Raw genomic sequence first — 84847 nt, forward strand, 5'->3', positions numbered from 1 at the left:
ATACGCTGCGCATGACGCTGCTCACGCAAGTAGTTCTCTTCACTTAGATTGGCAAGGAAAAAATAGATAGAAAAGCCGCGTATGACATTCTTTAAGGTTTGATTGTCCAAAGAAGCAATAAAATCGATAAGCTGCTGTTTATGCGCTTCATTCGGCTCACGGCGCTGTTGAATAAAGCCTTTGCGCAGCGTCTCAATCGTATCTAGCGTCTGCTCACCAGATTGGCGAGAAATAGCATCACCTAATAATGAACCCAACAAGCTGGTGCGTTTACGTAGTACGTTGTTATCTAGTGTCATCTTCAACCTTCCTATCAAATGAGTGGATACAATACTATGGTTATCTTATACGTAATATCCTTATAGTTTTTTGCAATTTAACATAAATAGGTGAGACCTGCTTGATGTTGATAGCAACTTTTTTTGCTAGCAGATACTAGCAGACCTCTAATGCACTATTATTAGAGCGATTTTTTGTGACCATGCTCATTGCTATATTCTATCCAAAAGTCCGCATTATCCACTCCAGCCTTTCTAGGGTCAAAGACAGGGTTTATACCTAATTTCATCTGCTCGTCGTAGTCTTTTAGAACTTTTAGAGCAACTTTACTTAGCAGTAAAATGGCAATGAAGTTTAAGTAGCACATACTACCAAACCCTATATCACCTAATGCCCACATCATACCGATCGACTGGACACTACCCGTGAAACAAACGATTAAAAAGACCAGTTTGAGTACATGCTTGAGAATGGGGTAGCGCAGTTTATTGTCCAAATAGACCAACGTAGTTTCGGCAATATAGTAATAAGCAACCAAGCAGGTGAAGGCGAATAAGAAGATAGCAATCGCAACAAAGCCACTTCCATACTGGTTGAAGACAGTAGATACAGCCGCTTGGGTAAATGCCGTGCCAGCTTCAATACCCGGCATATTATCAACTAGGGTTATACCTTCAGGGGTCACCACGTTATACATGCCAGTTGATAGAATCATCAACGCTGTTGCAGTACAGACAAGCACCGTATCGATGTAGATAGAGAAGCTTTGCACTAAGCCTTGTTTAGCAGGATGTGATACTTCGGCTGCCGCTGAGCTAAAGGTCGCCTCACCAGCACCCGCAACGTTTGAGAAAACAGCACGGCGTACGCCCCAAGAGATAGCGGTCCCAACCATACCACCAAACACTGCATCCATGCCAAAAGCGCTCTTAAAGATAAGTGCAAACATTGCAGGGATATTTTGAGCGTTAAATGCCAATACAATCACCATCATGAGGATATAACCAATTGCCATGACAGGTACGACTTTTCCTGCAAAATTAGCAATACGCTTCACACCGCCAAATATAATGATACCTAAGAGTACGACTAGGATAATCCCTGTTATAACAGGCGGTATATTAAATGCTGTATTAAAAGAGTCCGCAATGGTATTAGCCTGAACGCCAGGCACTAACACGCCGTAAGATAGACAGGTCACGATAGCGACGATGATAGCAAAAGGTTTTAGCTTCAATCCTCTTTCAATATAAAAAGGGGAGCCGCCACGATATTGATCACCGACCTTATGTTTGTATACCTGCGCTAAGGTAGACTCAATAAAAGCACTAGCACCACCTAACACACCCATGAAAATCATCCAAAATACTGCCCCAGGGCCACCTGCTGCAATTGCTGTTGCAACCCCAGCAATATTACCCACACCAATACGTCCTGATAGCGCCATACAGAAAGCTTGGAAGGAGCTAATCCCTGCTGATGAGCTTTGTTTGTCGAACAACAGCCTAATCATTTCTTTGAAATAACGGATTTGTACGGCACGAGTCATAATCGTAAAATATATGCCGACGCCTAACGCAAGATAGACTAGGGCGTCACTCCAAATATACCCGACGATAGTATTGATGATATTTTCCATAACTTTACTTCCTTGTAGTGTTTTCGGTTATGCTGACTTGGGCATGGATAGCGGACAATGTCAGTTTTTAGTTCACCAACCAGATAGTTTTGGTTTGGGTATACTGGGACAACGCCTCTAAGCCATTGTCACGACCGCCGAAGCCAGATTGTTTATAACCACCAAAAGGTGTCGTAATATCACCCTCAGAGAAACCATTAATCGAGACGGTACCAGCTTTAATAGCGGATGCCACGCGGAATGCGCGATGGATGTTTTGTGTATAAAAGGAAGCGGCAAGACCGTAATTACTCTGATTGGCGAGCTGAATAGCTTCCTCTTCGGTTTCAAAACTAGTGACAGCTAAAAGTGGGCCAAAAACCTCTTCTTTAAACAGCGTCATATCCGGGCTGACATTATCAAAGACGGTAGGCTCGATATACCAGCCACTACCGAGTTCATCGTGGATACGTCCACCTGCGATCAAACGAGCACCCTCCGTTTTGGCAGTATTGAGATGTGATATTACTTTCTCAAAATGCGCTTTTTCGATCATTGGGCCAATAGCGACCTCGGGATCGTAAGGGTGACCAACCTTCCAAGACTGAAGACCTTTTTTTAATAGCGTTAACAAGGCTTCTTTTTGGCTAGAGTGGACAAGTAGACGTGAACCACAGCTACAGTTTTCGCTCATATTCCAAAACGCAGCGGATAAAATATGCTCGATGGTTTGTTCATTGATAATGGCATCCGCAAAAACGATTTGAGGGCTTTTGCCACCACACTCTAAGACCACTTCCTTGAGGTTGCTTTGTGCAGAGTACTGTAGAAATAGTCGACCGACCTCAGTTGATCCTGTAAAAGAAACCATATCAACATCCATATGCTGACCGAGTGCCGCACCTACTTCTTCACCAAGCCCACAGACTAACTGTAACGCCGCTTTTGGCACGCCAGCCTCGTACGCCAATTGTGTTAATCGATATGCTGAGAGCGAGGTCAATTCAGCCGGTTTAACAATGACTGAGTTGCCAGTTATTAATGCGGGTGCAACTTTCCATGCATACATTTGTGCTGGAAAGTTCCATGGTAGTACTGCACCCACTACACCGATAGGTTCTTGTACCACAAGGCCTAGCGCATCAGCGCCAGTAGGAGCAACCTTGCCAAAAACTTTATCAGCCGTTTCGGCGTACCATTCAAAGGTTTCAATCGTAGCGGGCAGGTCAGTGTTGAGACATTCCGTAATAGGCTTGCCTGCATCGACGCAATCTAAGGCAGCTAACTCATCCATATACTCATGCATCAATTGACACCAGCGCTGCATGATAGCTTTGCGCTCTGCAGGAGACATCCGTCGCCACTCACCATGTTCAAAAGCGTCTCGGGCTGCCGCGACCGCCGTATTAACATCTTGCCGACTCCCATTAGCAGTGCTACCTATGCAGGTATTATCAATAGGGCTGTAGTTAGGGAGTGTTGTCTCGGATACTGGTACTGTAGTATCTATTAAATGGCCTGCCCAAAGCTGTTGGTTGCTGGCGAGTTCGAAGACTTGCGCTGTGGTCATACTCATTAGATTGTCCTTTTCTATACAATGGTAGGAACGATAAGAATGGTGCGATGTATCAAGACAGAAGTGCTAAAAATGACTGAGTCTCTTCTTTTGACATATCAGTCAAAGGTAGTCGTACTGACCCAACATTGATGCTCCCGTTAATGCAGCCTGCTTTGGCTTTTTGGTTATAGTTTCCAGACTCCATAGAGTGGATAGCAGGATACATGGCTGTCATCAGCTCTTTAGCACGGTTCCAATCGCCTTTTTGTGTGGCTTCAAACAATGCGACTTGTTCTGCTGGGAATACGTTAGCCGCACCAGCGATCCAGCTCTTAGCACCCCAAAAGAAGAAATCTACTGGTTGGTCGTCACAACCACAAACCACTTCAAAGTTTTCAAAATTAGCCTGTAGCATACGTAATGCATGACTAAAATCGCCGCTGCTTTCTTTGACACCTACAATATTGGGATGTTTGGATAAATGCGCGACGGTTTCAAACTCAATGCTTACACCGACGCGTGCTGGAAAGTTGTACATAATGATAGGTAGGTTAGTGGCATCAGCGACGGTTTCAAAATGCGCAATAATACCGTCTTGGTCTGGTAAGCTATACGGATTGGCTGATAACATTAAGCCGTCGTAGCCCAAATTGTTGGCTTGGTGCGCAAGTTCGATAGAATGATTGGTCGATAAACTGTTGATACCTGCAATCAGAGTGACTTTGCCTTTGGCAGCATCAGCGATAGTGGTCAAAACCAGTTCACGCTCTGCAGGCGAGAACGTGTAGTATTCACCCGTTGTACCGCAAGCTACGATTCCGGTAACGCCTTTTTCTATGAATACATTGACCAGTTCGGTTAGCTTTTGAGTATCGATATCTCCATTAACATCGAAAGGAGTAACGATAGGGACTAAAACGCCATGAATGTTCATATAAATATCCTTATTTGGAATTAAAAGCCGTTAGTAAGCCATGAGCTGTTAGCGACGTTGTTGGTTCTATGAGTTGTCATAGAGATGAGAGGTTTGATTATTTAAAAGACTTGAGTTTAAAGCGATCTAGACGATAAGCAGTAGGATCTACCATGGCAGTATCGCCAAAATATAATGCTGCGATCATCTGTGCGCTTACCACAGCTTGGGTCAGACCTAGATGCTGATGACCAAAGTTTAAAAAGACAGAATTACGTCTATCTATAATGGGTAGAGAGTCTGCTGTAGAAGGTCTAAACCCCATCCATTGCGTATTGCTGTCGCTATCCAATGGGGTCTTTAGCATTGCTTGAGCTTGTTTCAATAGCATGTCCGCACGGTTCATATTGGCGGGTGCCTCAAGTCCTGCATACTCAACAGTGCCAGCCAAGCGCAGCCCTTTTTCCATTGGTGTCATAATAAAGCGGCGATCCATGCTAGAAACAGGCAGGTTGAGGCGCTGACTTTCGTTAGGAAGCATCAGGTGGTAGCCTCGCTCTGTATCCATTGGTACTGAGACATCTGTGAGCTGTTTGGCTAGGGGTTTAGAGTGCGCCCCTGCTGCGAGCATAACTTTGCTGGCATGAAGCTGCTTTTGTGTCGTCGTCAAACGAATACCATCAGTTATTACTTCCGCGCTCAGAACACGGCAATTCTCATAAATTTGACCACCAAGCGATCTAAAAATAGTGCTTAATTTATGGGTAATGGCTTCTATATTGGTGATATGACCTGTCTCTGGAAAAAACAAAGCACCCAGTTGATTGTCTTTTAACGCAGGCTCAAGATCTGTCAGTGCTGATTGTGAGAGTAGGTTGTTAGAGACCCCTAAACTGTTTAAGCATTGACCGTGTTCAGTCAGCATTTTTAGACTGTTGGGTTTCTCTGCGGTCAATACGGATCCTTGTACTTGTATCCAAGAATGTAACTGCCACTCTTTGGCAAAATCTTGCCAAGCTTGAAGGCTCTGTGCATTTAATGCCAAAAGCGCTTGGTGACTGCGTGCAAATGGTTCGGTACGCATATTAAGTAATAGCTGAAACGCCCATGGTGCTAAGCGTGGAAGGTAGCGCCAATCTATACGCAGAGGCCCTTCGGGGTTGAGTAGCATGGCAGGAACATGTCGTAAGATACTGGCATCAGCAATAGGAAAAACCTGTTCAGTGGCTATGTGACCTGCGTTACCATAAGTTGCGCCGCGAGCGATTTTGTCCGCTTCCAAAATTGCAACTTTTACCCCGCGAGATTGTAGAGTAACTGCAGCACATAGCCCGATAATGCCACCACCGATGATATGTATATCAAACACTTGTGTGTCCATGAGAGTCTCGCTTTTCTGATCTTACTTAGCAATAATTGGTTATTTCCTAAAAGCCATACAAACTGGTATTTATAAAGAGATACCCCATTTGAACGGATCGCTGTCTTGAACGATGAGAGAGGTCTCTGCACATACGTAGGCGTACCCTCGGATTGTGGGGATAATAGTATTGATAGGGTGGTTATGAAGAGAGCTATGATTACTAAGTACATCAATAGGCTGATAGCTGGCACTAAAGACACTGCCAATAATGCTTTGCTGATACCAAGTCTCACCAGGTGCGAGTACATTGTCTGCGGCTAAGCAAGCCAATTTGGCACTGGTTCCAGTACCACAAGGAGAGCGATCGTAGGCAGATCCAGGGCATAATACGAAGTTTTTGCTGTTAGTGCCGGCGAGATCGCTCTTGCCAAACAGTTCTATATGATCAATTTCGCCATTGTCAGCACCCGTGATTCCAGACTTATGAAGTGCTTCCTTAATCTGTATGCTAAATTGAGTAAGCGCCTTAACATTACTGGCTTCAATAGCTTGCTTATGATCGTTGACTAGGAAAAACCAATTACCACCCCAAGCGATATCTCCATAGATAGGACCGATATCAGGTACTTGAACTTCTACTTGTTTTTGGTAGCGATAAGAAGGGACATTCTGGACGCTACAACTACCATCATCATGTAAGGTTGCTTTAACTAGGCCTACGCTTGTTTCTAGATAGTGATCACCAGTGGTTATTTTTTGTTGATAAGCTAGAGATGCAATAACGCCGATAGTGCCATGGCCACACATACCTAAATAGCCATGATTATTAAAGAAGATCACGCCAGCCGTGGCACGAGGATCAGAAGGCGGGCACAAAAGCGCTCCGACAAGCACGTCATTACCACGAGGTTCTAGGATAATACTTTGACGTAAATGATCGAAATTCTGTTTGAAGTCCTGAAGTTTTTCTTGAATAGATTGCCCACTAAGCTCAGGAAATCCTTCATATACCATACGAGTAGGTTCACCGCCAGTATGCGAATCAATAATCTTAAGAGTAAAAAGCGTATCAAACATGACTGCCTACCTGATTCATCCGTGAGTTAATATACTGTTAGCGTTATTCATAAATGAACAAGGCGTAAATATAGAATGACGTTTTTCAGAAAAGCAGTCTTGATGTTTTTATATGAATAAATGCGCATTTCTGCACAGGTTATAAAGATATTTAGGAGTATAAATATGGTGTAGCACTCTAAAATACCTGAAAAGCTCAACGACAAGCTTGAGATGCTATATGGGAATATACCGATGCGGCCGTTAGTACTAGAAGCACCTACAAAACAACTGTCAAAACACCTAAAAACTTATCAACCAGCCAATTTTGATGAGTTTGTTGGCAATATATCGTTATTGATGCCTTTGTTTGATACTATGAAAAATGTGGTGTTTTTTGTTAAAGATGACCAAGCATGCTATCGATTAGTCAGCAAAACGCTCATTAAACGTAGCGGGCTTAAAAACAAAAAAGCACTAATAGGACTAACTACAGAGCAAGTGTTTTTGAAGTCTCAAGGCAAGGATTATCTCAATCAGGATCTGAGAGTGTTAAGGGAAGGCAGGGAGATTGTTGATAAGTTAGAACTTCATAGCTATGCATCAGGACAGCTAGGATGGTGTATCACGCAAAAAATCCCCGTCTATGATGTAGAAAATCATATTGTAGCAATGGTAGGTATATCAGTAGATATTGATGAAGATAACGAGCGGATATTACGCAAACACGCTCGATTGGCAAGCGTAGATCAATACGTACGAGACAATCTTGATCAAAAAATCAATATTGGTCAATTGGCGAAATTGGCAAATCTTAGTCAATCGCAATTGGAGCGTACCTTCAAAGCAGTGCTCAATATGTCACCCATTCAGTTTGTACAAAAAATGCGCCTAGAGCATGCCATTCGACTACTAGCGAATCATAAGCTAACAGTAACTCAAGTCTCCTTAAACTGTGGATACGGTGATCATAGTGCCTTTAGTCGACAGTTCAAACAATTTACTGGGATGTCTCCTGTGAACTTCCGTAAAGTACATTTTAAAGAGCCATAAATAAAAGCAAAAAATATGGTTCTTGATTCTAAAATAACTCTCTAACGACTCCGAAGCTCATCTATATAATCTGCCCAATCTTGCATCATCTGTACCCTAGTATCGATTTCATCGAGTCTATTGTAAGCCCCGCCATGTGTGTCTTTGATACGATGACCTAGTTGTAATTCTGTGACGATGTCAGAATAGCGTAGCTCAGGCTGTTCCATGAGCAAGGTTTTAGCCGATGCTCGAAATCCATGCGCACACTGCACATCTTTGTATCCAAGCCGGTGGAATATCTGTACCAACGTCGCTTTACTGATATAAGCATTGCTTGAACCGCGCATCGAGGCAAATACATATTCCTTATGCCCAGTAATTGACTGGATGTTTCGTAATCGCGCAATTACTTGCGTGGCTAAGGGAACAACTAAGTGCGAGACCATATCGTCACGACCTTCGCCTTTAGTAGGGGAGAACGCCCATATATTATTGTCCCAATCGATGTCATCCCAACGCATCGAGCGCAGATCGATACTACGTACAAACACATAAGGTAATAAGTTCATCGCCTCTAATGTAATCTTACTTGCACCTCTAAAATCAGACATATCTTTTAGAAGCGTCGCAAATTTATCTGGTTTGGTGATGGCTGGCAGGTGATTGCCTGAATTGGCAGGGGCAAGCTCACCACGGGTATCAATTGCCACATTTCTATCGCACAACCCTCGAGCAACAGCGAATGAAAACACTTTTTCAGTATACAGACGAGTGCTCGCACCAACGAAAGTCGCTTGATTATCATTATTCTGAATCGATTCACACACACTCAGTATCATCTCGCTAGTGATATCGTCCATTCTTAAATCACCAATTTCTTGGCACATATATCCTAGACATAAATCCCAGAACTTGAGGGTTGACTCACTGTATGACGGTTTTTTAGATTTACTTTGAGTGCGACCTGCTGTTTTGTGTTCTCGCCATGCTTTGGCAATCTCAGAAAATGGTGCGTTTTTTAGGTGAGTATATTTATTGGTTTGCTCTTTTTGCTGAATGGCTTTTGGGTCAGAGCCTTTGGCAACCATATCAAGAATGGTGTCTGCTTTATACTTAACCTCATGGAGACTGACATCCTCAATCTTACCCAACATCATCCTAGGGCGTTTGCCCTCGATATGCGGATGGGAATAACGTAAGTAGTATTCCTTTTTGCCATTTGGATAAATACGCAGACTTAAGCCAGCCACACCCGAGACGCTGACAGAATAATCTTTGTCGCGGCATTCGAGCTTATTGATATCGTTTGCAGTGTCGATAGCCATAATGTATATCAGCCATATGATAATTAAGGTTAATGATAGGTTTATGATTGATGACTTATAAAAAGTCTATTCTGTAGAAAAATACAGAAGTATTGGACACTGTCATGGACACTGGTATTCATTAGTATTTTTAGTAAAACCTTTTAAGTAAAGGTTTTTAAGACATAATTATCCCCAAGTTTCACTTGGGGATAATTATAGCATAGTGACCAAATAGTGAGTAGGCCATACGCTGAATAGGTTACACGGCATTTGTACCAACTATCCCGATACATAATTAAATGCGATTATGGTGTCCATGATTGATTCGGTAAGGAGTTGAGTATATTTTTTATAAAATACATGCTCCTGTACTCGCACAGAATATAAAAAGTAGGGTCATAGTACTGTTTTGTGCAAATTTGGAATGTACCAATTTTGAGTGGTATATAGAAAATATATAACTACAAGTTAAATATATTAAAAAATATCAATAGGTAGCTCATTCCTCTTAAAAATAGCTTGATAACGATAAATAGAGCGCTACTGTTTGTGGGTAGATAAAATTTATCGCTACGCAAAAGAAAATAGAGTCAATTCTAATGATTTAACAATCTGTCTATGATTTAAATTTAAAAGGTTATACGTGATGACTTAGGCATAGCGTTTAAAGACTAGATAAGATTAGAAATATTCGAAGGAGTTACAACGTCTGGCTGATTTTTTGCAATTAGATATAGGTTGGTGATATTGAGCGATGTCTAGCCACACAAACAATAGTTGTTGAAAATAGGCGATTAGCATATCTATATTGAAGACTTAGTCAACAGATACAGATACAGATACAGATACAGATACAGATAATAAATAAACTATCGCAGACGAATGGCCATGATTATATCGAATGAAAAGATAAGAACGTATTTGGACGTAACCAGTAGTATTTTAGCAAAGCATAGAACACTAACGGTCAATCATATAGAACATTCAAATCTCAATGCCTAATAAATCGTTAGATGACCGATGTAATAATATGCCTGCGAGAGATGCTTAGAAGTAAAACTAATCAAGCGTGAGCTATCATCCAAAAGATTCGGTTGAATTAACAGGACAGAGTTAGTCGGTGAGCGCTAAATAGTTTGGTAGGATGTTTATACCTAGCAGTATCAGAAATGTATGATCGTCATGATTCTATAGTTAGTAAGGCTTAAACCTACTACTTAATAGGCTTTATTTAACTTATGCGTACCTAAAGTTAGGTTCACGAGTTAAAAGAGGTAATTTCGTAGTAAAAACAATACCCTATAATGCAGAGAAAATTAAATGGTTCATGAACCTTAATGTGTAACATATTCTGAGTACAACAACCCTTATTTAAACTGTTGGGATTCTTAACTGAGACACCTATAAGCTTTAGCATTAAAAGTCAAGTCATCAAGTTACTACGACTGGACAAATCGTCACATTAGTGAGCAGTAGTTCCATCGCAATTAGGTTGAATTAATTATTAGAGTAGCTCATGATGAGACGAGTCAGTGCTATGGTGCATATTCATAATTAGTCCGATATTTTTACATATTAGAGATATTAACGATAGTCAGCACCTTCGATATTCTGTAAGTAGGGTCTGGACTAAAACTTTTTTACCTTACTATTCATAGGGACTTCATTCAGTTTTCTTGTATTCAAGCTATATTAAGCCAAATATATGACGAACTGAACCACTAATGAGAAGGTTTAGACTTTATACATGATTGATCGTAGGGCTCTTATACTTTCAAGTCTTAAATTCTACAATATGTAAAGCATCCATATACATTACATATTAAATCGAATGAGTCCGCCATCCTTACATGTTGCATATATTAATTTAAATAAATTCAAATACTTAGAGAGTAACCCGTAATTATTTTAGGGTTTTTAGTACAAGCTATTAGTTAGCTTTGTAATAAATATCACATAGTTCTATGATGCGTAGCGCAATAGATAAGCTAGTTCAGCAGTTTGTTATAAGTAGTTTCATTATATCAGTCTGTTTTAAGTGATCTGTTAATAGGTTTAAGGGCTGAAATAGATAGTTCCGCTAGGGTATACCTCAGCACAACCAGCCAGGTGCTTTTACTGGTTCGGTTCCCTAGTGAGGACTTGAGTCTTTGGTTGTGTGCTAATAATATCAACGGTTTTCCTACCTCAAATAGTCTCAGTGTGCTTCATAGTGTGCTTCATGGTGTACTTACCATTCATACTCTACTTGTAACTGGTGCGCTATACAGACACTGAACTAGCAAATGTATAAGGATGGTTTAGTCATGAAATTTAATCATGTTGGTATTCCAACGCAAGATAATTTTGAAGGTGAAATTGATTTGCCTCACCTAAAAATGACAGTTTCGGACCACGAAAATAATCCATATGGTATCCAATGGCAACGCTACTGGCAGGGAGCGCCTTATCCTGATGTGGTTAAAACCATACCCCACGTAGCGTTTGTAGTAGATGATCTAAATAAAGAGTTAGAGGGTAAAAAAGTGATCATTGAACCCAACTCACCAAGTGAGGGGCTAATAGTGGCTTTTATCGAAGTAAATGGCGCACCTATCGAACTTATGCAATATTTATGAGCTAATCCGAGTTTGTCAGAGTTAGGCTGGTTACTGAAGTGAAAGCATTAAAAAGGTGTTGATAGAATGAATAATTACTTTAAAAGTCCCTTTAAAGGCAAATCCCTTAAAGAGCAAGTCACTAACCCTAATATTATCGTGGGTGAGCACAGTTACTATTCAGGGTACTATCATGGACATAGTTTTGATGATTGCGCCCGATATTTATCACCAGATCGAACGGACGTAGATAAATTAATTATTGGGCGTTATTGCTCCATAGGTTCAGGTGCCGTGTTTATGATGGCAGGTAATCAGGGGCATCAAAATTCTTGGATAAGCTCTTTTCCGTTTTTTATCAAAGTGAGGATAAGTTTTTTGGAGCGAAGGATGGGTTTGAGCGTTCAGGAGATACTGTTATTGGAATGATGTTTGGATTGGTTCAGAGGCCATGATTATGAGTGGCGTTACTATTTGTGATGGCGCTGTTATTGCTAGTCGTGCTGTCGTTACTAAAGATGTCGAGCCGTATTCAATTGTAGGTTCAAACCCAGCTAAACATATCCGCTATCGTTTTACAGAGGTTGAAATAGCTCAATTGTTAGAAATGCAGTAGTAGCTATGGAGTACAGATCAATTAAAGTCAGCTATGAAACTATTATGTTCTTCACAAGTCAATGCTCTTTACGATTATTGGAAAAGCCTACCGAAAGATGACTATTTAAAATAGTTCACTGCGGTGATCATTTAAAAAGTATGCTCTATACTCTATGTCCTATTCTCGATTGAGTCTTTATGTCTAATAAACTATGTAATGAACCTATAATACAATACGAACCACAGAAATTACGTCCAATAGTAGCTACTATTGGAGTGCTTTTTAAAGATGGAAAGGTGCTTTTAGTCCGCCGTGCTAACCCACCCGATGTAGGTCGATGGGGTTTTCCCGGTGGTAAAATTGAACGTGGGGAAACGGTTAAAGATGCGGCTATTCGTGAACTTTATGAAGAGACAAGCATTGTATCAAATGCCTTCAATACATTTAACGCTGTAGACGCGTTTGACTTTGATAGTAGTGGTAAGCTTCGTCACCATTTTGTTCTGGTAGCCGCACTTTGTATTTGGGTTTCTGGTGATCCTCTAGCAGGTGATGACGCCCTAGAAGCTAGATTTTTCGATATTGAAGATTTGATCAATACAGATTTAGCCCTTAGCTTAGATGTTAAAGAGATAGCATTACAAGCAGCTGAGTTACTCTAAAAAGTAAGAATGTTCGATATCCTATACCCAAAGCCAATAAATAATTATTCTACAATCACATTTTCAATCAGGGTCATCTCTTCGCCCACTTTAAACGTCAGGTCGTGAAAACTGGATCTGACATTTTTATTTTGGTCAGTCTCTGTTGGGTACTGACGTATGTTGATATTAACAGTATCTTGTCCATCATAGCTTATCGCAGTCAGAGTGCTGTACTTGCCTAGGAGCTGTTGATCGTATTGAGTAATATTATTGGTAATATAATCTAGCTCGAAAAATCCTAAATACAGTGAGTTGCTGGGTAGGTTTGGATTATCTAGAGTAGACAGTGTTTCATCTGACACAGCGTTACTATTGGTTAATGTATAAGGAACGATGAACTTAACAATATTTTGATTTTTTGAGCCATTTAATGCGGTGATATTTCTATAGTCCAGTGACACTGAATAATTTTTATTATCTGCTAATACACCTCTCACATACGGTTTGCTATCTTGGCTGTCATTGGCACTGACAAACTCAGTTAACGCCACTTGATTCTTGTGGTCAGGAAAAGTGATATAAAACTGTCTATCAGTTTCGATACTAAACAGTTTCTGCATGACTTCAGATGGCTCTTTCTTTAATTGACTTTCTAGTCTTGTATTAGCGTACTGGCAGCCACTTAGCGTGACTAATGTCACTAACGAGATGATTGAGCCAGATTTCAAAACATTCATGATATTTTCCTAGAATTTAAGGCAGGTGATTATAATCAATCTCTGACTCTAACTTGTAACTGACGCGGCTGGTCCAAATCTCCTTGATACTCAAGACTGGTATTCTGGATTAAATAGTAGACTCGAGCGATAATGAAAGTATCTGTAATAAGCTGCTCACTTAACCCCAGAACACGGCCAACCAATGTCACCATTAATACAAAATTTCCTTGACCTTGACCTTGTTCTTGGCATCGCATCAGTATTTGTTTATCAAAATAATCTTCACCAACAGATTTGACTTCGTTGCTCTCAAAAATTCGCAATAAGCTATCAGGTCGCTTCGAGGACTTAACGAGCGTTTGCCATAATTGTGAATATTGCACGCAATCTACGGGATAGATCTTTTTTTCTTGATTATGCAGGAAGTCTAACATTTCAAGAGAACAGGCACCCACTCCACGTAGCATATGAGTAGAGAGGTTATAGTCGTTAATACTGATATGGTAGAGTTTATGCTCATCAATTATATGGCAACACAAATAGAGTAACGACCGTTCAGGCGCATTATCTCCATGCCATATAACCACTTTGTGGTAATGAGTAAAGTTAAAGTGACATAATTTACTGATGTCTTTAGTAATATCTATTAACCATTGATCTTCAATAGTTGCGTCAGCGAATTCTTCGAGATGCGCTATTTGTAACATATCAAATAGATAGTTGGCTCGTTGGTTTAACAATTGATGATCATTGACTTTATTACCGTCATATAAAGGGCCAATGGCCAAATAGTCATCAAAGCACAATACTTGGTTTGTACCATCAAGCTTATTTTGTTCGAAATAATGTTTTAAAGTGCCAGAAGCTGATGCACCGTTAACAATATGAAGGGTAAGCATGACGTATGTCCTGTTTGCAAAAATGAGCATCAAAAAGAAAAGTTTAATTTTTCATCGAGCACTGTTCTTAAGCTTCTTTATCTATGATTGCTTCGCTTATCCTTTATATATTGTTTGACTGAAATAATAATTAGAGCGATCAAAATTGGATAAATAATGAATATATCTACTCTTATTATCGCTCCAACTTGTGTTCTAGACCATATACCTATATAAATTTCCCATACAATACAAAAGACTATGGCGATTATCGTTGCCATTTGCACTTTGGTAATTTTTTTCACAGGTTTTCTCTCTTATTTACTCTCAAGATAGGTTGAAAATGCAGAAGTATGTGCAAATATTTTAGATTGCTCATCCCATCTCCAGTATTTTCGCGTTTCTTCAGTATCGCCTGTTGGGGTCGGAATTACCCATACTGACGTTAAAATATTGCTTTCCTGTTTAAATGTAACATATGTGCCATTACCACCCCATTCTTTATCTTCTGGTAAAGAGTAAACCGTTCCATTTCGGCTATCGACCATCGCACCACTGACACAGCCTGAACCACAGCCCCATGTTATTACTACGTAATGGTTTGCAAAATTTACTTCCTGTTTTGCATATTCCCCACTAATCACAGTTCTATAACGTTTTGCAATTGGATGACTGTCAAAATTTATATTCGATTTTTCGATAGCTATTGGTTTAGCTTTTACCAGCGCCGTCTCTTCAAATACAGTATTAATAGCTGTAGTTTGAACAAGGTCCATATTTGTACAGGCACTAGTTAATACAGTTAATGCTAAAATTAACTGTATTTTAAAGTTTTTATATAGCACTTGCTTTATCCTATTATCCAGTAAACTTTTAAGAGGTGCTTAAAACTCATTAACCGCGTCAACCACAAACTGACGAGAAGCTTCACCCTCGATCATACGATACTGGATTTGGCGTGTTTTACCTTGTGGATTGGCATTGCTATCGTTTTCTAAATAGAGTGGGAAACGTCTAACTAACACATTCTCAACTAGCAAAAATTCATCATGCCCCATATAACCTTGTTTGAATTTATCAGTCAGCTCTGGATAAGAGACTTCACTCCATGACAGCCCTTTATTGCTCGAATAAGCAATCACGTCACCATATGAGCCACTACCCACACTTTGAGTGAATACCAGAATTTCATGATATCCATCGCCATTCATATCACCCACATCAGCACTAACAACAGGATCGCTAATTGGTCGCTCGATAATGTCTTCGCCCATTGGTTGGATTTTTAAGACATAACCACCATTGCCGTCAGAGGTACTGGTCACTTGAGTAGAAAAATCACCATAGTTGAGTGAGGTAGCGTATTGCGAGTTATCCACTTGTCGAGTATCCAGCGTATCGCTTAATTTTTGATATACGCCACCAAGCGTTGCACCGCCGCTACAATAAAAAGCTGTTTTTTGTAGATAGGCTTCTTCACCTTCAATGGATAAGCTATTGTCATTAAAACGCAAATAAACGGGGTTATTATCTACCCAAAACTGATACCGTCCATCATGAGCTTTATGAAGTACGGTGTCTAATGTACAAGTAGGTTTCTTTTTGTCTATGCGAGAACGAATAGACACACTAATAGCATCTTGACCAGCATCACGTACGCTGATTGCAAACCAGTCATAACCCTCGTTACGCTTTGTATAGCCATCTGTGACGTAATCGCCCGTTATATTGTTAGTATACTTATCGGTTGAGGTTGTCGTCGGTAGGTCGTTATGTAAAACCGTTGTTGTCTCAAGGCCCTGTGTATTAGTGTTCTGGCAAGCAGTCAGACTTAATAACAGAATGCTGGGCAGTAACGTTTTTCTCATCATAATTTTTATTCCTTCAGAAGTTCGTTATATGGGCCATTCATAGTAAATTCATGACAGCCCACATCATTTAGCAATTTAAAAAACCATTATCCATTCTTGGCGTGGAATATTGGTTTGTACCTATTTCTATCAATGAGGTCTAAGTCAGGGCACTAGGATAGTGGAGTTCAAAGCCTGTGACCATGTGTATTCAGTAATTTTTTTACTTGTTTATGAAAATTTGACGCTTACGCATAAGCCGCGATTTATGCTTGGGAAAAGCAGTGCTTTTGCATATAAAGTGACAATAACGTTGCATTCTTTTTTGCTTTCCCGTTGCTAGAATAGAGTAGTACTAGATGCTTTCAAAACGATTCAAATTATCATTCGTAATACACCAGTTTTATCTTTACAATCTCACATCATTTACACTATCAGATAGATTTAAGGTGAGTATTCCATGCTTTTGAGTATAGTTTACATTATTGGTATTACAGCAGAGGCAATGACGGGGGCACTAAGCGCGGGACGACAAAATATGGATTGGTTTGGGGTTATGCTTATCGCGAGTGTAACAGCGATAGGCGGTGGTAGTGTCAGAGATATCCTACTTGGTAACTACCCCTTAACTTGGGTAGAACATCCTAAATATTTATTAATCGTTTGTGTGGCTGGTCTTATAACGACTTGGTTGGCTAAATGGGTTGTTAAATTTAATGGCGTTTTCATACGTTTGGATGCTTTAGGACTAGCGGCCTTTAGTATCATTGGTTGTCAAGTAGGGCTTAACATGGGACTCCATTACGGTGTTTGTATAGTTGCGGCCATTGCAACAGGTGTATTTGGTGGATTGCTGCGTGATTTAATATGTCGCCAAACCCCATTGGTTTTACATCATGAGTTATACGCTTCAGTTTCTTTGATCGTTGCGTGTTTATATTTAACACTTCAGCATTTTGCTGTTAGTAGTAATATCAGCGTCATTATTAGTTTAGTTGCTGGTTACTTAATCCGTATGGCAGCGGTTAGAGCAAAGTGGCGATTACCCGTATTCCATTTGTTGGAAACTTCTAAATAAAATAGTGAACCCACCGTCATAAGAATGTCTACGAGCGGGCTGGGTTATTTTAGAGAGTCGTTAAGGCTCTCTATTTTTTTACCATCATACTGACTTAACGCCACTAATATGACGATCTAGCTAAGTTTTAACATGTTCATAAGCCTCATTAGGGCTTAGTAAGTATGGTATGTATAGCCTATTAGATGCTCACAAGACCTCTGAGATCTATTTTATGATCTAGTACATTTATTCAAAAAAGTCCAAACGAATACTTTAAAAAATACTGGTTATTTTTGAGTAAATCCATTAACCTACTAAAGGTAACCTACCTTAAGTAGGTTGACTTAGTAACAGGTTTCTTTAGTGAAATAAGTTTTGGTATAAAAGGGTTCTTTTATGAGCATAAGTGACTATAGTAAATCCAAATTGTTATACGACCTAGTGGTCATTGGTGCAGGGGCTGGTGGCTTGAACGCAGCATTGACTGCTATGGAATATGGGAAAAAAGTGGCTTTAGTAGAGCGTAATCAGCCAGGAGGAGAGTGTACATGGTCTGGCTGCATTCCTAGTAAAGCGATGATACAAATGGCAAAAGAGATTAAAATCTCAAAAAAATATGGTTCTATAGAGATAAACTCTGCTGACGTTTTATCAAAAGTACGAGCATTAATTCAGAAGGCACATCAAGCAGAAGCTGTACCTGTTTTAGAAGCTGCTGGAATCGAATATTTCTACGGTGAAGCCGTATTTTTGGATAAAGATACTGTTCAAGTAGGTACAAATACTTTGCAAGCAGAGAATATAATGATTGCCACAGGCTCATCGCCTGTCGTTCCAGATATCTTTGGTATTAACACAGTTGATTATCTAACAAATGAAAATATTTTTCTTTTGACAAACCTGCCTAGTAGCATCATTGTGTTGGGCGCTGGGGCTATTGGTGTTGAGCTGTCACAAGCAATGCAAGCGCTGGGCGTAGAAGTTAAACTGGTAGAAATGGCTTCTCATATTCTTTATCGAGAAGAAGTAGAGCTTTCTAAGTTACTACAGGAAGTCTTAGAAAAAGATGGGGTAGATATTCTTCTAAATCAACGTGCTATTGCTGTCTCAGAGGATGCTACAGGTATTCAGCTAACACTTTCTTCGCCTGAGGGAGAAGCCATCGTTTGTGCGGAAAAAATCTTGTTTGCTTTAGGACGGCAACCTAATCTGACGACGCTAAATATAGCCGATATTGGCATTAAAGCTACCTCGCAAGGAATCACGGTGAATGACTACTGTCAAACCAACGTCTCTAATATTTATGCAACTGGAGATGTGGTAGGGCCTTACCTTTTTTCTCATATGGCTGGGTATCAAGCACGAAATGTAATCCATAATTTATATGGTGTAGGAGCACAGCCTATTGACTTATCAGGTGTCGCTTGGTGTACGTTCTCAGACCCCGAGTTTGCTCGTTGTGGCTTAACTGAAGTTGAAGCAAGCACGGAGCATAATGATATCAAGACTTTTACGTTTGACTATGAAGATTTAGATCGTGCCGTTGTGGATCAAAAAACAATAGGTAAAGCAAAAGTAATTTGTGACAACAAAGGATTAATACTAGGGGCTTCTATTTTAGGAGAACGGGCGTGTGAATTGTTGGGTGAGTTACAGCTATTAAAGCAGAATCAAATCCCCCTACAGAAACTGCAGGAGAGCATACATCCCTATCCGGGATACAGCGAGTTACTTTTTTATTTAAGCATGGATGCAAAAGCATGTTTCATCGCTTAAAGTGTTAATCAATACGTATGAATAAAAGAAGGAGAGAGAGGTGGGTAAGCGTATGACAAAAGAAGAACGTCGTATTCAGTTATTGGCCATGGCTGATCAAATTGTTCAGGAGTCAGGTACAGAGGCTTTAACATTAATTTCATTAGCTGATTACGCAGGAGTTAGCAAGCCCATCACATATGAACACTTCGGCTCAAGAGAAGCGTTACTTTCAGCCCTCTATCAAAGCTATGATCAACGTGTAATTGAAGCTATTGAGCAAGCGGTGGCTGAGCAACCGCTCTCTCTCGAAGCCACCATCGATAGTGTTGTTAAGTCATATCTTGCTTGCGTAGTACATTGCGGATCTCAATACGAGGAAATTATTGCCGCTTTACAAGCTTACCCTGGTTACCGAAACCTCAAAGCTGATATTCGATACTACTTTTCTAAAGCCTATTGGCAGATTTTACAGCCTCATTTAACAGGGTCTTTCCAAGAAAACAAGGGGGTGTTATACGCTATCCACGGTACAATCGATGCTATTTCAGATGCAGTAATGATGGAGGGGTTAAGTTATGAAGCTGCTGAAAGCCTTTTACGAAAATTAATTCTTACTGTAGTTAGGTCGCTATAAAAAATTACAGTGAGTCTGGAGTAAAGTCTTCGGAGTACCTGTTGGTATACTTCCTAAAGTGTTAGAAACTTCTAAATAAAATATGACCCTACCGTTATAAGGATGTCTACGAGCGAGCTGTGTTATTTTAGAGAGTCGTTATTATCTGTGAACACCTCATTTTTAACACAGCTATTTGACGCAGTTATTTAATACAGTCTGGCTGCAATTTATCTCATTTTTATCGTCATGTTCAAAATGAGGACACGTCCGAATACTACTATACAGTGAGCGTAATCTTACCCACTGCTTTACCTGATTCAAGGTGATCATGTGCCCGTGCTACTTCCCAAATAGAGTAGTTACTATCATCTATGATAGGCGTGATTTTGCCACTATCAACCAGATCCGCAATCATTGTCAGGATACGACCGTGCGATTCATGGTTGACGCCATGAAATAATGGAATGAGCACCAAAACACCGTGAAAGGATAAGGCTTTGAGAGCAACTTGCAATGGATCAGCAATCGGTAAAATAGTGGCGACATGGCCATTGAATCTAACGGCTTGAAAAGATTTTTGAATATTATCACCAGCCACCGTATCGAAAATTTTGTCAAAACCCACACCGTCAGTATACGTCGCCACATAGTCATCAACTTCCGCTGTTGTATAATCCACTAGATGATCCGCGCCTAGTGTTTGTGCTAGTGCACGATTAGCAGGAGAGTAGGTAGCGGTGACTGTCGCGCCAAGTACTTTTGCTAGCTGAACGGCAAGATGACCAACGCCCCCTGTTGCACCATGAATCAAGACATTATCGCCTTCTTTGACATTCATCTTTTGTACGAGCGCCTCATAAGAAGTGAGTGCGACCAACGGCAGGGCTGCGGCTTGCTTCATGCTGAGTGTTTTAGGCTTTTTAGCCATCAAACGCACATCAACTAACATGAATTCAGCAAGTGCACCATCAATACCGTTAAGGCCACCAGCCATACCATAAACTTCGTCACCAACACTAAATTCAGTGACGTCGGCACCTAACTCGCTCACAATGCCAGCTACATCACCGTGTAATATCTCTGGCAAATTATCCGACCAAGGCAGCTCGACTGAGCGCAGCATGGTATCAATAGGGTTCACACTAGTGGCTTTCACTTCCACAACCATATGACCTAGTGTTGCCGTTGGTTTTGGTTTTTCTGCCAATTGGAAAACTGCAGTTGTACCGATTTCTTTAATGATCATCGCTTTCATATTATTACCCTTTACTGTTGTGGATGTCTTATTGTCTGTTTCAGAACACTCAGTTTAATCATTGCTAATCCAGCAAACCATTACCCAGTAAACAAATTACTTTTGCTTTTTGAGCAAATCATGGTTACAGTTAAGTTGAATCCTTATCAATTTAATAGAGGAGTGGCAATGAGCTCAATAAATCGATTGGCGTATTTCAATAGTGTTGTCGAAACTGGTAGCATTTCAGAGGCTAGCCGCATCTTTGATGTACAGCCGTCTTCTATTTCACGGCAGTTAGCGGTGCTTGAAAAGGAGCTGGGCGTACGTCTGCTCAATAAAACGACCAGAAACACCAGTTTGACTGAAGCGGGGCACAAATATTACGAATACTCTCAGCGAATTGTGTCAGATTTTGATAACGCCAAAAGAGTCGTTAATGACTTACAAATAACGCCGCAAGGTAAGCTGAAAATCAGCATGACAGTCGGTTTTGGTGAAAGTATGGTATTACCATTAATACCAAAATTTATGTCGTTATATCCAGATATTGATATAAAAATTGAGTTAACAGAGCGGGTTGTAGATCTTATAGAAGAAAATATTGACGTGGCTATTCGAAGTGGACGCTTATCTGATTCGACCATGATTGCCCGACGCTTGGTATTTAATGATTTTCTACTGTGTGCAAGCCCCCAATATTTAAAAAATAATGGCACGCCTCGTAGGATTGATGATCTAGCTAATCACCAATGTATCCGATATGGTTATAACGGTTGGAAAGAGTGGTTTTTGATAGCAGAAGATCGTAAAAAGTTGATGATTAATAGTCAGGTTTCAGTGAATTCGGTGAATGGTCAAAAGCAGCTGGTATTGAATCATACAGGTCTGACGCTAATCCCACTGTGGGCTGTTAAAGATGAATTGGCGAAAGGGTCATTGGTTCAAGTCATGCCAGATCATATTTTTAGTCCCTATGAAGAACTGAGTGCTACTTACGCTATTTATTTAAAGCGAGATATGGTCTCTCCAAAAACGCGCGTTTTTTTAGATTTTTTGATAGAACAGATGATAGCGATCTGAGTTTGGGTCTGCAGCTTGATCGTACAAATTGTTGTATTCGATGTCTGCTAAATACACTTTCATGAATATTGATGTTCTTAAAGACCGAGTATGAATAGTTTATGAAAAAATAGAAGAGCACCCAATCTGCGTATTATTTCATATACGATATGTGCCTAGGCATTCATTAGTTGATAAACGTACTCATTGGTTAGGATATTTATATGAATACTAAGATGATGATAATCATTATTATCACTGCCATTCTTGCGTTCTGGCTAGGCATCAAAGCCCATGAATTCTATTACAATGATATTTGTTTGGATCTAGGCGGTGGTCAGAATCCAGGAAACCACCATATTTGCGTCATTCAGCAATAACTATACTGCAATAACTTTCGAATAAAAATAAATTATTATTGCTAATTCTTATATAACGGAGATTTCATGACATCTAAATTATTTATCAGTGGCTCAATTATGCTGACCCTCGCTGCATTGTCTGGACTGATGGAGAGCTTATTTTACGGTGACATTGCTTCTGATGGCGTGCTCCAAGAAAGCTTGTTTTTACCTTTGGCTTTTATTTTTTTAGCCTTAGCAATCATCCTTTATGGCTTATCATTAATCATGGAGGTAAAAACAAGAGTGACAGGTACTCACATTAGCTAAACACTTATTCCCCAACTACATTATCAACCAGCATCACCTCTTCGCTCACTGTAAACGTTAGATCATGAACACTAGATCTGACGTTTTTATTTTGGTCAGTCTTTGTTGGGTATACTCAATGAAATCAGACAAGCAGCCTTACTGAACATTTTTCGATACAGTACAGTTATAAAGTTCAATGCTAGGTACATATAATCATTTAGGGCGAGTCATCAATTAGCACATTAATGCATTTAGTGGCCTTAAAATGGCTAAATTTTGCTAAACATTTTCAGTAATCTTGTCTATCTACCATTTTTCTCATTTTAAGCCTCACAATCTAATTGATGACACGCCCTAGGTTTCACTTTTTTAATAATTGTACGGCCATTTTTATAAATGCCTGTGCTGCAGGAGAAGCTTGCCGGGTACTGTGCAGTGCTAAACCAATCGTTCGTTTGTATTGCGGCGCTACTTGCCGAACCACATAGCCATCAGTTGGCAAAGCTTGAGGGAGTGCTAATTCAGCAACAAGGGCAACACCTTCTCCTTTTGCAACCAAGACAATTGTCGTCATCAATTGGGTCGTTCTGTAGCGAATATCGGGGATCAGATCCTCGGATGCAAATAGCTTGGAAATGAGTTGCGCTGAACCAGCTTCAGTCAGAATAAAAGGAACATGACATAAATCTTGAAGTACAATTTCATCTTTATTCGCCAATGAATGTGTTTTAGGAATAAGAGCAACCATTTGATCTTCAATCAATGCAAAGGTATCAAAATGCTCATCAGGAAGTACCACAAAGCCAACATCAACACGCCGCTCTTGTAACCATTGTACGACCTGCTGATCATTTCCTTCATCAATACGCACCTCAATATTGGGAAATTGCTTACGGTAACTCTCTAGAATCTCAGGAAGTAAGCGTAAAGAAGAAGTAGGGCCGAAAGAACCAATACACAGGCTACCTAGTTGCAATCCCTTAATATCAGCAGCTTCTTGGCGTATGGTCTCAGCCAACCCCAGTATTTCTCGAGCGCGGGGTAGTAATCGAGTGCCAGCGACAGTCAGTTCAGCTTGTGACTTATTGCGCTCGATAAGGCTTACTCCTAAATCTTCTTCGAGTTTTTTCAGTGTGTGCGAAACAGCTGACTGACTAATACCTAACTGTTGGGCTGCCAAGGTAAATCCACACAGCTCTGCAACGACCACAAATATTTCAAGTTGGCTAAACGTCATGACCTTTTGCTCATTTTACTATGACTTAACATTAGTGAAATACTATAGCACATATCAGGTTAACTCTTATATTGAGCGACATCATGCAACCAACTACCAGTACCTCTAACGACTTAGCTTTACCCTCTATCTGGCCAATATATTTCAAACTTGTCCTAGTCGCCTTACTGTGGGGAGGGACTTTTATCGCAGGGCGTTTACTTGCCGAATCGCTTTCACCGTTAATGTCAGCGATAGGCCGTTTTGGTCTGGCGGTATTTATACTCATTTTACTCACTATAAAACTAGAAGGTAGGCTACCAACGCTATCGCTCAGACAGGTTGCGATCACCTTCGCTCTCGGTCTTACTGGGATATTTACCTACAATCTGTTCTTTTTTACTGCGCTCTCTGAAATGGCAGCCTCCCGAACGGCTCTATTTGTCGCGTTTAATCCTATCGCGACGGCGGTACTATTTTCCCTCTTATACCGAGAAAAAATTTCATTGCAGATGTTGCTTGGGATAACTGTGGCGGTATTGGGCGCATTGACCGTGATCAGTAATGGTCATCTACTGACTGTGATCCAAGGCAGTGGTCAGGCTTTTGGCCATGGTGAATTTTCAATGCTCTGCGCGGTAATCAGTTGGGCCATCTATACCGTCGTGGGACGGAAAGCGCTGCTTGGTTTATCACCTTTAGTGTCAACGACTTATGCTGCTATCTGGGGATTGCTACTGCTGTTAATGATGTGGTTGTTCAGTCCAAACGTACAAGTGCTATCAGAGTTAAACTGGAAGGTTTGTGCAGCTATTGGCTATTTAGCGATATTTGGCACCGTTATTCCTTTTATTTGGTATTACCAAGGAATCAAAAAGATTGGCGCAGCGCAAACGTCCGTTTTTACTAACTTTGTTCCGTTATTTGGTGTGTTGCTCGGCGCTTTGCTACTCAATGAGCAGATATCCTCTGCGATGTTGCTTGGTGGAGCGCTGGTGATCACTGGAGTCATTCTGACAAATCGGCATTAATAAAAGTGAGCGGTGGTGAAGAAACCTTACAACTAAACTTGGTAAACTTGAGCATGTCATTAATTGGCGCATTAGTACATTTATTGGCCTTAAAATGGCTAAATCTTGCTAAACATCGTCAGTAATTTTGCCAATATGTTCATGTTAACAGCAATTTCTTCCTTGTTTATCTACAATTTTTCTCATTTCAAATCTTACAATCTAATTGATGATACGCCCTAGATCGCTTAAAAAAGTATTTAACTTTTGAAATGGACTTGCTAGATTAGGGTTTTTTAATAAAAATAGGAGTGTAAGCTATGTCGCATATAGAAATCAAACTAGCACGACCTCGAGTGGATGAAGTCTTTGCACGTTATAAGCATCTGATTGGTAAAGACTTCCCAGGCTATCGTAACTATGTTTATCGTACCATTACTTATGTCATGCATTTTTTGGACAATGAACCTGAGTATGAGGCCTTAATTGAAACCATATGTGCTTATTTTGCTTATCATGACATAGGACTATGGACAGATCATACACTGGCTTATTTGGAACCCTCTGAAGCAGTTGCACTTGCAGATAATGAAAAATATGACTGGGGATTTGATCCTCAACTACTTCGCAACGCAATTCACTGGCATCAAAAAATCACCCCTTATTCCGGTAAAAGTAAGGAAGTTATTGAAGCTTGTCAAAAAGCAGACTGGGTTGATATATCAAAAGACCATATTCGTAAGGGTATGAGTAAAGCTGTTATTAGAAAGGTCGAAGCAGCCTTTTCCAATTTGGGTTTCCAAAACACATTGCTACGATTAACTAAAGATTACGAAGGTTAAACACTTGTTGGTAATGTTAAGGTGACACGAGGTATTATGAAATGGTGATTAACTCAATGTGTCATCTTTGAATAATTTCTTAAAATAAAGTAAGATAATCCCGGATTTTATGTGCTCGCCTAAAAAAACACTGCGACTATTTAGATCACTCGAACCACCTTTAGTTAATATTTATATTCGAATAGCTCAATTTGTGTACACCACGAAGTACACTGTCATTATTTTAATAGATTTATTTATTAGCGCATATAGCCTACAGCCTAGTGTTCAAGTCCTGACTAGGGAACCGAACCAGTAAAAGCACTTGATTGGTCCGCTATAGGTATAGAGTATCGAACATTCTTACTTTTTAGAGTAACTCAGCTGCTTGTAATGCTATCTCTTTAACATCTAAGCTAAGGGCTAAATCTGTATTGATCAAATCTTCAATATTGAAAAATCTAGCTTCTACGGCATCATCACCTGCTAGAGGATCACTAGAAACCCAAATACAAAGTACGGCTACAGCGTTAAATATCTTGAAAGCATTTGATACAATGCTTGTCTCTTCACAAAGTTCACGAACAGCAGCATCTTTAACCGTTTCCCCACGTTCAATTTTACCACCGGGAAAACCCCATCGACCTACATCGGGTGGGTTAGCACGGCGGACTAAAAGCACCTTTCCATCTTTAAAAAGCACTCCAATAGTAGCTACTATTGGACGTAATTTCTGTGGTTCGTATTGTATTATAGGTTCATTACATAGTTTATTAGACATAAAGACTCAATTGAGAATAGGACATAGAGGATAGCTGAATATTCAGGTCCTCACTAGGGAACCGCATCTTCAGAATGTGATGAATATTTTTGTTGACAATGGTTATCACTAACATTAATATTCAACCTCTTAAATAAACATACGTTCATTTATTAGGATTTTTGATGCGGAAATTTGTCCTAGATTACCCAAAGGGGAGTTACCGCAAGTTTTTTATTGTGTCTTTAATCCTAAGTTTTGGTTTTTTCATAAATTCTTCTATAAATAAAGACATACCAAGCATCTTAATATGGCTAGGAATATTTTTATCAGTATTGAAGCAAGTTGTCATACCTATAGATCTAGATCAAAAACTATCTTTATCGAAAAAAAGGTACTCTATAAGTGATGATGATTTCATAAGCCATTACAACAGTAGTTCTATTACTCATAATAACAACAAGGATAAAACTTGGCATAAATTAATAATACTGGGTGATGATATTTCGTCTCTTTTGCTTATTGCTGTCATAATCTATAGCATATTTGGTTAACTGAATTATATTAGTAAGCCATAAAAAAACTGTTATAGATTACTAATATGATGAAAGGCTTACCACTTAAAACTGGGCGTTCTAAGTAGCGGACTCAAATCTGTTCAGCTTCTAACTTAGTTACTATACTTTCAAAAACTTCTTCAAAGTGCTGGCTATCAGTACATCTTTTAAACGCATTACCATTCCAAAATCCTAAATGAAATGTGATTGTAAGTCGCTTTTTATCCGCAGTTATCCTTTTTATTTCCGATAGGTTAACAATTTCATTGTCTACAACTATAAAACTTGGCATCTAAATCTCTTTCTGTGGTGTTTATCAATAATAGGTAGCTATAAATCTTACTTGCTCTATTTAGTTTCAGTATCAGAGTCGGGCAGGGATGTACGAATAATAAAGCGATAGATATCACAACATAGAGTCCAGAAAAACCAAAGCAATATAGCAGCACATGCACCCAAGCCGATAACAATAGTGCCTATTCTAATACCGCCATCCAGACCCCCATTCCAAATATGAGGTGCAATAGGTGGACCCATCGTTGCAACAAACGCCAAGAAGAACCCTAACATTACTATAAATCCTGTAATTGTAAGGCGTATCACTATTACTAATATATTATCAACCCATGTATCATTCTTCTTATGCTCTAGAAACTTAAACATGACCATCCTTTTTTTAGCTACCTAACTCTCAATTGCTTTAAATCCCTTTACTAAATCAGCCATTAAATCCTTATCCGTCTGTCTGGTCAAAAAATCCAATAGATGGTCAGCGGTATATCCAGCATCATCCATTTTTAGCTTTTCGAATTCTTGCCATCTGATAGGCATTGATATACTCGCCGTTGCGATAAGCATAATCCACCATCTCACCTTCTATCACAAAGCCCAAGCTTTTCGGCCAGTCGCGTGCGCCATAGGGTCTTTGACGGCATAGGCAATTGCAAAGTATTAGCATATAAGGCCTCATCGGTATAAATGGCTTGCAATGCCTCTGCATCTTCTGGCTCAGCATGACGTATTCCGATTTTCATTATATTTATCCTTAAATACGAATCGTTATTTGATTTACATGTTGACTTTGGCAGCGACCTACCATTTTTTTAGCGCCACGAACTCACCCTTACCAATGGGAGCTAAGTAGGTGTGAAACTGTGAATTACCATTGAAATAATTAAAAACGTCTGTCATTTCCTCCTTATGAGAGACTGCATTATCAAATACAATGACGCCTTTTGTCCTAGTTAACCGTATTACATCCTCCAAGATATCTAAATACAATTTTCTATCCATATCAACAAAAACTAAGTCAAAGCTTTTACTCATTTCTGATAAGATCATGGGTGCGTCACCCTCAATAATCTTAATCCTATCCACTAAGCCTGTACTTAAAAAATTCTCCCTTGCAGCGCTAACCTTCTTAGAATCGTTTTCTATTGTGGTGATTTGAACGTCTTCGTCAGTACATAATGCTAACCAAGCAGCAGAATAACCATTTGAAGTACCTACTTCTAATATTCTTTCTGCTGACGTGATTTGAGCCAGCAGACCTAGGAACTTACCTGTCTCTGGCATTATATTAAGGTACTTATCAATTTTGTTGATAGATTTTGAGTCGTTAATCTGACCTTCCATATATAGTTCACTTAAAAAACTTTCAATATCTATGTCTTCAATATCTATGTCATTCATTTAAGTAAAACTCCTCACTTATTAAGTCAATTCAAAATCCGTTTTAGCCTCAATCTTACCCCAAGTCCTTTTACTAATTCTACTATTAAATCTTTATCTCCCTGTCTGGTCAAAAAGCCTAATAAACTATTAATTGTGACCCCTGCCGTCAAATCCGTACACCTAAAATTAGTAAACTAACGACTCAATGAGGAGTTTACCATGACTAAGAAAATCAGAACTTACAGCACAGAATTCAAAGTCGAAGCCGTCAAGAAGACAGCAGACAATAACGGCAATATTTCAGCGACTTCAAAGCAACTCGGCATCGCCATGCAAACGCTATCGAACTGGCATAACAAAGCCAACCAAGGCAAGCTTAAATTGGCTGAAAAGGAACGAGATATATTAAAAAATGCGACGGCGTACTTCGCCAATGAGGAACGTTAAGAAACAGTCTGGTAGACTATTTTAGTGACGCAAAACGTAGGGCTATACCCGCAGTGACAGCTCGTAAGGTACGCCTTTATACAAACTAATAGACAGGTCTTTAGTATCGTCTCTATGTGCCGTGTACTAAGTGTTAAGCCGTCAAGCTACTACGACTGGATCAATCGTGATATCAGCGACCAACAGATACATCGTAACCATTGTGAGCTACTAGTTAAGCCGCTCACAGTGAAAGTAAAGAACGTTATTGTTATAAGCGTTTGCATGCAAATCTGACAGAGCAAGGTTTTGACATTAGCACATACATGGTTAGAAGTATCAAAGAAGAACACGGCATCAAATGCCGTCGCCACAAACGCTTTAAAGTCACTACGGACTCAAACCATTATAAAATGGTTTATCTAAACGTGTTGGATCAGCTGTTTGATGCTAAGCGTCCTGATGAGTCTTGGGTCAGTTACATCACCTATATCTGGACAGATGAGGGCTGTACTTGGCAGGCGTTAAAGACTTATATACTAAAGAGATGGTCGGCTATGCCATCAACAAACGTATGACCGCCGATCTAGTATGCAAAGCATTGAACATGGCCATCAAGAATAAACGTCCAAGCCAAGGGCTGATTGTACATTCAGATAGAGGCAGTCTGTACTGTAGCCATGCCTACCACAAGATTATCAAACAGCATCAGTTTACAGGCTCAATGAGTGGTAAGTGCAACTGCTTTGATAATGCTTCGATAGAAAGCTTCTGGTGCATTTTGAAGAATGAGCTGGTATATCACCAAGACTATAAAACAAGGTTTGTAGCGATCAGCGATATCATTGGCTATATTGAGCTGTACTACAACCAAACGAGGATTCAAAAGAGTTTAGGCTATAGATCGCCAAGACAGGTGTGGTTTAACTTTTACCGTCAAGCTGCGTAACTAAAATCTCCCAAGTTTAACTGTACGGATTTGACGGCAGGGGTCAGTAATCGAATACTTTATGAGAGTTATTACTGTTCTTCATGATATCTATTACATACTCTGTATTATCTGCAGAAATACCAACAATAGCTGACCACTACAGATTAACTATAAGATACTGAACCCTCAATATTGAAGTGAAATTTTACAATTAAGAAGTGTTAACTTTATTGTGGAAATACCTAATTTAGTCGATAATAATCTATTAATATAGTTATAACCAGATTTTTTGATTGTGCTTTATAAAAATTCTAATTTATTGATATCTTTTACAGGAAAAGCTAAATGTCCAACCTCAAATTGGCAACAGTAGGATTTGCCTCAATTATATTTATAAGTATAGGTTGCAGCAATGAAGAGTTCAATAGCGTTAATGAAGTGAAAGAAAACCCATCAGAAGCCATAACGAAGCAAACTCCAGAAGAGGTAGAAGTGCGTGGAACCTTTAAAAGAAGCTTTGAAATACATGAGCTAGATGCGAATGGGAAAGTTTACTATGTGTCAGATCCCAAACAGCTTTTGATGGAAGACTCAAATCAAATTGGTCAAGACGGTTATTACAAGTTGTTTGAAACTTGCGTGGTCGGAGTGATCGGCTCTGAAGGTGGTTACGGACCTACTGGTAAGTACGAAAATGAAATTACTGTTCGCGAAATTTGTGTATGAAGAGGGGAATAGTCTAAAAAACTCTGAAAGTTAATCAGCAGGTTATACGTTAGCAAGAAGCCATTATTTGCTAAATTGATGAGTTTCTATTTTAAGGAATATCAAAAATCTTAATCTATAAAATTATCTCAAACAAGCATCTGCGTATGGCACTGCTATTTTTGCTGATTCAGCAAATTATTGTGGCGTCATCGACATACTTTATTGCTCGCCTTGCACAAAGCTTAACCGAGGATAGTATCTCAATTTTGTATATGCTGTTATTTGCCGCCTCTTTAATAGCAGTTTACGTGCCTGCGTATTTTTGTGTTACCAATACAGAACGCGCTAAGTACGATGCTCATAAGCTTTACAATGATGATTTTCATGCTGTCTTTTTAGGTAAGACTTATTTGTTATCTAGCGACGAGTTACAGAGTACGGCAACGACAACGCTCGCTCAAGAAAGTAACTATACCCTTGAGACAGTTATTGATAGTATTTTTGATATTTCAGCGTTGGTACTCAATGTCTTATTTAACGTGTTGGTCATTGCTTGGTTTTTAGATGGCACATTACTGCTTGGTTATGCAGTAGGTATTATTTTCGCCTCCATGTTTGTGCATTTTAGACGACATGCTTTAAAAATGGCTGCCAAAACAGATCAGAAATCACGGCTGAATTTAACCGCTAAGCTTTTCGACAGTTGGGATAACGTCGTTATTTTCAATAAGCATAATTTCAAGATTTATAATAATATTGTTCAAAAAAGCTTTGCGACAGCTAAGAATAATAGCGTTAAATCTACATCGATTCAGCACATCAATTCAAGCTTAGGCATGATAATATTGATGCTGCCGGTCTTTGTGGTCACTGCTTTTATTTTTAATAAAAATTGGCATGATGCTACGACGATGGCGGTACTAATTGCCACGCTGCCAAGACAAATTCAGCTATTGCAAATGTGCTATGCCTTGATTGGCTACCATACCAGTATTGGCGTTATTAAAACGATGCTAGATGGCATTTTAGAGGTTTTACAACCTACCACTGTGGATTTAGATACCTACATTCAGGCAAACCAAATACGGGTGAAGCAAACAGGGGAAATTTTTGATTCAACACAACTACCCAAGCAAGGTAGAGTAACGTTGGTTGGTAATAATGGTGTTGGTAAATCTTGTATATTACTCAAGCTCAAAGACCACTACCAAGAACAGGCCTACTATTTACCTGCTAAGCATAATTTATATTTCAATTACAAAACTGACAAAGCCCATAGAGGTTCAACAGGACAACAACTCATCAAGCAAATTCAAGAAATTAGAGAGGACGACCAAAGTAGGATTGTCATGCTTGATGAGTGGGATGCCCATTTAGATAAAAAGAATACTCAAATTATAGATCAATATCTTGATGAGCTTGCCCAAACAAGACTTGTAGTGGATGTTAGACATTGATTTGAAAAGCGCTTAATCTAATATTATTGCTGATATCCAAACTCGTTTTTTATATGTTACTTACTGATTCGATCAAACGGGTGCGTCTCCCAAATAGGGAATTAGAATTTAGTTGTAGGCTGATAGTATGCTTTGAACACCAGACAAGTCACTATGCTCAATATTTTGCTAACAAACTTTTGTGGCAAGTTGATTACCAAGAGATGGGCAGTCATGACCAAGTGTTCTATAGACAAAGCACTACTGGACATTAATGATTTGATAGAGAAGGGGGTGCTGAAAAATTCTGAGGCTTCAGGGCGTAGCACGAGCTAGGAATTAGCTTTGTGATAAACAAAGATCGCATGGTTTGTATTTTACTGCAAAGCAGCGTAACTAAAATCTCCCAAATTTAAGTTTACAAAGTTGAAGGTAGGGGTCAGTTCGCTTTGGAAATACGTTCTTGTACTCTTTTTATATGATAAACAACGATATATATTTAATAAAAAATGATTTTTTATTAGTGCATCACTGGCGTTGCTTGCGTATTGAAAGCAAAAGCTTTATTACTAAAATTACCAATCATTACCGCCTCAATCACTGGTTTAACCGTATCATCTAAAGCTTCAACCTCAATGATAAAGTCTGCACCAGGACCCCCTTTATTTTCTTCTTTTTCAACGATATAGTTGAGGGTTGCCATAGGTGGCAGCTTAATTGAGTTCTCGATATATGACTTTATTAGCTCTCCGTTAGTACCGTAATAATCAATTTTATTGATATAAAGCGATTTGTTTAATGTGATGTTACGAATACTCAAAGTCGCTGATAGCAATACTTTTTGATTGTACCTATCAATATAAATGTCTGAATAAATGGGCACATAAAAGGTTTGTTTATAACTTAATTGACGGGGATCGACGGCTGAGGTTATTTCAAGCTCTTTCATAGGATCTTTATTATTTTCTGAAAATACTATATTGGGATCTTCTATTGATTTATCACAACCTGATAACAGCACCAATATAGCAATGGCTATGGCGGACATATTGAGCTTGTTCATGATGTTTCCCTCTTTTTTTGCATCTTACCATCGGCTTAATATTCTAGTTAGGAGACTAAATACATTCATGTATTGTCAGTCTTTAGGGATATGTAGCTTGTAGCCGACACCGATTTCGGTTAAGAAGAAATTTGGTCGAGAAGGATTATCTTCTAGTTTCTGGCGTAAATTTGACATAAATATGCGAACATAATGTTCTTGATGGTTATGACCTTTACCCCAAACTTCATTAAGCAGTTGTTTATGGGTCAGTACTTTTTCCGCATAACGGATCAGGACAGTCAGCAAGCGATACTCAATAGGTGTTAAATGGACGTCTTTACCATTTTTCTTGACTTGTCTCTGCGTCAGATCGATGCTGACATTGCCAAGCTCTATCTGACTAGGTGCTTCGTAGCCAACCTGCCAGCGGCGCATATGGGCATTAACACGCGCAACCAATTCGCCCATACTAAAAGGTTTCACTAAATAATCATCTGCACCTAAATTGAGCGCTTTTATTTTATCCTGCTCATCACTGCGAGCTGATAATACTAAAATAGGTAATGAAGACCATGTCCTAATATCTGCAATAACGTCACAGCCATCACCATCAGGTAAGCCAAGATCTAATATCAGTAAGTCAGGACGGCGCGTCGCAGCTTCTATTAAGCCTCTGTGCGAGCTATCCGCGGTAAAAATTTGATAGCCTTCTTGCTCCATCGCTGTTTTAATAAATCGTGCAATATGGGCTTCATCTTCGATGATTAGTATGGTCTTCATAAGTATGTTTTTCGCTATTAGTGTTGACCTTATGATATAGCACTTATCGTGCTAAGTTTGCTGAATCAATATTTGGGCTGCTTGCTATAAAGTCGTCACTCAATAAATCCTGTTCAGGTAAAGGTTGCCAAGGTAGCGTTATGATAAATTGTGCACCGTGAGGTTGTATATTGTTAGCGCTTAACGTGCCACCCAGATGCTCAACTAAATCTCTGCTCAAAGCTAAGCCTAAACCCAATCCCGTTGTGATACTTTCCGAATTCCCTCGAGTGAAGCGCTCAAATATTTGTGTCTCCATACCTTCAGGTAGACCTTCTCCTGTGTCTGTTACCGTTATCAGGTACTGCTTATTGTCATCAAGCATTGTTTTAATGCAAACACAGGCATCGTCTGGGGTATAATTGATGGCATTGGTGAGTAAGTTATTTAAAATGCGAGACAATATCAATTCGTCAGTATAAACAAAGTCAATATTATGAGGGATGTCTATTTCTATCTGGCGCTCTTTTAAATAGTGCTCAAGTTGACGTATATTACTGCCAACAATTTCCTCCAAGCTCACCCATTGCTTATTTAGTTTCATACCACCAGATTGTAGTGAAACGTAATCTAAAATATTAATGACCAAGCGCTGAATAACGTTTGCTTGCTGCTCGATATCAACTGCCAGTTGTTTTTGCTCACTTACCGTTAAACTCTGTATAGCAAGAGAAGACGCTAAACCAGATAATACAGTTATCGGCGTTCGGATATCATGAGACAGCGCTGATAATAGCGTTCCACGAAGCCTCTCTGACTCTACCTTTATAAGTGCGGTTTGAGCCACTTTTGCATAATATACCCTCTCCAAGGCTAGCGTTATTTGGGCAATAGCCACATCAAGCGTTCGTTGTTGTTCGGGTTGATTAAAACTCTCACTATCTGTCGGCATTAACGCTAGTACACCAAGCACTTTACTGGAAGTCGAAAGCGCTCGATAGTGCATCGTGTTAGCGTTGAGTGTATTTGTGCCTAATCCAGCGCTCTCATTGTGATCAAGCACCCACCGAGTCACTACCCAATTGAACTCTGCAGGTATGCTACTATCTGTCATAACAACGAGTTTATTGTCCGCATCTGGCATCACTATGATTGCAGTGCTAGCAATATGCTGTGTTAGCCATGCTGCAGCTTGGCTGATGATGTCATTGTTTTTACGAGCAGCACTTAGGCTTTGAGCAAGATAGCTCATGGATATTGCCTGCTGTTCACGTTTACGGGCAGCTTGTGCCTGAAATCGCAGGCCAACTGCTAGGTTGTTAATGATTAAAGAGACAACGAGCATAACGGCAAAGGTCACTAAATATTGGACATCACTGACATTAAATGACAGCTTAGGTTCAACAAAAAACAAATCAAAGCTCAGTACGCTCAAAAATGCAGCCAATATGCCGGGAGCGCGTCCAAAGCGTACCGAGATAAAGACAATTACTAATAAGTACAGCATGACCACGTTGGCTAAATCAAACCAGCGTGTCAGGGCAACTAGGGTAACAGTTACTAATCCGCATCCCAAAACTGCCATAAGATAGCCATTATGGTTATCTACCGATGATAATTCTGCCACGTTCCAAGACGGTAATTGACGCTCATTAATAGTTTTGCTTAACTGCTTAGTTTGATTAACCAATATCAAATCTAAATTAACGTCTTGCTGTGAGATGAGCTTGACCAGCGACTGACCCCAGTGATACGGTCTAGAGCGGTTAGCATGGTTTTGTCCAATAATAATACGGCCAATATTGAATTGATGGGCATAGCTGGTCAAACCCTCTGCCACGGTAATGGCACTAATCACTTCGGTTTTTGCACCCAAATCATCCGCTAAACGCAATGCCTCCAAAACTTTCTGCTTATTATTAACTGAACGATTTAAACCGCGTGGTGTATTGACATGTACCACATACCACTGTGAATGTAGACTACTGGCCAGCCTAGCAGCATGACGAATGAGGCGTTCGCTGTGCGCCCCCGTACTGATTCCTACCAATAGCTGATCTGCGGTATTCCAAATAGGTGAAATTCGAGCTTGGTTACGATAATCTTGCATATCTGCATCGACCAAGTCTGCGGTTCGGCGTAATGCCAGCTCTCGCAGCGCGATCAAATTACCTTTACGAAAGAAGTTATTAATAGCGTGTTTGGCTTGGCTTGGAATGTATACTTTACCTTCGTGAAGACGCGCCAATAATTCATCTGCCGGTAAATCAACCAATACCACTTCATTTGCCTGATCAAAAAACCAGTCGGGCAAGGTTTCTTGAACCACCACTCCGGTAATTTGATTGACAACATCATTTAAGCTTTCTAAATGCTGAACGTTTAGGGTCGTGTAAACACTGATACCTGCTTTTAGTAACTCTTCAACATCATGCCAACGTTTAGGATGGCGAGATCCTGGAATATTACTATGTGCCAGCTCATCAACCAGCAAAATATCTGGATGACTGGCGAGAGCGGCATCAATGTCAAACTCTTGTAGCATCTGTCCACGATATTCAATCTCGCGTAGCGGCAATACTGATAGCCCTTGTACTAGTGCTGCTGTCTCACTGCGACCATGTGTCTCTACAATACCAACCAATACATTACGTCCATGCGCTTTTGCTTGGTGTGCAGAGGTCAGCATGTCATACGTTTTACCAACCCCGGCCGACGCTCCAAAAAATATCTTTAATTTACCTCTATTGACCGTATACTCTTGCTGCTTGATTTGCTGCAATAACGCATCTGGGCTAGGGCGGTTAATATTCATTATGACCCTCGATAGCTCTTAAATAAAAGTAAATTAAAGTGGCGGCTTTTGGTTAATCCGGTAGTGTTGTTTAATACTGTCTTACTATTTAACTGGGAGAGTAGATATCTGGTCTAAAGCTAAGTTAACGGCCAGCACATTGACACGCGGCTCTCCAAAGATATTAAACTGCTTACTATCGGTATTATCGTCGATTGCTTTTTGTACTTGTTCAGCACTTATTCCGCGTATGTTTGCCACTCTATTTGCTTGCCACTGGGCAGCCGCAGGTGAGATATGTGGATCCAAGCCACTTCCCGACATGGTTACCAAATCAATCGGAATCGGCGCTTTATTCTGTGGATCAGCAGCCTTAAGCTTTTGCACTTGCGCCTCAACATTGCTGGTAAGTTCAGGATTTAAAGGTCCCAAATTACTACCTGAAGATTGGGTGGCATCATAACCGTCACCAGCAGCAGAAGGTCGTGTCCATATATATTGTGGTTGATCAAACTGTTGGCCGATAAGCGCAGAGCCAACTAATTGTCCCTCTTTTTCTATTAAGCTACCATTTGCCTGATTGGGCATAGTCACTTGCCCGACGCCCGTCATTAGTAATGGATAGCATAAACCTAAAATGATACCTAATAATATAAATAGCAATATAGCAGGTTTGAGCATTGGCATATGAGTAGCAGCGTCATTTAATGCGTTGCTGCTATCTGTTGCATCTTGCACTGATGGCTTAGTGTTGGTATCTGGGTGAGAATGAGTGTGCATAGTAATATTCCTTGTGAATGGTTAGACCAGGTGCAATACGTTAATGAGTATATCGATAAGTTTAATACCCACAAAGGGTAGCAGTAGTCCGCCCAATCCATATATCAAGAGGTTCCGGCGCAATAGGTTAATAGCAGAGTCTGGACGATACTTTACCCCTCGCAGCGCTAGTGGAATTAGAAATACAATGATTAAAGCATTAAAAATAACCGCTGATAAAATAGCACTCTTTGGGCTGCCCAAATGCATAATATTTAAAACGTTTAAGGCGGGATAAGTACCAGCAAAAGCTGCTGGAATAATCGCAAAGTATTTAGCGACGTCATTAGCCAAACTAAAAGTCGTCAGCGCCCCACGGGTCATCAGCATCTGCTTGCCGGTTTGCACCACTTCAATAAGCTTGGTCGGGTTTGAGTCCAAATCCACCATGTTTGCCGCTTCTTTGGCCGCTTGAGTCCCACTATTCATAGCAACGGCAACATCAGCCTGGGCAAGTGCTGGCGCGTCATTGGTACCATCACCAGTCATCGCCACCAGCTTACCTTGGCGCTGATAACTACGAATCAATTCAAGTTTTTGTTCTGGGGTAGCCTCCGCCATAAAGTCATCAACCCCAGCTTCAGCAGCGATAGCAGCAGCCGTTAAAGGGTTGTCACCAGTAATCATCACGGTAGTAATACCGATTTTTCGCAATTCAGCAAAGCGCTCTTTGATACCAGATTTGACCACGTCTTTGAGCTCGATAACGCCTAATATCTGCTGACCATCTGCAACTAATAATGGTGTACTACCACGGCGCGCCACTTCTTCTACTTGTTGCTCCAAATTACTCGGTAGCGCACCGCCTTGTTCTGTCACCCAATTTACAATGGCATCATAAGCGCCCTTACGGATGCGGCGTTGCTCAATATCGGTACCACTCATGCGAGTTTGTGCGGTAAATTCGATAGTTTTAAATGGCTTTGATTTCCAGACATTCTCATCGATATCAAAACGGCTTTGGGCCAGTTTGACGATACTGCGACCTTCGGGCGTCTCATCGGTTAGCGAGCTAATCAATGCCACTTCAGCTAGCAAGTTCTCGTTAATACCGTTAGAAGGCAGAAATAAAGAAGCTTGACGGTTACCATAAGTAATAGTGCCGGTCTTATCGAGCAATAGTACATCGACGTCGCCAGCAGCTTCTACCGCACGTCCAGAGGTCGCAATGACATTGGCTTGCATCATACGGCTCATACCTGCTACGCCAATAGCCGATAATAAACCGCCAATCGTTGTTGGAATAAGGCAGACCAGTAATGCGACTAAAATAACAATAGAGATGGGTTCGCCTTGACCTGATGCGAGCACTGCAAACTGAGAGAATGGCAACAGGGTGACGCAAACCATTAGAAATATCAGGGTTAATGCAATAAGCAAAATAGTCAGGGCAATCTCATTGGGCGTTTTAGTACGTTTGGCACCTTCTACCAAGGCAATCATACGATCTAAAAATCCTTGCCCTGGCGCTTGGGTAATACGAATCACTAGCCAGTCAGACAAGACTTTAGTACCGCCAGTGACGGCATTAAAATCACCGCCACTTTCACGGATTACGGGAGCGGATTCACCGGTGATGGCTGATTCATCAACTGAGGCAAGACCTTCTATCACCTCACCATCCGCTGGAATAATTTCTCCCATTTGCACTAAGACAATATCATCTTGATTAAGTTCAGTCGCCTGCACCATAGTAGCAGCGGATAATCGGTCGCTACCAGCAAGCTTACGTGCTTGCACATCTTGACGTGCTTGCTTAAGACTCGATGCTTGCGCTTTACTGCGACCTTCTGCTAAGGCTTCAGCAAAGTTGGCAAACAATAAGGTAAACCATAGCCAAAATGTAATTAATAAGGTAAAGACCAGTCCCGTTTGACCTTGGATTAACATGTTAATGGCCAATATGGTCGTCAACCATGAGCCGATATAAACGACGAACATCACGGGATTACGCCACTGAACGCGAGGATCAAGCTTGAGTAACGCATCTTTTAGCGCCGGTTTAATCAACGCCGGATTTAGGAGGCCTTGGGAAGGTTTTTCGGGTAAATCAGAGTTATCAGGCTCTTGTTGAGGCGGCACATCTAAGGTTTTATTATTAGTATCTATTGAAACATTCATGGTCTTTATTCCTAACATAATCATAAAAAGGGGGCAATTCACCACTAACAAGGTAAGTGCCTATTTATCAAATCTATCAACTTTGCCAAATTTGCTAAAGTCTAGATAAATAGGCAGCGGCTAACCTTTCATCATCCATATATGCTCTACAATAGGTCCAAGCGCTAACGCAGGAATGAAAGTCAATGCGCCAATCATCAGCACGGTTCCGACTAATAGACCCACAAATAATGGCGTAGTCGTCGGTAAAGTACCGCTATTGACTTCAAGCCTTGGTTTTTTCGCCAACGATCCTGCCAAAGCCAATACTGGAATGATGACCCCAAAACGCCCAACCACCATCGCAAGCCCAAGCATAGTGTTATAAAAGACCGAATTGGCCCCCAATCCTGCAAAAGCAGAACCATTATTATTGGCAGCAGAGCTAAAGGCATACAGCACTTCACTAAAACCATGAGCGCCAGGATTAAAAATCCCTGCTTGACCGCTTGCAGTCATCACACTAATCGCCGTTCCCATTAGCACCATAGTGGGTGCTGCCAGTAATGCTAATACCACCATTTTCATCTCAAATGGTTCAATTTTTTTACCGAGATATTCTGGCGTCCGTCCAATCATGAGTCCTGATACGAATACCGCCAATATTGCAAATAGCAACATGCCATATAATCCTGCTCCAACACCGCCAAATACCACTTCACCTAACTGCATCTGTAACATCAAACCAAAGCCGCCCATCGGCGTAAATGAGTCATGCATTGCATTTACCGCACCACATGATGCCGCAGTAGTGATGGTGGCAAATAACGATGAAGCCACAATACCAAAGCGCACTTCTTTACCCTCCATATTGCCATTAACATCCGCGGCGGTTAGCCCTGACACTTGTGATGTTAACCAAGGATTACCAGCAAGCTCACTACTCACCGTTAATGAATACATACCAACGAACAATAGGGTCATGGCTGCTAATATCGCCACCCCTTGCTTCAGGTTGCCGCTCATCTTACCGAGACAAAAACACATTGAGGTAGGAATAAGAAAAATAGCGAGCATCTGAATTAAATTAGAAAAAGGCGTTGGATTTTCAAAGGGGTGGGCAGAGTTGGCATTAAAGAAACCACCACCGTTAGTACCCAACATTTTAATCGCTTCTTGTGACGCGACTGGCCCTAGCGCGATAGTTTGGATGTCACCTTGTAGCGTTTGCACGTCCATATAAATCGATAGGGTTTGTACGACGCCTTGGCTCATTAATAAAAGCGCGATAATGGTCGCAACTGGTAGTAGGATATAAATATTACAGCGCCATAAATCGATCCACGCATTACCAAGGTGAGCGCTTTTCTTAAATACCAAGCCACGCATTAAGGCAAAAGCGACGGCAATACCTGTTGCTGCTGACAAAAAGTTTTGTAGTGACATACCTAGCATTTGGGTGAGGTAGCTCATCGTGCTTTCGCCACCATAAGCTTGCCAGTTGGTATTAGTCATAAAACTGATGGCCGTATTCATGGCCAAGTCCCAAGTGACGCCGGTCATCGCTTGCGGATTGAGCGGTAGATTGCCTTGCACCAGTTGCAATATAAATAGCGCCAAAAAGCCAATGATGTTAAATAAGACAATAGCCAGTACATACTGTTTCCAGTTCATCCCCGACGCAACATTACCTTTGCTATCTCGTCCAAGCATACCGAGTGCAGTAAAACCGCGTGATTCAAGACGGGATATTGGTGCCTGCATACGCTGCAGGATATAACCGGATAAAAAATAGCCCAAAGTAAATAAAATGAGAAGATAAATAATCAACTGAGATAAAGCCTGGATGGTCATTAGAACGCCTCCGGTTTAATCAGTACGTATAGCAAATAGACAAATAAACCTAGGGCGATAAGCCCTGAAAATACTTCCATAGCACTCTCCTAACACCAAGATCAGTCAATTAATTGCCGCAAGATTACTAAGACCTTGCTGCTCATTGGATAATGTCATTAGTATGCTGAGAGAAGTATAAAAGTGTTATTAAGATAAATAGGCAGGATATAAAGAAAGTATAAAGATGAGAGTTAGCTAGTAGATAGGCAGATAATACTGAAGTTTACGCAGAGAGTGTTGGCGCAAAGCGAGGATAGCACCCGACGTTTTTATAGTATGTCAGCGCAGATTTTAAAGCAGCGCAATGACTATCAACTATGCTGAATAATTTACTCACAGAATTATATGACATGCTTACTGAGTAATGATAAAGAAACTGTAGAGATAAACTTGGTAAACTAGTGACTCAATGAGGAGTTTATCATGACTAAGAAAATCGGAATATAGTGCATCACTCAAAGCTGACTCTTGCTGTCAAATCCGTACAAACAAACTTGGGTTATTTTGATTAGGCGGCTTAACAATAATGCCTGTTGTTCCTATGAAGGTGCATTATGGTAAATGGATTTGAGGCGGTTTTAGCCAGCTGAATTAGTAACGAAAAAAGCCCCTCATTGAGTGGCTCTTCTAAGAAGATATTCTCGAATAGATAAATATATATATTTTATTCTTTAAGTTTCCTAGCTTTATATTTAGCGACCATGAGCTGTGCTAATAGTATACCCGTAAGCATTATTATGGCACCTATCACTTGAATTACAGATAAGTTCTCGCTTAAAAGTAAAGCTGCGAAAACAGTAGCAAAAATAACTTCTAAGGTCGCAATTTGACTTACAACTGCTGGCGCTAGGTACTGCTGCGCAGTTATGCCTGCTAGATAGGCAAAAACAGTAGATACTACAGACAGCCAGATTAGTAATACCCATAATGGTACATATAGGTTACCAATCATAGCAGCATCATGTACAACAGATCGCCAAGGAAAGCTGGTTATAGGACTCAAAATGTTGAGAGCAATTGAACCTATAGACGTACCTAAAGCTATTAGTACAAGAGGTTTATGAGTTTTTAGACCATGTTCCGATAGTAAGAACCTTGCAGCTAAAGCAATTGCTGTCCCTAATCCTGCGACGGCACCAATTACGTCTAAATGAAACCCTGACCAAGCTTCGCCTACCATGAACAAGCCTATCAAAACAGACGCCACGCCTATCCATATAGCTGGTGGAAAAGATATATTTCGAACAAACCTTATCCATAAAATGATTAGTACTGGAGCAAGGTATTCTAATAATAGGGCAATACCTACGGGTACTCTTGAAACTGCGACTGTATAAAGAAATTGATTAATACAAAAGGCAAGTAGACCGAAGCTTATTAGCATAAGCCACTCTGAACGAGCTACTAGTAATTGTTTAGGGTATTTAAATAGGACTAGTAATAGTAATAATAATGCAGCTACTGTCATTCTAGCTTGCTTAATCTGTAATGCAGTCATATCAGCAGAAGCTAGGGCTTTCGTGACTGGAGCACCAATGCCAAAAAATAATGCTGAGCTTGCTGCTAGTAAGATACCAAAAATTGTAGGATTGATAACTTTCGGCGATGTAGATTTCTGTATATCAGGTGCTTTACTTTGCATATCTACGCTACGTCTTTTTAAAAGTTATTTATAAAAATAAGGGTGGCATCCTAGTGGAGACCTGAAATTTTGGTTGTAGGCTGATAGTATCAGCTGTCTCTCAGAATGTTGAGTCTCCGATAATTCCCAGGTGGTTCGATTAAAACTAATAACATTTATTCAGAGATAATAGACTGCCACCTAAATTTATCAATAGACATATTAATAGTCGTCCATTGCTTACCATCAACCATTATATGTTGATCTATCAGCGGGTTTTTGACAAAGCCAACTTGCTCATAGCATTTAATAGCCCCCACATTCCAATCATATACATTCAAATGCACGTATTCACACGCCATATCATTGAAAGCCTTGTTCAATAATAGCCGTATGATTTCTTTACCTAAACCTTGACCTCGCATATCAGGATGACCAATCAGCACTCTACATAGCTTAGAAGTCTTATTATCTTCATGATAAATTTCTGCCATCCCTATAATTTGGGTGTTTAGTAACCCATTATCATGACTTTCTGTGAAAGTAACTTTAAATGAATACCTTCGGCTATCGTTTAAATATTCTTTTATTTGCTCTTTATCAATAGGGTGTTGAAAAATACCACCGCTAAATTGAATCAATTCATGTTTATTACTAATCCAGCTATTTAAAAAAGCATAGTCATCAGGTATAAATGGTTCCAAATATATCATCACTAATCCTTATTTAAATTAACCGCTCATCATATTAGCAGAACGCTAAAGTAAGGGTATACAACTAATAGTTTATTAGGATTTTTGACCAGACAGGGTGATAAAGATTTGATAGTGGGATTAGTAAAAGGGCCTGGAGTAAGATCGAGACTAAAACGGATTCTGAACTGTCTTAATAATTGAGGAGTTTTACTTAAATGAATGACATAGATATTGAAAGCTTTTTAAATGAACTATACATGAAAGGTCAGATTAACGACTCAAAATCTATCAATAAAATTGATAAGTACCTCAATATAACGCCAGATACAGGTAAGTTCTTAGGACTGCTGGCTCAAATCACATCAGCAGAAAGAATATTAGAGGTAGGTACTTCAAATGGTTATTCTGCTGCTTGGTTAGCATTATGTACTGATGAAGCCGTTCAGATCACCACAATAGAAAACGATTCTAAGAAGGTTAGCGCTGCAAGGGAGAATTTTTTAAGTACAGGCTTAGTAGATAGGATTAAGATTATTGAGGGTGATGCACCCATGATCTTATCAGAAATGAATAAAAGCTTTGACTTGGTTTTTGTTGATATGGATCGAAAATTGTATTTAGATATCTTGGAGGATGTAATACGGTTAACTAGGACAAAAGGCATCATTGTATTTGATAATGCAGTCTCTCATAAGGAGGAAATGACAGGCGTTTTTAATTATTTCAATGGTAATTCACAGTTTCACACCTACTTAGCTCCCATTGGTAAGGGTGAGTTCGTGGCGCTAAAAAAATGGTAGGACGCTGCCAATTGGTCTAAATTAAAAGTTAAATATTTGAAAATGTTCGCGGCACTACTAAAGTCGACACGCTAATCACACAATGATTCATATTTAAGGATAAGTATAATGAAAATCGAAATCCGTCATGCTGAGCCAGAAGATGCAGAAGCGTTGCAAGCCATTCATACCGATGACGCCGTATATGCAAACACTTTGCAATTGCCTATGCCATCAAAGACCCTATGGCGAAAACGGCTGGCGGATATACCTGACAATATGCATATATTGGTGGCTGCGATTGGAAATGAAGTAGTGGGAGTTCTGGGGCTTGAAACCATGATATCAAAACGTCGACGTCATGTAGCAAGCTTTGGGGTCAGCGTAAAAGCCACATCACAAGGAAAGGGTGTGGGACGAGCGCTTATAACCGCAGCGCTAGATTTGGCCGATAATTGGCTGGATATAAGACGTATTGAGATTACTGCTTATACTGATAACACTGGAGCCATTGCCTTATATAAAAGTTTGGGTTTTCTGATAGAAGGTGAAATGGTGGATTATGCTTATCGTAATGGCGAGTATGTTAATGTTTATCAAATGGCAAGAGTTCGAAAAACTAAAAATGGATGATGCTGAGTATAACTATGGCGAACCAACCAAGAGCTTTTACTGGTTCGGTTCCCTAGTGAGGACTTGAACCTTCGGCTGCAAGCTATATATGCCAATAGGTTAAATTATTAAGATAATGACGGTGTACTTAGCATATATATTCTATCGTATTTGAATTGCTGGCTACCTACTGTTTTTACCCATTAAAAAGTTCATATGTTAATTCAATACCAAAAAAAATTTTGGTCTTGCGTCTGTCAATGCTTCTAAGAGGTACAAATCTTGAAAATTTCTTTCTCCCCATTCAACTAGTTGTAATTCCCCTGAAAGACTTTTAATGTAGGAGTTCACAAAAGAAGACAACATATATTGCGAAAAAATAGGATGTTTATCAGTAAAGTACTTCCATCCAATAATGTAAACTTCTTTCCATTTTAACCAGTTTTCAATCAGATAATCTGATACTACATCTGTAAGCGCATCTAGGCTTTTACCTGTAACTAGCTTAGGGCTGTAAGATCCGTACAATACCTTCCCTATTGTCAAAGTGAAATCTTCTTTACTCTTACAGCCCGTTAAGTCTATAACAACTATGCCAGGGTCATCCAATCTTTGCTGACCAAATTGAACCCAAGACTCGTTATCTCGAAAATAAATCATTTAATTCTCCCAAAAGCTTTACTGCCATTAATACTAGTTTAAAACTCAGCTGCTGGACTAAATACGCAAACCTTATCCAGATCAGTACATACAAAGGGTATGCTCTTTCGTTTTTCGGAATGACTGTCCTTTCTAAAATAAGTATAGTTTAAAATATCAATTAAATGCTAGAATGCCAACAAAAGCTTACTCTGGTAGTCGTATTTTAATGAATAACATTGCCCTATATATCCTTATAGCCTCTGCCACTATTGCTAGCCCAGGCCCCGGTGTCATTCTAAGTATTACAAACTCCCTCACGCATGGTCGAAAAAAGACCGCTTATGGCATCTTAGGTATCTCTCTAGGAATGCTAGGCGTGGCTATTGTCTCAGCTACTAGTATTGGACTAGTGATCGCAACATCAAAGAAAATGTTCTTGGCCATTCAATTGTTGGGCGCAATGTATATATTTTACTTGGGTTTTAAAATGGCCTTTGGAAAAAGAAAATTATTTGTCCTAGATTCTGGCAACACGTTAGATGTGAGTAGTACAAGTGCTGGTAGGTTATTCAAAGAAGGTTTGCTAACCTCTCTTTCCAACCCAAAACCTATCTTATTTTTTATGGCTGTATTTCCGCAATTTATCGATACTGAGCAAACCTATCTTTCTCAATTTCTGATTTTAGCTTCAGCTTTTTGCCTGTTGGTCTTACTGATCCATTTTTGCTACGCAGAAGCATTTGCTTTAGCCAGTCGATATCTATGGAAAGCTCAAGATAACCTATACTTAATTACAAAAATCGGCGGCGTAACATTAATGTTCATTTCTGTTCTATTGTTTGCAAGTGTGATGTTCACTGTCTAGAAGATACTCTCTAGTAAATATGAAATGGTAATAATTGATATTTTCGAGACTGTTGCTAGCAAATATGAAAATAAAGCTGGGGAAAAACGCCAGACAATATATCGCTAGCTATGCCAGTTAGCCAAACTATTAATACCATTAGCCTACAAGAAAAATTTCAGCTCTTCACTAAGAGGCCACCCTTATTTTTATAAATAACTTTTTAAAAGACGTAGAGTAGATATGCAAAAAATAATAGAAACAGACCGCCTTTATTTAAGACAGTGGCAAAAAACTGACTTTAAACCATTTGCTGAAATGAATGCTAATAAAGAGGTCATGGAGTATTTTCCTAAGTTACTGTCAGTAAAAGAAAGTGATGCTATGGCTCTCAAGTGCCAAGCTCTTATAGAGGAAAAAGGTTGGGGGTTTTGGGCAGCGAGCTTAAAAGATAATGATATGTTTATTGGCTTTGTGGGCTTACACCAACCCCAATACGACTTCCCATTCAACCCTTGCGTTGAAATAGGTTGGAGATTACGTAAGAAGTTTTGGGGCTATGGCTATGCAACGGAAGCTGCAAATGCCGCCTTAAAGTTTGCCTTCGAAGAACTAAAGCTTAAGGAAGTAGTATCAATAACTTCTTGTACAAACAGACGTTCACAGCTAGTCATGGAACGTTTAGGCATGAGAGATACAGGAAAGAACTGGCTTCATCCCGCTATAGATTTTTCACATCCACTCGCCGAACATGTGTTATATAAAATAACTCAAAAAGACTGGATAGAAGACAGAAGATAATTAGTGTATGAAAAAACCTCATTCATTGATTCCCATAACAGGTCTTATGGCAAATAATTGTTGCGTGCTTAGATCATAAGACAAGCCACTAATACAAGTACTAGTTTGGATATACATACAGAAGTTCAACCACTAGGATGTATTAAAAGAACCTAACCACAACTAGGACAGTCAATACAAAAATTAGACTACTAACTCATAAAGCACGTAAAAAAAACTTCTTATTTTCCATGGCTGCATTCTCAAAACTCATCATAAGTTGATATTTTATACATAAATTATTTTTTAATGCAAAACAAAAATCCTCGAAATTTAATCAATAATTAAAATGTGATGTAAATTGACATTAACTACCTATAAGCAATTATATAAATATTAATTGCTTGAATATTGGTTTCAAACCCTCCTTAGGAAGCTGAACCACTGAGAGCATCTATTTACTTCACCATAGATATTCAAATACGCTCAGCTTCTAACTTAGTTACTATACTTTCAAAAACTTCTTCAAAGTGCTGGCTATCAGTACATCTTTTGAACGCATTACCATTCCAAAACCCTAAATGAAATGTGATTGTAAGTCGCTTTTTATCCGCAGTTATCTGTTTAACTTCCGATAGATTAACAATTCCATTATCTACAACTATAAAGGTTGGCATATCAATCTCTTCTTATGATTTTTATTAATAATAGGTAGCTATAAGCTTTACTTAATCTATTTAGTTTCAGTGCCAGAGCCAGAGCCAGAGCCAGGGTACTCTATCACTAAACCGTCCCAAGATAGTTTGAGACAGTATAGGAAAAGGTATGCTTAAAATAACAGATATTACAGTGTTTTTATCATTCTGACATCTGTTATTTTGGTGCCCTCGTATAGCTCTTCATGACATTGGCTATCAGACTCAAAACCAAATTTTTTATAGAAACTAATCGCAGATAGATTGGTTTGTAAAACCCATAAAGATAGACTAGAGCATATATTACACTGAAAAGCATCAATCAAAGCTGCATTAATTAACTTAGTACCTATACCTAAATTCTGATATTGAGGTAAAAGATATAGAGTGGTTATTTCACACTCATGATCTTTCTTAAAGTAAGAAATAAACCCTACAGTGGTATTCTCAGTATCATATGCTACCCATGTGTTCACACCAGGGCTAGGTAATATTTTTCCCCACATCTCCATTTTTTGAGATAAGTTATTTTCTTTGTTTTTATACGTTTCGGGTAAAAGGTTCGAATACGTAGCACTCCAACTTTCAAAGTGTATATGGGCAATATCTGATGCATCATTCTGGTCTGCTTTCCGTATAAAAAACATGTGGCACTCCATAGTTAAATATTAGGGTAATACCACAGCGTAGCAAAATGCATCATCTGAGGTCTCTAAATAGTTTTGAGATTATCAAAGACTAAAGCTTATTCATCGAATCGGATACAGTTAGTTTCTGGCAAATCTATTTTGGTAGTGACTTTTTGCATATTAGGCCTCATGCTGAAGTAAGCTACCTTGACATAACCACCGTTATGGGAACAGCAAGCACTATCACTTTCTATCATCACTATAATCGACAAAATGATTATCTGACAACCTTACTCCTAAGAGTCAATTAAAATTTATTTAAAAAATCTAGTATAGTAAGGTTAAAATGGGGCATAAGTAAGATACAATTATTGTTTATTTTTCTTATGCTAGATAAAAATCATGTCATTTGCGAATCATCTAAAACCTGTTTTGATAACAAGCATTCAATTATGTAGCCTAGGTGGTATTACCTGTCACGCCTACGCCCAATCTGATCTGAATCAAATAGAGCAGCAGCAATACAATCAATATCAACAGCGACTTGAGAGTTTCGAAGATAAAACCTCCAAGCCTTTTGTGAATCTAAGTGAGTCGACGCCAGACACTAGTTTGAAACAACCACCGCTCGGTGAAAGCCCTTGCTTTAATATCTACCAGGTTAATCTACAACTGCCTGACGACCCTAGACTCAAAAGAGAATTCTCTACTATTTTAGGTCCTATAAAATATGGGCAAGGATCCATATTAGGTCATTGTATTGGTCAGAAGGGCTTAAATTATGCGATGCGTAACGTACAAAATGAGCTAATCAAGCAAGGTTTTATCACCACTCAAGCGGCTATTGAGCCTCAAGACTTGACGAGTGGTGTGCTTAATATCACGATCATACCAGGGCGACTCAATAAGGTATGGCGATCTGAAGACGGTCACCCAAAAACGAATATTAGCAATGCGCTCACGCTTTCAGAAGGCGATCTCATCAATTTAAGAGATATTGAAACCAGCTTAGAGAACTTTCGCTTGCCTCAATCGGCAATCACCAACATCGATATCATACCAAGTGTTAGTACGATTGATAATGAGCAATACGGTAGTAGTGATTTGGTCGTCGCGCAAAAACGCACCACGCCCATACAATGGCAACTTAGTATAGATGACTCAGGAAGCGTGGACACTGGAAAATACCAAGGCACAGTGACAACTAGCATCGATAACCCTCTGAGTGCCAATGATGCGTTAAGCCTGTCTTATACTCACTCTATTGATCCTTGGAACAATACAGACAAGCTTTCTAATAATAGTAGTTTGTATATCAATTATCGTTATCCTTACAAAAAATGGCAATTGCAATTGCTCTACAGTGATTATGACTTTAATCAAACTTTGGCTGGTCTAAATCAAGACATTATTTATAAGGGTAAATCTAATCAAAGCTCAGTTGAGCTACAAAGGCTGATCCATAGAGATCATTACTCTAAAACTAGTGCCAGCTTAGAGGGTTATCATAAAAACTCAAAAAATTACTTTGACGATCAAGAAATTGAAGTACAAAGACGTCGTACTTCTGGATGGAAAGCAGGTATTGATCACCAGCGCCAAACATCTTTAGGAGATATAACGGCAAGCTTGCAGTATCAAAAAGGTACGGGAGCGTTCTCAGCTATAAAAGCACCTGAGAGTTTTATCAGCGAGGCTGAATCTCAACCAAGCATCTGGAGTGCGCAGGTAAGCTTAAGACACCCATTCAACATAGATAAATCCTCCTACCAGTATGCGCTTCAATGGCGTGGACAATATAGTCCTCAATCATTAACGCCTCAAGATCGATTTATAGTTGGTGGACGATACACTACTAAGGGACTGAGCGATGAGCAAAGCTTGTCAGGCGAAAACGGTATGTTGCTACAGCAAGAAATGGCTCGGATCGTACCACTCACAGGACAAGTTACCTTGATGCCCTATATGACACTAGACCAAGGCTGGGTAGGTGGTGATAGTACCGAATACTTAGCAGGGAACTATCTTATGAGTACCAGTGTCGGGGCTCGTTTATATGCAAGCAATATAAGTATAGATGGCTTTATTGGTAAAGGTATTCAAGCACCTCGATCAATCGATAAAGACGCAACCGGCGGCTTTAGAGTGACGATATACAACTAGATTTTTGCTAGGCAATCCTTAGTAAACTTTCTTTAAACTCTAATGTAAATAAAGAACTGGCTATCATAAGATAACCAGTTCTTTATTTTTGCCAACGGTACTTGTAGGATTGCTTAGTCATCAACCACTCTTTTTTGTTAAATGCACTAATTTGATTAATATCAATATTTTATAGCCAACCTACTTACTAAATCAGGATTTAGAATACCTATTTTTTATTAAGAAAACCGCTTTTATTAGTTCTAGAAAATTTATAAAAATAACGCTAGTCTTTACAATAGTTTGTAGATACAATTGCTTACATTTTTTGACATTTATCAACTTTCAAGGATGATTCCTGAGATGAATAAGCAATGCTATAGAGTAGTGTTTAACAAAGCCCGTGGCATGATGATGGTTGTTAGTGAAGTGACCAAGAGTCAAAATAAAAAAGCAGGTAATAGTAATGGCAAAAAATCTCCTGCCGCAAAGTCAGAGTCTCACTCGGGTATCAACGTCTCCTATCATCGTTTGGCCATGGCGATTCTATGCTGTCAAAGCATGGTCTATACGCAAGTACAAGCGGCAACCTCTGCCATACAAAATACGGCCAGTAGTGTTCCTGTCAACCAACGAGCAGCGCTTTTAAAAGCAGCCAATGGTACGCCTATTGTTAATATCCGCACGCCTAACAGCAACGGCTTATCTCATAATACCTATAACCAATTCGATATTGGCAGTAACGGTGCCATCCTGAACAACAGTATAGGTGGTGCTACCACTCAGTTAGCTGGAGCTATCGCAGGCAACCAGTATCTAGCGAAAAATGCTGCCAATACGATTCTGAACGAAGTCCGTAGCAATGCGCCAGCCAAGTTTCAAGGCAATCTTGAGATTGCTGGACAACGCGCAGACGTCATCATTGCAAGTCCATCGGGTTTGCAGATACAAGGTGGTGGGTTCATCAATGCTAATCGTGCGACGTTGACGACTGGTACACCTAAGATTGATAGTGCAGGAAATCTAATGGGCTTTGATGTCAAGCAAGGACAAATTCAATTTGATAATGCGGCGACAGGTAATGCACTAGGCGGTGACCTCTATGATGGCAAAAACAAGAACCAAGCCAACTATATAGATGTCCTAGCACGCGCCGTCACTATCAATGGCCAGATTCATGCCAATCAAGATGTTGATATGGTTATTGGCAGCAACACTGTCGATTATGATACGGGCGCAGCGACTAAGATCACTGGGACAGGAACTGCCCCAACCTTGGCAGTCGACGTCAGTACGCTTGGTGGTATCTACGCAAATTCTATTAACCTTGTCGGTACGGAGGACGGCTTGGGCGTTAGAAACGCTGGTAATATACAAGCCAATCAGCAGATTGTACTCACCAACTCGGGAAAAATTGAGAACACAGGTGCTATACAGACAACCAAAGCCCAAACCAGTTTATTGAGTATTAATGCCACAGGCACGACAGGTAGTATTGAACACAGCGGTACTATTGGTAGCTATGGCATGATTGATATGCAAGCCGATAAAGATATTACCCTTAATAAAGGCCTTATTAGAAAGAATAGTGCAGGAGCAGCTGTACAATTGATGCCAGATATCATAAATATCGATGCTGGGGGTAGTCTAAAAGTATCAAACATCTCAGATATTCGTAATAAAAATGTTGATGATCAAACTAGTATCTATACGCATTCAACCCTAGATACGATAGTCGATAGCAAAAGCGCTATCGCATCAAACGGTGGGGTCTCTATTGATGCCGATCGTTATGTACGTCTTTTGGACACTAGTAGCACTAGTGTAGGCGTTGCCGCATTAAACATTAGCTCAAAAAGTGGTACTACGGTTGACAATGCGACGGTCGCTGGGAGCGGTGATGTCACTATTAATTCTCGTACCGCTGATACGACCGTTAGTAACAACAGTAAAGTAAGTGCTGTAAAAAACTTGACCATTAGTGCTAATCGTAATGCCACCGTTAGCTCAGGCACCACTATATCAAAAGCTGAGAATCTTATCTTACAAGCAGGTGGTAATGCTCTTATCGACAACAGCGGTAGCATTAACGTTACTAACGACGCTATTGTGCAAGCGGGAGAGCTGGCGTACCTAAAAGACAGTATTCAGCCTATCACAATCGGTAAGCAGCTGACGATTAAAGGCAAACAAGCGACCGTCTTAAATAGCACTGCCAATGCTAATGACGGTATCTATATCACAAGTCAAGGCAAAGCCACTACGATCACCAACAGCACTCTTAATAGCACTAAAGGCGCGGTATCGGCTATCGCCAATCAATCAGCCCTAAACGTCAATAAGCTAACCACTAATGCCAACAGCACTATCTTGGCAGCTGGTAATAACGTGGGTATTACAGCAAGTAACCTTAAAGCAGATAACATAGTTATCGAGTCAGGGGCGACTACCACAATCAATGATTTGACGACGGCTGCTAAAGAGATTGCACAGATAGGTGGCACTAGTATATCTTCAAAAGTAAATACTAGCGTTATTAATAGCACGCTAAATAGCACTGGTAATACCGTCATGCGCAGTGATAAAAGCCTGACGCTGACCAATAATGATATTCAGTCTCAAGGCATTGTACTAAAGACCAATACTGCTAGTACGCTAAAAAACACTGCTGGTATTAATAATACCTTTGGTGACGGTGACATCACGTTGATTAAGAACACACTATCTACTAACGGCACTAATGATAACAGTAACGGTATCATCGTTGATGCTGCCAATTATCTTACTGTCATAGACAGTCAAACTAAATCAACGGGCTCAACCAGTTTGAAGTCTGGCAATCTCATGCGGGTCAACAACAGTACCGTAGATGCTGATAAGCACCTAAACATTAATAGTGGCAATCAGCTTGTCTTTAACGGTGCTCGTACTGCAAATAGCAATACAGCTCTCACTCATACAGTGGGTAATACCACGCTAAAAGCAGGTCAAATAGTCTCTATTGACAGTAATGCTACTCAAAGCCATCAAAATACGAGTGTTTCAGGTGGGGCTGTCATAATAAATTCTGATGCTGATATTGCTTTTAATATTAATAGTAGATTGAATACTATTGGTAATGCAGAACTTGCTGCAAATACAGAAAAGTCCTTGGAGGGTAATTCAATGAATACTCTTAATGGAGACCTAACTGTTAGTAGTAAATCAAATCTAACCATCGATCCTAAGCTAGTAATTTTTAATACAACTGGAAATTTATCTCTGAACTCTAGTAATGGTAGACTTTGGCTAAAAGGACACCCAGAGCAAAACGGTAGCGTCTTCAATACAAATAGGGTTAATTTAACTACTGATGGTAACATTAATCTAACTGGCAAAGAGGTACTGATTGAAGGAAGTATAATACAACGCAAATATCCAGTTTATGATATGTTTGCAGGCATTCCAGAACTTATGGGCATCGCTAAACCAGTAGATTATACAAAAAAAGAAGGTAATATAAATATAACTTCTACTGATGGTAGTGTGGAGTTAAAAGCTTTTAAAAATGAAGTGGCGCCATATACTTCCAAGGTAGAATGTCCATTATTGTGTTCTGGACCTTATACATCTTGGTATAGGTATCACAGTATTCTTAATCAAATTAAGCAAGCTAATAGCGAAGTATTGAGGGTCAAGTCAGACAACAGCTTGACAGTGCAAAGTAAAAATATTCAACTTAGTAAATTACAGAATATATTGACTGATTTAAATAATATTTTAGAAACATCTAAAAAACCAAGTTCAGGCTATGAGCATGATACTGTATATATAGACGCTAATAATACCATTAATATTACTGCTAAAAACGGTGGCGTTTTGATGGAGGGTACTGATGTTATAAGTCGCAATGGTAATATAAGTATATTAGCAGAAGGCAACCTTGCTTCTACTACTATCGTAGGTACTGATCCAACTACTAATATTAGTAAAACTGAGATTAATAACGATAGTATCCGTATCACTGGACTGGCTAATATTTATCAACAAGGAAGTATAAGCAATGGCAATGTCACAGGGACCAACTATTCCTATCATCAGCTTATTAATCAACCTACCCTTGTTGCAAAAGGTGATATAAAAATATCGGCTCAAGGTAAGCTAGCTCAAGCTTCAGATACTTATAACAGTGCATTAAAGGCTTATACCACGAATAATGCCGTCATCTTAAACAGCGCTGATATAAAATCTACTAATGGTAATGTCCGTATTGATGCTGCACTTGGTGATGTCAATCTTGAGTCTGCTCAAGCCGCCTTTATGGATGGCTCACAAACCACTAGCACGTCACGGTCCTGGTATGGTAAGAAAAAAGTAAAGACCACGACTAAGACGTCTAATAACAGCAATGCAGTCACTACTGATATTCAAGCAAAAAACATCAGTTTAACTGCAGATGGTAATATTAATATCTATGGTTCAGAGTTGACAGCAGCATCTACTGGTAATATCAATCTATCAGCGGGTAAAGGGCTATATTTATACGCCATTGATGATGTTGATGAGAGTACGACTGATATTAAGAAAAAATCTAGCTTCTTAGGTGTCCGTTATAATAAAGACCATACCAATGATACTAGACAAGAGTTATCGCAATTGCCTACTACTTTGATAGGCGGCAAGGCTTACACTCAATCAGGTAGTAATACTTTATTGCAAGGTACAGTATTTGACACATTGAAGCCAGCTGACATTAAAGTTGGTGTTGGCAAGTATGCAGACGATGCCGCTAAAGTAATCTTAGCGCCTATTACCAATCAAATCACAACCACTCATACTCAAGAAAGAGAAAGTACGGTTTGGATGAAGACGGTAGACCAAGGCAGCGTAGTCACTACAGCCTCGTTACCTAAATTTAATCAAGTACCAACCATCACTTCACCAGGTGGTGTGACAGTAGCTGTGCCTGTTGATGTTACTGTTGACGCTAATAATAAAGCCAAGACAAATATACAAAAAAGCCAAGAAGACTTAGGGAGAATCGCGCTCAATCTATCTAAGCAACCGGGTTATGAGTATTTGGCAGCACTTGATAAAACTAATGACATCAACTGGGCACAAGTAGAACTGATTCAAAAGAATTGGAACTATACACAAGAAGGGTTGACGCCAGGAGCGGCGGCTTTGATCGCTATTGCAATCGCTGTCGCCGCAGGTCCAGCAGGTAGCAGTCTCAGTGCATCCATGATAGCTACTAATGCCGCTGGTATTGCGCTACAGACGCAAGCCGTTATTACACTCATTAATAACAAGGGTGATATTAGTAAAACGCTAAAAGATATGGCGAGTAGCGATACCATACGCAATATAGCAACCGCTGCATTGACGGCTGGATTGACGGCTAAGCTCAATTTACCGCAAATGGCTAGTAATGATTTTGCTAATAAGTTGGTAAATGGCGTTGCCGAAGGTGCGACTGGTGCATTTGTTAATGCTGCGGTCAACGGTGTGAGCTTGGAAGATGCTCTAAAGGATAGTTTGCGTAGCTCCTTAGTTGATGTTTTTTCGGTTGAAGTTTATAGTGAGTTTGTAAAAGATTTTGATTCCAACGACTTTGCCGACAATCTCGCACACAAACTAGTAGCAGCTGGTGTTGGATGTGTAACAGCAAGTGCTAAACAACAGGAATGTAATGCAGGTGCTATTGGTGCAGCAGTTGGAGAAATGCTTGGCGATTACCTGGTTGATGATTCAAGACTACTAACTGCTGATGAAGAGAGGAAAGTTCTAGATTATTCTAAGATGCTCGCAGGATCTTTAGCTTTATTAACTAATGTAGACGTAGATGTCGCAGCTAATAGTGCCAGAATAGCAGTTGAAAACAATGCCTTAAAAACACCTAAGAACAACTCTAAGTTTTTAAATGGTGCAGTTGTTTTGCTTGAGCAAGCGGCGGGTGGTTTAGTTGGTGCTGCTGTAAGTGTGGGTAAAATTGGTGAACCCTTTATACACCCACTTGATACTTACGCAGGTTTAAAGCAATTCGCTAGTCAAGATGACAAAATGCTCGCTGTTCAGTTAGCCATTGCTTATGACTTACAGACTAGAGCAGATAACTACAATATGCATGCGGCTAATAGTAATAACTATGGTATGGGCATGGAGTCCGCTATAAATACGCTGGACGCTGTATTTATAGGAACAAGTATAGTTAAAGCGCCTTCTGGACTATTGAGTATATTGCCAGCTTTAAAAACAGGAGCAAGAGTATCCTATAAAGGCGCGACGTACATTCTAAAAAATGGCAGTATTACAGCAGTTAAACCAATTGCGACAGCTCCAAAACCCTACAGTGTTATGAATTCGCAACGTGGGTCAATGGATCTTTCTGCTTTTGATTTAAAAGGAATTATGAAAGGAGTTGTAGTAGGTAAACCTCATCCTAGTACTGGCAATATAGTTCTTGCTTCTGTTTCTCGTGTAATAAGACCAGCAGATGATTTAGTGGCATCAACTAAACCTTCGACAAAGAACATAATATATAAAACCGACTATTATGAAGATCCAGGTCATCATAACCCAAAAGGAGGAGTTAATAAATATGACCAAAACAAAAGCGTATTACCTCCTAATCATATAGAGCTTTTCAAGACAAGTAGGCAGTATAAGGGAGTCCGATATGCCAAAGATGCTAACAATAATATACACCAGTTTCAGGATACTCCTGGCGATGGAACTGGCTATCATTGGGCTGGTTCTCAAGACGGAAAAACACTAAGTGGAAAAAAGGTTCCACTTGTAATACCTAGTGGAGTTAAATCAAATGATTTTTGGAAATAAAGAAGAGATTGCTTTCGATGTACATAAAAAAGAGGGAAACTTCATTATTATGAATATCATAGTAAATTCAGTAAATATTAGTTATCGAGATAACTCCTATTATATTCTACCCTTAATTAAAAATATAAAAAGAGAAATTGAATTTGTTAGTACTAATGAATTGTTTTTACGTAAAGATATGACTGGTAAAAATCTAACAGAACTTCATAGCCTGTTTTATGATCATGAGACAAAGGTTTATGAGAATGACGTAGAAGAGTTAGATGTCCTTTTCTACGATTTATCAAATCAAAATGCACTCTTCTATGTGTATCAAGAAAAGGATGTTTTAGTATTCTTCGGAAAATTTATTGAGAATGAGGAAATTATAAGAGCTACAGTTAGTAAAAGTAGATTTTTGAGCACTTTGTCTAATTTATTAGATGCGATTGAGTCTATGTAATAAATATACTGCATCATATAATTTATTGAAAGCTCATAACATTAAATCGATAGATGACTTAAGTTTTTATGCTCAAAGGTCAAAACTTTTTAAAGAACTCTGGGTATATACTAGAGTTCTTTAAAATCAATTATTAATAATAATCGGATAGGAAATAACCCTCGGCTCAGGTGGTGGCGCAGTTTGCACTACCTCGGTCACGGGCTTTTCTGTTGCTTTATCTTTTATCCAAAAGTCAACATAGCTGTTTTTACTAAACCATGCAGTACCAATATCAGTAGCGAAATCTAACTGATAGTTAATGTTGGCTTTGGCATCAAACATAATCTTAGTCGGCTGCGTATAGTGCCCAGCCATACGGTAAGTGACTGTCAAGGTATGCTCACCCGTTGTAATCGGGTAGACATTATCCCAAGTGTCGCTGTAAGCCTCTTTTTTATCTTTAGGTACGCGCTTACCATCAATCTCCATTATATAAGCAATACGATCACCAACGAGCTTAGTATGTCGTGGCTCCATTTTACCCATGACAGTTGCGCTCGCACCTGATATAGGTGGCTGATAGAGCAGCTCGCTTGGTAATTCTTTTACATTTTTCATGCTCATACAAGCGGTCAATAACGGTAACGCACACACCAATACAATCCACTTCATCGGTTATTCTCTATAGAATTAGGTCAATTAATAGTATTTGCCTTTTAACATTGTCTAAAATACTGGTCAGTAAAAATGCAACATCTATAGTTTACCGATTTCTTCTTTAAACAGTAAATTTTTTATTATGAATTAGAGTAATAAATAGTGTGCGATGAGGTGTTGATTTTATATAATTACTATTATTAGTTAAATTTTAGAGTATGCCTATGGCTAACAGAAATCAGTGGCGGCCTTAATACTGATCGACTAGCCTTGATTGATCTATCAGAGGCCACTTCAGTAAATTTGTTTAACGGACAGGTAAGCGTAAAATCCAAAAATGTTCCAGTGCATATAAACTTTAAAAAACTATCAAGCCTGGTAACCAGTAGTTCATGTTTCGTTGAGCTTAGCATGACATCTACTTCGAAAAGTGTTAATGATCAGGACTTACTTTATCTGACTGATGACACGGTGGCTAAAGTCAACGTGGAGGGTAGCCATGAGATTGAGTCATTAATGAGTGAGAATGCAGTTTTAGTCCTAAGCGGTAACGTGGTGAGCGGTAGTGCGCAAATTGAGGATCAAAGCCGCTTAATAGCACTCGATTTTAAAACTGATAATTTTTTCACCTGTCATCAATTAGACGATGACTCACGGGTTTTTGCCAATAAAGTCGCCGATGAATGCTGTGATGAACATATCGGTTATCTCAGAAAACAGCACTGAAGGAATAACGATTATACCCGCCAGCATCAAAAAAACAGCCGCTTATAGCGGCTGTTTTTTATTTAGGGTATTACATACGACTAAACCGGACTAACAACGCTCCTAGAGCCGATTAACACGCTTATCTATTAGTTGTGGCTGGTACGTTGGGCTGTTCCAAAATTATTTTTGGTAATTGATAGCATCAGTTTAAATTTAAAGACTTCTAAATACTTTAATAAAATCTTTAGCTGTAACTATCCCCTAAACTAACACAGCTCAAACGTAGAATTTCTTATAAAATACCCATAAGGAGTTTTGATATGAGCAAACGAATGACTGAGATGCAAATCGTATCGATATTAAAAGAAGCAGAAGCTAGGATACCTGCTAAAGAGCTGTGCCGTAAATACGGTATTGCTAGTTCGACATTTTATAAATGGCGGTCGAAGTATGGAGGCATGGAAGCGTCTGACGTCAAACGCTTAAAAGAGCTTGAAAAAGAAAACCGTAGGCTTAAACAGATGTATGCAGATCTAAGCCTCAAAGCGCAGATGCAGGAAGAGATTATAAAAAAGCTATAGCGCCTGTACCCGAACGCAAAGTCTGGGCGTAAGAGTTACAGGCGCAGTATGATGTCAGTATTGCGGTGAGCTGTCAGGTAGTCTGTATGAGTCGAACCGCTTACCATTATAAGCCTAAACTATCTGATGATTTTGATGGTATTAGCTTGTTTTAAAGGTCATAAGCATTTTAACGTCATCACCATTGCCGAGCAGCAAGCACCAATATCTGCTAGAAATGGTTTAACTATTATTCCTGATTATAGCTTCGACAATCATCCTGATATTGACGTATTGGTTGTTCCGGGTGGTTATGGTGCCGAGAATGTTGAGATAAATAATCCAGTGGTTATTGATTGGATCATCTCTCAAGCCAAGCTTACCGAGTTAACGCTTTCAGTATGTACCGGTGCATTGCTGTTAGCAAAAGCTGGATTACTGGCTGGCAAGTCTGCAACCACCCATTGGATGGATTTGGATAATTTAGCTACCTATCCTAATATTGAAGTAATCGCTAACACCCGCTTTGTCGATGCTAGCGATAAGACGACTAACCTTGTCACATCAGCAGGAATAAGTGCGGGTATTCATGCCAGTTTTTATTGTGTGAAGAAATTGGTAGATACGCAAACCATGCAAGTGACAGCACGACGGATGGAGTTTGATATTGACTAAGATACTAAACCTTCATTGAATCGCTAGTTTACCAAGCTTGCTTCTATAATTTTTTAAATCATAGCTAGAATGGGGATAAATCAGGCATTTCACAACTTAGCAAATAAGAGCTGATAAACCTTATTTAAATTTTTAACAGCTGACTGTGCACACCGCCAAGTCGTAATTAAATCTACCAATGCTTGTAACTCTTTATATTCCTCCTCTGTCCGTTCCGGATTCTTCTTAGTCCTGAGGTACTCTTTCCTATTCTTTTTTTCATCTATTGGTATAGATAATAGTTCTGATAAGCTAATGTCTAGCTCAGACAGTCTTCGGTAAAAGATATTATGCTCAATAGCCGCATTGGTATCATAAGATATTTTAAGTTCGTCTAAATGTGATAAAAGGTATTCAAATTTATTATCTATGTTTTCTGTAGATTTTATATTATTGAATATCACCTTAATAGAGTTAGGTAAAACTCCAAGTTTTAAGAGAGCTTTGATTGTATTTAAGCTATCTTCCAACTCCTTTGCACTTTCTACTACTGGCACTAAAAAGTAATTGAATACTTCATGAGAGTTACTACTGTGCTTCATGATATCTATTACATACTCTGTATTATCTGCAGCAATATCGACAATAGCTGACTCTATATCATTTAAGGCTTTCAAAGCTTCATCAAAATTTTCTCCAGATAATATAATTTCATCAGAATACGTTTTACTATACATACTCATATTATTTATCACATAATGACGCTGCAAATCCATATTCGGCCTAAGCATGTAGTTGCTAACGAGAGATTTACCAGTATTCCCTGAAGAGTTGATTACTACGATGCGATATCCAGCCTGTTTTGTCATACTTACATCTGCCGATTCATGTTTTTCAGAACTAATCATTACTTTTGTTTCCTTTTGAGGGTATATTGTTTATTCCATGATTGTGTTAATGCATACACTATCCCAGGATGTACTGATGTACTAATGCAATTTTTTTATACCTTATCATTTTTCACTAATTGCCAGTGGAAAAATCCATCAAGAGATTTAATGCTAGACATACAAGAGAGTAAAGGTGAAGGATATTATTACGGTTGAACAATTGAATTTTAATTTCATTGGTAAGATTTTTGGCAAAAAAGGAATACTTCTAACAGAGCTAGCCTTGTCTTTAGATACCAAGAAAGGATCAGCAGAACTTGCCTCATTCTCTCAAGTTAAAAGATTTGCTTATATTGAAAAGGGATTCTTTGGTGCAACCCTATTTATTCATAACGGTCAATCGTTCGAAGAGTATAAGTTTTTATCAAAGACGAACTCTATAGCATTTTTAGAGTCTATCAACAGGAAAATCGCTCACTCCCTACAGCCCTATATGAGTAGCTTAATTGAAGAGTTTAATATTCAGGTTTTGAGTAATTACCCTAGGGACTCGAAATTAGATCAAATTAAATTAGTCGCAAATGAGCTGGCTACATACTATGAAGATGACAACGTGCCATGGGATTACTTCAGTGACTCCAAACTATATAGCGAAGTTGGGAAAATATACAGTCTTTATCCTATCAAACAAGAAGCCTTAGGCGCATATCATGAAAAAATCAACCTGGCGCTAAGAAAGGATTTCTTTGATAACGTAGAATCAAATCCTTTAACTGATGAACAGAGACTTGGTGTGCTCCGTTCTAATGATAAAAACATGGTACTGGCTGCTGCTGGTACGGGTAAAACCTCTGTCATGGTCGCTAAGGCTCTCGATCTTGTCGATAGAGGGTTGGCATCACCTCAAGAGATTTTAGTTCTAGCCTACAACAAATCAGCCGCTGAAGAGCTAAAAAATAGGCTTGCTGATAAAGCTGAGAATTCAGGCATCGTACTAACAGAGACACCTCAGATCTCAACATTCCACGCTTTAGGTAGAAAGATCTTAGAGGAATCTAACATCTCAACTTATATGAGCGTCTTCACTGAAGACAGCTTAAAGCTAGGTGTGTGGGTAACAGAGTGGTTGATAGAATATTTAACACAAGATCCCAAAAGAATGGTCGATTTTATATCACTATTCCCAGAACCTGTGAATCCTTTCGACTTTAAGACTCAAGAAGAGTATGAGCGACATATCAGAGACAATGAGTTTAGAACTCTTCAAGGCGAGTTGGTCAAAGGGTATCAAGAACTTAGGATAGCTAATTGGCTAGCTATTCATAAGATCCCATACGAATACGAAGCTCGTTACATCAGTAAGCGAAGAATTGACATAGGATTCGACTACCAGCCTGACTTTCATATATCTGACTCTAATATTTACATCGAGCACTTTGGTATCGATAGACAGGGTAATACTCGCCCCGATATAGATAAGCGAGCATACAACGAATCTATTGATAGCAAACGTAAACTGCATAAAGAGCTTGAAACAGTTTTAGTGGAAACATTCCATTATGACTGGACCGAAGATGCACTCGAAGCTCGTCTTGAAGAACGACTGGCTACCGTGGGAGTTATTCCCGATAAAAATTCGGTTGAAGACGCTTCAAAAGAGTTACTCTCTAAGCTTAAGGAAGGTAATCAAATTGCCACTTGGAGCAAAATGCTTATCAAGGCCTTACAAGCCACTCGATTTGAGAGATTGGATGAAGACTCAATTCTAGATAGGCTAGAGAAAGCTAGTATCTCACAAGCAAAGAAGAAGACACGTATTCTAACTGACTTGCACAACGCGTATGTTGAAGAGCTTGCAGCTACTGATTCAATTGACTTTGACGATATGATTATCCGTGCAATTGCAGTCGTAGATAATGGTCAATATAAACCTCACTGGAAATATATTCTTGTTGACGAGTTTCAAGACATATCTGCCTCTCGGATGGAGTTTGTTAACAGCATTATCGAAAAAGGGCCTGACCCCTCATTAACGGTTGTCGGTGATGATTGGCAGTCTATCTATCGATTCTCAGGTGGTAAACTTGAGCTCACCACTAGATTCAATGATCTGGTTGGACCGCATACACTGACAAAGCTCCAGAAAACATTCCGCTATAATAATAGCATTGCTGATACTGCTGGAACGTTCATCATGGAGAATCCTGAACAGTATCAGAAACACATCAAAACACACGACGTGGTTGATGAATCACAAGTATATTTATTAGATGATAAGACTAATGAAGAGAATGGTGTCTATAGCAGAGTCGCTGAGGTTGTCAGCAAGATTAGAGCAAATGACCCCGAAGGCTCGATAGCAATTATTGCTAGATATAACTATCTATTAAAAGATTCACGTGATTTTCTAGGTAAAGAAAAGTCTAAAGGTATCTACTTTTGGAGCTTTCATAAATCTAAAGGACTTGAAGCTGACTACTGCATCTTGATTGGTTTTTTCCAAGGAAAAAGTGGCTTCCCTAATGGAAATCGTGAAGATGCTATACCTGAGGCACTACTCCCAACATTAGACTCATTCCCTCATTCTGAAGAGCGACGCTTGCTGTATGTCGGCATAACGCGTTGTAAAAAGAAATCATATATTATTGCGAGTCCAACAGCCCCATCAGAGTTTGTTCTTGAACTACTGGCCCCTAAATATGACATCAATATCTTCTCTAAATCCTTCCAAGAACGCCACAGAAAAATATTTAAATGTCCTAACTGCGTAAACGGCTACCTACGCTTAATCAAAGGGCCGTATGGCAGTTTCTATGGCTGTAGCTCTGGTAGAGGTTGTTCGGTAGGTAAGGCACGTGTCTGCACTAAGTGCGAGGCACCCTCTGTCGATAGAGAACATGATAGCTTATGCAACAATAAAGACTGTGGTAATTCAATGAAAATCTGTAATAAATGTGGGCGTCCTATGAAGATGCGAGAAAGCAAATTTGGTAAGTTCTGGGGTTGTAGCGGATATGGTATCCCAGATGATCAATGTAAGAATACAATAAAGATTCGCTAATCGATATCGACTAAAGCAAATCACACTGTTCTTAGAATGAGCTCTTAAACCAATTGAAAAAATGTAGACTAACTTGTTGTGGTTTAAGTCAGCGGCGACTTTAAAACGTTTATTATTAACGGAATATTTATTTAAAAGGATGTTAGTAAAGATGTATATATCTCAATTAAAAATAACTAACTATAGAAGCTTTAAAGACATAACAGTTGAGTTTAACGACGGTATTAACGCTATCATTGGTTCTAACAACTCTGGAAAGTCAAATCTTCTTAGAGCACTTTCTATAATCTTCGATAAAAAATCAACCAAAAAACTTGGAATTGATGATTTCTGTAAATTTATAGATGAACAATATCTAATAGATGTACCACCTAAAATTACTATTGAAGCAACTATAAAAAAAGGAGATGACGATACTGCTACAGAAGATGATATTTCAGTGTTAGCGAATTGGCTCACTATTCTTGATGATAACTACGAAGCAGTACTAACTTATGAATTTTTCTTACCTGAGAAGCATGAATATACGTATAAAACCTTTATTGAAGAAATAGTAAATCGAGGAGAGGATGAGGATCAAAATAATGAAGATATAAGTAATAAAATCTGGAAGATGATACAGAAAAATTTCCTAAGGTTTTATAAACACAAGATTTGGGTCGGTGATGTAAAGAATCAATCTACACTTGATCCAGAAACGCTTGATAGATTTGACTATCAATTTCTTGATGCGATAAGAGATGTAGAGAGAGATATGTTGTCAGGCAAGAATTCCTTGCTTAAAGAAGTTATAGACTTCTTTATGGATTATGATATTAAGAGTGATAGTACGTTAGACAAAAAAGCACAAAATGTAGCTATAAACACTAGAAGAGACGACTTTGCGATAAAATCAAATGATTTATTGAATGATATCCATGCGCGTATCAAACATGGCAAAAAAGAAATATTATCATACGCAACACAGACAGGGGCTTCATTTAACAACGCACTACCTAACTTTGAAGGCGCTTTATCAGAGCTTGAGATATATAGCGTTCTACAACTTATTGTTGAGTATGAAACAGGTATAAAGATACCTGCTAGGAACAATGGGTTAGGATACAACAACTTAATCTATATGTCTCTTCTTCTTGCCAAGATGCAGGTGAACGCTAACGTCGAACATCTCGACAGCAATGCTAAAGTCTTCTCCATGCTCATTATAGAAGAGCCTGAATCACACTTACATCCATCAATGCAATTTAAACTTCTTAAGTTCTTAGAAAATAATCGTAAGGCTAAAAAAGTAAGACAAATATTTGTTACTACTCATTCTACGCATATAACCAGTGCAGTTACTTTAGATAATATAATTTGTCTATATGAGAAAAACGACGGCACAGATGTAGCGTACCCTGCTAAAACCTTTACAGATGAACATGGCAATGAAGTCATTAGTAGTAAGCAATATATTGAAAGATTTTTAGATGCAGTTAAGTCTGATATTTTATTCAGTGATAGAGTCTTATTTGTTGAAGGTATTGCTGAACAGCTTTTAATATCTATATTTTCTAGGTATTTAGATAAATCATTGGAAGACTACCACATTAGTATAGTAAATATTGGCGGAAGATATTTTAATCATTTTTTCTACCTTTTTAATGAAGCGAATGAATACGCAATACCAAAGAAAATCGTATGTTTAACCGATAAAGACCCCGTGAGAAGGGATAAGAATAAAGATCGAAATTTCAAAACTTGTTATCCCTACGAGTTCAATATAGATAATGAGACATATGATTATGATTCTAATAATGTTGCCCACGCGTCTAGTAATATATTAATATTTAAACAAGATGACATACATGGTAAAACCTTAGAATACGAATTAGCTTATCTTAATCCCTCATTAAAAACACTTATAACAGAAAGTACTAAAAACAAACCTGAACTAAATAAGCTTATGGATCTATACGACGACCAAGAATCTACAGTTCAACAGTTGATAGATGTGCTTCGTGGTAGTGTAGAAAACACTCGTATTGAGACAGGAATAAATAGTTGTAGTTTGACAGATGATGAGAAAAAGCGCTCTATTATAGCTACAAGGTATTTAAATTCAGTCAGTAAGGGAGAGAATGCATTAGAATTAGCAATCGCTTTGCAAAGTAATTTATTTAATAAGGGAAATGATCTCTATGTTGACGTCGTAATCCCACCTTATATACAGGAGGCTTTAGAAGTATTATGTCAATAACAACTATTGAATCAGATGAGCTTATTGATATTGACTCACCTTTTAGAGTTTCGGCAGGTCCTGGAGCAGGTAAAACCTATTGGCTAACTCAACATATCCATAATGTTGTTAGAACTTCAGACAAATTGTTTATAACGAAAAAGGTTTTATGCCTAACCTACACAAATAATGCCGTTAAAACGATTCGCTTAAGACTTGGTAACGCTAATTCAAGGGTAGAGGTTATGACAATACATAGCTTCTTTTACCATCATATTGTCAAACCATATATTTCAGTGATAGCAGAAGAGTTCAACTTGGATGTCACGAAGATAGATGGACATGATGACAAAATACTATCGAATTATACTTTTCTTAAAGAATTGTCAGAGAAGCCCAAAGTAAGTTACGTTTCTCTGGAAAATAAACCTAAAATGGTAGATGCGATTAAAAGGTGTTACTGGCACTTCGATTCAAATAATAATTTAGTTATTAAGCCAAGTCATCCTGTAAAAATAGGTAGGTATAACCTAAGCAATACAACTTATTCAGAATACAAAAAACTAGCTTGGGAAAAAGGAGTGTACCATCACGACGATATAATTTTTTTCGCCTATCAAATTATAAATCAAGCTCCGTTTATTATAAAAATTATATCCGAGAAGTTTCCGTATGTATTTATTGATGAGTTTCAGGATTCTACACCACTACAAATTCATATATTCAAGGATATAGCTGAATATTCAACAATAGGAGTGATTGGCGACCAAGCTCAATCGATTTATGGTTTTCAAGGTGCAAAACCTACAGATTTCCATGATCTAGTTATTGATAATATACAGAACTTCCAGATAACAAATAATCGTAGATGCTCTAATGAAATTGTTAGTTTTTTGAATTTTATCAGACATGATTTAATGCAAATTCCTATTAGAAATATCTCTGATTTAAAACCAATTATACTAGTCGGAGATATGGTAAACGCTTACAATTATGCTTACAGAATCAATAAGAATATAACGACTTTATCACGTAGTAATATCGTATTAAACTTAGCTAAAGCAGAGTTAGGCTTGGGCGGTTTTAATAAAAAATTACTGGAAAAATTAGTTGAAGAAGATTCGAATCAAGTACGTTCTAAACTGATATCCAGCTCTATTAAAAGTCTTTTTTTATTACAGAATGGCGACTTTAAAGAGGCTATAAAGGAGTTGCAGAGAAGTTATCCGAATAAGGACTTACAGACAAAGAAGCTGATTCTAAATTATCTGACTAAGCTTTCAGCTAACTTTGAGACCATTGAGAAACAGTCTTTATTAGAGTTTTCTATATTTATAGTTGGTTTGACAGGCTTATCGTTTCCTAAAGTTACGCGAGGGAGAATTAGAAGATTTTATGAAGAAAATGATTTTATTAGCCTTTATCTTTGTGTGAAAGCGGTAAATGAAGATAGTCGTCATTTAACTATTCATAAAGCGAAGGGAAATGAATTCGATAATGTATTACTTTTATTGTCAGATCCGAAACACTTAGCTTTTATAACCCATCCAGACCTTACTAAAGAAGAACAACGAATTAACTATGTAGCAGTAAGTAGAGCTAGGAATAAGTTATTCATTTCGGTACCTATATTAGAAGATTCGCTTAAACAACAGCTCCTTGGCACAGGCATACTCGAAGTAGTAGAGATATAGCGTTACTACTTTCTTTGAAGGTTTTAGTTTAAGATCTACTATTAGAGTATTTTCTGTAACGGATGTAGAGGTAAGGAAAAGAATAGAAGATTATTGTAGAGAACAAGAACCAATCATAGGTTATAACCACCGAGAAATAGTCCTTTAAGCTTCTCCTTTCCACGTTAGCAATGCATCCAAAAATTCTAGTGGCAGTATAGTAGCTAAGCAATAAGCCGCGCCTCCTTGATTAGCTACTATATTACTTCCTCAAATGATTCTTCAATATAAGTGACATCAAATAGCTCATGCAGCCTTTTTCTTAGAAGTTGTTTCCGACTTGCAAAGAAGCCTTCGAAGTCTTCTAGCTCTAATGACTGCTCATCTAATATATAATTTCGCTTTAGATAATAAGTTGCATTGTCAGCTTTACTATTAACCCACTTAGATAGGTTAGTAGCCTGTTTTACAGTATTTTCGCGACCTTCGAGTAACTGCAAGTTAGGTACCTGATCTCGCATATCCTGCCACTGTTTGATAGTTTCTCCGTCTATTCCAATTTCTTTCAATATAGATGGCTTAAATTTGCTGTGTGGATGCATATGATCTTGATGGAATGAGATCTGATCTAACTTTAAGTCTGGATAAAGCGTTGAAAGTAATAAGAAGCTAAATGCTCCTTTTTTGTACTCTAAGAAGTTTTCAATGTCCGTGGTATCAATTGTTAGCTTCTTCCCGCCCGACATTCTGGTATTTTTATATTCGGAAAAATCAAACTTAATGGCTTTTAGTATGTATGTATCACCACCATCAGACTTTGTTCTTAACCCATCTCGCAAACCACTTAGAGCGGTATCTGCCTGACCGCTATAAACCTGCTTCAAGAGACTGTGCACAATCAACTTTCTTAGTTCTTGTTTAGTCGTAGGGTCAACCTTTCCGCCTTTATATAAATAATAGGCCAATGGAGTTGCAGCATAGTTGGAGGATAATCGCTTCTTATTAAAGCCAAACTCTCTTAGCATTGCTGCCGCATCTATTAAGGCCTTGCGAATTTGGTTCCAATTATCTTTTATCTTATTGATGTTCGTAGAGTTAAAGGTCTGCACCTTAAAGTTCATTGGAGCATCTACAAGAAATAAGCATGTCCGCATCAAAAAATCGGTATTGAAATTAAAGAGACCATCTTCGCCATTCATATCAGATATAAGTTTCTCAATTTGGTCACGACCATCCTCCCAATGTGCTACTAAGGTAGAGAATAGAAGATCAGATTTTGATAGTATCGTCCCGCCGCTATTGACGCGTACAAAAATGTCTAAGATATCATCTAAGTCTTTATTAATGATCTTGAAGTAACTCACTAACTGGTCATCGTTAAATTTATTGAGTAAACGATTAATTATCTTTTTTGCTTGTCTTCTATTCTCTATTAACAGCTCTGATCTACTAGGATCAGTCTCAATTAGCTTATCAACAATATTGTCAGAGTCAGCATCCGAATCTTCAAGCTCATTTAAGATATTTCTAACAAGATAAAAGTAACCGCTTTTGCTATTCTGAGCATCTTTTTCAGTTAAAAATTTAAACTCATAATCCTCATTCAATAAGTTGATATACATTTTACGTTCGGGATATGCGCTATTGTTCGTGCTCTTTGCATATTTCTTCTTAGTGCAATACACACCTTGCAGAGCAATATACATTGAACTAATACGCTGCTGTCCATCCAATACTCCACGAATCTCAAAATAGTTCTTAAGAAATTCATAAAAAGTATATTCATTGGCCTTCTGAGCTGTCAACTCCCAAAATAAGAAAGTTCCAATCGGGTAGTCCTGCATAATAGAATTAAACAATTTGCATATTTTTTCCTCGCCCCAAACAAATTTTCTTTGGATTGCAGGCAGGTAATACTTATTAGAATTGATGTCTATAATTAGTTGCCTAATAGATAAGCTCGAATATGCCATTATGAAAAATCCTTTAATATCATCTTGAATTGCTCTTTAGCTTCAAAGCTGGCTTGCCATTTTGGCATAATTTTTATGTCTGGAGATACAGACAATATTATCAGATTTTTACAAACCCTATGCCGTTTCCATAATTATGATAAAACTATTGTGTTTGAGTGTTTACAGGTAAGTAGTTGTAGTTTTTAACATGGAGCTAAGCTACATTGTATTGTCAATACATTTGCCGGTTAGCAATGCTTTGAGAGCTTGATAATATTCCAATTAGGTTACCTATCTTTTTTAGTCATCAAGATATGGGTTGATAACCTGGCTTTATATTAGAACTTTTAAGGATGAGCTTACCATAGTCAGTTGGCGCTAATATTTATACTTAATATCAGTGCAGGTAGCTGAAATTTAAGCTTTCGAACGATTAAATCCAAAAAAGCACTTATTAGACTTGATAATCCATACTAGACAGCGTGCTTATGCCTTATCAGAATACATTAGCTAGTTGATGAAAACTGCTATGCCAAGATATTCAATCTTTTTGAGCAATAAAGTTAATGCGATTGTCTGCTGGCAAGCAAGTTATCAAAGGCAGCTTCTAGTTTGTAGTAATCAACTTTGATTATTGATATTATCGGTATAACTATTTTTCTAATTAGGTATATCAACATTTATGCTAGCAAATACTCTTGATTGGAAAGATATAAAAAGCTATGAGCATTCACAAAATACAGCTTTTGAAGAAGTTGTTTGCCAATTAGCTTACAACGAGAACAAAGAAAATGGTCAATATATCAGAGTCAAAGCTCCCGACGGTGGCGTTGAATCTTATCTAACCTTAGACAATGGTAACGAAATTGGCTGGCAGGCTAAGTATTTCTTTGATATTCACGATAGTCAATTCAAGCAGATTAAGAAATCGTTTGAGACAGCTATCACAAAGCACCCAAAACTGGTGAAGTATTATGTTTGTTGTCCTCTTGATAGAGCAGACCCAAGAATAAAAGATAAAAAATACCTTCAGGACAGATGGAGTGACTTCGTAGAAGAGTGTAAAGCGCTTGCCTCAGGTAAAGGTATGACTATTGAGGTCGAGTTTTGGGGTGCTTTTGAGCTTAATAATAAACTTCAAAAACCTGAAAATGCTGGTATGGTTCAATTCTGGTTTGGTGGAGATAATTTTTCTGAAACATGGTTTACCGAACAAGTTAATATGTCTATCAGAAATTTAGGACCAAGGTTCACGCCCGAACTCAACGTAGAAATAAATGAAATCAATCATTATTTTGATGCATTATTAAAGAATGAACAGGCAAGAACCTATATTTTTGAGAAACTTAACTCACTCTATAAGGTAGCTGAAAGCTTAAAACAATCATGCGATAAGCACGAACTAGCTATAGAAGATGATGTTAGTAAACTATTATGTTGCTTAGTAAATAGTTGGCAAAATATATCAAAGGAAGATGCCAACGTCATACTAATCGATAATACTAATTATATAGAATTTAAAGAAATAGTAAGGTTGTCTGGGAGTATTCGCGGGAAAATTAGTAAAAAAATCAGCAACATTGAAGATGAAAGAGCTAGACAAAATTTTCAAAATGACTTGTACGAACTTAGAAACGTTATCGATGATTTTGAAGTCGAGTCACAAGCATTTAATTTATTTAATAACCCCTGTCTAATCGTTTATGGCGACGCTGGTATTGGTAAGTCCCATCTATTAGGTGATTTTTCGAACAAGTTGATCAAAGACAAAAAGCCGAGTATTTTCGTGCTCGGTCAAACATTGACAGATACCACGAACCCTTGGACGCAAATCTTAAAAGATGAGCTAAGACTTGGTTGTAACGAGGATGTATTTTTAGGCGTTTTAAATACTATAGGCCATGCTCAACAAGAAAGAGTTCCTGTTGTTATTGATGCATTGAACGAAGGTAAAGGACGTTCATTTTGGAAAAATACCCTTGCAGGCTTTATTGAAAAGTTTAAAAAATATCCTTGGGTGGCATTGATACTATCAGTTCGAAGTGAATATAAAGAAGGGATTTTAAGTAACGTACAACAAGATATCGAGGATGGTATAGTCAGTGAAATTCATCATCTTGGGTTTCAGTCTAACGTTTTTGAAGCGGTTCGGTCATTCTTTGAGTATTATCAGTTAGCTTTGCCAAAAGAGCCGTTACTAACGCAAGAATTTGCAAATCCTTTGTTTCTTAAAATTTATTGTGAGTATAAAAAACACACGCAAACCGATGACTTCGCAATGGTATTAACAGAGGTTTTCGACAATTATTTCTCATCAATCAATGCCAAGATAGCTGATGAGTTTGGATATAGATCTGCTTTAAATTATGTGCAAAAAATACTAAATAAGTTAGCTGAAGAAATTTTCCGTAATAGCACTCAATCGTTAACTTATGAAGATGCAATGCAAGTTGTCGATGCTCATACTTATTCTTTAAATGCAGATGCATTTTTGCAAGCGTTGATTGACGAGAACCTACTGACTTCTTATCAAAATCAAAGAGACAATAGCGAAGTACTGTACTTTTCGTATGAGCGTTTTTATGACTATCAGACCGCTAAATTTATTTGTGATGATAATGCGACACTGAATGATCTAGAAACTTACTTAAGTTGTGATATATCAAGCATAACGTATAAAAGCCAATATCTATCACAAGGTACATTGAGCATCTTAACCGTGCTTATTCCTAGCAAATTTGAAGTTGAGCTGTTTGAGTTGTTAGACAAGGATAAAGTTCATCAAAACTATTCTTTTGGCTCTGCTTTCATTGACGGTTTGTACTGGCGCGACTGTAGTAATTTTGATTTGAGCAGCTGTAAAGATTATATAAATAAAAGTCTTTCGAGAACTAGAGGACTGTTTTCAAAATTTATAAACCTACAATACAAGGTGGCAGGTAAAGAAAGTCATCCATTAAATGCCAAAAAATTGCACGAGTGGCTCTCAAAGCATAATTTAGCTGATAGAGATTCAGTTTGGACAACTCACATAAGTAGTCATCATCTCGATGAAGAATCTGCTCTTTTTACATTAATTGATTGGGCAAAGAAACAAGGTTTCTCGGAAAACCTAACAGATAATAGCCGGTATCTAGTTGCTGTTGCTCTCAGTTGGATTCTTACCACTACAAATATCAAATTACGAGACAACGCCACAATAGCACTGACTCGCCTTTTACAAAACCACATTCATATTTCAGTTGAATTGTTATCAGCTTTTCACAAGGTAGATGACTCTTATGTATTTGAACGTATTTTAGCTTCAGTTTATGGCGCAATCTTATCGTCGCAGAACCATGACGCAATAGTTGAAATATCCAGCTTTATCCTTAGTAATATTTTCACTAAAGAAGAGGTTTATCCTAATGTTCTTGTGAGAGACTTTGCTCGAAACATTATTGAATATGCTAATAATCATAATTTGGTAAGCTTTAGCGAAAGTGAGCTGACATTAGCTAGACCACCATATAAAAGTGTGTTTCCTAAAACCTTTCCTAGTAATGAGGATATTGACAATAAGTACTCGAATGATTATGAAGATAAAGGTGTTCCTAAATATCGTTTTTCTCAAGATAAAATTATAGACTCAATGACGACAGAATACGGTAGAGGTACAGGTTGGTACGGTGATTTTGGCCGTTATACCTTTCAGTCAAGTTTAGATGATTGGGAAGACGTACAGATTGATAAGCTTAGTAATTATGCCATAGAAATAGTCTTTGATAAATTTGGCTATGATGCAGAAAAACACGGTGAATTTGATAACAATATCCCATATACAGGTCGTAGTGAAAATAGTGTAGAACGAATTGGTAAGAAATATCAGTGGATGGCAATGTATGAAGTAGTAGCTAGAGTAGCAGATAACTTTAAAATGGCAGACCAATCAACACGTTGGAAAGATGATAAGAAATACATATGGTACAACGGTTCTATAGAGCCTTCTTTTAGAGATATTGATCCTACGTTTATACCTCCTGATTCAACTAATATCCGTCTTATAACTTCTCCTAAGTACAATGGGTGGAGTGATGACTTCGAAGAATGGGTAATTTCGAAAGATAATTTAATTGATTCAAAAGAAGTAATTTTAAACGATTTCCAAAATGAAGAATGGTTGTCTTTACATAGACACATTGAATTTAAGCCTAATAAAAAGTTGGGTGATGGCAATTATTCTGGCTCATATCAAAGTATGTGGTATATGGTCAAAGCATACTTAGTAAAAAATGAAGATTTTAATTCAGTCGTATCAAAAATAAAGAATAAAAACTTTATGGGTCAATGGATGCCTGAGCCTATAAAAAGATATAACGACTTATTTAATTTAGAGTATTACTGGTCTCCTTTGCTCAAGGTCTATGAAAATGAATATTATGGCAACTATGAGTGGCAAGACATATATGAACGGCGTACTAATTCAGAAAGAAATAGCTTAGGTGAGGTTTATATTTGTTCAGAAAGTCATATTTCAGAAGGGGTAAAAAATCGTGATTTAGGCTATAACATCAGTGCACCTGCTAAGTTGCTATTTGAAACATTAGATTTAAAAAACGATAATTTTTCTGGTTCATGGGTTAATGAGCATGATGAATTAGTCATGTTCGACGCTTCTCTTTATGGTAATGAATCTAGTAACAACCTAATGGTAAAAAAGGACGCATTAGAAGAACTGCAAAATAGTACTGGATGTAAGGTGATTTGGACAATATTGTCTGAGAAGATTGCGATGTACGGAGGTACTGAATCAACTGAAAAAAGGTTGAATATCTCAGGTGTGTATTATCTGGCAGATGGTAATCTCGTTGGTGAAGACTTTTTCTTCATAAATTAATTTCCATAAGTACATATGCTATTAATTTCGAGAAATAGGGCTATTACTCCTCATTTCGCCCAACTACCCTTATAAAAGTATTTAAGGTGTTTTGCGCCGCGCAATTTTGTCTATAAATGAAAACCCTAACTTAGACTAAGCACCTTCACTTTCTGATATCTACATGCTGAGCAGATCTTTTTTACCCTTAGTCTTTACACATAGAGGAAGAATATGTGACTGACGATTTCTGCTTATCTTGATGAAATTTAACCGCAGTATAGTCCAGATAGACGATAGGGTAGATAGTAATCAAAAGCCGCTTAATATTCTCATGTTGTAGATACCTTTGATAGTATTGGGGATTTTAGTACTACTTTGATATTCTGCGTAAAATTAGGTACTATAATTACTAAGGCAGCTAATATGAGTTTAGTTCTTACTTACCGTATTCTTTATATCAGTTTGATTGGTTATTGAATTAAATGCAGTTATACGGAGTTCAGGAAATCCCTTAGTTTTAGATAATAATAGCATCAATTCAGATCTTTAAAACTTTTAATAAAATAAAGTTAAGCTAATCAACTATCGAGAGTTTATTAATTTTTTCATAGTTTGGAATCAAGTGTGGTGCAAGTAATATATCAACATCCACTTTACCCTTTAGTTTTACTTCTTGAATAATATTCATCAGCGTCTCAGTATTAGCATTCAATAAACACTCTAATTCTTGAACACGCTTTTCAAGTCTTTTATTTTTCTCTAATAGTGCTTTATTGCTTTTTCCAGTAATATAGATTTGCTTTTCTCTTTCAGTAAAACCGTTTGACTCAATTTGTTCAGTCATGTATTTGCTAATTAATTCTTTACGTGAGCTAAGAGTACTTACCTTACCCTTAATGTATCCATTATTTTTTAAACGATCATATAGGTTCTTGTGAGTTATCGGACTTATATCGTATCCTTCATCAAGCATTAGCTGCAATTCAGACTCAATAGCTTTATCTAATTCTTTACCTCTCAATATAGGCTTCTCAATACTCTCGTGAAACATTAGAGTTCCTCCTTATTCTTAGATTTATCATATTCAATCGTAAATAACTCACTAACCGTTTTTGGTAGTCTTTTAACACCTTTATCATCTTCATATATACTAACTTTAGTTAGCCCTTGCTGTCGTTCAATCATCCTATCTTCTATAATTTGTAAATTTTCTAATTGAGTCTTGGTCTTTTTCAATATCTCCTTAGAGTGCAAGTTACTACTGCTGTTACCAATAAATTCATACTGTTCCATCAAGCTCTTTTTAACTTCTATCAGATTGCTTAATTCACCCAAGCGTCCTGTAATAGTAAAATCGCTACATGGACTCCCTGTTTGGCATGCTAAACGCTTGGGGCACCCATTGGACCCTATATTGCGTGTACAAGAACCAAAGGGTAGAGGGTATAAATAAGCATGTCTCTTGATTAGTTCGTCAGCTAAAACTTCGCTATTAATAAGTTGATTCTGATAAGCTTGATCCAAACCTTCGATAAAGTCATTGAATAAAACATCAGATGATGAAGGTTTGAAAAATTCAGCTATTTCGTCTTTATTGTCAAAAGTATGTAAGTTACTTCTAATATTGTTTTCTAATGATTGATCGGGGGAGGTGTATAGACTTAGGTCTTCCAGCAGATTATCAATAGGAGTTTTTATATGGGGTTCTTGATTTATTAAAGCGTTATTTTCTGACGAAGAAACCGAATATACCTTACTCGCTGCTCTTTTAGAAGATAAATCAGCTTTGAAGCTTTTTTGTCTTAAGCTAAGGTGCTGATAGCTTTGATTTTGAACGGGGTTTGTACGACCCATGAGCATTGCTTGTAAATGTTCTGAAACTTCAGCAATTGCTAAGAAAGTGTTGATATTATGTCTAGGAATATGACTTGTAATTTGGGAATATTTATTGCTTTTGTCCTTTAAATTAAATTTCTCAAACACTGATATATTTCTTGTAGCGCCTAAAAAACCATTAACAAGTATATTAGTCAAGGGTATGACATTAGTCTTGTTATAAAAGTCTCTTTTTAAATTTGTTGATCTGTATTCGTGTATAAAAAGAAGCTCTTCAAAAGGAATGATTTCTTGTGTACCGCTATAGTTGAAAATATAATCTATAGGGTTAGGTTTATCATAGTTTGTTAGTGATTTTATAAAGTCATTAATAGTGTTTTTTGAATAAAATCTGAGAATGCTTTTACCGCTAGGTAGCTTTTTATCTGGAATTACACCAGCTGATTTGAAAGATGATAATGCCATGTCTCTTTTTCCTGCACGACCTAACTTACTTTCTTTCAAATGAAAAAGTATATTCATTAAATCATCAAGCTCAATTAAATCTGATTTAATATCATCAATGGCTTTGGGTAAAAAATCGATAAGATTTTTACTTCTCAAATACCTTAATGTATTCCTAGACTCCTCTGTCAGATCGATAGTACTTAGAACTAATCTTTCTATTAAAGCAGACGAAGATGGTTCAACCCAATGAATCTTCTCGCCAGCACCTTTAGCGCCATAGTAGCGAATACCAAGGGAATATTGTTCTATGCCATTATGCTTCACAGCACTCCGAGTTGAAGGATCAAGCAAAGGTTTCTTAACTAAACAATTCTTCTTCAGTAGAATTGCTTCAGTAGAGCGAAATCCAGTAATTATTAAAATAGTTAAAAAGTTTAATAATAGCTTCTCACCGTTTGTTTGACACAATCCTTTCAACGACGCGATATTAATAAAAGTTTGAATCGATATAAGTTTTTTTGTGTTAACTTCATCTTCATCTATGTCAAGTTTATCTATCAATTCTTTCGTCTTTCTTGCATTAGGTGTTCTATTTACCTTACTGAGATAGTTATAATCATTTTCAAATTCTAATTTATTACTCAGGTTCATATGCTTGTTAATTAGTTCTTGAAGTCTCACATATGTACCAGCAATATCAGGTAAATTTTGAGGGTTACTGTTTCTAACTTGGATTTTAAAAGCATCAACCAATGCTTCGGTACACATCCTTTGTGGTGAGTTACAGCTAGTTAAGGTAACTAAAGAATAATACCAACGTTTGAGAACTAATAGTTCAGCATGTAGTTTTTGTGGTGATGCTTTGGAATTAGATTTTCTATAGCTAAGTACTAATATTGATCTAAAGAAATCATAAAAATTTTCTGAGATATCAAACGCAGGTAAGCCTTTTAATCTTTTGCCTTCATTAAATACTAGGTTTACATCTTTACTTCTACAGTGCAACCAACCAGATCCTTTCTCTCCACCTTGCCAATACTCATCATTCCACGTCTGATTAAAGCCTGAACCTAAATGTTGTTCAAAATAGTCTTTCTGCTCATTTATAAAATCGACATAAGCTTGATTTGTCATAATACATCCTCTATTAGGTTGCATCGCACTATTACAGATTCAACTTCAAACTTTGTACTTTCGTGCACTAGTAGCAACGGGCTTCTCGAACATTGTGTAGAATCAGAGATAGTAATAATGTCATTAACTTCCGACTGTATACTATCTAATACTTCTGAGTGATCCTTATTTTTAAATGGGTGAAAATATAAGCATCCATAACAACTCCTAACTTGCTCAAATGGGCAGATATCATCATATGCACAACCACCTATTTCATGATGAAAATCTTTGTGAATGAATCCGCTAACTTTTTTCCCTATCCATTCAGATTTTTTAACAATAGTACTTGTCATAAACATAGCGATCATTTGTTTATATGCAGCATTCCCCCCTAATGCTTTAGCTCTAATAATCGCAGTTTCGGGCGATGAGTATATGTAATGCCTTGCAACGACAAGACTTGAGTGACCTAAAATGTAAGCGATTTCTTCAGCACTAGCTCCCGACATTGCCATGCTATGTCCAACATGGTGTCTAAATTGAGACATAGAGTATTTTATTTGAAGAATATCTCCACTCAAAACTTGAGTCCTATATCCAATGGGTGAAAAGTTGAAAAGTTGACTATTTATAGCTTTCGAGCATGTGAAAGCAGCTCTCTCTCCTAAATTAAACAACTTATCTTCAACTGATAATTCGAATCGATGAATGTAGGCCAGTATAATAAGGGCAGCCTCTTCTGGTAGCTTTATGGCTATTTTTTTGTGGGTAAAGCGCGCTTGTTTCGCATAAGGTACTAAAAGGCTGTATCGTGCTACACCTAGCGAATCTTCTGGTATATCTTCTTTTAGGTCTCCAGCTGAAAGTTTCGACATTTGAACAGGGCGCATACCAGTAGTGAAAGCTAACGCCAATATCGAGGCATCTTTTAGTTCTGAACTGCTTATCGAATCTTTTTCTGCCGATTTTAGTATATTGTTAAGCTTTATAAATCCCTTTTGTATTATATTGACAACTGGCAAGTCTATATCGTCCTCATACTCTTCATAATAAAGACTATTTCTTCTGGGGTTCGGCTTTTTTATTATTTCTAGATCATATTCATCGTTAAGTGAAAATCCTGGAAATTCTTCCAAAATAAGAATGGTTATTACGAATTTACTTGAAAAGTAAAGTGGGCCGTTATTAACCAAACCAACTAATATTTTTTTAGACTCCTTGAAATTAAGTGCTATTTTAGATATATGAAAATATTCAAAGAATATTTTTAGGTTTCTAAATCTATCTCCTAGGTGAGAAGGGGAGTTCTTATATATATACTTAATCAATAAGAACTTTATTATTTTTACATCTATATAGTTCATATTTTTAAATGAAATTCTTTCAGAATTCCCTGAGTATTTAAAATCCCAAACATCTTTTGAAGGATTTAAAAAATCATCATCAAATTTATCTGCACGTATAAATCTTACAATCCTAGGAAGTTTCATTTCATTAATAAAATGTAATTGCTTATTTGAAAATATTGATTGACCAGTTTTTATATCATGCTTATAGTTCATTTCAATAGATAGGTTCATACGACATTTCCATGATTTATAATTCTACTAATATTTATAGTGTTAGCGCGCGCTGATAAATATCTATCAGCATATCTACTTACCATTAAACTATTTGAACTCCAACCTCCAGCTTTTTTCAAACTTTCCACTGCTTGACTCATTGCAGCCTCCTGACTAGATAAATTATTCACAGCTGTAATGTACGCATATTTTAGGGTCAGCGTAGCCCAGGTATGACGACAGGTATGTGCACTCAGCTTGTCAATTGAATCAGTGTACTTAGAGTCATAATAATCTGGATACAATTTTTTAAATTGTTTATCTAATACATTGAACATCTTATTTATAGATGAATAGCTCAGGGGTGAGAACGGATATTGTGAAGATAAGAACAGTAAATCAGACTTTGCATTCTTGGATCTATAATTATTGACATAATAAGATATCAGTTTGTCATCATCCTGTGAAAGCTGAAGAGTCCTATTTGACTGCTCATTTTTAATATTAGGCTTGGGGGATCTATAATCTTTGGTATCTTGAGTATCACATATAACTAAGGACTTACTGCTTGAATTTACATTTGGTTTTATTGATTTTAAAGATAGTAGTAATAGTTCACTCGCTCTTAATCCATAATTTATAAGTAAACGAGCTATAAGAAAATTACGAAATTGAGTTGCGTTATCCTTAAAGACATTTTTAGGATTACTTCTAGTTGGAGTAGATGGTAGTATGATTTCATAAAAACTATCTTGCATATATTCAGTTAAACTTTTAAATTGGTTGGTGTTACTATTTCTAGAATTTATTTTATTATATTGTGCTGATTTATTGTTAAGGATTAATAGCGCCCTTTTAACCGAGTTGTGTTTTACAATATTATTATCGGCAACTTTCCATGAAAAGTTATCAATTAAAAATATTAAGTATTTTGTAGTGTCTTGTATTTTTTTCGATATTGTATTGTAGTTTATTTTTATATGATTTTTTACTCTTATTAGATTGTCATCATGTTTTCTACTATTTTCGAGGTATATAAAAAAACTATCAATTTCTTCAAAAAATATTTTAGCGTCATAATTGCTTTTATAGAAAGATAGACAAAAATTTTCATTAAATTTCTCCATCCAAAAGTCATACCAAAATTTTAATGAGTTTAAATTACTCTGTTGAGTTGAAAGGCTTTTAAGTCTCAATTTTGACATGGTATACAGGAGAGGATAGAGGCATGGAGATTGTGTTTCTTCATTAATTAAAACATATCTTCGATTGTCAGATGGATTCGATAGTTTTACTAGACGAACTAAAAACATGTAGGCATATCCTTATTCGATATCTATTTAAGATAGTTAGGTAAAGTTCTTATATGAATTGAGAACGTCTGGTACAATTCGCTAGACATCTTTTACTTTTAAACGTCGAAGGTTGTTATCGATAACTTTTGCAAGAATACTATTATGAAGTTATGATTAACTTGGAAAATTATTTAAAGCTTATAAGGTATAGTACACCCCTATAAGTTAATCGTATAGTTAACTATTGTAATTAGGAAATTAATCAATTGGATAACATATTTTTAGCTGAAGAACGTATCCGGCTCGGATTTAAAGCAAAAGAAGTTGCTGATTTTGCTGGGGTCGCGGTACCAACTCAATCTAATTACGAGAAAGGCAAGCGAAGTCCTGACACAAAATATTTGTATGAAATATCAAAATTAGGTTTTGATATTCATTATGTAGTTACAGGGGAACGTAGTGTTGACGGAATATCCAAAACCGATAGGTATTTACTGGATTTATTTAAAAGTACACCTAAAAGTATCCAAAGCTTCATAATTTCAGGTCTTCAAGTCCATGTAGATAAATCTTATCAGCAACAAACTATTAAAGAAGATAAAATAATTAATACGTTTGAAAAAATTGAAAATCATTCCGATCAAAAGCTAATTGAGAATGACTGAATTTATAGCTGAGTATAAATATATACCGATCCTAGTTTTGAGCTCAATGATTGCTCATTTGAAATGACCTCGAAGCTCATCTATATAATCTGCCCAATCTTGCATCATCTGTACCCTAGTATCGATTTCATCGAGTCTGTTGTAAGCCCCGCCATGTGTGTCTTTTATCCTGTGACCCAGCTGTAATTCTGTGACGATATCTGAATAGCGTAGCTCAGGCTGTTCCATAAGCAAGGTTTTAGCGGATGCTCGAAATCCATGCGAACACTGCACATCTTTGTATCCAAGCCGGTGGAATATCTGTACCAACGTCGCTTTACTAATATAAGCATTGCTTGAACCGCGCATCGACGCAAATACATATTCCTTATGCCCAGTAATTGACTGAAGGTTTCGTAATCGAGAAATCACTTGCGCGGCCAAGGGAACAACTAAGTGCGAGACCATATCGTCACGACCTTCGCCTTTAGTCGGGGAGAATGCCCATGTATTATTGTCCCAATCGATGTCATCCCAACGCATCGAGCGCAGATCGATACTACGCACAAACACGTAAGGCAATAAATTCATAGCCTCTAACGTGGTCTTGCTTGCACCTCTAAAATTCGACATATCCTTTAAGAGAGTCGCAAATTGCTCTGGTTTGGTAATGGCTGGTAAGTGATTGCCTGAGCTGGCAGGTGCAAGTTCACCACGGGTATCTATAGCTACATTTCTATCACATAGTCCTCGAGCGACAGCAAATGAAAATACTTTTTCAGTGTATAACCGAGTGCTTGCACCAACGAAAGTCGCTTGATTTTCATTGTTTTGAATCGACTCGCACACACTCAGTATCATCTCGCTAGTGATATCGTCCATTCTTAAATCACCAATTTCTTGGCACATATATCCTAGACATAAATCCCAGAACTTGAGGGTTGACTCACTGTATGACGGTTTTTTAGATTTACTTTGATCGCGACCTGCTGTTTTATGTTCTCGCCATGCTTTTGTAATCTCAGAAAATGGTGCATTTTTTAGGTGAGTATATTTATTGGTTTGCTCTTTTTGCTGGATAGCTTTAGGGTCAGAGCCTTTTGCGACCGTATTAAGGATAGTCTCTGCTTTATACTTCACTTCATGTAAACTGATTTCCTCGATCTTACCCAACATCATCCTAGGGCGTTTGCCCTCGATATGTGGATGGGAATATCGCAAGTAGTATTCCTTTTTACCATTTGGATAAATACGCAGGCTTAAACCAGCCACACCTGAGACACTGACAGAATAATCTTTGTCTCGGCATTCAAGCTTATTGATATCGTTTGCAGTGTCGATAGCCATAATATATATCCGTAATATGATAATTAAAGTTAATGATAGGTTTATGATTGATGACTTATAAAAAGTCTCTTCTGTAGAAAAATATAAAAGTATTGGACACTATCATGGACACTGGTATTCATTAGTATTTTTAGCAAAGCCTTATAAAGTAATAGTTTTAACACTTAATTATCCCCAAGTGAAGGTTGGGGATAATTATAGTATAGAGGAAAGAGAGGGAGTAAGCCATGTGTTTATTGATATATATGGCGTTTGGGGTAATAAACCTAAGAGAGGTTAAAAGTAAAAACTCTGTTTGCTATGTTTGATAGAGTTCTTCAATTTCTTTATACAAAAAAACATGCTCCTGTACTCGCACAGAATATAAAAATCAGGGTCATAGTACTGTTCTGTGCAAATTTGGAGATGGCAACTTAGTGCTTCAGATAAAAACATCTTGCGAGGAGTGATAGATATCAGAAGACACTAATGAATGCTTTATTGATTTGAAAGGCTCTGTGGGCGAATCAGGGAAGAAGATATTATGACTTGGTTAGTTATGACACTCCTAAGTATAAAATGTATAGAAACCAGACTCATAGTCAAACTAAATAGGACTATCAGTATTAGAGTCTACATGCGCTCTTAGCAGTGATATAGGATAAGAAGCATCAAATAGGGTTTTAGTATTTAATGTCAGCTGTCAATCTATGAGTAACAGTATCCTATATATAGACACGTGACAGTTGACTACATTCAATACGTTGCAAGAGCATTGGCACCAAAGATCCAGTTGATTAAGTTAATAACAACCGAATGATAGTAGATTTGGCTTTTAGGTGACGATTAAGAATGAGGGACTGGATAAGGTGCTGATTGGATATTCTGACAGATGTAGCCAGTATGATGGTGACACGTAGAACAAACTCATCAAATAGTTTAGCTTTGAAGCTTT

Annotated in this window: 66 protein-coding genes and 3 pseudogenes (1 of these 69 cut by a window edge); 30 read left to right on the forward strand and 39 right to left on the reverse strand. The window is 38.2% G+C overall.

The features are described 5' to 3' along the window. The 6 genes from ppc to B2863_RS01250 form a co-directional block, all read right to left on the reverse strand. Positions 1-299, reverse strand: the beginning of a protein-coding gene (gene ppc / locus B2863_RS01225) for a phosphoenolpyruvate carboxylase (protein WP_296206954.1). Its footprint begins 2482 nt before the window's first position; 299 of the gene's 2781 nt are visible here — the first part of the coding sequence; it begins with the start codon at positions 297-299; its stop codon lies off the left edge, out of view. Positions 300-460: 161 nt separating this feature from the next. Continuing rightward, positions 461-1918 (reverse strand): alanine/glycine:cation symporter family protein, encoded by a 1458-nt coding sequence (locus B2863_RS01230; RefSeq protein WP_296206955.1) that lies wholly within the window; start codon positions 1916-1918, stop codon positions 461-463. Between the two features lie 67 nt (positions 1919-1985). Next, complete coding sequence (locus B2863_RS01235; RefSeq protein WP_296206956.1) at positions 1986-3473, reverse strand: aldehyde dehydrogenase; 1488 nt, start codon at positions 3471-3473, stop codon at positions 1986-1988. 52 nt (positions 3474-3525) lie between these two features. Then, positions 3526-4389, reverse strand: a complete 864-nt coding sequence (dapA, locus tag B2863_RS01240; protein WP_296206957.1) for a 4-hydroxy-tetrahydrodipicolinate synthase — start codon at positions 4387-4389, stop codon at positions 3526-3528. 97 nt (positions 4390-4486) lie between these two features. Continuing rightward, on the reverse strand, positions 4487-5749 hold the full coding sequence (locus B2863_RS01245) for an NAD(P)/FAD-dependent oxidoreductase (RefSeq protein WP_296206959.1): 1263 nt from the start codon (positions 5747-5749) through the stop codon (positions 4487-4489). 69 nt (positions 5750-5818) lie between these two features. Beyond that, entirely contained in the window at positions 5819-6808 is a 990-nt protein-coding gene (locus tag B2863_RS01250; RefSeq protein ID WP_296206961.1) for a proline racemase family protein, read from the reverse strand. Positions 6809-7042: 234 nt separating this feature from the next. Between B2863_RS01250 and B2863_RS01255 the strand changes: the two genes are divergently transcribed. Continuing rightward, positions 7043-7840: a helix-turn-helix domain-containing protein gene (locus B2863_RS01255; RefSeq protein ID WP_296206963.1), complete on the forward strand. Its 798-nt coding sequence runs from the start codon at positions 7043-7045 to the stop codon at positions 7838-7840. Positions 7841-7881: 41 nt separating this feature from the next. Here the strand turns inward: B2863_RS01255 and B2863_RS01260 are convergent, their stop codons facing one another. Continuing rightward, a complete protein-coding gene (locus B2863_RS01260) occupies positions 7882-9147 on the reverse strand; it encodes a tyrosine-type recombinase/integrase (RefSeq protein ID WP_296206964.1) in 1266 nt (421 codons plus the stop codon). Positions 9148-11435: 2288 nt separating this feature from the next. Here B2863_RS01260 and B2863_RS01265 point away from each other — a divergent pair. From B2863_RS01265 to B2863_RS01275, 3 genes and pseudogenes are all read left to right on the forward strand, one after another. After that, entirely contained in the window at positions 11436-11747 is a 312-nt protein-coding gene (locus B2863_RS01265; protein ID WP_296206966.1) for a VOC family protein, read from the forward strand. A gap of 66 nt (positions 11748-11813) precedes the next feature. Next, positions 11814-12456, forward strand: a pseudogene (gene catB, locus B2863_RS01270) (type B chloramphenicol O-acetyltransferase). 65 nt (positions 12457-12521) lie between these two features. Then, the gene (locus B2863_RS01275; RefSeq protein ID WP_296206967.1) at positions 12522-12986 is read left to right on the forward strand and encodes an NUDIX hydrolase; all 465 of its coding nucleotides are present in this window, start codon (positions 12522-12524) and stop codon (positions 12984-12986) included. Positions 12987-13030: 44 nt separating this feature from the next. Here B2863_RS01275 and B2863_RS01280 read toward each other — a convergent pair whose 3' ends face one another. The 4 genes from B2863_RS01280 to B2863_RS01295 all read right to left on the reverse strand — a co-directional run bounded on the left by B2863_RS01280 (position 13031) and on the right by B2863_RS01295 (position 16436). Continuing rightward, positions 13031-13705: a hypothetical protein gene (locus B2863_RS01280; protein WP_179798462.1), complete on the reverse strand. Its 675-nt coding sequence runs from the start codon at positions 13703-13705 to the stop codon at positions 13031-13033. Between the two features lie 35 nt (positions 13706-13740). Then, the gene (locus B2863_RS01285; RefSeq protein ID WP_296206970.1) at positions 13741-14586 is read right to left on the reverse strand and encodes a DUF3658 domain-containing protein; all 846 of its coding nucleotides are present in this window, start codon (positions 14584-14586) and stop codon (positions 13741-13743) included. A gap of 296 nt (positions 14587-14882) precedes the next feature. Next, a complete protein-coding gene (locus tag B2863_RS01290) occupies positions 14883-15410 on the reverse strand; it encodes a hypothetical protein (RefSeq protein WP_296206972.1) in 528 nt (175 codons plus the stop codon). Between the two features lie 39 nt (positions 15411-15449). Next, positions 15450-16436 (reverse strand): hypothetical protein, encoded by a 987-nt coding sequence (locus tag B2863_RS01295; protein WP_296206973.1) that lies wholly within the window; start codon positions 16434-16436, stop codon positions 15450-15452. Positions 16437-16875: 439 nt separating this feature from the next. On the opposite strand from B2863_RS01295, the gene B2863_RS01300 reads away from it, so the two are divergent. The 3 genes from B2863_RS01300 (at position 16876) to B2863_RS01310 (ending at position 19867) form a co-directional block, all read left to right on the forward strand. After that, positions 16876-17493 (forward strand): trimeric intracellular cation channel family protein, encoded by a 618-nt coding sequence (locus tag B2863_RS01300; RefSeq protein WP_207969578.1) that lies wholly within the window; start codon positions 16876-16878, stop codon positions 17491-17493. A gap of 378 nt (positions 17494-17871) precedes the next feature. Beyond that, positions 17872-19251, forward strand: a complete 1380-nt coding sequence (locus B2863_RS01305; RefSeq protein ID WP_296206976.1) for a dihydrolipoyl dehydrogenase family protein — start codon at positions 17872-17874, stop codon at positions 19249-19251. Positions 19252-19303: 52 nt separating this feature from the next. Next, positions 19304-19867, forward strand: coding sequence for a TetR/AcrR family transcriptional regulator (locus B2863_RS01310; protein WP_296206977.1), 564 nt, complete (start codon positions 19304-19306; stop codon positions 19865-19867). Positions 19868-20126: 259 nt separating this feature from the next. Here B2863_RS01310 and B2863_RS01315 read toward each other — a convergent pair whose 3' ends face one another. Beyond that, on the reverse strand, positions 20127-21104 hold the full coding sequence (locus B2863_RS01315) for a zinc-dependent alcohol dehydrogenase family protein (RefSeq protein WP_296206979.1): 978 nt from the start codon (positions 21102-21104) through the stop codon (positions 20127-20129). Positions 21105-21272: 168 nt separating this feature from the next. On the opposite strand from B2863_RS01315, the gene B2863_RS01320 reads away from it, so the two are divergent. From B2863_RS01320 to B2863_RS01330, 3 genes are all read left to right on the forward strand, one after another. Next, entirely contained in the window at positions 21273-22166 is an 894-nt protein-coding gene (locus B2863_RS01320) for a LysR family transcriptional regulator (RefSeq protein WP_296206981.1), read from the forward strand. Between the two features lie 203 nt (positions 22167-22369). Further along, on the forward strand, positions 22370-22525 hold the full coding sequence (locus B2863_RS01325; RefSeq protein ID WP_087945604.1) for a hypothetical protein: 156 nt from the start codon (positions 22370-22372) through the stop codon (positions 22523-22525). A gap of 66 nt (positions 22526-22591) precedes the next feature. Continuing rightward, entirely contained in the window at positions 22592-22816 is a 225-nt protein-coding gene (locus tag B2863_RS01330) for a DUF3955 domain-containing protein (protein ID WP_060491251.1), read from the forward strand. A 343-nt stretch (positions 22817-23159) separates the two neighbouring features. Here B2863_RS01330 and B2863_RS01335 read toward each other — a convergent pair whose 3' ends face one another. Next, entirely contained in the window at positions 23160-24035 is an 876-nt protein-coding gene (locus tag B2863_RS01335) for a LysR family transcriptional regulator (RefSeq protein WP_296206988.1), read from the reverse strand. 83 nt (positions 24036-24118) lie between these two features. On the opposite strand from B2863_RS01335, the gene B2863_RS01340 reads away from it, so the two are divergent. Next, complete coding sequence (locus tag B2863_RS01340) at positions 24119-25045, forward strand: DMT family transporter (protein WP_296206990.1); 927 nt, start codon at positions 24119-24121, stop codon at positions 25043-25045. A gap of 299 nt (positions 25046-25344) precedes the next feature. After that, positions 25345-25866: a hypothetical protein gene (locus B2863_RS01345; protein ID WP_296206992.1), complete on the forward strand. Its 522-nt coding sequence runs from the start codon at positions 25345-25347 to the stop codon at positions 25864-25866. Between the two features lie 349 nt (positions 25867-26215). Here B2863_RS01345 and B2863_RS01350 read toward each other — a convergent pair whose 3' ends face one another. The 6 genes from B2863_RS01350 to B2863_RS01375 form a co-directional block, all read right to left on the reverse strand. Continuing rightward, the gene (locus B2863_RS01350) at positions 26216-26626 is read right to left on the reverse strand and encodes an NUDIX hydrolase (protein ID WP_296206993.1); all 411 of its coding nucleotides are present in this window, start codon (positions 26624-26626) and stop codon (positions 26216-26218) included. Between the two features lie 627 nt (positions 26627-27253). Further along, positions 27254-27454: a hypothetical protein gene (locus B2863_RS01355; protein WP_288997846.1), complete on the reverse strand. Its 201-nt coding sequence runs from the start codon at positions 27452-27454 to the stop codon at positions 27254-27256. A 56-nt stretch (positions 27455-27510) separates the two neighbouring features. Continuing rightward, on the reverse strand, positions 27511-27825 hold the full coding sequence (locus B2863_RS01360; RefSeq protein WP_288997844.1) for a hypothetical protein: 315 nt from the start codon (positions 27823-27825) through the stop codon (positions 27511-27513). Positions 27826-27846: 21 nt separating this feature from the next. Continuing rightward, the gene (locus B2863_RS01365; protein WP_296206997.1) at positions 27847-28020 is read right to left on the reverse strand and encodes a hypothetical protein; all 174 of its coding nucleotides are present in this window, start codon (positions 28018-28020) and stop codon (positions 27847-27849) included. 11 nt (positions 28021-28031) lie between these two features. Next, a complete protein-coding gene (locus tag B2863_RS01370; protein WP_296206998.1) occupies positions 28032-28196 on the reverse strand; it encodes a hypothetical protein in 165 nt (54 codons plus the stop codon). Between the two features lie 58 nt (positions 28197-28254). Then, positions 28255-28854 (reverse strand): O-methyltransferase, encoded by a 600-nt coding sequence (locus B2863_RS01375; RefSeq protein WP_296206999.1) that lies wholly within the window; start codon positions 28852-28854, stop codon positions 28255-28257. A 201-nt stretch (positions 28855-29055) separates the two neighbouring features. On the opposite strand from B2863_RS01375, the pseudogene B2863_RS01380 reads away from it, so the two are divergent. The 3 genes and pseudogenes from B2863_RS01380 (at position 29056) to B2863_RS01390 (ending at position 32358) form a co-directional block, all read left to right on the forward strand. After that, positions 29056-30211, forward strand: a pseudogene (locus B2863_RS01380) (IS3 family transposase). A 327-nt stretch (positions 30212-30538) separates the two neighbouring features. Further along, a complete protein-coding gene (locus B2863_RS01385) occupies positions 30539-30919 on the forward strand; it encodes a hypothetical protein (RefSeq protein ID WP_296207000.1) in 381 nt (126 codons plus the stop codon). Between the two features lie 161 nt (positions 30920-31080). Beyond that, the gene (locus tag B2863_RS01390; RefSeq protein ID WP_296207001.1) at positions 31081-32358 is read left to right on the forward strand and encodes an ATP-binding protein; all 1278 of its coding nucleotides are present in this window, start codon (positions 31081-31083) and stop codon (positions 32356-32358) included. A 499-nt stretch (positions 32359-32857) separates the two neighbouring features. On the opposite strand, the gene B2863_RS01395 is transcribed toward B2863_RS01390, so the two are convergent. From B2863_RS01395 to B2863_RS01430, 9 genes are all read right to left on the reverse strand, one after another. Beyond that, positions 32858-33400 (reverse strand): DUF3124 domain-containing protein, encoded by a 543-nt coding sequence (locus B2863_RS01395; protein WP_296207002.1) that lies wholly within the window; start codon positions 33398-33400, stop codon positions 32858-32860. A 75-nt stretch (positions 33401-33475) separates the two neighbouring features. Next, positions 33476-34162, reverse strand: a complete 687-nt coding sequence (locus B2863_RS01400; protein WP_055125057.1) for a response regulator — start codon at positions 34160-34162, stop codon at positions 33476-33478. A gap of 43 nt (positions 34163-34205) precedes the next feature. Continuing rightward, positions 34206-36956, reverse strand: coding sequence for a DUF4118 domain-containing protein (locus B2863_RS01405; RefSeq protein ID WP_296207004.1), 2751 nt, complete (start codon positions 36954-36956; stop codon positions 34206-34208). An 84-nt stretch (positions 36957-37040) separates the two neighbouring features. Continuing rightward, positions 37041-37715, reverse strand: coding sequence for a potassium-transporting ATPase subunit KdpC (kdpC, locus tag B2863_RS01410; RefSeq protein WP_296207006.1), 675 nt, complete (start codon positions 37713-37715; stop codon positions 37041-37043). A 21-nt stretch (positions 37716-37736) separates the two neighbouring features. Then, entirely contained in the window at positions 37737-39875 is a 2139-nt protein-coding gene (gene kdpB, locus B2863_RS01415) for a potassium-transporting ATPase subunit KdpB (protein WP_296207008.1), read from the reverse strand. 120 nt (positions 39876-39995) lie between these two features. Beyond that, a complete protein-coding gene (gene kdpA, locus B2863_RS01420) occupies positions 39996-41708 on the reverse strand; it encodes a potassium-transporting ATPase subunit KdpA (RefSeq protein WP_288998606.1) in 1713 nt (570 codons plus the stop codon). Further along, complete coding sequence (gene kdpF, locus B2863_RS14660; RefSeq protein WP_084674193.1) at positions 41708-41788, reverse strand: K(+)-transporting ATPase subunit F; 81 nt, start codon at positions 41786-41788, stop codon at positions 41708-41710. Before kdpF ends, kdpA begins: the two co-directional genes overlap by 1 nt. Positions 41789-42414: 626 nt before the next feature. Continuing rightward, positions 42415-43392, reverse strand: coding sequence for a DMT family transporter (locus tag B2863_RS01425; RefSeq protein WP_296207011.1), 978 nt, complete (start codon positions 43390-43392; stop codon positions 42415-42417). Positions 43393-43547: 155 nt separating this feature from the next. Then, on the reverse strand, positions 43548-44084 hold the full coding sequence (locus B2863_RS01430) for a GNAT family N-acetyltransferase (protein WP_296207013.1): 537 nt from the start codon (positions 44082-44084) through the stop codon (positions 43548-43550). A gap of 197 nt (positions 44085-44281) precedes the next feature. Between B2863_RS01430 and B2863_RS01435 the strand changes: the two genes are divergently transcribed. Together B2863_RS01435 and B2863_RS01440 are read left to right on the forward strand one after the other, a co-directional pair. Further along, positions 44282-44866 (forward strand): O-methyltransferase, encoded by a 585-nt coding sequence (locus B2863_RS01435; RefSeq protein ID WP_296207015.1) that lies wholly within the window; start codon positions 44282-44284, stop codon positions 44864-44866. A 108-nt stretch (positions 44867-44974) separates the two neighbouring features. Then, on the forward strand, positions 44975-45478 hold the full coding sequence (locus tag B2863_RS01440; RefSeq protein ID WP_296207017.1) for a GNAT family N-acetyltransferase: 504 nt from the start codon (positions 44975-44977) through the stop codon (positions 45476-45478). A 198-nt stretch (positions 45479-45676) separates the two neighbouring features. On the opposite strand, the gene B2863_RS01445 is transcribed toward B2863_RS01440, so the two are convergent. Further along, positions 45677-46117, reverse strand: coding sequence for a hypothetical protein (locus tag B2863_RS01445; RefSeq protein WP_296207019.1), 441 nt, complete (start codon positions 46115-46117; stop codon positions 45677-45679). A 172-nt stretch (positions 46118-46289) separates the two neighbouring features. Here B2863_RS01445 and B2863_RS01450 point away from each other — a divergent pair, with 172 nt between their 5' ends. Both B2863_RS01450 and B2863_RS01455 read left to right on the forward strand, forming a co-directional pair. After that, positions 46290-46964, forward strand: a complete 675-nt coding sequence (locus B2863_RS01450; protein ID WP_296207021.1) for a LysE family translocator — start codon at positions 46290-46292, stop codon at positions 46962-46964. A gap of 222 nt (positions 46965-47186) precedes the next feature. Beyond that, positions 47187-47744, forward strand: coding sequence for a GNAT family N-acetyltransferase (locus B2863_RS01455; protein WP_296207022.1), 558 nt, complete (start codon positions 47187-47189; stop codon positions 47742-47744). A 455-nt stretch (positions 47745-48199) separates the two neighbouring features. On the opposite strand, the gene B2863_RS01460 is transcribed toward B2863_RS01455, so the two are convergent. Both B2863_RS01460 and B2863_RS01465 read right to left on the reverse strand, forming a co-directional pair. Next, on the reverse strand, positions 48200-48400 hold the full coding sequence (locus B2863_RS01460) for a hypothetical protein (protein WP_288995745.1): 201 nt from the start codon (positions 48398-48400) through the stop codon (positions 48200-48202). A 167-nt stretch (positions 48401-48567) separates the two neighbouring features. Further along, positions 48568-49065 carry a GNAT family N-acetyltransferase gene (locus tag B2863_RS01465; protein ID WP_288995747.1) on the reverse strand — a complete coding sequence of 166 codons (498 nt, stop codon included), beginning with the start codon at positions 49063-49065 and terminating at the stop codon, positions 48568-48570. 384 nt (positions 49066-49449) lie between these two features. Between B2863_RS01465 and B2863_RS01470 the strand changes: the two genes are divergently transcribed. The 3 genes from B2863_RS01470 (at position 49450) to B2863_RS01480 (ending at position 58450) form a co-directional block, all read left to right on the forward strand. After that, positions 49450-51210 carry a ShlB/FhaC/HecB family hemolysin secretion/activation protein gene (locus B2863_RS01470; protein ID WP_296207028.1) on the forward strand — a complete coding sequence of 587 codons (1761 nt, stop codon included), beginning with the start codon at positions 49450-49452 and terminating at the stop codon, positions 51208-51210. A gap of 342 nt (positions 51211-51552) precedes the next feature. Further along, positions 51553-58008: a DUF637 domain-containing protein gene (locus B2863_RS01475; protein WP_296207029.1), complete on the forward strand. Its 6456-nt coding sequence runs from the start codon at positions 51553-51555 to the stop codon at positions 58006-58008. Continuing rightward, positions 57992-58450 (forward strand): hypothetical protein, encoded by a 459-nt coding sequence (locus tag B2863_RS01480; protein ID WP_296207030.1) that lies wholly within the window; start codon positions 57992-57994, stop codon positions 58448-58450. The genes B2863_RS01475 and B2863_RS01480 overlap by 17 nt, the downstream gene beginning before the upstream one ends. A gap of 126 nt (positions 58451-58576) precedes the next feature. Here B2863_RS01480 and B2863_RS01485 read toward each other — a convergent pair whose 3' ends face one another. Beyond that, positions 58577-59104 (reverse strand): hypothetical protein, encoded by a 528-nt coding sequence (locus tag B2863_RS01485; RefSeq protein WP_296207032.1) that lies wholly within the window; start codon positions 59102-59104, stop codon positions 58577-58579. A gap of 396 nt (positions 59105-59500) precedes the next feature. On the opposite strand from B2863_RS01485, the gene B2863_RS01490 reads away from it, so the two are divergent. The 3 genes and pseudogenes from B2863_RS01490 to B2863_RS01500 all read left to right on the forward strand — a co-directional run bounded on the left by B2863_RS01490 (position 59501) and on the right by B2863_RS01500 (position 61032). Further along, positions 59501-59815: a hypothetical protein gene (locus B2863_RS01490; protein ID WP_296207033.1), complete on the forward strand. Its 315-nt coding sequence runs from the start codon at positions 59501-59503 to the stop codon at positions 59813-59815. A 302-nt stretch (positions 59816-60117) separates the two neighbouring features. Beyond that, positions 60118-60372 (forward strand): annotated as a pseudogene (locus tag B2863_RS01495) (transposase); the annotation flags it as partial. Between the two features lie 141 nt (positions 60373-60513). Further along, a complete protein-coding gene (locus B2863_RS01500) occupies positions 60514-61032 on the forward strand; it encodes a DJ-1/PfpI family protein (RefSeq protein ID WP_296207034.1) in 519 nt (172 codons plus the stop codon). A gap of 89 nt (positions 61033-61121) precedes the next feature. Here B2863_RS01500 and B2863_RS01505 read toward each other — a convergent pair whose 3' ends face one another. Further along, positions 61122-61919, reverse strand: coding sequence for a hypothetical protein (locus B2863_RS01505; protein WP_296207036.1), 798 nt, complete (start codon positions 61917-61919; stop codon positions 61122-61124). A 175-nt stretch (positions 61920-62094) separates the two neighbouring features. Between B2863_RS01505 and B2863_RS01510 the strand changes: the two genes are divergently transcribed. From B2863_RS01510 to B2863_RS01520, 3 genes are all read left to right on the forward strand, one after another. Next, positions 62095-64962 carry a UvrD-helicase domain-containing protein gene (locus B2863_RS01510; RefSeq protein WP_296207037.1) on the forward strand — a complete coding sequence of 956 codons (2868 nt, stop codon included), beginning with the start codon at positions 62095-62097 and terminating at the stop codon, positions 64960-64962. Positions 64963-65113: 151 nt separating this feature from the next. Further along, on the forward strand, positions 65114-67201 hold the full coding sequence (locus tag B2863_RS01515; protein WP_296207039.1) for an ATP-dependent nuclease: 2088 nt from the start codon (positions 65114-65116) through the stop codon (positions 67199-67201). Then, complete coding sequence (locus tag B2863_RS01520; protein ID WP_296207040.1) at positions 67192-68874, forward strand: UvrD-helicase domain-containing protein; 1683 nt, start codon at positions 67192-67194, stop codon at positions 68872-68874. The genes B2863_RS01515 and B2863_RS01520 overlap by 10 nt, the downstream gene beginning before the upstream one ends. Before the next feature lie 236 nt (positions 68875-69110). Here the strand turns inward: B2863_RS01520 and B2863_RS01525 are convergent, their stop codons facing one another. Next, positions 69111-70826 (reverse strand): DUF262 domain-containing protein, encoded by a 1716-nt coding sequence (locus B2863_RS01525; protein WP_296207042.1) that lies wholly within the window; start codon positions 70824-70826, stop codon positions 69111-69113. 664 nt (positions 70827-71490) lie between these two features. Here B2863_RS01525 and B2863_RS01530 point away from each other — a divergent pair. Beyond that, the gene (locus B2863_RS01530) at positions 71491-75684 is read left to right on the forward strand and encodes an NACHT domain-containing protein (protein WP_296207043.1); all 4194 of its coding nucleotides are present in this window, start codon (positions 71491-71493) and stop codon (positions 75682-75684) included. A 556-nt stretch (positions 75685-76240) separates the two neighbouring features. Here B2863_RS01530 and B2863_RS01535 read toward each other — a convergent pair. The 4 genes from B2863_RS01535 to B2863_RS01550 are packed head-to-tail and all read right to left on the reverse strand — an operon-like array spanning position 76241 to position 81940. Further along, positions 76241-76717 (reverse strand): hypothetical protein, encoded by a 477-nt coding sequence (locus B2863_RS01535; protein ID WP_414706863.1) that lies wholly within the window; start codon positions 76715-76717, stop codon positions 76241-76243. Beyond that, the gene (locus tag B2863_RS01540) at positions 76717-79083 is read right to left on the reverse strand and encodes a hypothetical protein (protein WP_296207044.1); all 2367 of its coding nucleotides are present in this window, start codon (positions 79081-79083) and stop codon (positions 76717-76719) included. Before B2863_RS01540 ends, B2863_RS01535 begins: the two co-directional genes overlap by 1 nt. Then, the gene (locus tag B2863_RS01545; protein WP_296207045.1) at positions 79080-80645 is read right to left on the reverse strand and encodes a site-specific integrase; all 1566 of its coding nucleotides are present in this window, start codon (positions 80643-80645) and stop codon (positions 79080-79082) included. The genes B2863_RS01540 and B2863_RS01545 overlap by 4 nt, the downstream gene beginning before the upstream one ends. Then, positions 80642-81940, reverse strand: coding sequence for a tyrosine-type recombinase/integrase (locus tag B2863_RS01550; RefSeq protein WP_296207047.1), 1299 nt, complete (start codon positions 81938-81940; stop codon positions 80642-80644). The genes B2863_RS01545 and B2863_RS01550 overlap by 4 nt, the downstream gene beginning before the upstream one ends. Positions 81941-82188: 248 nt before the next feature. Here B2863_RS01550 and B2863_RS01555 point away from each other — a divergent pair, with 248 nt between their 5' ends. After that, the gene (locus tag B2863_RS01555) at positions 82189-82587 is read left to right on the forward strand and encodes a helix-turn-helix domain-containing protein (protein WP_288995779.1); all 399 of its coding nucleotides are present in this window, start codon (positions 82189-82191) and stop codon (positions 82585-82587) included. A 54-nt stretch (positions 82588-82641) separates the two neighbouring features. Here B2863_RS01555 and B2863_RS01560 read toward each other — a convergent pair whose 3' ends face one another. Next, positions 82642-83913, reverse strand: coding sequence for a tyrosine-type recombinase/integrase (locus tag B2863_RS01560; protein ID WP_296207050.1), 1272 nt, complete (start codon positions 83911-83913; stop codon positions 82642-82644). Between the last annotated feature and the right edge of the window lie 934 nt (positions 83914-84847).

Source organism: Psychrobacter sp. UBA3480 (assembly GCF_002377945.1).
In the GTDB taxonomy this organism is placed as follows: Bacteria; Pseudomonadota; Gammaproteobacteria; order Pseudomonadales; family Moraxellaceae; genus Psychrobacter.

What these genes read in the sequence shown, in the direction of transcription:
- B2863_RS01515 (WP_296207039.1), top strand. Translation starts at nt 65,114, where the DNA reads ATGTATATATCTCAATTAAAAATAACTAACTATAGAAGCTTTAAAGAC.
- B2863_RS01425 (WP_296207011.1), bottom strand. Translation starts at nt 43,392, where the DNA reads ATGCAAAGTAAAGCACCTGATATACAGAAATCTACATCGCCGAAAGTT.
- B2863_RS01550 (WP_296207047.1), bottom strand. Translation starts at nt 81,940, where the DNA reads ATGTTTTTAGTTCGTCTAGTAAAACTATCGAATCCATCTGACAATCGA.
- B2863_RS01545 (WP_296207045.1), bottom strand. Translation starts at nt 80,645, where the DNA reads ATGAACCTATCTATTGAAATGAACTATAAGCATGATATAAAAACTGGT.
- B2863_RS01445 (WP_296207019.1), bottom strand. Translation starts at nt 46,117, where the DNA reads ATGATTTATTTTCGAGATAACGAGTCTTGGGTTCAATTTGGTCAGCAA.
- B2863_RS01295 (WP_296206973.1), bottom strand. Translation starts at nt 16,436, where the DNA reads ATGATGAGAAAAACGTTACTGCCCAGCATTCTGTTATTAAGTCTGACT.
- B2863_RS01365 (WP_296206997.1), bottom strand. Translation starts at nt 28,020, where the DNA reads ATGCTTATCGCAACGGCGAGTATATCAATGCCTATCAGATGGCAAGAA.
- B2863_RS01470 (WP_296207028.1), top strand. Translation starts at nt 49,450, where the DNA reads ATGTCATTTGCGAATCATCTAAAACCTGTTTTGATAACAAGCATTCAA.
- B2863_RS01345 (WP_296206992.1), top strand. Translation starts at nt 25,345, where the DNA reads ATGTCGCATATAGAAATCAAACTAGCACGACCTCGAGTGGATGAAGTC.
- B2863_RS01350 (WP_296206993.1), bottom strand. Translation starts at nt 26,626, where the DNA reads ATGTCTAATAAACTATGTAATGAACCTATAATACAATACGAACCACAG.
- B2863_RS01260 (WP_296206964.1), bottom strand. Translation starts at nt 9,147, where the DNA reads ATGGCTATCGACACTGCAAACGATATCAATAAGCTCGAATGCCGCGAC.
- B2863_RS01330 (WP_060491251.1), top strand. Translation starts at nt 22,592, where the DNA reads ATGACATCTAAATTATTTATCAGTGGCTCAATTATGCTGACCCTCGCT.
- B2863_RS01400 (WP_055125057.1), bottom strand. Translation starts at nt 34,162, where the DNA reads ATGAAGACCATACTAATCATCGAAGATGAAGCCCATATTGCACGATTT.
- B2863_RS01375 (WP_296206999.1), bottom strand. Translation starts at nt 28,854, where the DNA reads ATGAATGACATAGATATTGAAGACATAGATATTGAAAGTTTTTTAAGT.
- B2863_RS01505 (WP_296207036.1), bottom strand. Translation starts at nt 61,919, where the DNA reads ATGATTAGTTCTGAAAAACATGAATCGGCAGATGTAAGTATGACAAAA.
- B2863_RS01320 (WP_296206981.1), top strand. Translation starts at nt 21,273, where the DNA reads ATGAGCTCAATAAATCGATTGGCGTATTTCAATAGTGTTGTCGAAACT.
- B2863_RS01315 (WP_296206979.1), bottom strand. Translation starts at nt 21,104, where the DNA reads ATGAAAGCGATGATCATTAAAGAAATCGGTACAACTGCAGTTTTCCAA.
- B2863_RS01300 (WP_207969578.1), top strand. Translation starts at nt 16,876, where the DNA reads ATGCTTTTGAGTATAGTTTACATTATTGGTATTACAGCAGAGGCAATG.
- B2863_RS01405 (WP_296207004.1), bottom strand. Translation starts at nt 36,956, where the DNA reads ATGAATATTAACCGCCCTAGCCCAGATGCGTTATTGCAGCAAATCAAG.
- B2863_RS01475 (WP_296207029.1), top strand. Translation starts at nt 51,553, where the DNA reads ATGAATAAGCAATGCTATAGAGTAGTGTTTAACAAAGCCCGTGGCATG.
- B2863_RS01310 (WP_296206977.1), top strand. Translation starts at nt 19,304, where the DNA reads ATGACAAAAGAAGAACGTCGTATTCAGTTATTGGCCATGGCTGATCAA.
- B2863_RS01230 (WP_296206955.1), bottom strand. Translation starts at nt 1,918, where the DNA reads ATGGAAAATATCATCAATACTATCGTCGGGTATATTTGGAGTGACGCC.
- B2863_RS01395 (WP_296207002.1), bottom strand. Translation starts at nt 33,400, where the DNA reads ATGAACAAGCTCAATATGTCCGCCATAGCCATTGCTATATTGGTGCTG.
- kdpB (WP_296207008.1), bottom strand. Translation starts at nt 39,875, where the DNA reads ATGAATGTTTCAATAGATACTAATAATAAAACCTTAGATGTGCCGCCT.
- B2863_RS01435 (WP_296207015.1), top strand. Translation starts at nt 44,282, where the DNA reads ATGAATGACATAGATATTGAAAGCTTTTTAAATGAACTATACATGAAA.
- kdpA (WP_288998606.1), bottom strand. Translation starts at nt 41,708, where the DNA reads ATGACCATCCAGGCTTTATCTCAGTTGATTATTTATCTTCTCATTTTA.
- B2863_RS01485 (WP_296207032.1), bottom strand. Translation starts at nt 59,104, where the DNA reads ATGAAGTGGATTGTATTGGTGTGTGCGTTACCGTTATTGACCGCTTGT.
- B2863_RS01450 (WP_296207021.1), top strand. Translation starts at nt 46,290, where the DNA reads ATGCCAACAAAAGCTTACTCTGGTAGTCGTATTTTAATGAATAACATT.
- B2863_RS01530 (WP_296207043.1), top strand. Translation starts at nt 71,491, where the DNA reads ATGCTAGCAAATACTCTTGATTGGAAAGATATAAAAAGCTATGAGCAT.
- B2863_RS01340 (WP_296206990.1), top strand. Translation starts at nt 24,119, where the DNA reads ATGCAACCAACTACCAGTACCTCTAACGACTTAGCTTTACCCTCTATC.
- B2863_RS01465 (WP_288995747.1), bottom strand. Translation starts at nt 49,065, where the DNA reads ATGTTTTTTATACGGAAAGCAGACCAGAATGATGCATCAGATATTGCC.
- dapA (WP_296206957.1), bottom strand. Translation starts at nt 4,389, where the DNA reads ATGAACATTCATGGCGTTTTAGTCCCTATCGTTACTCCTTTCGATGTT.
- B2863_RS01460 (WP_288995745.1), bottom strand. Translation starts at nt 48,400, where the DNA reads ATGCCAACCTTTATAGTTGTAGATAATGGAATTGTTAATCTATCGGAA.
- kdpF (WP_084674193.1), bottom strand. Translation starts at nt 41,788, where the DNA reads ATGGAAGTATTTTCAGGGCTTATCGCCCTAGGTTTATTTGTCTATTTG.
- B2863_RS01265 (WP_296206966.1), top strand. Translation starts at nt 11,436, where the DNA reads ATGAAATTTAATCATGTTGGTATTCCAACGCAAGATAATTTTGAAGGT.
- B2863_RS01360 (WP_288997844.1), bottom strand. Translation starts at nt 27,825, where the DNA reads ATGTTTAAGTTTCTAGAGCATAAGAAGAATGATACATGGGTTGATAAT.
- B2863_RS01385 (WP_296207000.1), top strand. Translation starts at nt 30,539, where the DNA reads ATGTCCAACCTCAAATTGGCAACAGTAGGATTTGCCTCAATTATATTT.
- B2863_RS01535 (WP_414706863.1), bottom strand. Translation starts at nt 76,717, where the DNA reads ATGTTTCACGAGAGTATTGAGAAGCCTATATTGAGAGGTAAAGAATTA.
- B2863_RS01430 (WP_296207013.1), bottom strand. Translation starts at nt 44,084, where the DNA reads ATGATATATTTGGAACCATTTATACCTGATGACTATGCTTTTTTAAAT.
- B2863_RS01235 (WP_296206956.1), bottom strand. Translation starts at nt 3,473, where the DNA reads ATGAGTATGACCACAGCGCAAGTCTTCGAACTCGCCAGCAACCAACAG.
- B2863_RS01280 (WP_179798462.1), bottom strand. Translation starts at nt 13,705, where the DNA reads ATGAATGTTTTGAAATCTGGCTCAATCATCTCGTTAGTGACATTAGTC.
- B2863_RS01500 (WP_296207034.1), top strand. Translation starts at nt 60,514, where the DNA reads ATGGTATTAGCTTGTTTTAAAGGTCATAAGCATTTTAACGTCATCACC.
- B2863_RS01275 (WP_296206967.1), top strand. Translation starts at nt 12,522, where the DNA reads ATGTCTAATAAACTATGTAATGAACCTATAATACAATACGAACCACAG.
- B2863_RS01335 (WP_296206988.1), bottom strand. Translation starts at nt 24,035, where the DNA reads ATGACGTTTAGCCAACTTGAAATATTTGTGGTCGTTGCAGAGCTGTGT.
- B2863_RS01255 (WP_296206963.1), top strand. Translation starts at nt 7,043, where the DNA reads ATGCGGCCGTTAGTACTAGAAGCACCTACAAAACAACTGTCAAAACAC.
- B2863_RS01285 (WP_296206970.1), bottom strand. Translation starts at nt 14,586, where the DNA reads ATGCTTACCCTTCATATTGTTAACGGTGCATCAGCTTCTGGCACTTTA.
- B2863_RS01325 (WP_087945604.1), top strand. Translation starts at nt 22,370, where the DNA reads ATGAATACTAAGATGATGATAATCATTATTATCACTGCCATTCTTGCG.
- B2863_RS01560 (WP_296207050.1), bottom strand. Translation starts at nt 83,913, where the DNA reads ATGGCTATCGACACTGCAAACGATATCAATAAGCTTGAATGCCGAGAC.
- B2863_RS01305 (WP_296206976.1), top strand. Translation starts at nt 17,872, where the DNA reads ATGAGCATAAGTGACTATAGTAAATCCAAATTGTTATACGACCTAGTG.
- B2863_RS01250 (WP_296206961.1), bottom strand. Translation starts at nt 6,808, where the DNA reads ATGTTTGATACGCTTTTTACTCTTAAGATTATTGATTCGCATACTGGC.
- B2863_RS01490 (WP_296207033.1), top strand. Translation starts at nt 59,501, where the DNA reads ATGACATCTACTTCGAAAAGTGTTAATGATCAGGACTTACTTTATCTG.
- B2863_RS01245 (WP_296206959.1), bottom strand. Translation starts at nt 5,749, where the DNA reads ATGGACACACAAGTGTTTGATATACATATCATCGGTGGTGGCATTATC.
- B2863_RS01540 (WP_296207044.1), bottom strand. Translation starts at nt 79,083, where the DNA reads ATGACAAATCAAGCTTATGTCGATTTTATAAATGAGCAGAAAGACTAT.
- B2863_RS01480 (WP_296207030.1), top strand. Translation starts at nt 57,992, where the DNA reads ATGATTTTTGGAAATAAAGAAGAGATTGCTTTCGATGTACATAAAAAA.
- kdpC (WP_296207006.1), bottom strand. Translation starts at nt 37,715, where the DNA reads ATGCACACTCATTCTCACCCAGATACCAACACTAAGCCATCAGTGCAA.
- B2863_RS01525 (WP_296207042.1), bottom strand. Translation starts at nt 70,826, where the DNA reads ATGGCATATTCGAGCTTATCTATTAGGCAACTAATTATAGACATCAAT.
- B2863_RS01520 (WP_296207040.1), top strand. Translation starts at nt 67,192, where the DNA reads ATGTCAATAACAACTATTGAATCAGATGAGCTTATTGATATTGACTCA.
- B2863_RS01455 (WP_296207022.1), top strand. Translation starts at nt 47,187, where the DNA reads ATGCAAAAAATAATAGAAACAGACCGCCTTTATTTAAGACAGTGGCAA.
- B2863_RS01370 (WP_296206998.1), bottom strand. Translation starts at nt 28,196, where the DNA reads ATGAAAATCGGAATACGTCATGCTGAGCCAGAAGATGCAGAGGCATTG.
- B2863_RS01355 (WP_288997846.1), bottom strand. Translation starts at nt 27,454, where the DNA reads ATGCCAAGTTTTATAGTTGTAGACAATGAAATTGTTAACCTATCGGAA.
- B2863_RS01440 (WP_296207017.1), top strand. Translation starts at nt 44,975, where the DNA reads ATGAAAATCGAAATCCGTCATGCTGAGCCAGAAGATGCAGAAGCGTTG.